The organism is Vibrio sp. 10N.286.55.E10 (assembly GCF_002872555.1).
GTDB lineage: Bacteria > Pseudomonadota > Gammaproteobacteria > Enterobacterales > Vibrionaceae > Vibrio > Vibrio crassostreae.
On sequence record NZ_MCSD01000003.1, the window covers coordinates 185213 to 300555 of the forward strand.

The window sequence follows — 115343 nt, forward strand, 5'->3', positions numbered from 1 at the left end:
GTCGGTTTTGAGTATTGCATCGAGGTTCATCATGGCTTTAGCACGGCGGGCGCCAAGGAAAGCTTCCGCCCATTGGTGTTGATGCCTTGCAACGTAATCAGAGCCGACTTGAAAATCTGCAGTTACGCCAAGTTGTTTAAATCGTGGAACGTCCTCATCATTGATCAATTCAACGTGGGTTAACGTGTATGGCTTTTGCGAACCTTGTTTACGCACGCTCTCTATTGCATCCAAAGATTCACGAACCGCACCGTCACCAATAGCATGTATATGAGCGCTAAAGCCGATTTTTTCTAGGGCCGTTAACCACTGTTTCATCTGTGCTGGTGGAATGTAGTTCAAGCCATTAGGAGAGCTTGGTAAATAGGTATCTAAGTAAGGGGCAAGCGTTTTTGCTGTGCCATTAATGAAGATGCCATCGCTGTACATTTTCACCTGTTCGACCAGTAGTAGGCGGCTTTTGTTATCGGAATACATTTTCTCGAATACCTCGAGCTGAGAAGGCATTGCCATGGAAGGGTAAACCCAAGGACGCAATGAGACGCGTGCTGTGAGATCTTGGTTTTGCTCGGCTTCTAGCCAAACGTCATACCAACCGCGCTTCCAATACATTCTACCGTCACCTATGGTGGTGATGCCGTGGGCAGCCGCTTCTTCAAGGCCGTACATTAAGCCTTGGTAGCTCTGCTCAAAGAGCTCGCTTTGACTGTTCCACGTCATTTCCATGACTTGATCACCGGCGTTGTCCAGTAAGATGCCATTGAGCTTACCGCTTGCAGGATCTTTTAAATATGCTCCGCCTTGTGGGTCTGGTGATTGCGGACTAATTCGGGCGATTTTTAGCGCTTTGGAGTTAACCCACATTGAATGTGAAGTCTGCTCCATGATCACGACTGGTCGATCGGGGAAGACACTGTCGATGATCTCAAGTGGTGTGTATTCAGAATCGCTATCGAGAGTCGATTCCAAAGAAAAGCCATAACCCATTAGCCAACCTCTGCCAACGGTATCAGCATTGATCTTACAGGCTTCTAAGTAGGGGATTTGCTCTTCGAGTGTTGCTTCAGAATCGAGTTCACAGGTGCCACCCAGCTCTGAGGCGGCTTCAAAAACATGGTTGTGGTTGTCTATGAATCCTGGAAGGACGAAGTTTTGTTTTAGGTCGATAAATTCAGCGTCAGAGCTAGCAAATTGTCGTGCTTGTTGTTCACTCCCTATGAAAGAAATCTTGCCGTTCTGCGTGACGATACTGTTGGATTCATAGTGACCATAAATGATCGCGTCAGTAAAAACGCGACTATCGGAGGCTGTGACTGTTAATGATGTCGCCAAACCCATTGTACAAACGAGTTGTTTTAATAGTCGTACTTTTAGTTTTGAGTGCATTTTCATAGTGATTCACATTAATAACTTCCCCGTCTATTGTAAGGTTAGAATAATTGATTGGCTGAATCTAAGTTTTATTTCTAAAGAGTTAAACCTACGTTTGTCGAATAAATGTTAGGTAAGTCACTGATTAACAGAGTAAGAACTGAACTTTCCTTTAAAGTTAACGTATAGAGTTATCTATAACGAATAAATTTATCGAGTCGAGGTTAGGATGAAGAAAATATTATTGCTGCTGAGTGTCATTCTGTTGGGTGGATGCGTGGGTATGCCAGAAACCGTCAAGCCAGTTCAGCAGTTTGAATTGGATAGATATTTAGGGAAATGGTACGAAGTTGCTCGCTTAGACCACTCGTTTGAGCGTGGCTTAAGTAATGTGAGCGCTGAATACAGCCTACGCGATGATGGCGGCGTGAAAGTGATTAACCGCGGTTATTCGGCTGAAGAGGGCGAATGGAATGAGGCAGAAGGCAAAGCGTACTTTGTTGAAGGTAGCGACCAAGGTTACTTAAAAGTGTCGTTCTTCGGTCCGTTTTATGGTGCCTATGTGGTATTTGAATTGGAAGAGGAAGGGTACCAATACGCCTTCGTTTCTGGGCCCGACACTGATTACTTATGGCTACTAGCAAGAACGCCTGAAGTCGCACCTGAAGTGATGGAGAAGTTTAAAGCGATGTCGAAAGAGCGTGGGTTCAATACCGATGAGCTGATCGTTGTGGAACATACCCAATAAACCGATCGCTGTTATTGGTTAGAGTGATTGAGTGATGATTGATAAGGCACAGAGGATGAACTTCTCTGTGCCTTTTTAATTATCTGAGAGTTAGTCTTGCTTACGCACTTGCAACACGCTCAGTACTGATAGCGAAAGGAAGAACGCTGGGTCGCTCCAACCAAAGCCAACAAAGATGCCCGTGAAAGCGGCATACAGAGTGATGATCGCACCGAGCATATTGGTGACAACCAAGCCTTGGATGAGTTTCTTGGCACTGACTCCCGTTTCAATATCTCGCAGTAACCATGTTATCGCTGCAATACCACCAAGGAAGATACTGGTATGTTGAGAGAGAAAATAAGCGTACTTATCATTAATTTCCACGCCGTACATAGGCCACATGACCGTTGGTAGAAAAAACAACGCGAAGGCAAAACCTGCGTAAATGATGCCGTGTAGGCTTAAAAACGTTTTATTGTTCATTTGTTATCTCTCTATCTCGTGCCTTTCGCTAATTCTTTATTCATTCCATTAGCCGTTGATTGGGCCTTTGTTAATGGTAGTTAATGGCTGGTTCACGTCAAAAATCACGCCGCGAACTTCATCTACGCCCATCTCTTTCAAGCGAGCGGCATGCATGGCTAAGTAAGCCTCAGCACTGAGTTGATCTTCAAAAAGGTAGACACCACCGCCCAGTTTTTCGGTTTGGTTTTCTGTCCAGATTTTCCAGATCATGCCCGGCTCGTTGTTGATGGACTTAGCTAGGTCGACGAGTGCGTTCGACATCTCTTCACCGAAAGTGCCGTTAAATTCAAAATCAACTTGCAGTAGTTTCATGGTGTTTCTCCGTTTAACAAATTTCGTTTAACAAAATCCGCTGAAAAATAGGTGTTTAAGACAAACAAGCCATTCTCGTTTGTTGTTGAGATTTATATTGCCTGTTGAAATAGATATTACCTGTAAAAAACAGACAGGAAAGTTCATAATATTGCCATTAACTGTCAGGATTTTAGACCGATGAGATTAAAGACCACCCTCGACCAATGGCAAACACTCTATGAGATAGACCGTGCTGGCAGCATTCAGGCGGCGGCACTGCAATTGAATAAGAGCCACACCACGCTGATTTATGCGTTGAGAAAACTGGAAGATCAATTGGGCGTGTCTTTGGTTCAGGTTGAAGGTCGAAGGGCAGTGTTATCGGAAGATGGCAAAGCCTTATTGCGTAGGGCGAGCAGCATGCTGGAACAAGCGCGAGAGCTTGAGCTGATCAGTGAGCAGTTAGCAAAGGGTGTGGAATCTGAAATTGTGGTCGCAGTTGATCACCTATGCTGCCTTGAGCGTCTTTATAAGCCGATGGCTGCGTTTATGGCAGAGAACAACACCACTTCAATCCAAGTGGTTGAAACATCCTTGTCGAAGACCACTGAAATGGTCACTCAAGAACGAGCCGATGTTGCCATCATCAACCTGCCAATTACCAATTACTCGGCCGAAGCCTTTGGGTTTACCAAGATGGAGCCCGTTGTAGCCAGTTCGCACCCGTTGGCTAACGTGTCATCCATATCGCTCAACCAGTTGTCGTCGCTACCACAAATAGTGGTGAGAGATTTAGGCTCGGTTGAAAAACTGGGCGAGAAAAAGGATGTGGGTTGGTTGAAGTCGAGCCAGCGTATTACGGTCGATAATTTTGACCACGCCTTTGGAGCGGTAGAGCAGGGTGTAGGGTATTGCAGGCTACCTAAACATATTGTCGATAGCCGAGGAAGTGACAAGCTCACTGTGTTGAACGTGGAAAATGGCAGTGGCTATCAAGTGCCGCTGCATCTGACTCTGCCGAAAGGTGCGAAGACAGGCCCAGCCGCAAAACGTTTCTACGAACTGCTTCTTGAATCAGCCCAGAATGCGAACTAAGTGCTATGAGAAACTTAACTATGAACTATGAGTTATGAGTTATGAGCTATGAGCTATTAACGAGGCTGGTTGCCGTTCAAGAATAGCGCGACACATTCACGAGTGTAGTGAAGCCTTTCTTCTTCTGACTCGCCGCTATCGTGGCCGAAGAACGACCAATACGCCGACTTACCATGAAACATCAGCAACAGTTGACGTGCCGCTATGATTGGCGAGCTTGTAGAAGAGAGCGTTAAGTCGCCAGACTCTATCTTTGTCTGCAAGTAATCAGCGAGTAACTTAGTGGTCTTCTGTGGCCCTGTTTCTAAATAAATAGAGGCAATTTCTGGGTGCGTGTTGGATTGACTCACCGCGTTCTGAAAGGTTTGTCGAGACTGTTCATCAAGTAACAAATCCTGAAACTTCACACCAAATTTCACCAACTCATCACCCACCGCCGCATTCATATCAAAGGCAGCAGGGCTAAGTTCGCGCTCTGCACACTTGGTTTGCATGCAGGTTTCGAAAAGTTCGTCTTTATTTTTAAAGTGAGAGTAGACCGTTTGCTTGGAAACGTTCGCCGCTTTGGCTATCTGATCCATATTGATCTTGAAGCCATGCTCAGAGAAAAGCTGGCTTGCTGCGGTTAAGATCTGCGATCTCTTCTGTTCACTCTTGATGATTTTAGTCACGTGCTGTTTCTCATTGCTTGGTACTTGGTGTTGCTCAGTTCAATGCATTTCGTTCTGCGTTAAGCATTATGCTTTTTGTGATGGTTTTATCAATCATTAACGATGAAACTTATTTTTAACACAATCAAACTAGACAGTCTAGTTTGGTTTGGTTAGTCTAAAAAAAGAATAGGATTGAGTACCGCATAGGAACAGGAAGTATGTATAAATTGATGAAAGGAAGCGCAGTCGCAGTGGCGTTGTCGACTCTTCTTGTCGGGTGTGGTGAAAATACACAAGCCGAGACAGCATCCGATGCAGATAATGCTGCAGCGGAATCGAATAGTGCAGCGTCGACAGTCTTAACGGTAGAAACTGTCGCTTTGGAAAGCTCTCCATCGTATGCAGTGCTGCGTGAATATGTTGGTGTGGTTAAGGCAGGTCAGCAAGCTAATTTAGGTTTCGAACTGGCGGGTAAAGTGAATGAGATTCTGGTGGATGTCGGTGACACAGTAACCGAAGGTCAGCCCCTGATTCGATTAGACACTCAACTGTTGCAGACTGAATCTAGCCAACTAAAAGCGCAAGCCGAAGAAGTGAAAGCTCAACTGAGCCTTGTTGCGGCGAACCTAAAACGTCAACGTTCATTGAAAGCGAAAGGCTTCAGTGCCGAAGCGGAGATTGATTCACTAACCAGTGAGCAACGTGTGTTACAGGCTAACTTACTGCGCATTGACGCCTCGGTAAAAGGTAACGACCTAAAATTGGTTAAATCGACGATTCTTGCGCCGTATTCGGGCACCATCGCAACGCGTTTTGTATCGCTCGGCGATGTGGTCAATGTCGGCAATCCAACTCTTACATTGCTGGCATCGGAAGGCAAAGAAGCCTTCATCGGTATTCCTGCTCACCAAATGCAAAAAGTCACCTCACTTTCTTCCCCTAACATTCGAGTTGGACGTACAGATTATGCCGTGGAGCTGTTGAATCCGGGAGCCATGGTCGACACGCAATCCCGCAGTGTCGGCTTACGTTATCTTTTCCCCGAACAAGCGTCTGTTTTAGAAGGTCAACTTGCGTACCTTAAATTTGATGAACAGATTGATGAGCAAGGTTACTGGGTGCCATTAACGGGTTTGATTGATGGCTTGCGCGGTGTGTGGAATATCTTTGTGATTGGCGATGGCAACAAGGTTGAACGTAGAAGTGTTCAAGTGTTGTTTGCTAACAATCAACAAGCGTACGTGAGTGGTGCGATTGAAGATGGTGAGCAGGTTATTGCGAGTGGTTTACATCGCTTGGTTCCGGGCCAAACCGTGAAGCCAGTAAGCACTGCTGCTGAATAGGGAATAGTATGAAAATCATAGAGACTATTTCCAATACTCGACTGCTCATCTTGATGACGGCGCTACTGATGGTGAGTGGTATTTCTGCGTTCATGACACTGCCTCGTGCAGAAGACCCAGTAATCATCAACCGTTATGCAAACATTACAACCAGCTTTCCCGGTGCCAGTGCCGAACGTGTAGAAACCTTGGTCACTGAGGTGATTGAGAACAAACTGCGTGAGCTGAGTGAAGTTAAACTGGTGAGCTCAACCTCAAGGCCGAGCGTGTCGATTGTCACGCTAGAGCTTAATGACACCATCACTGAGCCCGAACCCGTCTGGTCGCAAGCGCGTGACAAGCTATCTGATATCGAATCCATTTTACCTGCGGGTGCGCATTCTCCTGATCTCGACAGTGACCATACCTACGCTTTTACAACTATTGCATCTCTGACTTGGTCTGGTGCTGGGGAGCCTGACCGCTTAACCCTTGGCCGTTATGCCAAAGAGCTCGCCAAGCGGTTACGAACGTTGTCGGGTACCGAATTCGTTGATGAATACGGTATGCCGCAAGAAGAGATTCAAATCAGTTTACGTACGGCCGATGCCGCTGCTCTAGGGCGTTCAAGTGCCAATATCGCCGAATCGTTAGAAGGGGCAGATGCTAAGAACTCGGCGGGTGAACTGGTCAGTGCGTATTCACGTTTTGGTTTAGAGATTGAATCAGAACTTGATTCCATTGAACGCATCAAGCAAGTCCCAATTGCCACCGACAGCAATGGCCACATCATCCGTATGGAAGATATTGCTTCTGTGAAACGTGGTGAAAAAAAACCACAAGACCAAATTGCCATTATTGATGGTGAGCCGGGAGTCATTGTCGCGGCAAGAATGCACCCTGATCTGCGTGTTGATAACTGGACGTCTCGAGCCAACGCGCTGATTAGCAAGTTTGAGCAAGAGTTACCAAGTAACGTTAAGGTGACAGTACTATTTAATCAGCAAGGTTATACCGAGACTCGCTTAGACGATTTAGGTAAGAGCTTGATGATCGGTTTTGGTCTGATCTTGATTGTACTGTTCGTCACCTTGGGTGTTCGTGCTGCGATCTTAGTGGCGATTTCTCTGCCGTTAACTTCATTGCTGACGCTGTCGATCATGAAAATGACCGGTGTGCCGATTAACCAGATGTCGGTGACGGGCCTAATTGTGGCTCTCGGGATCATGGTGGATAACGCGGTGGTAATGGTTGATACCATTCAAGCTTATCGCCTGAAAGGGCAGCAGCGCGCTGAAGCGACCATGAATGCATTGAAGCATTTATGGGTACCGTTACTGGGCTCGACACTCACCACTGTCCTAGCCTTTGCACCGATCATTCTGATGCCTGGCGCTTCGGGTGAGTTCGTGGGGGGAATTGCGATTACCGTGTCTTTCTCGTTGATCGGTTCTTACATTATTTCACATACCTTAATTGCAGGCTTGGCGACCAAGTTACTACCGAAACAACTCAGTGATGTGGATAAGAAAGGGCAGCACCATTGGTATATGACGGGCTTGAGAATTCCTGCATTAACACGTTGGTTCTCATCTTCTGTTCGCTTTGGTGTCACGCATCCAATCATTACTATTGCGTTGGTGTTGTTGGTTCCGTTTACCGGCTACTGGAGTATGTCTCAACTGACTGAGCAGTTCTTCCCGCCTTCAGATAGAGACATGTTTGAGATTCAGGTGTACATGCCGCCGCAAGCGAGCATTTATGCGACCAAGAATACCTCTGAAAAAATCGACGATATCATTCATCGTTATCCTGAAGTAGAACGTATCGATTGGCTGGTGGGCGCAAACTTCCCATCTTTCTATTACAACTTGCAGGCAAGGCAAAATAATGCGCCTTACTTCTCGCAAGCCATGGTGAAAACAGAGAACTTTGATCAAGCCAATGCGCTGATTCCAGAACTTCAAAAGGTGTTAGATAACGAGGTGCCGGAAGCACAAATCTTGGTGCGAAAGCTTAATCAAGGGCCTCCATTTACTGCGCCAGTTGAGCTGCGTGTTTATGGTAAAAACCTCGATACGTTAAAAGCGATTGGTGAAGATGTACGCTTGATTCTGGCAGGTGTGCCTCATGTGACTCATACGCGAGAAACATTGCAGCCAGGTACGCCTAAGGTGTGGTTGAAGGTCGATGAAGACACCGCGAAACTTAACGGCATCTCACTCAATCAGTTTGCTGGCATGCTGCAAACTACGCTGACAGGCCGTGAAAGTGGCTCTGTGATTGAGGGCAGTGAATCGGTGCCAATTCGTGTTCGTGTGGCGGATGACGCGCGTGAAAACTTGGCGCACTTAAGCAATATTCGTTTGCCAATCAGTTCTGATGTCTACTCAACGGGCATCAATGTGTCGACTTTGGCTGAACTTGAACTGACTACCAGTCGTGGTGCGATTACTCGTCGTAACGGGCAGCGTGTCAATACCATTGAGGGTTACATTGAAGCGGGTGTCTTGCCTCAAACCGTGCTTAATGAGTTCCAAAAACGATTGGAAAGCTATGAGATGCCATCGGGTTATACGATTGGTTTTGGTGGTGAATCGGCTGAGCGTAACAATTCAGTCAACAGCCTTATCTCGAATGTCGCTGTCGTGGTGGTATTGATGGTTTTGGTGGTGGTGATGTCGTTTAACTCGTTCCGAATGAGTAGCATCATCTTCATGGTAGCAGGACTGGCTGGTGGGCTAGGGCTGTTGTCGGTATGGATCTTCGGTTATCCGTTTGGTTTTACGGTGATCATCGCCATGCTTGGGATTGCGGGCTTAGCGATTAACGCTGCCATCGTGATTCTGACGGAATTGAAACTCGATAAGCAAGCCTCATCAGGCAATGTGGATGCGGTCGTTGAGGCAGTGATGTCGTGTACTCGTCATATCAGCTCGACCACGATTACAACCGTTGGCGGCTTTATGCCATTGATCATCGCTGGTGGCGGTTTCTGGCCTCCGTTCGCGGTCGCGATTGTTGGCGGAACGGTATTAACCACGCTTATTTCTTTCTACTTTGTGCCTGTGGTTTATCACTTAATGACTAAAAATCAGCGTAAGAAAGTCGTCACAGCAACAGCATAACCCCTTTTTAATGAGTATTACTCCTCTCCTTTGAGGGGAGCAATACTCACTGAAATACATCAAAATACTCATCAAATCGGCTTTTTAGATCGATCTTTTCCATTGTTTTTCGGTACCTCACTGGCATTATTATCAATGAAAAGTAGTGTGTTATTCGAATATCTAATGGGTTGCTGTCTGAAGTGATGTCTTTTCTAAATACCTTTAAAATCGTATGTGAATTCATAAATTTGACATGTATCACACTTTACTTAATTCGCTCTTTCTAATGTAATCAATCATTGTTGCTTCTACTGCGTGTTTACTTTTCTCTCTCCCGTTTCGCTTTAATCCTTTTCCGCACATGGCTCAACTCGTGTGGCACGTATATGATGTGCGTCTGAATTGCATCAATTTCCCACATCTTACTTTCATAACTGGAAGGTTAGTTTCCAAGTTTGTTTGGTGAGCTTTCAATTTCAACTCCTCATAATGCGCCAAATGTAACAATGTATTTCAAAGTGTAACAATTAAGTCATATTTTTTGTGTGGTTTTAACCGTGCGGCAATGTTTCGGCTACGCTGTGCTGTCGTTTTAATTCGGCAGTTTTAACTGTACTGAGAAGGGTTTAATTCAGTTTCGCTTTGAGATGCGTCGTTTCACATGCTCAACACATAAATATTCTAATGACCATGACAACCAGTACTCGGGCGTTCGTTCTGAGGCTGGATAACCATCGAGAAAGTTAATGGAAGCTTCAAGATATAAACGCATTTTATCGAGAGCAAATCTGTCGAGGATTGGTTTGGTGGGAACCGTCCTGATGCTCGAAGGATGCAATTCAGCATTGCTCGACCCAAAAGGTAGCGTTGGCGTTCAGGAAAAGGAGCTAATTATTACTGCTCTGTTGCTGATGCTGATTGTAGTCATCCCCGTGATTCTGATGACCATCTACTTTGCTTATAGATACCGTGAAAGCAACACCACAGAAGAGTATGCACCTGACTGGGCGCACTCAACCAAGATTGAAATAGTGGTATGGACGATTCCAATCATCATTATTGCGATTCTGGCCACCATCACTTGGCGAACAACACACGAACTGGAGCCTTCCAAGCCTCTGGAGAGTGACGTTAAGCCTATGGTGATCGAAGTGGTCTCTCTGGACTGGAAATGGCTGTTCATCTATCCGGAGCAAAACATTGCGACGGTTAACTATGTTGCGTTCCCGAAAGATGTACCGGTGACGTTTAAGCTGACTTCAGACAACATCATGAACGCGTTCTTTATCCCGCGTCTTGGTTCGCAGATATACGCGATGCCGGGAATGGTGACCAAGCTGAATTTGATTGCAAACCACGAAGGTGACTTTAAAGGTTTTGCATCGAACTACAGTGGTAAAGGGTTCTCTCAAATGAAATTCACCGCATCAGCAATGCCTGACCAAGTGGCGTTTCTAAACTGGGTGGAAAAAGTGAAGGCTAGCCCAGACCGTATTGAAGATTGGGAGCAGTTCCGTTCATTGGCTGCGCCAAGTGTTGCTGAACCTGTGACTTTTTTCTCCAGTATCCCACCATTTTTATTCACTGATGTCGTGACCCAGCACCCTGGTTCAATGAACTGTTTGCCGGAAACCCAAGGATAATCGTCATGTTTGGAAGATTAACTCTAGACTCAATTCCCTACCACGAACCCATTATTGTAGTCACTTTAACCATGATTGCTTTGGTGGGTGCTTTAGTGGTGTTCGCGGTAACTAAAGCAGGTAAGTGGCAATACCTTTGGAATGAATGGTTTACGTCTGTAGACCACAAAAAACTGGGCTTCATGTACATTGCGGTTGCGATGGTGATGTTAGTTCGTGGCTTTGCTGATGCGGTAATGATGCGTAGTCAGCAATTGCTTTCTGCAGCCGGTGAGACGGGCTATTTACCGCCACATCACTACGATCAGATCTTCACTGCTCACGGCGTGATCATGATTTTCTTCGTAGCGATGCCATTGGTTATCGGTTTGATGAACATTATCGTGCCGCTGCAAATTGGTGCTCGTGATGTTGCATTCCCTTACTTGAATAACTTGAGCTTCTGGCTGTTTGTGGTGGGTATCATTCTAACCAACATGTCACTGGGCTTAGGTGAGTTTGGCCGTACGGGTTGGTTAGCGTATCCACCGCTTTCCGGCATTGAGGCAAGCCCGGGAGTAGGTGTCGATTATTGGATATGGGCACTGCAAATATCCGGTGTGGGTACCACACTAACGGGTGTGAACTTCTTTGCGACCATTTTGCGCATGCGTACTCCGTCTATGCCAATGATGAAGATGCCAGTGTTCACATGGGCATCTCTGTGTGCCAACATCCTGATCATCATCTCTTTCCCGATCCTAACTGTGACCATTGCGTTACTGACTTTGGATAGATACATCGGCACGCACTTCTTCACCAATGACCTTGGTGGCAACGTGATGATGTATGTGAACCTGATTTGGGCATGGGGACACCCTGAGGTGTACATCCTAATCTTGCCTATTTTCGGAGTGTTCTCTGAAGTTACTGCGACTTTCTCACGTAAAAAACTGTTTGGTTATACCTCACTGGTATGGGCGACGGTGGCTATCACTATTTTAGCGTTTGTGGTTTGGCTGCATCACTTCTTCACCATGGGTTCAGGCGCCAATGTGAATGCCTTCTTCGGCATTGCAACTATGATTATCTCTATCCCGACCGGGGTTAAGATCTTCAACTGGTTGTTCACCATGTACAAAGGTCGTATCCGCTTTACCACACCTATGTTATGGACGGTCGGTTTCCTTATCACCTTTACGGTGGGTGGTATGACAGGCGTATTGATGGCAGTTCCGGGCGCAGACTTTATTCTGCATAACTCGGTATTCCTGATTGCTCACTTCCACAACGTAATCATCGGTGGCGTAGTGTTCGGTTGTTTCGCTGCTATTGGTTACTGGTTCCCGAAAGCGACGGGTTTCACTCTGAACGAACTTTGGGGAAAACGCGCATTCTACTGCTGGATAATCGGTTTCTTGATGGCGTTCTTGCCGCTTTATGCTCTGGGCTTTATGGGCATGACGCGTCGTTTGAGCCAAGACATCAATCCTGAATTCTTCCCTCTACTGGCGGTTGCGGCTGCAGGTACGGGCGTGATTGCGATGGGTGTTGTTTGTCAGTTCGTTCAGATTTACGTGAGTGTTCGTGACCGCGACCAAAACCGAGATCTAACCGGTGACCCGTGGGGCGGACGCACATTCGAATGGGCAACGTCTTCACCACCGCCGTTCTACAACTTTGCAAAATTGCCTAAGGGCGATGAGATCGATTCGTTCTGGTATCAAAAGCAAAGTGGTGAGTTTGATCCAACTCAGGAAGAAGAATACGAACGTATTCACATGCCTAAGAATACACCGACAGGCATTTATGTGTCTGCATGGGCGTTGGCATTTGGCTTCGCAATGATTTGGTACATCTGGTGGCTAGCGGCGGCAAGCTTAGTGGGCATCGTGGTGACGTGTATTCAACACAGCTACAACGACGATGTGGACTACTACGTGGAAGTTGAAGAGATCAAAGCGATTGAAGCGGCTCGACGTGCACAGCTTGAAGAAGCTAAGAGACAGTCAGTGAAGGGCGACAACTCTGGTCGTGGTAACAGCGCTGACGGTGACAGTGATAACAACAATAAAGATGATTTGGAGACGACGTATGCAAGCTAATACTCCGTCACACACTTATGATCTTGCACACTCGCATGATCATCACCACGAAGCTGCGGGTAACAAGTTGTTTGGCTTCTGGGTTTACTTGATGAGTGATTGTGTCCTGTTTGCCACACTTTTCGCGACTTATGCCGTGCTTGAGAGTGGTTCAATCGCAGGGCCTACAGGCAAAGACATCTTTGAACTGCCGTTCGTGTTTGTCGAAACCATGATGCTGCTGTTCAGTAGTATCACCTTTGGCTTTGGCATGATTGCAATGAAGCGCAAAGACGTTACGGGACTGAAGCGATGGATCAAAGTTACTTTCGTATTGGGCTTAGCCTTTATCTGTATGGAAGTGTATGAGTTCCATCACTTGATTGCAGAAGGTTATGGTCCTCAAGAGAGTGCGTTCCTTTCTGCGTTCTTTACCTTGGTTGGCACACACGGGTTGCACGTAACGTTTGGTCTGATTTGGATGGCAGTGGCGTATCACCAGCTTTCAACCAAAGGCTTGAACGACAACATGTCGATGCGTTTCCAGTGTTTAAGCTTGTTCTGGCATTTCCTTGATATCGTTTGGATTTGTGTATTTACCATTGTGTACTTAATGGGGGTGATGTAATGGAACAGCATCTAGACAGCGGTGCAACGGATTATGTGAAAGGCTTTATTGCGTCACTAATTCTGACCATTATTCCGTTCTACATCGTGTGGTCACATGCGCTACCAAGCACGGAAACTTACGTGATCTTGTTCGGTTGTGCGCTGGTGCAAATCTTTGTGCACTTTAAGTACTTCTTGCATATGGAAGCGAAATCTTCCGATGGGCGTTGGAACTTGGTGTCACTGATGTTTACCGCCATCGTTGTATTGATTCTTATCGCTGGCTCGGTATGGATCATCTACAACATGAACGTCAACATGAAGTTGTAGGCTAGGGTATGCTGAAAAGATATCTGTCTATTACCAAACCGGGCATCATTTTCGGCAACCTGATTTCTGTTGCGGCGGGGTTCTTCCTCGCCGCAAAAACAGAACCAGCCAGTGCGATGTTGTTACTGACAACATTAGCGGGTGTGGGACTTGTGATTGCATCAGGTTGTGTGGTCAACAACATCTTTGACCGAGATATCGACCAGAAAATGAAACGAACCCAGAACCGTGAATTGGTTCAGGGCAACATCAACACAGACGTCGCATTTATCTATGCGTTAGTCATGTTGTTGGCAGGCACGGCGTTGCTGTTTCAATTCGTTAATCCGATGTCTGCGGTGGTGGTGTTGCTTGGTTATGTGTTCTACGTTTTTTTCTACACCATGTGGTACAAGCGTAATTCAGTTTACGGCACCTTAGTGGGCAGTATTTCTGGCGCGGTTCCACCATTGGTTGGCTACCTTGGCGTGACGAACTACCTGAGCTTAGAATCCGTTCTGCTGTTCATTATGTTCTGCTTATGGCAAATGCCACACTCGTATGCGATTGCGATGTTCCGCATTCAAGACTACCGAGATGCAGGCATTCCCGTTTTACCGGTTAAAGAGGGTGTGGATAAGGCCCACAAACATATGAAAGCGTATGTGGTCGCTTTTGGCGCGGTTGCTCTGGGGTTATTTTTACTCGGAGAGGCGGGTTATGAATACCTAGCCGTGTCGGCAGCCGTTTGCTTTATGTGGACCAAAGTGACGTTCCGTAAGGTCGACTGCCTCAACTACATTCAGTGGTCAAAGACTGTGTTTAAGGTGTCCCTGCTGGTGGTAATGAGCATCAGTGGTGTGCTGGGACTGGAGTTGATTCCACTGCCTTTTTCGTAAGGTTGGAACAAGATTAACCTATCAAGCAGTTCGCACCAATAATATAAATACCCCGACGAGCGGGGTATTTTTGTTTATCTTCTATCCAACTCTTACGCGTAACTTGTTTACCAAGCCCCTAAGTATGACTTGTAAGATTGTAGGCGAACGGTTGCTGCGCCAATCACATCAATGAAGCCCCAGAATGGGTGTGGCTTCTCAGCCGAGATCCAAGCCGCGCCAGTTGAACCAATCGGGATGTTGTAACCTTCTGGTTCGATGATCTCAAGTACGATAGTACGACCTAAACCATTGCCGTTTCTTACTACGTGTTGACCGACACTTTGTGGCCCCTGAAGTGGAGAAATACTCGACTCACCGGTACCTGCATTAAAGCTGTGTACTTTTGCCCGGAACACGTGACCTGGATAAGCGTCTACGAAGAACTCAGCAAAGTCACCCACTTGAACATAGCCGTATGTTTGGTCAGAGATGCGCATCTCTAAGAACTTTTTGCTGGTGTTGTAAAGGTGCATATTGCCCATTACCGAGCCTTCCGCAATGTTCACGATAGAGACTTGGCCATCAAATTCAGCTCGAATGGTTTTCTTCTCTTGTGCCCAGTTAACTTTCTGCAAGTCGGCTTTTAATGACACAAGTTCAGCGTGCAGCACTCGAAGATCGGAGTCGTATTTTTCCACGTCACGCATATTGAAGATTTCAGGTGACGTTTCAGCGCGCTCTAAGTCGCGATTCATTTGCTTGATCTCTTCTTCTTTCTGAACAATTGAAGATTCGATCTTTGCTTTGTCTGCGGCAGAATCAATGTCGACGAGTGTGTAAATTACGTCGCCTTCTTTAACCATTTGGTTGTGTTCAACAAGCACTTGGTCGATCTGCTGACCAAAGATAGGTGACATCACCGCGTGTGGTGCTTTCACTGTGGTTGAGTTGGTTAAATCAACGGGTGCCCACAAGCGAGAGATAACTGCTAATACTGCAAGAATCGTTACGCCGCCAATGGCAGCCCAGGTGTAGTTCTTGAAGTTCTTCTTGAGTGCGCCTGTCGCAAACAGTGACCATACAATTAGGATGTATGGAATCATCATCTCTTTCATTATGCGACCTCTTTATTTGTTGGAGTCTTTTCTTTTGAAGGCTGAGCTTCTGAAGACTGTTCTACTGGAGATTGTTTCGTTTGAGACGGCTCTGTTACCGATTCTTCAGGTGATGCGTGGACTACGGCGGCCTCTGTACTGGTCGCATCTTGTTTAGGCTGTACACCACGGCGAATTACATCACTCAGTGATTGGCCAATATGTTTCCAGTTCGCCAATGCGATAACCAAGGCGATCACCCAGAATGTTTTGCTGATGAAGAGTCCGCAAAGTGATAGTGCAAACACGATCTGAACGTGAGCGCTCTTATGCTCTTTTGCTTTATGCACACCTAGTTCATGCAACTGCCACATGCCGTAAACACCGGCTAATACCACAGCAATGGTCACTGAGAACAAGTAGCCAGAGAAGTACTCCATCTGGAAGAAGTTCATCATCATTTCATTGGGATGATTGTTGAATTGAGACATGTCGATGTCTTTAGAATGGATTGTGCCTAACGGTGCAAGAGCCCATGCACCAGCAAACATCACCGCCATAAACAGGCAGAATTTAATCAAGACCATTACAATGGCCCAGATTTTCTGGAAAACGAGTTTTATAAAGTTCATATCTCAACCTACATCAATAAGAAGAGAGAATTTGCAGCCTAGAAGTGACCTTTAATGACATCTTAAAAAGTAGATGTCTATTATGTGGGTAGATTGGTACGCATAATAAACAAAAGTAATAGATGCTATTTAAAGTGATACTACTCAGTCCAGACAACCGATTCTCGGTATCAAGAAGCGAATATGCTCCCTTACAAATCAATCTTATTATTTGTCAGTAGACGCAAACAGAATGGTAATTAGACTATCGACTTAACCTTCGTAGCGACTGTCTTTATTATGGGCTGCGCCTCGACCATAGAGGGCTGTTTCATGATAATTGACATGCCACAGTAAACATTTGTCATTTTTCTGTTTGGGCTAATAATTGATTTGCTGGCAGGATAATAGGAAGAGTTTTGAGCAGTATCTACCCAGTATACCGATTTAATAATATCGTAATTACGATGAATTGGCATGGCGCAAAATCGGCAAGTTGAATTATTTGCTAGTGCTCAAATTCGGCTTTAAAACATTGTTAATTAAATTGGCTTGGATCAATGAAATGACTAATAAAAGCATCAATAAGAGAGTTGATAGAATTTGTCTTTTTACACGCTTTTTACAATAAAAAGAGTAATACGAATGAATGATGAATTATATACGTACGACAATAAAATTCATTTGTCAGAAACTATTCATGAAACCTTAAGAAAAACATTAATGATACGCTCAGTATATGATTGTGGCTATTAACAAGAACATCTTCTTTGAGCGCTGAATTAAAAATATTGTAGCTATAATTATTTAGATGTATACCTCATTCACTCTGAACACAGTGTCATGACAAGCGACACAATAGTCCGTTTTATCATTGTCATTAGAGCGTCACTAATTGGCGAGGTTTCTCATCTAAAAGAGTAGTGTATCACGGGATATTAGTGTCTCAATTTATAACTTTAAATTTGAGATTCTTATTTTATGCTATCGTTTTTACGATAGCATAGTGCTTATGGCAGCCTTGAGAGTAATGATATATGAGTAACGACATTCCAAATTTCAATTTACTTGCTGTCTTTTCTGCGGTGATGGAGCAGGGGAGTTTAAGTAAAGCTGCTGATCAACTTAGTACCAATCAATCGACTATTAGTACTGCCTTAGCACGTTTAAAGAGTGATATTGGGCAGGAGCTTTTTGTCCGAAAAGGACGGGGGGTGGTGCCTACTGCATATTCTCAAAGCTTGTATGAGCAAATTAAAGCACCGATCAATGAGTTAAATGGTGTCTTTCAATCGATGACAAATTTTGATGAGCAAGTTTCTGAGCGTAAGTTTGTTATTTCTTCACCTGAACACCTTCAGTGGGTATTGCTCAATAGTTTTGCGGCTCTTCCAAATCAAAATCTCTCGCTTGAAGTCTATGATCAACCAGATAATGATGATCGTATCTATGAAAATCTTCTGACTCAAGAGTTTGATGCGATGATCGATATTTTGGTTCCTGAACATCCTAGCATCGCTAGCGAAACCTTGTATCAGGGAGATTTTGCCATTGTGTGTCGTGAGGGGCATCCACGAATTCAAGGTGAAATCAATGAAGCTCAGTTTATGACCGAAAAACATGCTGTTTTAGATCGAACTCGCCGTAAAGTTCGCAGTTTGAATCACTACACATCTTTAGATCTGTCCCAGCGTAAAATCGTATTTCATGGGCGTTCGCTGTTCAGTAATATCTTGCTGTGTAGCCAATCCGATTACATCACTGTAGTGCCTTTATCCATGGCCGTGCAGTTTCAAGAAAAGTTAAGTTTACAGCTGTTCAAGCCACCTTTTGAATATCAGCCGATGTCTCATTACCTGATTTGGTTGAAGAAGCAGAACAGCGACCCCGCTCATAAATGGTTTCGAGAGCAAGTGATTAATACATCTGATGCGATGTCGAAAACGCTTAAAGATAGGCGTTTGCGGTTTTAATTGAGAGTCGAAATCTAAGGGGAGCATTGGCTTCCCTTTTTTGTGTCTCTTAGTTTGTATTAGTAAATATGTTAATAACAAAAAATTATCACAATGAGAATTTATGATAATTTCATTTATTTACTGTCAGCTCGTATATTAACCCTAACAAAGAAGTGGACAACCTCCACTCACGATTATATCGGCCTGCGTCACTGGGCTAAAAAGGGTGAAATATGAAATTCCTACACACAATGATCCGAGTTGCTGATCTAGATAAGTCTATTGAGTTCTATACCAAGGTATTGGGTATGAAAGAACTTGAGCGTCATGACAATAACGATTACCGCTACACGCTGGTTTTTGTTGGTTATGAGCAAGGTGGCACAACCATCGAACTGACTTATAACTGGGATACGAATGAGTACGAGATGGGCAACGCATTTGGCCATTTAGCATTGGGTGTGGAAGATATTTACGCGGCATGTGACAAGATTAAATCGCTGGGTGGCAATGTGACTCGTGAAGCGGGTCCTGTAAAAGGTGGTTCAACACACATCGCTTTTATCACTGACCCAGACGGCTACCAAATCGAACTGATTCAACTAGGTTAATCGAGGAAATGACAATGACAAACGCACTATTTCAACCAATTCAACTTGGTAATATCGAACTAAAAAACCGTATTGTTATGCCACCGATGACGCGTTCTCGTGCAACGCAACCTGGTAACTCAGCAAACGAAATGATGGCGGCTTACTACGCTCAGCGCGCTTCTGCGGGTTTGATTGTGGCAGAAGGCACACAGATTTCTCCATTGGGTCAGGGTTATGCTTGGACACCAGGTATCTACTCTCAAGAACAAATTGCTGGTTGGAAAAAAGTAACCGATGCCGTACATGAAAAAGGCGGCGTTATTTTCGCTCAGCTTTGGCATGTAGGTCGTGTAACACACCCAGACAACATCGGTGGTGAACAACCAATTTCATCTTCAGCTATCAAAGCGGAAAACGTAAAAGTCTTCATCGATAACGGCACTGATGAGCCGGGTTTTGTTGACGTGGTTGAACCTCGTGAAATGACCAAAGAAGACATCAAAGAAGTGGTTGAGCAATATCGTCAAGCAGCCCTTAACGCAATCGAAGCAGGCTTTGATGGCATTGAGCTTCACGCAGCAAATGGCTACTTAATTAACCAATTCATTGATTCTGAAGCAAACAACCGTACCGATGAATACGGTGGTTCAACTGAAAACCGCCTGCGTTTCTTAGGTGAAGTGGTTGAAGCGATGGTTGAAGCGATTGGTGCTGACCGTGTTGGTGTTCGTCTTGCTCCGTTTACTTCGTTAAATGGCACGGTTGATGCGACGCCAGTTGAAACTTACACAGCGGCAGCCGCGTACCTAAACCTATACAAGATCGTTTACCTCCACATCGCAGAAGTAGACTGGGACGATGCGCCTGAAACGCCAAAAGCGTTCAAAGCTGCGGTTCGTGAAGCATTCAAAGGTGTGCTGATTTACGCAGGTAAATACGACAGTGAACGTGGCGAGCGAGCAGTAGCAGAAGGCGTGACAGATATGGTTGGCTTTGGTCGTCCATTCGTAGCAAACCCAGACTTACCTGCTCGTATTCAACATGGTTTCCCTCTAGCTCCGCACGATCCAAACACGCTGTTTGGCGGTGCTGAAAAAGGCTTAACGGATTACCCAGAATACGCAGGCTAAAAACTGCTGCCTGAAACAGAGTATTAAGATAGTATCTTGATCCTGTTAAGAGTTTATAAAAAGCAACCTTGCAGAGTCGGGTTGCTTTTTTGTTATTGGAACGAATAAAAATGATGAACGTAAAAGCGATGCGTGGCGAGCTTTACCTCTTGTGTGCCACTTTACTGGCAGGGGTAGGATGGATTGCATCTAAGCTAGTGGTCATGGAAATGCCGGGACCTGTGTTCATTGGTGTGCGTTTTGTTGTCGCGAGCCTGATTCTACTGCCATTCTGTATTCATCATATTCGCAAGCTGTCATTTAAACAGATCCTGTCATTGTGCGGTGTTGGCTTACTCTTGTCTGCCTCACTTCAGGTGTGGGTGTTTGCGGTTTCGGTAACGGAGAGTTTATCGGAAGGGGCATTTATCATGAGCCTCGCGATGATCATTGCGCCATTCGTCTCTTGGGTTCTGTTTCGAGTAAAGCCTAATCGCGCATTTTGGATGTCATTCCCTATCGCGATCCTTGGTATGTTACTGCTTACCCTCACCAATGGTTGGCATGTTGAACAAAGTCAGATCTACTTCTTGTTGGCTTCTATGTTGCTATCCATTCACTTTGTGATGAACAAGCGTGTGATCACCAATATTAAGCCTATCGCATCAATCTGTGTGCAATTGTTTGTTGTGGGTGTGAGTGGTTTAGCCTTTGCTTCTATGACAGCTCAGCCGGAGTTCGAAATCACCAAAACCTTAGTGTTCTGGTTTATCGTATCTGCGGTGATCGCAACGTCTATTCGTTACTTGTTGCAAACGGTCGGTCAGCACTCCGTGAACATGGAAGTGGCGGCATTGATCATGATTCTTGAGCCAGTGTGGACATTGTTACTGAGTGTCAGCATGTTGGGTGAAACAGTTGAGGTACAAAAGCTGGTCGGTGGAGCGGTGATCATTGCTTCGCTGTTTTGCTATATCAAATGGTCGCGGAAAAAATAAACCCTCGTTCAGGGCGAGGGTCTTATTCAGTTTCTAAGTGGTTACTTTAGCGTGAGCTATTGATCTAGACAGCTGCGACCATTTTTTTAAGTAAACCGATCATCTGTTGCTGCTCTTTTGCATCAAGCGAGGCCATTAGCTCTTCATTCAACTTCACAGGGATGGGTATTAACACTTCTTCAAGTGCTTTACCTTTCTCTGTTAGGTAGATTCTAAAAGAGCGGCGACTGTGTGGATCTACTCTACGCTCTACCAGTTCAAGCTTTTCCAACTTATCTAATGTTCGTGTTGTCGTTGAGTTTTCTACTTTCGACTTAGCGGCAATATCACGCTGGGTAACGCCTTCTTCTTCCCATAAACACATCAAGGTTGGCCACAATGCGATGCTTAAGCCGTGTTTCTTTAGCTCAAGGTCGAAATCTTTGGTCGCTTTGTTGGCGATAACATTGATCATCCATCCAAAACTATTCTGTCTATCAAACTCTTCTGGCATTGGTTAGTCCCTAATTCTTATGACATAACAACTATTGCCATCGTAACTAATACCGACGCAATTAGCACCAACAATGCTTTTCTATTTGATGAAAAAGCCAATTGAGTGCCACTTTCGAAACTTTCCACTGACGGTGTGTGGTTTTGTTTGCCTGTGATCATGGCTAACACTAGTGGTTTTGAGCGTAGCTTATAAGTCGTAATTGCCAATAGGTGTAGAACGACAAAGACCACTAACATACGTGCTGCAATACTGTGCGCCGCACCGAGTAGGTCAAAAACATCGTCTGTGATGATGACTTCTGAATATGGCAATGTGTCGAAGAACCCAACTATCGCTAGGCCAGTTATGCATTGGGCGAATAAGGTTGTAATCATCCCCACAACCATCCAAGACCCTAACGGGTTATGTCCTGGCTTAGGTTGAACTTGGCCTCGTAAGTACAGCCAAGCAGATCGAGGTGAGCTCATAAACTGCGAAAAACGGCTGGTATCACTTCCAATGAATCCCCAAACCAATCGCCATGAAATTAAACTAAACAGTGCTAGCCCTAGATAAATATGTGGGCCATTGCCACTAAAGCCTGATGCCGCTAGACCAATGAATAGTGTGGCTTGTAGCCAGTGGTACAGTCGAGTCGGTAGATCCCAAATTTTCATTGTTCAATTTCCTGCTTGTCATTTTTCAAAGTGAGATTAATTTACACAACAATAGTTGCGCGCGCAACTGTTGTTGTGTAAATTAAATGCATCTCATCGATTCCCGATTGAAAGATCAATAAATCAACCGACCAATGTATAGGAATAACACTATGAAAAAACTGACTATCGCTTTGCTTATCGCCGCGCCAGTAATGGCTATTGCTGCAACTGAAGCTGTGAATAATCGCCAACAGGCTTTCAGCTCAATTGAAAAACTCAATAAACAAGTGTCTTCAGAATTAGGAAACCGAAATACAGATTGGAAAAAGGTTGAGGAGTTAAGTGAAATGTTGGTGGAACATGGTGGTGTCTTGAACGCGAGTTTTGCTGAAGCTGGAACAGGAGGTAAGGCCAAGAAGGAGGTTTGGAGCAAGCCTGAGAAATTTAACCAACTGATGTTGCAGATGAACCAAGGCTTTGCAGAGCTTTATCAGGCGAGTGTTGAACAAGATTTATCGAGTGCAGAGCAAGGGTTAAATTCTGCGAATAAGACGTGTAAAGGGTGTCACCGTACTTATCGTTCTCGTTGGTAACGATTCTAACAACGAGCTTTGAATATAGGTGGTAAAGTCGACCCCTTACCACCATAGTCCTATCGCGCAGCCTTCTTTTCTTTGTGCAATCAATTCGAATGCACTAGGGGCGGAAAAGTACGTGAGTGAATTAGTCGCGAACAGTGACTTTAGTAATCACAATATCTTCGCAAGGTACATCTTCATGTCCCCAACGAATGGTCGTTGGCGCGGCTGCGATCTTGTTTACCACATCCATACCTGCCGATACTTTACCAAATACAGCGTAACCCCAGCCTGCGTTGGTTGTTGAGGTGTGATCGAGGAAATCGTTGTCATCAAGGTTGATGAAGAACTGTGCCGTTGCAGAATGTGGTGCATCAGTACGAGCCATCGCTACAGAGCCAATCACGTTCTTTAAGCCACGGTTTGCTTCGTTGACGATGGGTGCGCGAGTTGGTTTTTCTGTCATGTCGATAGTGTGCCCACCACCTTGAATCATGAAACCTTCAATAACACGGTGAAATGTCGTGCCTTCGTAGAAGCCATCTTGGCAGTATTTAAGGAAGTTTTTCGATGTTACTGGCGCTTTTTCAAGGTTCAGTTCAATTTCAATGTCGCCAAAGTTTGTGGTCAGAATGATCATAAAGGTCCCAATATTTGAGTGTTAATACTTTGAAGGCTACAGCACAGTGGTTAGCTTATTTGAGTGCAGTATATGAAAAATTGTGGAGGATGCCAGTTAACAATGCTTCCCAAGCGGATTTATGGGAATGGTGAGTGGCTAGGGAGACTTCATATATAAGAAAGCCAGCGATGAATCACTGGCTTTGAGATGAAAAACGGACTTAGAGCGTTAGTAGGTAATTCACTAGTTGGTTGTACTCTTCGTAGCTCTTGATTTGATCCGGTTTCACGATGTATTTGTTGTTAACCAGAACTCCAGGAACACCTGTTAGTGTGCTTTGCTCAAACTCTTTATCGAAACGTTTTTGCATCGAGTTCACTGCAAAGCTGTTGTATGCTGCATCAAACTTCTTCGCATTGATACCGTTATCAATGAAAACGTCACGCAGTTCTGCTTCATTTTTTGGTGTTTGTTGCTTCTCATGGATCTGAGCAAACATGGCAGGAACCATGCTTTCTTCAGCGTCTAGCGCAACCATGGTCGCGTAAGCCTTCGCCATTGGCACTGCCATGTTGTTACCCATAAAAGCGACGTGCACTTTTTGGAAGCTTGCTGACTTTGGCAAGTCTGCTTTTAGGTACTTAATGACCCCTTCAAACTTGTAACAATGTGGGCAGTAGAAAGAGAAAAATTCGGTAACGACAGGCTTGTCGGCCTTTGCTACATCAAGGATTTTGTAGTGCGTGCCTTCTTCAAATTGTGCGGCGTTTACTGAAGCGCTTAAGAGTAGAGCAGCAAAGAGGCTAAATAGTTTTTTCATGTGTTAATTTCCTAAATTCGGATGTCATTTGATACAGCAAAAATGCTGTTATAACTTGGTGGCAGAGATTGCCAAACAGGGACAAACGATTAGGAAATAGGGGGGCGGTATGGCGCTTGTGGTGCAAAAATCGCTTTGTGCGAAGATTCTTTTTCTATCAGTGCCAGTGATTCAATCTGCGGTTCGAAAGATTCAGAAACGATAAGTGGTGGCATTTTCAGTAGACAGACCGATCCACAGCAGTGGTGCTCAACGTTGGATTGTACGCTGGAAAAAGGTGTTGGGGCGCTCTCTACAGAACTGATGTTAGAAGCAGAGAAAGATAAGCTATTGGCAGAAGTTGATTGAGCTTGGGGGGCTTGCAGAGCATTGCTGCTCGCGATGCTGTCCACACTAATGGTGGCCATTAGCATAGCGAAGAGCATGAAAGCGTGTACCCAAATTTTGTTAATCAACTTTGGCATCAATTCTTAGTCTTGGTATATGAACGTGTGTTGGTGCGAATAAAATTGTGCAACCGCTAACCGTAAAATAGGTAAAGTGCAAACGTTCCGATAATACACGACTTGTTTCAGCATCTCTAATCAAACCCGATGAAACTTGCCAGGGTTCTATTTTTGTTTGACCTATCAAGGTGCGCTGCATTCGTTAATTTTACCTCAATCCGTGTATTGATAATTAGGGAGCAGCTGTTGAATCGCTTTGCAATGGACTGCGGGTATCATAGAATCGAAAACGTATGCGAATTTTATTGATATCAACGGAAGAGAATAAACAATCAATGAGTAGTATTTTAGAGTGTATTCGTACAGTTGGACGAGGAGAAAGAGGGCGTAAGCCTTTATCGTTCGAACAAGCCTACCGCATCATGGATGAGTATTTAAGCGGAGAAGTCGGCGACGACCAAATGGCTATGCTACTGATGCTGATTCGTGTGCAGAATGAAACCAATGAAGAGATCGCTGGCTTTGTAAAAGCGTTTCAATCTCGAGTGCCAGATTTAGGTGCTGATATTGATTGGCCGTGTTATGCAGGTAAGCGTAACGATAACGCCAGTGGTAAACCTTGGAACTTGCTGGCAGCAAAAATCCTCGCTGACAGTGGTTATAAAGTCTTAATGCATGGCTACATGGACAAACCGAGCGGTAGGACACACGTTGAAAGCCATTTGCAAGATGTTGGTGTGCAAAGTGCAGAGAACCCTGAACATGCTAAGTCGATTCTTGAACAAGACGGCATTGCTTATTTACCGCTAGCTAACTTTGCTCCCGAAGCGCAAACCATGATCGGTTGGAAACACCGTTACGGATTAAGAACACCAATTAACACGGTAGTTCGAGCATTGAATCCCGGTGGTGGTCGTTTAGGTCTGCGTGGTAGTTTCCATCCTGGCTTCCCACAACTTCATGCGGAAGTTGAGCATGTCATTGGCAATAAATCCCACTCGGTGATTTCATTCAAAGGGATGAACGGTGAGTCGGAATATAATCCTAAAGTTAGCCAAACGGTGTGGATGAGCTCTCCTGATAAAGTCGAGTCGTTCTACTGGGAAGAGATGATGAACTTAGAACTGCCACTTCCTCGTCAATGTGTACTTGGTACGTCGACTGAAGAGATGGCGCTAATGGCGAATACCGTTGTCGACAGCATGACAGCTATTCTCTTTGCAGAAACGCACGATAAAACTGAGGCATATCAGAAAGCGGTGCGCTTGTGGCATGAGTATTGTGCGCGTTAGATGATGGTTTTTAACCAATCAGAGAAGGTCAGCGAGCGCTGGCCTTTTTTATGTTTGATTTATAGCAAAGGGCTTTTTGCTAATGCCCAAACAATAGAGCTACTTCACTCGCATCAATCGATGCATTTTGTCTTCGAACTGAATCTCAATGACTTGTGAAATTTTCATTTTCTCAACTCGTTCAAGCATTGCTGCTTGATAGGCTCGCTTCTTCATCCACTCTAACGGTTCTTTAAAGCCATCTTCATTAATCACAAATGACTGATCGGTAATAGAGTCTTCAAAGATATGAACCACCCAAATGCGTGATTGGAAATCCAATAACTCGCTAAAGTAGCTTTTTAACTTAGGCATAAAGTGAGATAGAAAAGTTTGAGGAGAGCGAAGCAAAGTCATAGTGAACCGTTTGGACAATGAAAAGCGGTGCGACGGATGTGTCCAATTCGAGCGCTTATCGGTTAAAGCAGGTAATCATCGTCAATGTGATTACCTATTCAAGAACTTGCCACAAAATACGGTATTCATGTGTCGCTGACAATGCTTGTTGAGCTTGACTGTCAAGACATGTGTGATGAGTCTGCTATTTAACGAACAAGCCGAAGTCAATCTCTTGTTCTCTTTGGTATTTCACCAGCTTCACTTTTAGGTCGTGTTTTGCTGCTAAGTCAATGGCTAAGCACGACATGCGTTTTATCTCATCAACGCAGCTTGAAATAAGCGGTTTTTCTTGATTATCTATAGTGGCGATGAGTGTGTTTTCTGTGCCGTCGTTACCTGCATAAACATACGCGTACATGTTGTTGTCGTGTTGCATAAACTTCCTAAATCCGGATTTCTAATTATTAGTGCGGAGAAGATTACAGGGTTTATCTACTCAGGCTAGTTCGGCTAAGTAAGGTTAAGCAAGGGAAAGTAAGGCTTTGTAAGGGCTCTTTTTTTCCTTTTTTCTGGTGGTCTAAAACGTGCTCAAGCCTTTGTTTGTCTCGCTTTGTTGTCTTGTTAGGTTTTGCCTATCAATAAAATTGTTGAAATCCATTTAGTAAAATCAAGATTTTAGACAACAATTAACTTAACAAGATAGAAAAATATATAACGCAAAGTATTTAGGGAGAACACAATGCATTCTATTAAAGTGAAAGATTACATGACGCAGCAGGTTGTGACATTTACTCCTGATATGCCGTTAAGTCTAGCGTTAGACAAAGTGATGCGTAGCCACCACATGGGTGGACCCGTAATCGATGATAACGAACAAGTGATAGGCTTCCTTTCTGAGCAGGATTTACTCGAGAAACTTGTGAAGGTCAGTTACTTCTGCCAAGACACACACCTTGTGGGTGATTGCATGCACCAAGAAGTACTGTCGGTGTCACCTGACTTATCCATTATTGAATTGGCGGACATGATGCAGGTGGGCAAACCTAAAGCATACCCTGTAATCGATAATCGAAAACTGGTGGGTATGATCACTAGAACCGATGTTTTGAGAGCAATCGGCAAGAACTTGGAAGAATGCTTCAAACATCAGGTATAGTAGCGTGTTAAGAACGATTATTTTTCTCAATACCCTCAATCGAAAAAAGGCGCACTAGCGCCTTTTTTATGTATAGCACTTTTCTTGGTCGATCCTTTCTTTGTGGATCCCTAGCCTGTTGATTAGTTGATTAGTTGATTAGTTGATAGGGCTTTAGCTCTTGGGTATTCCAACTTTTGGAGGTTTCATGTCAAATCAAACGGCAAAGTTTGTTGAAGGTTCAACGATGCGCCACATATTGGTGATGTCGGGGGCTGGCTCTGTCGGTTTGATGGCGTTATTTGTGGTTGATTTACTCGACATGTTGTTTATCAGTATGCTCGGGCAGGTCGAATTGGCTGCTGCGGTAGGCTTTGCAGGTACGCTGACTTTTTTCTCTACCTCTGTTTCGATTGGTACTTCCATTGCCATGGGCGCATTAGTGTCCAAAGCCATCGGCTCAAAGAATCAAGAACACGCTCGAAACCTAAGCACCAGTATCATGTTGACTGCGTTTGTTATCAGTTCCACCGTAACGGCAATCATGTTCGCTTATATTCCAGAGCTGCTAGCCGCGATAGGCGCCAAAGGCATTGCAGCCGAGCGTGCTCAAGCTTACCTACAGATTTTGTTGCCAAGTGGTCCATTTTTGGCGTTGGCGATGGCCGCGGGTGCGGGCTTGAGAGCGGCGGGCGATGCGAAACGTTCGATGTGGGCGACTTTGTCAGGCGGTATTGTTAACGCGATTCTCGATCCTCTGTTTATTTTTGGTTTTGGTTGGAACATCGAAGGGGCAGCTATAGCTTCGGTTGTTGCTCGCTTCTCGGTGCTGTTCTTCTCGCTTTATCCTCTGATTCGCAGCCATCAGCTGGTGGCTCCACCTTCGTTTGTGCAATGGCGCCTTAATATTCGACCAATATTGGCGATTGCGCTGCCTGCGATTATCACCAATACCGCAACGCCTATCGGTAATGCGATTGTGACGACAGGTATCGCACAATATGGTGAGGATTTTGTCGCGGGCTTTGCCGTGATCGGTCGTCTAACACCGGTTTGTTTTGCGGTTATCTTTGCCTTGTCTGGCGCTGTGGGACCAATCATTGGTCAGAACTTTGGTGCAGAACGCATGGACAGAGTTAAAGAAACACTCAATAACTCATTGCTGGTGACGACACTTTATACCATTGCCGTTTGTATTCTGTTGTACTTCGTTCAAGGTTATGTCATTCAAGGCTTTAGCTTACAAGGTGATGCGGCCGTTATTGTTGCTGCGTTTTGTACTTATGTAGCGCTGACCTTCACCTTTAACGGCGCACTGTTTGTTGCCAATACCTCCTTTAATAATCTAGGTAAGCCTCTTTATTCAACGGCGTTGAACTTAGGCAAAGCGACGTTAGGTACTCTGCCGTTCGTTTATCTAGGTTCACAATGGTATGGCGCTTTGGGTGTTCTCTATGGTCAAGCCTTTGGTAATGTTCTGTTCGGGATTTTAGGTATTTTGGTACTTCGACATCATATTGCTGAGTTAATGCAGGGCTCTCAAGTTGATCCAGTGGAAGATGATGTGTCGATTGTCAGCTTGAACACTCAGCCATTCTGTTCACACGATGCGGTTCTTATTGATGATGTATCGGCGAACCGTGAAGAGTGTGCGGAGCTTAAATCTCAGTAAGCCATCGGCGCTGGCATAATATTTTTGTTTTCTTGATAACTTCTTCTTGACCTTGGAGTAGCCTCCAAGGTTTATACTTTTGATGAACTTAAGGTTCTGTTGCTCGTGAGTCAGCAACAACCTCAAGGCTTTTGAGTATTAAGGAGATACATTATGTGCGCAAAACATGCAGCGTGCCGCTCAACAAAAGTGGACGTTCAACCTCAAGCGGTGGGAGCTGGTTGCTCTAGCCCTAAAATTTCCAGCATTACGGCAGCAGGTACTTCATCTGGCTGTTGTAGTTCTTCTTCTGCGGCTCCTTCATCGTCAGGGGATGATTGTTGTAGTTCGGACAGTGGAGAAGAGGACAGTCAGTCCTTACCCTCATCTTTCGACGCTCAATTTTCGAAAAGTTGGTTGGTTGCCGGAATGGACTGCCCAGCTTGTGCAAGAAAAATAGAAAACGCGATCAGCAATATTGACGGTGTTATTCAAGCGAAGGTTCTCTTTGCTACCGAAAAGCTGGTTGTGAAATTCGATAATGAAAGCCTTGCCGACACCATTGAACAGGTCTCTATTAAAACGGGTTTCCCTCTTACGGAAGTCGGTTCAAAGAAAGAAAAACAACAACCTGAGACTTTTTGGCAAGCTCATATCCAACCTAATTTACAGATTATCGCGATTGCAGCGGCAATGCTGTTTGCTGCGCTTCTGAAAAGTACCTCTCCTCAATTAAGTGAAGGCTTGTTTACGGTAACTTGTTTGCTTGGTTTATATCCGGTGGCGAAGAAAGCGGTTCAGTTGGCACGCTCAGGTACACCGTTTGCTATTGAAACCTTAATGAGTGTTGCCGCACTGGGTGCTTTGTACCTGGGTGAAACCGCGGAAGCGGCGATGGTTCTATTATTGTTCTTGATTGGTGAGCGCTTAGAAGCGTTTGCTTCATCTAGAGCAAGAAGTGGCGTTCAAGCGTTAATGGCATTGGTACCAGAAAATGCAACTAAGATTATCAACGGTGAACGTGTTGAAGTAGCAGTCAGTGAACTGGTTCCTGGTGATGTGATTGAAGTGGCTGCGGGTTCTCGTTTACCTGCTGACGGTCAATTGATTACAGACGCGGCGAGCTTTGATGAAAGTGCGTTAACCGGTGAATCTGTTCCTGTTGAACACACCGAAGGTAACAGCATTATGGCTGGTGCCGTTGTCGTGGACAAAGTGGTTCGTATAACCATCACTTCAAAACAAGGTGAAAACGCAATCGACCGTATTCTTCACTTGATTGAAGAAGCAGAGTCTCGTAAAGCACCGCTGGAACGTTTCCTTGATAAGTTCAGTCGTTGGTACACGCCATTGATGATGGTGGTGGCTTTGCTCGTTATTATCACGCCACCACTGTTGTTCGCTCAACCTTGGGAAACATGGGTATACCGTGGTCTAGCGTTATTATTGATTGCTTGTCCGTGTGCGTTAGTTATCTCGACGCCAGCAGCGATTACTTCTGGTTTAGCGGCAGCAGCGAAACGTGGTGCACTAATTAAAGGCGGTGCAGCACTGGAGCAGCTTGGTAAAATCCAAACTATCGCCTTCGATAAGACGGGCACACTGACCGAAGGTAAGCCTCAGGTTACGGATATTCAGCCTCTTTCGGGTTGGCAACAAGATGCGATGCTGCGTGTGGTTGGTGCAATTGAAGTTGGCTCTACTCACCCATTGGCGCAATCACTTGTCGCTAAAGTAAAAGATCTGAATATTGAGATTCCTGAATCACACAACAAGATCGCACTTATCGGTAGTGGTGTTGAAGGTGATGTTGATGGCGTTAAGTATCAGGTCCTGTCACCGTCTAAAATAGCGTTCGATCTTGGTGCCGATGTGGTTTCTCAGGTAGAAGCATTGGAAGGCGAGGGCAAGACGGTTGTGGTTGCTCTTGAGCTTAAAGATCAAGAAGAATCAACAGAGCAAAATACGACAGTGATTGGTCTGATTGCTTGGCAAGATACGTTACGCAGTGACGCTAAGCTTGCGATTGAACGACTCAATGATTTGGGTATTCAATCTATCATGCTGACTGGCGATAACCCGCGCAGTGCGGCTGCGATCAGCAGTAAGATTGGTATGCAATACAAGGCGAGCCTACTTCCAAGCGACAAGGTATCTTACGTTGAGGAGTTATCTCAACAGTCGCACGTTGCAATGGTTGGTGATGGCATCAATGATGCGCCAGCAATGAAAACGGCGAATGTCGGCATCGCAATGGGCGGAGGGACTGATGTTGCCTTGGAAACGGCGGATTCAGCACTAACTCATAACCGCTTAACAGAATTGCCAGCGATGATTGAGCTATCGCAAGCAACTATGAACAACATCCGTCAAAATGTTGCGCTAGCGCTCGGTTTGAAAGGTGTATTCTTGGTGACGAGCTTATTAGGTATTACTGGCTTATGGGTTGCAGTGTTAGCGGATAGTGGTGCGACAGCTTTGGTGACATTAAATGCTCTACGTCTGCTTCGATTCAAGTCTAAGGCGGATTAAGTTCAGATCTCTGACATAGATTATGTCTTATTCAAAGCGACGAATATAGAAAGCGTCTAATCTAAAAAGCGCCTTTAGCGGTAATACGTTAAAGGCGCTTTTTGTCTCATTAGTATGCAACATAGGTATACGGATTGCTTATTTTTGTGATGCCAATCGGTTTTTTGTGAAACTTGAATTCTTGTTGCGATCATTCGTGTGACATGTATCACTTCATTTTGTAATAAGCTTGGTTAGAGTGTGTTCGTACCCCACGAATTTACTATGAGCTTAAATAAGGGTAAAAAGCCCAATAAGCCAAAAGGAGCGAACTATGTCTCAAGCTGTTTTCCACTTAGGTGTTACTGAAGCAGATCTTAACGGTGCTACTCTGGCGATCATCCCTGGTGATCCTGCTCGTGTGCAAAAAATTGCGGAAGAGATGGAGAATCCAGTATTCCTTGCCAGTCACCGTGAATACACGCTTTACCGCGCAGAGCTAGACGGCAAGCCAGTTGTTGTATGTTCAACAGGTATCGGTGGCCCATCTACTTCTATCGCTGTAGAAGAGCTTGCTCAACTTGGTGTTCGTACTTTCCTACGTGTTGGTACTACTGGTGCTATCCAACCTCACGTAAACGTGGGTGACATGATTGTTTCTACAGGTTCTGTTCGCCTAGACGGCGCTAGCCTGCACTTTGCTCCAATGGAATTCCCAGCAGTTGCTGACTTCGAAGTGGCAACAGCGATGAAAGCAGCGGTTGAAGAATCAGGCGCAGCAGTTCACATGGGCGTAACGGCTTCAAGTGACACTTTCTACCCAGGTCAAGAGCGTTACGATACGTTCTCTGGTCGTGTTGTTAAGCGTTTCCAAGGTTCTATGCAAGAATGGCAAGACATGGGCGTTCTAAACTTCGAGATGGAATCTGCAACGCTGCTAACTATGTGTGCAAGTTCTGGTCTGAAAGCAGGTTGTGTTGCTGGTGTAATCATCAACCGTACTCAAAAAGAGACGCCTGATCACGACACACTAAAAGTAACAGAAGCGCGTTCAATCAAAGTAGTTGTAGAAGCTGCTCGTAAAATGCTTTAAGTTGCAAAAGAGATTTAAGTCTTAAACTGACTGCAAATTTTGAAAATGGCCGTATCGAATGATGTGGCCATTTTTTATGTGGCAGAGAAAGTAGACAAGAAAAAGTATCAGATACAAAAAAGGCGAGTGACTTAATCGTCATTCGCCTTTTTAACAATCTGCTTAAGAGCATTTAGCTCTCATGAGTTTATTTGTTTTTAGTACTCTAGATCTTCACTACCACCCGCAGCCGTAAACCATGCCGTTAGGTGTGTTTTAAGATCTTTCAATTCGTCAGGGCCAATCAATGCAAGGCCAAGATCTTCTGCTCGTGTGATGTCGTTATGGCGAAGAGGGCGGAAGCTCACTAACATTGCACGTGCTTGTAGGCCACCCAATAGGTCTCTAAGCGATTCCAGTTTGTACAAGGTGTCATCACCATCGTCACGCATACCTTTGGTCTTACATTCGATGATGTGCAGCTTATTGTTCACCACTGAGGCAACATCAAGCTCGTTACGAACTTCTCGTTCACCCAGTTGACGGTATACCTGAACATTCAAAGAACGATCTTGAATGGTCGGCATGTCATCTTGGATTTGTTTCACTGTGCTGTGAACCAGAGTCTCCAGCCATTCACCGTTTGAGAAGCGGCGTGCGTCTTCATTAGCAAAAGTTAAAATACCATTGTCGTAAGTCGCAATCTTCGCTTCAACTAAATCGCTCAACAGCATGTTCAGTTCACGGTAACCTTGTTGCTTCTCAGAGAGACCAACATCAAGCTTCTGTTCTTTACGGCAGGTCGTTGCAAGGTAGTTTAATGTCGCAAGGCCTGGGCCCAATTCTAGCGCGTTACTTGCCCAACGTTCACCCAGTTCATAAAGTTTCTGATCAAGTTGCGGAGATAGCTGAACATCGCTGAACTCGCCACGAGCCCCAAATACCGTTAGGTAGTCGTCGATAGTAATGCGGTCTTGAACTTGTGCGTCTTCTTTTCCGTTCGGGTACAACCAGCACAGCTTGTCACTGTTTGGTTCAACCACGAAGATTGGCCAGTGGTAAGTACGGAATACTTCGTACACCGAAAGTAGGCGGTGACGCAGGCCACAACTCGCGTTGAGCTTCACTTCTTGACCGCGAGCTTTGAGGTCTTCGGCAAGAGTTTGGATAGATTCTTTGATTACAGATGTGTTTACGATGGTCGGAATTTCGAAAAACTCACTGGTAATGTCGCGCTTCTGTAAAACGCTGTTTAAACGTTTGTACATACTGACTTGATTCTTGTCGCCGATAAACACGATGTGAGTGCTGACCGTTCGGTTATCAAGTAAAGGGGTGAGCAAGCGAATAGGGTCTTGATCGATAATGCCAACATGAACAGCCATATAAATTCCTTAATAGCGGCTCGCTCATAAAGGTGAAAGAAAAAACGGGAAGCAGCAAGCCTTAATAATCATATAATGACAAAGCTCATAAAAAACAAGGGCAACCCTTGATAAAAGTTGCCCTAGCTCAATTAGTTACCACTATTGGGTATGAAGTCTCAACAATCTCACTAAATATCTATCGATTCTTCATTTATCTATAGTTTGAATTGATGTACTAAATCACCTTGCTGATTTGCCAGAATCGTTAGGTTTTGGCTTGCTTCTGCAATTGATGACATCGCTTGGTAACTCTTATCTGCGATGTGGTTGATGTCTTCGATATTACGCGCGATATCGCCAGACGTTTCACTCTGCTCTGCGGCTGCTTGAGAGATATGTGTGCTCATGTGGCTAATCTCTAGAATCAAGGCTTGGATCTCTTCCATCGCACTGTTTGCACTTGAAGCTTGTTGGACTGACATATCCATGTCGCTCATACAACTTTCAATCACGTTACTTGCTGTTTTCGAGCTTGATTGCAGGTTGCTGATCATGGTTTCGATTTCTGACGTTGATTGAGTGGTCTTTTGCGCTAGCACTCGTACTTCATCGGCAACAACTGCAAAACCACGACCTTGCTCACCAGCACGCGCTGCTTCAATCGCTGCGTTCAGTGCGAGTAGGTTAGTTTGCTCCGCAATACCACGAATCACATCTAGGATTGAACCAATTTGGCTACTCATCTGTTGCAGCTCACCCACAGCACCGACAGATTCGTTCAAGCGAACCTCTAGTTGGTTGATGGTGCTGATGTTGGTGTTCATGATTTGACGACCAGATTCAGAAGCCGATTCTACTTGTTGAACCATGGTGAGTGAGCTTTGCGCGCTGTTTGCCACTTCTTGTACAGAATGAGACATCTCTGTCATTGCGGTCGCGACAGTTGCCGTTTGTTCACGTTGGCTGTTCAGCTGAGCTTGCGTTTCAGAAGAAGTCTTTTGGTTTACGCTTGCTGTCTTGGTTAAGTCATCTGAAGCATCATTCAGCTTCACAAGGATATTGTGCAAGTTATCCGCTAAGGTGTTGATGTGACGGCTCACACGGCTGAATTCGTTGTCGTATCGAATATCGATACGTTGAGTCATATCGCCTTGAGTCAGGCCTTCTAATGTTCCGAGAATGCGAGTTAATGGCTCTCTTACGCTATGTGCAATGTGGTAACCAATCGCTGCAGCGAATACGGTCACAATGATGCCAATTGCGATCGCATTGAATAGGCCTTTGTCGTAGATGCTGCTTGCGTCAGCTAACGACGAGTTCAGTTGCTCTTCAGCGGTCACGTTGAATGAATCTAGCACTGCCATTGCTTGGTCTACTTCTACGGCTAGGTTTGCAATGTTGATATACAGAGCTTCTTTCGCTTTCAAGTAGTTGTTGTGTTTGTCCAAGACACCGCCTTTCTGACCAACATCTTTGGTGAACTTTTGAACTGATTCATCAAAGACATTTTTAAGTGCTGGCAGTTGTGTTGATAGGCCACGATAAGCGTAGTTAAGGTGAGTAACGGCCTTTTTATTTTGGTTAACGGCTTTTTGAACGAAGGCTACATCAGAGCTAGCAAGTGCATCAGAGGTAATGACTTCTGCGTCTTGCAGTTTAATGAAGTAGCTTTTTGCCATTACTTTTACAGAGATGCTTTTTTGGTCGGCAACGTACTCTTTCATACCAACGGTTAATTCTGAATGTAAGCGTTGGAAATCACGAGACGCTTTTTGTACCTGCTCTTGTGCTTCAAACATAGCGACGTAGTTGTTCATCGCTTCGTCAGCTTCGGCGAAGTAGCGCTCTTCCATCGCTCTTAATTGGGCGATACGTTCGGTGAGCGAAACATTGTTTTGGCTTGCTGCTTCTAAGTTACCTAGCACTTCAGAAAACGAGTTTTGTGATGCAGCAAACTCTGTACGCATTGCAGACATGCGTTCAGCGTTTTGTGTGGTTAAGAAATCTTTGAATGACTTATCAGCAGAGAGCAATTGAACACTTGTTTGATTTGAAAGCGCGACAAGTGGTAATGAGGTTTCTGAGACACTCTCAAAATTGCTGTGTATCTGATTCATGCTGTTCATCATGATGGTTATCGTGACTGCGAACATGATGATGATCAGTGCGAAACCAGCGTACATACGCTTGATCACAGATCCCTTCATGGCTTTCTCCCTAAATAAAAATGCTGACCTAATGTCAGGTCAAAGTAAAACTAACAAAATTATCAGCATTCTATTGAGCTCCGCTTGCGCATTTTATGACGCACACGTCAAAAATAACCCTCAGTTATAACCAACATGCCATTCTTGAGAGCTGAGGCTCGTTTTCTTTGATTTGAACGGTGTTTTTTATTATGCTTTAAAGCAGATTTATTGTGGTTTGATGCGGCATAGCGCATACTCAAAGCATTAAAAAATAAATGTTTTATCGGAGAGAAACATGGCTGAAGAAACCATTTTTAGTAAGATCATCAATAAAGAAATCCCTGCAGATCTACTATACCAAGACGATTTAGTAACCGCATTTCGTGATATTAACCCTCGCGCGCCAAGCCATATCCTAATAATCCCTAACAAGTTGATTCCAACAACTAACGATGTTGAAGTCGAAGATGAAGCGATGATGGGCCGCATGTTTACCGTTGCTCGGAAGTTAGCAAAAGAAGAAGGCATCGCAGAAGATGGCTATCGTCTTATCGTGAACTGCAACTCTCACGGTGGCCAAGAGGTTTATCATATTCACATGCACTTGGTTGGTGGCCGTCCACTTGGTCCGCTATTAATGAGCTAATGAAAAGCTAACGAGTTAATGAAAGCTAATGGGCTAGATTAAACGAGCTCATTAGCGGGTTAACACTAGTAGTTAGTTGGAAAATTTGTAGTTTGTATGCCAACTTTAAGTTCTATCTGTTGTCTGAATGTCGGCATCGCCTAGGCAGAGGCTAAATCAGTAGGGTTTCAACTGGCTTGAGATCCTTTTTACAACACGTTTCGTTTTGATAATGAGACCACGAAAGGTCAGCAGACCCTAATAAAGTTGGCATTTTAAACATGCACGGAGACGATAAGTGAAGCAACAGTTTAGATTCGCTTCCATTGCCCTGTTATCGGCGTTGACCGTAGGTTGTGCGAGTATTTCAGCAGGAAGCCTATTTAGTCATTACAGCGCACAAAACAAAGCGATCTACCAAGCCGTTAAATCTGGAGATTATTCAGAGGCTCAGCAAGAGCTACCAGATTACGCGGCAGGCGACATCCTTGATAACTTTGAAAGAGGCAGAATTAACCTGCTGGATCAAAAATATCCTGAGAGTAAGTCTTCGTTTGAAGTGGCTGATCAGGCGGTTACTGAGCAGCAACGAAAAGCCGTAATCTCAATCTCAGACAGTGCAACCAGCGTGGGTGCGTTGGCTGTGAATGACAATATTACCGAGTATGTGCCAGCCGATTATGAGTTGGGCTTTCTTCATCTCTATCTCGGTTTAAATTACCTCAAGAAAAATGATTTAGAAGGTGCGGTGATCGAAATGCGTCGCGCCAACCAAGTGCAAGAGCAAGCGAAGAAGCAACGTGAAGCTGAGTTAGACCGGGCAGCTAACGATGCGAAGAAGCAAGGCTTGTCTGCCAATGTCGGTAGCATCCTTGCCAACTACCCAGATGCGGGTAAAAAACTGCAGTCGGTACAGAATGCATATCTGATGTTCTTGTCTGGTCTGCTTTATGAAGCTTCGAATGATCTAAATAGCGCTTATGTTGATTATCGTCGTGCTTTGGCTGTGATGCCAGATAACCAAGATATCATCGACAGAACCATGGCGACAGCCGCTCGTTTAGGGATGCGAGAAGATTTAGCGACACTAGAAAAACGTTATAAGCAGTCTTCTAAAATTAATGCAGGTGAAGGGAGAGTAATTGTTCTTCAAGAACAGAGCGCTGTACAAGCTATGGACAGTTGGCGACTAGATTTACCTGTTTATGACAGTCGCGATCAGGGAGCGATATACTCTCTTGCGCTGCCATATTACCCGAGCCAAAACGTAGAGCGTTTTTCTGCATTACGAATCAGCGGGCAGCCGCTACAAGAGCACTTGATTACCGATGTAAATGCAATGGCTCACAACGATTTATCTGAGCGTATGACGAGCATTGTTATTCGCCAAGCGCTACGTGTGGTTGCGAAAGATCGCATTCGTAAAGAAGCCACCAAAGGCGATGATGTCGGTAATATTCTGTTCAACGTCTGGAACACACTGACAGAGCAACCAGACACTCGCAGTTGGCAATCTTTACCAGCAGAGATTAAGAGCAGCACGTTTGTAGCAAACAGTGGTCAATATACGTTGGAGGCTGGCGCTAAAACGTACAACTTTGATATTCGAGAAGGGCAGACCACCTTGGTATGGATTTCTCGACAAGGAAACAACGCAACAATGTGGCATAAACAGCTAGGGAGGCTGTAATGAAAAAGTGGTTAGTGAGCTTAGCAGCGGTTATGGCTCTGGCTGGTTGTGCTGATAATACAGCTGGTGTAAGGGTCGATAGTCTGACTCAGAACGTTTTCTTTGGTGACAATGTATTGGGCAGCCGCTTACAGGTTGAAGATATCCGCACCGATTTAGTCGACGGTCATACGCGAGGAATCGTTCGTTTAAACAGTAACTATAAAGGCGATCAAAATATCCTTTATCGTTTTTACTGGTACGACGATGCCGGCCTTGAGGTCAACCTAAAGCAAGGCCCTTGGAAGCAAGCGATTGTGCGTGGCTTTGAAAGTATTTCGTTGTCGGAAGTGTCGGTAAACCCGAAAGCGACTCAGTTTAGAGTTCAGTTCCGAGAGCAGTAAGTTAGATAAAACGGATCTAATGGTTCGTAAATATAAGAATTTAAGAGTGTGGGTAACCCCACTCAGTGATAAGTTGAGGAAACAAAATGAAAAAGAGTGTCATTGCGCTATTAGGTTTAGCGGTTATTTTAGGCGGTTGTTCGAACAAGGTAAGCTACGGTGATGCACAAGCAGTAGAAACCACGACAATCGATTTCGGTTCAACTGACCTTCAAACGATTGCGGGTGAAATGGTCGATAGCATGATGGCGTCTGGTTCAGTGGCTTACATTACTCGTGAACAGCGTCCAATCGTGTTCGTTGAGCGAATCAAGAACAAAACAAGTGAGCACATCGATACTGAGTCAATCACTGACACAATCAGTACTAAAATGTTGAATTCTGGTAAGTTCCGTTTCGTTGATATGGATCGTGTTGAGTCTGTTCGTGATCAACTGAACTTCCAAAACAACGATGAGCTTGTAAACCAAAGTTCAGCGATTCAGTTTGGTAAAATGGTGGGCGCTCAGTATATGTTGTACGGCAACCTATCAAGCATCGTTAAGAAAGCGGGTAGCGATGAAGACGTATACTACAAAATGACGATGCGCCTAATGGATCTTGAGTCTGGCTTGATTGAGTGGGCTGACGAGACTGAAATCCGTAAGCAACAATCTAAGAGCCTTCTAGGTCTTTAATTTCGCTTACTTGCCAACTAAACGCAGCCAGTTTTGACAGCGTCTAGTCTTGGCTGCGCATAGTTTGGCCACACATAGCTTGATCACACATAGCTTGGTCACACGCCAATGCAGTGCATGATGTGCTGTTTATGAAGAGACACTGGCTTTTGGTCAGTGTCTTTTTTGTAGGGAAATGAAGACGTTTATAGGGAATGAGCAATGGCAATTTTTTCTTGGTCTGAGGCTAAGCTTCTTGATACCAGTCTGAGTTCGCTTGATGGTTACTTTTCTGAGCCTCCAGTTAGAGCTCAGACATTAACAGGCGGTTTGACCAATCGATGTTGGAAATTGGTTGATGTCGATGGCACTGCGTATGTTTGGCGGCCAACCACAGCTATCACTAAAGCCTTCTTCATCTCTCGTCATGAAGAGTACCAAGTGTTGTCGGCAATTGAGCGTCTCGGCATCGGGCCAAGCCCAGTGGTGGTGAATGAGCAGGGTTTATTGGTTGAGTGGATTGCAGGTGAGACACTTTACGAAGATCTAGAGCTCGATGACCTGTTGAAAACGCTGATCTCTGTGCATCTGGTCAATACTGCGCGATTACCACTGCAACCATTCAGTTTCACAGCGCGAGTCGACCACTATTGGCTGCAGCTTGATGCGATTCATAAGACCGAAGCCTGCACTAAGGTTTATCAAGAGTGGCGCGTGGCTCCGAGTGTTACCAATGTCGACCTGTCTTTGTGCCATTTTGATTTAGGTGGTTATAACCTGGTGAGAAACAGTGACGGTATTAAGATTATCGACTGGGAATACGCTGCGCTAGCAGACCCTAGGCTCGATTTAACCTTGACCATTGCGGTTACTGGAGTGCCGGCTACTGAAGCGGTTGAGAAGTACTGTCAGCTGCGAGGTATCCATGATGTTCAGCCTTGGCTAGATGGTGTAGCAGCGTGGTTACCAAGAAGCCAAATGATGGCGATGCTTTGGTATTTACTTGCTCATCAGCTTTGGGGCGATGAAAGTTATTTGCAGGAAGCAGAGGCTCTGAGTCACACTTTATGTAGCTAGGATCACGTTTAGGAAGTGAAAAATATAATTTCTCAGCTGTTACCTTTAAAACCTTGTTTTTCGTGTTAGATTGATCAAAACGTACCAATATTCAACGGGGGAGGTACAATGATTATCTATCTACATGGCTTCGACTCAACAAGCCCGGGCAATCACGAAAAAATACTGCAGTTGCAATTCATTGATGATGACGTTCGTTTCATCAACTACAGTACTTTGCATCCAAAACACGATATGCAGCATTTGCTAAAAGAAGTGCATAAAGTGATAGAGCAATCAGATGATCCGCATCCAATTATTTGTGGTGTAGGTTTAGGTGGTTTCTGGTCTGAGCGCATTGGTTTCTTGTGTGGTATTAAGCAGGTGATTTTCAATCCAAACTTGCAACCTGAAAACAACATGGTAGGTCGAATTGACCGTCCTGAAGAGTACGAAGATATTGCGACCAAGTGTGTTGAGCAGTACCGTATGAAGAACAAAGGTCGCTGTTTAGTGGTGCTTTCTCGTGAAGATGAAATTCACGACAATAGCAAAACAGCCGCTGCACTCGAAGATTACTACGACGTAATCTGGGACGAGAAAGAGAGTCACAAATTCAAAAAAATCTCTCAACATCTTCAGGCAATGAAAGCGTTTAAGAACGCTTAATTACTCCGGTTATTTTATAAAAGCAGCACTCATTTGGGTGCTGCTTTTTCACATCTGAATCTTAGATATTGGTATTGATAAAACAGTTGTATATGTTTTATCGGTCGGTTTGTGCATTTATAGATAAGTTTGCGCAAACGTTAACTAATTAGCCGCGAATCCTCATTGTGGGTAAGGATTTTTGTTGCGGTCATCTTTTTGCTATATATAATGTTCTTAAGTAAAATATTTTGACAAATATCAAAAAAAATTGAGAGCGAGTGAAAAACTTGCCCATAATTTGCGTTCTATCTCTCAGCTAGACGCCTTTTTTATCCATGTGAGCAAAGCGACAAACGAATGTTTGTTGTTTGTTATCCCTCTAACTACTCGGTGAGCTGTCGTTATTCTTTTTCGCGGTTATCCAATATGTCACAGCCTTATCAACAAGGCCGAGTAGATACATAGAATTTATCGGTTGGAGTAATCGAGCCGAACCCCATTTATTCATTTTGTAGAGGATTGTCATTGTGACAAAAATTATCGTAGTAGGCGGCGGTGCTGGTGGTTTAGAGCTAGCAACTAAGCTAGGCCGAACTTTAGGTCGTAAGAAGCGTGCCCAGATCACTCTGGTAGACCGTAAAGCAAGCCACCTATGGAAACCATTACTTCATGAAGTAGCAACTGGCTCACTGGATGAAGGTGTTGATGCATTAAGCTACCGCGCACATGCAAAAAACCATTACTTCGACTTCCAAATGGGCAGCCTGAACGACATCGATCGTGAACGTAAAGTGATTGCACTGAGCGAACTGAAAGATGAGCACGGCGAATTGCTGATGCCAAGTCGTGAACTTGAATACGACATTCTTGTTATGGCACTAGGTTCAACGTCGAACGACTTCAACACTCCAGGTGTTCGTGACAACTGTATTTTCCTTGATAGCCCAGAACAAGCGCACCGTTTCCGTACTGAAATGAATAACCAGTTCTTAAAGCTTCACGCTAAGAACGGTCAAGGTACGGTAGACATCGCGATTGTTGGCGCGGGTGCAACAGGTGTTGAGCTTTCTGCAGAGCTACATAACGCAGTAAAAGAGCTTCGTACTTACGGCTTCGGTGATCTAGATTCAAGCAAGCTGAACGTGAACCTAGTTGAAGCGGGTGAGCGTATTCTTCCGGCTCTACCTCCTCGTATTTCAAGCGCAGCACACTCTGAGCTAACGAAGCTTGGTGTGAATGTTCGTACTAATACTATGGTGACTCAGGCGGACTCTGACGGCCTAACAACCAAAGATGGCGACAAGATCCCAGCACAAATCATGGTATGGGCAGCAGGTATCAAAGCACCAGACTTCATGAAAGATATCGGTGGTCTTGAAACCAACCGTATCAACCAGTTGGTTGTGAAAAACACGCTGCAAACAACACTGGATGACAACATCTTTGCTATCGGTGACTTGGCACAATGTACCCAAGCAGATGGTTCATTTGTTCCACCACGTGCACAAGCGGCTCACCAAATGGCAAGCTGCGCATTCAGCAACATCATTGCTAAGCTGAACGGTCGTGACCTAAAAGACTACATCTACAAAGATAAAGGCTCACTGGTTTCGTTAAGCCGTTTCTCTACCGTAGGTAGCTTGATGGGTAACCTAACTAAAGGTTCGATGATGGTTGAAGGTCGTATTGCTCGTGTGGTTTACATCTCTTTGTACCGCATGCACCAAATGGCGCTTCACGGCTTAATCAAAACATCACTGATGATGCTGGTTGGTCGTATTAACCGTGTACTTCGTCCAAACCTAAAGCTTCACTAATCAGGTAAGCCTTATAAGGGCATTTCGCTGATAATAAAAAAGAGCTCTTCGGAGCTCTTTTTTGATCGTGTTGATTGAGTACTATCGCTGGTTGCAACTAATTGAAGTAGTTAAGAGGTTGGAGGTAGCACAGAATAAACCACGCCATCTTTCGGTTTACCGTTAAACAGAAATCGATTCTTGGCAATGGTTTCTCGCTCAGCGCCACACTTCTCTATCAGCTTTTGGCTTGGTAGGTTCTCGGTATCGCAGACAATCTCCAAGCGCGTTAACTTCAGTTGCGCAAAGCAAAATTCAAACAAGGCCAGCATCGCTTCTTTGGCTATTCCTCTCCTTTGAAAGTCATCACTCACCCAATAACCTAAACTCGCCATATTGAAGGTGTGATAAAGCTCATTGATCGCCACCATTCCGACCAGCTTATCGGTTTTTCGCTCAAAAATACCAAAACCAAACGCGTCGGCTTTCACCCAGTTCAGGCGAGTTGCTAGAATAAACTTCTCGGCTTCGACGATAGAAAACTCATCGTGGCACCAATCTACCCAAGGTAATAAACTCGGTGAAGATTTGATCAGCTGAGCAAACTCTTGAGCATCTGAGGCTTCAATGATTTTGAGGCTTAGATTTTGTGTATTGATCTGAAAGTCTGGGCTCATAGGACGTACCAAATAACATGTAATGGCTAATAAAACGCCCTCACAATGGAGGGCGTATTGAATGCTTAATACAACTTCAATTCTTTATATCAAGTTCCACTCTCTATAAGAATAGTTGAGCTGCTAGCTGAAGACTGATTACGTGGTTTATTGAGCGACGCGACGTACTTGAATCACCATGCCAAGAAGCGGGTGGTCTAGGTAGTGAGTCTCTGTACTGCGCATGCGACGTTTTTGGTCCATGCGGTAGCTTTTAAGGAACTCTTGCACTTCAACGGTCGGAGAGATCTCAGTAAGGTTACCCACCTGAACATTGCTCTCTGCACCACTTACTGGCGAGTCTAGCTCGATTTGCTGTTCTTGCAGCGTCACTTCACGAACGCTTGGCGCTTTTAAATCCAGAGTCGTTTCAGCATATAGATAGTGCTGTACGTAGATCTGTAGCTTGCCGTCTAATTCGTAAAGCGGTTTATCAATAGTCTCTTCTTGGAAGCCATCTGGGTTTGATGCAGTGACAGCACCTTTCTCAGAGCCGTCGGCATTAAACCGTTTAGAGAAGTCTTTACCTGCTTGAATGTGGAAAACAGGTGCTGAACTTTTACCTTGGTCACCTTGACGCCAAGCAGTATGCATCAGAACTTCAAAGCCTGCGTGTTTGCGTAGCTTGTCCTTCTGAGGCGTTAACTTGTATTCCGAGTAAGGAAGCATCTGCACGCCTTTCCTCGCTCGGTACTGGGTATCTTGAAATGAACCAACGCGCTCAAGTGAAATCTTAGGCTGTGTGTTTGGCCAAGATTCATTTACTTTTTCTGCATCAACAGCGCGCTTAAAAATGATCACTTCTATATCAAATTGTCTCTGTGCCAAACTTGGCAGTGAGACGAACAATAGTAGCAGTGGGATCAGTCTTTTCATTTTTACTCCGTCTTCCAGCCGAACTACCGGCTGGATAATTTATATGTGCAGTGGATTGGGTCTTATGCTGAAGGCAGCAAGTTTTGTCTGAATTCGCCCAATAAATCACTAACAAATTGAATTCGTTTCCGTCTGTCGACCAATGGTATCGTAAACTTGAACTTAGTTGGTCCTTCCATTGAAAACTTTTGCGGTTGAGATTGCAACAGTTTAACAAGGTAGTTCGGGTTTATGTCAGCATCCGGGTAGAATTCGATAAATCCGCCTTTATCGTGCGCTTCAATTTTCTTGGCTTTGATAGATGCCGCCGCTAACTTAAGCTCGGAAACCGATAATAAGTTCTTGGTTGCATCAGGAAGAATACCGAAGCGGTCGATAAGCTCGACTTTTAGCTCTGCAAGTTCATCCGTGTCACTCACGCTCGCAATACGCTTGTATGTTGATAAACGCGTGTTGATGTCTGGAATATAGTCGTCTGGCAATAGTGCAGGCAGACGCATCTCAATTTCAGTTTGTTCACGCAATAGATCATCAAGTGAAGGCTCTCTACCTTCTTTCAATGCTTCTACTGCTTGCTCAAGCATCTCCATGTACAAGGTGAAACCAACCGACTGGATTTGACCACTTTGCTCATCGCCTAATAGCTCGCCAGCACCACGAATCTCTAAGTCATGGGTTGCTAGCGTAAAGCCTGCACCTAAGTCTTCAAGTGAAGCAATGGCGTCCAATCGTTTGACCGCGTCTTTGGTCATTGCTTTCGGGGGAGGTGTTAGCAAGTAGGCATAAGCTTGGTGGTGAGAACGGCCCACACGACCACGCAATTGGTGTAGCTGAGCTAAACCAAGGTTATCGGCTCTGTCCATCAAGATGGTATTAGCTGTTGGTACATCGATACCGGTTTCGATGATGGTTGTACACACCAACAAGTTAAAGCGCTGGTGGTAGAAGTCATTCATGATGCGTTCCAGTTCGCGCTCTCGCATCTGGCCATGAGCCACGGTAACGCGCGCTTCTGGAATCAGCTTCTGTAGTGACTCTGCTGTTTTCTCAATCGTGTCGACTTGGTTGTGCAGGAAGTAAACCTGCCCACCACGCATAATTTCACGCAGCACCGCTTCTCTGACGATCGCATCATCACTCTCGCGAACGAAGGTTTTAATTGCCAAGCGTCGTGCGGGTGGTGTTGCGATGATAGACAAATCACGCATACCACTCATTGCCATGTTCAGGGTTCGCGGGATTGGTGTAGCAGTGAGCGTTAGGATGTCGACATCCGCACGCATTGCTTTCACTTTCTCTTTCTGACGCACACCGAAGCGGTGTTCTTCATCGACAACCAGCAAGCCAAGGTCTTTAAACTTAATATCGCTAGAAAGAAGCTTGTGAGTCCCCACCAAGATGTCGACCTTACCCTCGGCGACATCTTGCATGATCAACTTCTGCTCTTTAGCTGATTTGAATCGGGATAGAACTTCAACACGAATCGGCAAGTTGGCGAAACGGTCGCGGAAGTTTTCGAAGTGTTGCTGCGCAAGTAGGGTAGTAGGGACTAAAACCGCCACTTGCTTGCTGTTATCGGTACACACGAATGCCGCGCGCATCGCCACTTCTGTCTTACCAAAGCCCACATCACCACACACTAGGCGGTCCATGGCTTTTGCTTGGCACATGTCAGACATAACAGCATTGATGGCCATCGCTTGGTCATCGGTTTCTTCAAATGGGAAACCAGACTTGAAAGTCGCGTATTGGCCACGGTCGAGCACAAATTTGTAGCCAGGTTTCAGCTCACGCTTAGCGTAAACATCAAGTAGCTCCGCTGCAACATCACGGACTTTCTCTGCGGCGCGTTTACGAGCTTTTTGCCACGCTTCGCCACCGAGTTTATGCAGTGGTGCAGAATCTTCAGCGCCACCAGAGTAACGCCCGATTAAGTTCAAAGACGCAACTGGCACGTAGAGCTTGGCATCGTTTTGATACTCAAGGGTTACGTATTCGGTTTTCATGCCGCCGGCTTCGAGTGTTTGCAAGCCGATGTAACGACCAATACCGTGGTCAATGTGCACAACAGGCTGACCCGGTTTAAGTTCTGCCAAGTGGCGAATTACGGTATCGCTATTAACGCTTTTCTTATCTTTCTTACGACGCTGAACAACACGATCGCCAAGTAAGTCGCTTTCACAGATAAGGGCGATGTTTTGCTCTTCATGGATAAAACCGTGTTCAGCAGAGCCAAGGATCAGGCTGAACTTATCTTTGCCTTTAATCGCTTCGTCGAGGTTTTCAACTTCGCTTGGACGAACTTTAATTCCTCGAAGCAACTCACTCAGAGCCTCACGGCGACCTTCAGACTCAACTGAAAAAACCACTTTGCCTTCGAAGGCTTCAGTGAACTTTCTTAGGTTTGCGAGTGGCTCTTTATTCTGATGTTGAACACTGAGGTCAGGCAATGTCACGACCGGTAAGTTAGTGCGGCCTGCTTTCTCTTCAATCGAATCTAGGCTTAGGTTGACTTGTGGCTTCTGTTTGAAGTGTGCGAATAGCTCGTCTTTTTTTAGCCATAGTTGTTCAGGTGTCAGCAGTGGTCGTAATGGATCAACACCGCGCTGTTCGTATCTGTGAGCAACATCAGCAAGGAAAGAATCAACAGCTGTTTCTACGTCACCAAGAACTAAGAGTTGCGCTTCATCGGCAACGTAATCAAACAAGGTTTCTGTGTGATCGAAGAACAGCGGTTGCCAATACTCAATACCAGCAGGCCAAGTCCCTTTTGAAACCTGCATATAAACCGATTCTGGTTCGCGGCGCGCATCAAACTGTTGGCGCCAACGAATACGGAAATCTTCAATCGCTGTTTCCGAGGTTGGAAACTCATGAGCAGGTAGAAGGCGAATCTCGGAGATATCTTCGATAGAGCGTTGATTCTCAGGATCGAAGGTACGAATCGTATCGATTTCGTCATCAAAGAAGTCTATACGATATGGGTCTTTACTGCCCATTGGGAATAGGTCGAGAATGGAACCACGGCTTGCGTATTCACCTGGGCCAAACACTTGATCAACGTAACGATAACCTGACTTTTCAAGCTGCAAGCGCAGTTTCTCAAGCGAGTAGAGATCGCCCGTTTTCACCATTAGAGTGTGCTGCAGCAAAAAGTCGCGCGGTGACTGGCGTTGCAATAATGTGCTGATCGGAACGATCGTGATGCCATCTTTTAACGTCGGCAAAGCATAAAGGCGTGCGATACGATCTGATATGATCTCTTGGTGCGGCGAAAAGCTGTCGTAAGGCAGTGTTTCCCAGTCTGGGAATAGTGCGACTTCATGTGCCGTAAACTGTTCAATTTCAGATTGTAGCTTAAGCGCAACTTGTGGGTCCGGTACAGCCAATACTGTATGACTGTTGTGTTGCTCTGCAAGTTTGGCAATGGCAAGAGCGAGAGACGAACCGACTAGATTACCGATGTGCTTTTTGTCACCGGCACCTTTAAGTTTAGGTAGTGTAAATATGGATTTTTTGGTCATGTTAATTTACTTGTTATCTCGGTCTAGAGAGCGTTGACGCAAGAGTTTCTGTTGTTGATGAAGTGCCGCTTTAATTAGCAGGTCTTGGTCGGTATCGCGAAGATGAGCGTATTTAAATTTGATTTCGAAACCTGAGTCTTTCGCTTCGCTAGCAAATACTTCTGCGTAGCAATAAATGGCTGCTGCTGGGTGCTCTAGGAAAAGTTTGGCTTTTACTAAGCGACCCGGTTCGATGTCTACTTTTGAAAAGCAGGAAAACTGACTCGCACCAAATGAATAGGTGTGGGTACGAAATTTCTCATCATCTTGCTGCGATAACATAAAGCTCAACAAGAGGTTTAATTTCGAGTTTTGTGCATCCAATAAACTGGTGACATTCTTCAAGTCGCTGTTTTTCAGTTCAGCACGAGCGCTGTCAGCTAACAGATCCAATTGGCTAAATTCACTTGCCACCACAAATGGTGCTGGGATCTCAGATTCGAATTGAATTTGAGAGGGTAAAGTGAAGCCGCTGTCCATTGGTTCAATATTAGCGGTAAGGCTATGGTGAACGGTGAAAAACTCTTGTTCTGTCATGCGTTAGTTCCTTGAAGTGATCTATTGATTATCGCTATGTGGCCGCAGTAATCAAGGTCAGTTAATTGAAAGTCTCAAATAGTTGTTTGAAATTTGGCAATTTGACAAGGTTCTGTTTTTCAAGCCTAACTAATTGAGTTAATTCACTCTATATTTTCAATTAACCCCTACACAGTAACAGCAATACCCGTTACATTAACCCGCATCCCCTTTAGATGGTTCAAAGTATGTTTCATCCTATTTCGTTGTTTGTTGGCCTACGCTATTTGAAAGGCCGTTCAGGTGATCGCTTTAGCCGTTTTGTTTCTTATATGTCGACGGCAGGTATCACCATTGGTGTGCTGTCTTTGGTTACTGTTTTATCGGTAATGAATGGATTCGAAGCGCAGTTAAAAGACCGAATTCTTGGTGTTCTTCCTCAGGCCGTGGTTTATGAGCAAGGCGGCACCACCTCTCTTTCTGCTCAAGCGCCTAATTTTGCAGAGCAAATGTCTCTTAATGGTCACGTTGAGCCGATTGTGCGCAGTGAGGCGGTAATTCAGAGTCCGGCTCAGTTATCTGCAGGGCTGTTAATCGGCATTGAGCCTAATTCAGATGACCCTCTTCAGAACCACTTAATTGCAGGTCGATTGTCTTCACTTAAAGCGGGACAATATCAATTGTTCCTCGGTCATACTTTGGCGAGAAACCTAAAAGTATCGATGGGTGACAAAGTTCGCCTGATGGTGACCAGCGCTAGCCAATACACACCATTAGGTCGTATTCCAAGCCAACGAAATTTCACTGTTGCTGGTATTTTTAATACTGGCTCTGATATCGATGCTCAATTGATGGTGACAGATATTAAAGATGCTGGGCGTTTGATGCGCTACAAATCAGATACCATTTCAGGCTGGAGACTATTTTTTGAAGACCCGTTTGAAGTCGCAGAATTATCGACTCAACCATTACCTGAAGGTTGGTTGTGGAGTGATTGGCGAGACCAACGTGGCGAGCTGTTTCAAGCGGTGCGCATGGAAAAGAATATGATGGGCTTGATGCTTGGTCTTATCATCGGTGTTGCTGCATTTAATATTATTTCCGCGCTTATTATGGTGGTGATGGAGAAGCAATCTGAAGTCGCGATTCTTAAGACCCAAGGCATGACTGATGGTCAAGTCATGGGGATCTTCATGGTTCAAGGCGCAAGTAGTGGCGTGATTGGCGCACTCTCTGGTGGTGTGTTAGGCGTTGCCCTAGCGATGAACCTTAATGCTATTTTAGAGGCGATGGGCGTTGCTCTATTCTCATTTGGTGGCCAGCTACCAATTCTGATTAACCCAATTCAAATCGCTGTTGTTGTGGTTCTGGCTATTGCACTTAGCCTGATTGCTACTGTATTCCCTTCTTATCGTGCATCGTCTGTGAAACCTGCTGAGGCCCTTCGTTATGAGTAATTTTCTTCAATGTAATGATATCCGTAAAACGTACCGTGAAGGCTCGTTAGATACTGAGGTGCTCAAGGGAGTCAGCTTTGAAATCGAAAAGGGTGAGCTAGTAGCAATCATCGGTACCTCTGGGTCGGGTAAAAGTACGTTATTGCATATTTTAGGGGCATTGGATGATGCTTCTGCGGGCAGTGTGAGTTTTCTTGGTCAAGATTTAGCATCTCTGAGCTCGAATAAGCAGGCTAAGCTTCGCAACCAACATCTTGGCTTTGTCTATCAGTTCCATCATCTTCTATCTGACTTTTCAGCGTTAGAAAACGTAGCAATGCCGTTACTTATTGGCGGCGAGAAACCTGCGAAAGCAAAACAAGAAGCTCAACTGTTACTTGATAAAGTTGGGTTAAGCCACCGTGTTGATCACCGACCTTCAGAACTTTCTGGTGGTGAAAGACAGCGTGTGGCAATTGCTCGTGCATTGGTAAACAAACCTGCTTTAGTTTTAGCTGATGAGCCGACTGGTAACCTTGACCACAATACCGCACTGTCAATTTACGACTTAATGCGTGAGCTCAACCGTGAATACGATACTGCTTTCTTGGTGGTAACCCACGATGGTGAACTTGCGGGCAAGATGGACCGTCAACTTCACATGCAAGATGGTTTGTTGGTTAACGTAGAAAAAGAGGAGAGCTAAGTGTTTTCTTCTTTATCTCTATTGATAGGTGGTCGATTTAGCCGAGCGAAACAGCGAGACAAGATGGTGTCGTTCATCTCTTTGTCTTCGACAATCGGCATTGCGGTTGGTGTCGCCGTGATCATTATCGGCCTGTCGGCCATGAATGGTTTTGAGCGTGAGCTTGAATCACGCGTGCTTTCTGTTATTCCACACGGTGAGTTTGAGGGCGTGAACGAGCCAGTAACTCGCTGGGAACATGTGATCGAACAGTCCGAAAAAAACGACAAGGTTGTGGCAGCTGCGCCTTATGTAAAAATTACAGCGCTTGCTGAAAAGGGCAAAGAGTTGAAAGCGATCGAAGTGCGCGGCGTTGACCCTAAGCGTGAGCAAGAAGTCTCGAGCTTGTCTAACTTCATCGATAAACAAGCTTGGAGTGAATTTAAGTCGGGGCAACAACAGATCATCTTGGGCTCAGGTGTAGCAGATGTGCTTGGCGCTAAAGTCGGTGATTATCTGACTTTGATGATTCCAACGGTGAATGGTTCTGTGAAGGTTCAGGCGCCAAAACGTGTTCGAGTGAAAGTGGTGGGTTTGCTGACGCTTAATGGTCAGATAGACCACAGCTTGGCTCTAATCCCTATTGGTGATGCTCAAGTCTACGCAAACTTAGGTGAAGCGGTGACTGGAGTCTCTTTAAAAGTGACCGATGTGCTGAACGCGAACTCTATTGTGCGCGAAGTGGGCAATCAGCTTGATGTGTACGTGTATCTACGAAGCTGGCAACAGAAGTTTGGCTTCTTGTATCGAGATATCCAATTGGTTCGCACCATCATGTACCTGGTGATGGTACTGGTTATTGGCGTCGCTTGTTTCAATATTGTCTCGACTTTAATGATGGCAGTGAAAGACAGAGCATCAGAGATCGCGATCTTAAGAACCATGGGTGCATCAGATGGTCTAGTAAAGCGCATCTTTGTTTGGCAGGGCGTATTCTCAGGTGTGTTAGGCAGTTTAGTGGGGAGTGCGATAGGTGTGTTGGTGGCACTTAACCTCACTACGCTTATTAAAGGGCTTGAAAAGCTTGTCGATCACCAGTTCTTGTCCGGTGACATTTACTTTGTCGACTTTTTGCCATCACAATTGGATATGACGGATGTTGTTGTTGTGTCCGGTACTGCGATTGTGTTGAGTTTGCTGGCGACTTGGTATCCAGCATCACGAGCGGCGAAGTTAAATCCGGCCTCGGTGCTTAGTTCTAAATAATTAGCAGTCAGTTCTCTAGTAGATACAAAAAAGGATCCCAATGGGATCCTTTTTATTGAATTCAATTCGTGTTCATTACGACTTTCGTTACATGCCAATCTTGCAGAGGTCAGCGGCTCATCTGATTTTAACTTGTGTGCATTTTAAGTGAAGCGCATACAAGGTTAGATTGAATGACAAGGAACGGTCGTTCAGTACCTTGCTTGTCGCTTCTTCCAACTTCTTACTACTGAGTAACGCCATAAACCGCGAATACCAAAGTAGCCAGTCATTGCTGAAACCACCCCACAAATCAGACAACCCAATAAGAACGGAGGCCCAATGGTGCTCATCTGCGCCAAGATGAAGTCCCAAGACAGCTCGAAGTGAAAGGCTTGCGGCGGAACATGCATAACAAACGCCCCGACTTTATAAGCAAAGTAGAAGAGAACGGGCATGGTGACCGGGTTACTGATCCAAACAAGTGCGACAGCCAGAGGCAGATTAACGCCACATGCGACGGCAAGGCCTGCAGACATAATCATTTGACTTGGTAGAGGGACAAACGCCATGAATAACCCAACAGCGAACGCGCCAGCCGCAGAGCGACGATTAAGGCACCATAAGTTTGGGTTGTACAAAACATTGCCAAAAACTTTCAATGCTTTCTGACGCTTGATTAACTCATGGTCAGGCATAAATCGTTTGATAAACTTTCTTGGCATAGGAGGAAGCTACTCTCTTGTTTAACACTTGGTTCTTGATTTCATTTGCTGCGACAGTTGTGTCTGCCAGCTTCTGGCCTGTGATGCCACATTGGGTTTGGGCACCATTGATGCTGTTGCTACTGCTAGCATCAACAAAGTATAGCGTTTTCCGGAGTGCAAGAGGTCCAGTAACAGCATTGATACTAGTTATCTGCCTAGGGAATGCGATTGAAATACAAACGAGTCGCTTATTCCAATCAGGGCAGAATACTACCATAAATGCTTCGGTTGTTAGCCTTTTTAGTGAAAATAGCCACGGTTTTGAAAGCGTAATAGTAGCCAGATCAATTAGCGGCGAAAAATTAATCTCTCCTCAATTGATAAAATTGCGTTTATTCACCCCTTTTAAGTTAACGCTTGGAGATGATGTCAATTTATCTGTGTCCATAAAGCCTGTATGGGGCAAACTCAATGAAGCAGGCTTTGATTTAGAAAAGTACTTGTTTAGTGCAGGCGTGGTTGCCAATGCAACTTACAGGGCCGATACCAAATATCGAATACACTCTAGCGCCAACTTGCGAGCCCTATGGTTTGAAACCAGCCTTGAAAGGTTAAGTCGGCTGACAAACCAAGACCTCATTATGGCTTTAAGCTTTGGGTATCGGGAGCTCATTCATCCTCAGCGGTGGGATTTACTTAAAAGTAGTGGCTTAATTCATTTGATGGCTATCTCGGGACTCCATATCGGGATTGCCTTTGGTTTCGGTTATCAGTTAGGCAAGATATTCAGGTTACTTTCACCTTCATATCTTTGGCTTCCTACGATGTTCGGGCTCAGTTTGGCCTATTTCTATAGTTGGTTTGCTGGGTTCACGCTGCCAACTTTAAGAGCTTTAGTGATGTGCGTCATCGCCAGTTATTTTTTGTGGCGTGGGCAGAATATCAGTTTGCTTCGGTATGTCGCTTTAAGTCTGTGCGTGGTTCTGCTGATTTGGCCGTTTTCAGTCTTGTCGAGCAGTCTTTGGTTGTCCTTTGGTGCATTGGGCGCCGTTCTATATATCGCTTTAAATTGTCAGCCTTCATCTTCAGTCTCTACATTTTTCGACCGAGTATTGTTGCTCATGAAGATCCAACTGATGCTTACGCTCCTGCTAATGCCGTTTTCCATGCTGTTTTTCAAAGGGATCAGTTTAGTCTCTGTTTTTTACAATTTACTCCTTTTGCCTTGGGTATCGATGGTGACGATCCCGCTATTGTTTATGGCAATGTTTCTTAGCTTAATACCGGAGTCAGTGTCTAGTACGCTTGAACTCGGAGTGATAGAGAATGGTTTTGTTAGCCAACTGTGGAAGTTGGTCGACTTGTCGCTTGAGCCTCTCGTATATAGCCTTCCTTTCTCTGAGCGATTTTGGATTCAAGTCGATAATCATACAATTGAGTTATTTGTATTCCTTATTTTGTTTTTCGGCTTTGTTGGTCGATACCTCAAGCGAGCACTATCGATATTGCTAATTGCGCTGTTTGTGCTGTGGTGGGAATTCAGCAAGTCCCAGCAAGAAAAACTAACCGTCGATATATTGGATGTTGGACACGGGTTGTCTTTAGTGTTGGAAAAGAACAATCAGATTGTTGTTTATGATCTTGGCAATGCGTGGCCAGGAGGCTCGGTTGTTGAGTCTTTGTTGATTCCTACTTTGAATCAGCGGGGGATTCATGAATTAGAAGGCGTGATTGTGAGTCATTTCGATTCTGACCATGCTGGTGGTTATCCAGCGTTGCTTGAAAACTACAACCCTAAGTGGATAAGAACCAGTCAGAATATTAATCAACAACCCCAATCTACCACTCCAGCTCTGCCTAATATTCAAGCATGTACTCTTGGTGAGGTTTGGAACTGGCAAGGTATTGTTTTTGAAGTGTTATGGCCTCCCAAGCAAGTGAAGAGGGCGTACAACCCACATTCGTGCGTGGTCAAGATATCAGACTCAAATACAGATTTCTCGATGTTGCTCACTGGCGATGTTGAACTAGTAAGTGAGTGGTTACTTGCCCGTGAAGGTGAACGGCTTAGGAGTAATGTCATGTTGGTTCCGCATCATGGCAGTGATTCGTCATCGATTAAGTCGTTTATTGAGGCCGTGTCACCTCAGCTGGCGATAGCTTCTCTAGCCAAAGGAAATCAGTGGGGAATGCCGAGTGCGTCTGTTGTTGAACGCTATCAGGAAGCGGGGAGTACTTGGCTAGATACTGGAGAAAGCGGACAAATAACCATCACTCTTAGCAAAGAAGGTTGGCAATATCATGCGATTAGAGAACAACAAGGCGGGCAGTGGTATAGGCAGATGCTTCGTAAGGGAGTAGAATAGATAGATTATTGTGAGAAAATTAAGCGATTCTATGTCAACACAAACAGATGAAACTACCTGGGTCACATTTAAAAGACTTTGGACTTATATTCGACTATATAAGGCCGGCCTAGGTGTTGCGGTAATTGCGCTTATTATAAATGCCGTTTCTGATACCTATATGATTTCCTTACTAAAGCCGTTACTTGATGAAGGCTTTGGTAATGCTGAATCTGACTTTTTACGTACACTTCCACTTATTATCTTTGCCATGATGTTCGTTCGTGGTGTCAGTGGTTTTGTTTCAACCTACTGTTTGAGCTGGGTCTCTGGCAATGTGGTTATGGAAATTCGTCGTAAAATATTCAGCCATTTCATGCACATGCCTGTGTCTTTCTTCGATAAAGAACAGACTGGTGCTCTGCTATCCCGAATTACTTACGATTCAGAGCAAGTGTCTGCAGCAACCAGTAAAGCGTTAGTCAGTATTGTTCGTGAAGGTGCAAGTATTATTGGCTTACTGACGCTGATGTTCTGGAACAGTTGGCAGTTGTCTTTGGTATTATTCGCTGTAGCACCTCTTGTGGCGTGGGCGATCAGTATCGTATCGAAGCGATTCAGAAAGATCTCTAAGAACATGCAAACCAGCATGGGTCATGTTGCTTCTTCAGCTGAACAAATGCTGAAAGGGCATAAAGTGGTTCTAACTTACGGTGGTCAAGATCTAGAAAAACACCGCTTTGATAAAGTTAGTAACCAAATGCGCCAACAAAGCATGAAGCTAATCACTGCTCAAGCGGCCGCTAACCCAATTATTCAAATGATCGCATCAGTTGCGATTGTTGTTGTTCTATTCCTTGCTAGTGTTGATTCTATTAAAGCCGAGCTCACTGCCGGTACGTTTACCGTTGTCTTCTCTGCAATGTTTGGTTTGTTGCGTCCACTAAAAGCGCTAACTAACGTAACATCTGAATTCCAACGCGGTATGGCAGCAAGTACGACGCTATTTGGTTTGATGGATCTAGATACAGAACAAAACAAAGGCACGTTGAAACCTGAAACCGTAACCGGTGACGTTGCAGTAAAAGATGTGACGTTTACTTATGACGGTGCAGAGAAGCCTGCACTCGATAAGGTGAGTTTCAATATACCGAAAGGTAAAACAGTCGCACTTGTTGGCCGTTCTGGTTCTGGCAAGAGTACCATTGCGAACTTATTTACTCGTTTTTATGACGTAGACTCAGGCTCAATTGAACTTGATGGTCACGATATTCGTGATTATGAGTTGAGAAATTTGCGTGAACACTTTGCTCTCGTTTCCCAAAATGTACATCTATTTAACGATACAGTCGCGAACAACATCGCTTATGCAGCAGAAGAGCAATATACTCGCGAACAGATTGAACACGCGGCTAAACTTGCTCATGCAAGCGAATTTATCGAGGGCATGGAAAATGGCATCGATACGGTTGTTGGTGAAAATGGCGCGAGTCTTTCTGGTGGTCAAAGACAGCGTATTGCGATTGCCCGAGCTCTATTGAGAGATGCACCTGTTTTGATTCTTGATGAGGCAACATCAGCACTGGATACAGAGTCAGAGAGAGCGATTCAATCCGCACTAGAAGAGCTGCAGAAAGACAAAACAGTATTAGTTATTGCACACCGACTCTCTACCATCGAGCAAGCCGATGAGATTCTAGTGGTTGATGATGGCCATATTGTAGAAAGGGGGGCACATGCTGAATTAATCGCGCATGATGGCGCCTATGCTCAATTACACCGAATTCAGTTCAGCGGATAAGATTAGGTCTTGTTGTGATCGAAAAGATTTGGTTTAACAACCACCCGTTGAAATACCTTCTCTGGCCGCTGTTGTGGCCACTGAGTCTGCTGTTCAAAATGATCAGCGGTCAACGTCGTGATGCTTATCTATCGGGGAAGAAAGAGGCTTACCGTCCACCATTGCCAGTAATTGTTGTTGGTAATATTACCGCTGGTGGTAATGGTAAAACACCGGTCGTAATTTGGTTGGTTGAGATGCTCCAGGCCAATGGTTTTAAGCCTGGTGTCGTTTCTCGTGGCTACGGTGCAAAAGCACCAAGCTATCCGCTGGTTTTGGATGAGAATACGCCAGCAGAACACTCTGGTGATGAACCTCGTTTGATCCGAAAGCGAACAGGAGCTCCTGTTGCGGTCGACCCTGTGCGCGCGAATGCGGTGAAAGCTCTACTGAGCGAAGGGGTGAATGTCATCATCACTGATGATGGCCTTCAGCATTACGCGCTTGAACGCGATATTGAATTTGCAGTTATCGACGGCGCAAGACGCTTTGGTAGCGAGAGCTTGATTCCTTTAGGTCCATTACGAGAGCCTGTATCTCGTTTAGATGAAGTTGACTTTTTGGTGAATAATGGCGGTAAAGCGCATGGGCGAGAGTTCTCGATGTCTTTGCTTCCAAGCCAAGCGGTTAATCTGAAGACAGGCCAAAAAAGGTCTGTTTCAGAATTACAGAAGCTGGTGGCTTTTGCCGGTATTGGCCACCCACCGCGCTTTTTTAAGACATTGGAAGATCTTGATGGTGATGTGGTGTTCACACAGGGTTTCGCTGACCATCAAGATTTTGATAAAGATGAACTTCATGCCTTAGCTAAGAAAGGCATGAATCTGATTATGACAGAAAAAGACGCTGTAAAATGCGAAGAATATGCTCAAGATAACTGGTGGTATCTTCCAGTTTCTGCGCAGTTTGATGAAGATTCGCAACAGCAAATTTTAAAAAGAATAAAAGAGGTTATGGAATACTATGGATCACCGTCTACTTGAGATCGTTGCTTGCCCTGTATGTAAAGGTAAACTAACTTTTGACAAGGATAAGCAAGAGCTTGTTTGTAAAATTGATCGCCTTGCTTACCCAATTAAAGAGGGTATTCCTGTTCTTTTAGAACCTGAAGCTCGCACCGTTTCAATGGATGAGGGTAAGTAATGTCTTATACGGTTGTTATACCTGCAAGATACCAATCGAGCCGTTTACCAGGTAAGCCTCTGGCTGACATTGGTGGCAAGCCGATGATTCAATGGGTATACGAACAGTCGATGAAGGCAGGTGCTGATAACGTTATTATCGCTACCGACGACGCTCGAGTTGAAAAAGCGGCTAAAGCATTTGGCGCGACCGTTTGTATGACATCACCGAATCATGAATCAGGCACTGAGCGTCTAGCTGAAGTGATTGAAGTTATGAAGATTCCAGATGATCATATTATCGTGAATGTTCAAGGTGATGAGCCACTTATCCCACCTGCGATCATTAATCAGGTTGCGAATAACCTTGCGAACAGTACAGCTCCGATGGCAACGTTAGGTGTGGAAATTACTCATGCTGATGAAGTGTTTAATCCTAACGCAGTTAAAGTTGTAACCGATAAAGACGGTTACGCGTTATATTTTAGCCGAGCAACCATCCCTTGGGATCGCGATGCTTATGCGAACAACGGCACTGCAGCAGAATCGCCTTTGCTTCGTCATATTGGTATCTATGCTTACCGAGCGGGTTTTATCAATACCTACATCAATTGGGAACCAAGTACCCTAGAACGAATTGAGTGCCTAGAGCAACTACGCGTGCTTTGGTACGGTGAAAAAATCCACGTAGACGTTGCGGCTGAAGCGCCTGCTGCTGGGGTTGACACACCTGAAGACCTAGAAGCGGTTCGAGCTATTATTGGCTAAGCTTCTTTGAGCTGATCATAAAACACAGTAGAGCCTTGCTTGTTGCGAGGCTTTTTTCTATCTATCGAAAAGTACGCTATCGATAAGCGCGTGGGTGTCTTATTGACTTACGCAAACGGATATTGAGCTGGTTGCATTTTTTTATGCATCATCAACACGGAATTATCTGAGATTTACCTCGCTCGACTTCCAATTTTTCTCTATAATATGCCGCCTATAAAGTAGTGGCGAATCGCTAGTACAGAATAAAACTTACGACAAAACGTGGAGTAAAAGATGCCTTCTCAAAGCCCAGTGATTACGGTTGATGGACCAAGTGGTGCAGGTAAAGGTACCCTGTGTATGTTACTAGCAGATAAGCTAGGCTTTCATCTTCTAGATTCAGGCGCGATCTATCGCGTATTGGCTTTAGCGGCAATTCACCATGGTGTGGATACAGAATCAGAAGATGCTTTAGTACCGCTTGCTACACACTTAGACGTGCAGTTTATTGCTGAAGGCGACTTAGTTAAGGTTATCCTAGAAGGTGAAGATGTGTCTGGTGAACTTCGTAAAGAAGAGACTGGCATGGCGGCTTCAAAAGTTGCTGCTTTACCTCGCGTTCGAGAAGCACTGCTTCGTCGTCAACGTGCATTCAGCGCTGCGCCTGGCTTGGTTGCCGATGGCCGTGACATGGGAACGGTTGTGTTTCCTGAAGCTGAAGCGAAAATATTTTTAGATGCAAGTGCTGAAGAGCGTGCGAGTCGCCGCCTTAAACAGTTGCAACAGAAGGGGTTAGATGTTAAATTTGACGACCTTTTGAGCGAGATCCAAGAGCGAGACGATCGAGATCGTAATCGCCCAGTGGCGCCACTTCGCCCTGCAGAGGATGCTCTAGTGCTTGACTCCACCTCAATGAATATTGAGCAGGTAGTAGAAAAAGCACTACACTATATTGAATCGAAACTGGCTGGGTAATTTCGCCGAGCTAGTACGAACGTTGGTCGCAAGGATGATGACCGGCGAATTTATCAACCCCATGCGGTAGGATACCCATGGACGTTTAATTATTGAAGATTAAATAATGACTGAATCTTTTGCTCAACTCTTTGAAGAGTTTCTATCTGAAACTGAATTCCAACAAGGCAGCATCGTTAAAGGTACTGTAGTAGCTATCGAGAACGGTTTCGTTCTTGTAGACGCTGGTCTTAAGTCTGAATCTGCTATTCCTGCTGAACAATTCAAGAACGCTGCTGGCGAACTTGAAGTTGAAGTTGGTGCTGAAGTAGACGTAGCTCTAGACGCTGTTGAAGATGGTTTCGGTGAGACTCAACTTTCTCGTGAGAAAGCTAAGCGCCACGAAGCTTGGATCGTACTTGAGAAAGCTTGCGAAGAAGCTGAAACTGTTGTTGGTATCATCAACGGTAAAGTTAAAGGCGGTTTCACTGTTGAACTTAACGGTATCCGTGCTTTCCTTCCAGGTTCTCTAGTAGACGTACGTCCTATCCGTGACACTGCTCACCTAGAAAACAAAGAGCTAGAGTTCAAAGTAATCAAGCTAGACCAGAAGCGTAACAACGTTGTTGTTTCTCGTCGTGCTGTTATCGAATCTGAAAACAGTGTTGAGCGTGACGAACTTCTTGAAACTCTACAAGAAGGTACTGAAGTTAAAGGTATCGTTAAGAACCTTACTGACTACGGTGCATTCGTTGACCTTGGCGGTGTTGACGGTCTTCTACATATCACAGATATGGCTTGGAAGCGCGTTAAGCACCCATCAGAGATCGTTAACGTTGGTGACGAAATCCTAGTTAAAGTTCTTAAGTTCGATCGTGAGCGCACTCGTGTTTCACTAGGTCTTAAGCAACTAGGCGAAGATCCATGGGTAGCAATCGCTAAGCGTTACCCTGAAGGTCACAAGCTTTCTGGTCGTGTTACAAACCTAACTGACTACGGCTGCTTCGTTGAGATCGAAGAAGGCGTTGAAGGTCTAGTACACGTTTCTGAAATGGATTGGACTAACAAGAACATCCACCCTTCTAAAGTTGTTAATGTTGGCGACGAAGTTGAGGTTATGGTTCTTGATATCGACGAAGAACGTCGTCGTATCTCTCTAGGTCTGAAACAGTGTAAAGCTAACCCATGGCAGTCATTTGCAGAAATGCAAGCTAAGGGCGACAAAGTTACTGGTAAGATCAAGTCTATCACTGACTTTGGTATCTTCATCGGTCTAGAAGGCGGTATCGACGGTCTTGTACACCTATCTGACATTTCTTGGAACGCTGCCGGCGAAGAAGCTGTACGTGAATACAAGAAAGGCGACGAAATCTCTGCTGTTGTTCTAGCAGTAGATGCAGAGCGTGAGCGTATTTCTCTTGGCGTTAAGCAAATGGAAAACGACCCGTTCAACGCATACGTTGCTGACAACAAGAAAGGTGTTCTTGTAAACGGTACTGTTACTGCAGTTGACGCGAAAGGCGCTACTATCGAGCTAATCGAAGGCGTTGAAGGTTACATCCGCGCTTCTGAAGTTTCTCGCGACCGTATCGAAGATGCATCTCTAATCCTAAGCGTTGGCGACAGCGTTGAAGCGAAGTTCACTGGTGTAGACCGTAAGAACCGCGTAATCAACCTATCTATCAAAGCTAAAGATGAAGCTGATGAGCAAGAAGCAATGGCTTCACTGAACAAGTCTGAAGAAGGCGCGTTCGGTAACGCAATGGCAGACGCATTCAAAGCTGCTAAAGGCGAATAATAGCTTCTCGTTAAGAGAATTATAGCTATATAGCCAAGAAAGGAGCCGTAAGGCTCCTTTTTTTTTGCTTATTTTTCCGATAGGTCTATAATTTCTAAAAAGAAAACCAACGAGGGTAACTATGACTAAGTCTGAATTGATTGAAAGACTATGCGCTGAGCAAACGCATCTTTCTGCAAAAGAAATTGAAGACGCTGTAAAAGACATTTTAGAGCACATGGCTTCAACACTAGAAAGTGGTGATCGAATCGAAATTCGCGGCTTTGGCAGTTTTTCTCTGCATTACCGTGAACCTCGTGTTGGACGTAATCCTAAAACTGGTGACAAGGTAGAGTTGGAAGGCAAATACGTTCCTCACTTCAAACCAGGTAAAGAGCTACGCGAACGAGTAAACTCAGGACTGTAGCCTACTTATCGGAATTAAGAAAAGCGGCATACTATAATGTATGCCGCTTTTTTATGACCATAATATGGTGGTCTGATTAGTAATTTTCCTGCATAATCGTACAGCTAACCAACCAATGAGTGATGAACTATGAAAATTATAAAAATAGTCGCCGTTATCGCACTTTTCCTAATTGCACTGGCTTTAGGCTCTCAAAACCAAACAACTGTGAATTTCAACTATCTGCTAGCGCAAGGTGACTTCCACCTATCAAGTTTACTAGGCGTTGTATTCGTTTCAGGCTTTGCCCTTGCTTGGTTAGTCTTTGGCAATATGCACATGCGGTCTCAGCTAAAAATTCATCGCTTGAAGAAGCAACTCAATAAGCAATCAAAGCAGGTCGCTGCTGATACTAAAGCTTAAAGGCTATATTTGATGTTAGAGTTACTGTTCTTACTTTTGCCTATCGCAGCCGCTTATGGTTGGTATATGGGTAATCGTAATGCTCAGCAAGAAAAACAAAAACAATCACACCAGATCTCCCGTCAATACGTGACGGGTTTGAACCTATTACTGTCAGACCAATCTGACAAAGCGGTTGATCATTTTATTGAGCTACTTCAAGTAGACAATGAGACCATCGACACTCACTTAGCCTTGGGCAACTTGTTCCGCTCAAGAGGCGAAGTCGACCGCGCTATTCGAATTCACCAAAATCTTATCTCTCGTTCGGGGCTTACTCTCGACCAGAAAAATCTCGCACTGCAACAATTAGCTAAAGACTACATGGTCTCTGGTTTTCTTGATCGCGCCGAAAAAATCTTTGAACAGCTTGTAGAAGAACCCGACCACAAAGAGGGCGCTTTGCAGCAGTTAGTTGCTATTTATCAGCAAACTCGAGAGTGGAATAAGGCTATCCATTACGGAAATATCCTCGTTAAGCTTGGTAAGAAGAAAATGAAAATGCGTGCGACAGTAGCGCATTTTTGGTGTGAACTTGCGATGCAGGAGCAAGCTGATGGCAATCGCTCTAAAGCACTTCAGCACTTCAAGAAGGCGCTTTCTGAAGATCCTAAATGTGTTCGTGCAAGTATTGCTTTAGGTAAGTTCCACTTAGCGAATGAAGATTACCAAAAGACAATTGATTGTCTGGAGTCGGTACTCGAACAAGATATCGATTTTATCAGTGAGGTGTTGCCAACTCTTGCTGAGTGTTACCACAAACTTGGACAAGAAGCTCAACTGGTCGAGTTCCTGAAAGCGTGTATACAGAAGAAAGCCGGTGTATCTGCCGAACTGATGCTGGCGCAATTGGTTGCTCACCATGAAGATGTAGGCTCTGCGCAAGAGCTACTGACCAAGCAGCTTGTTAAAAACCCAACCATGAAAGGTTTTTATCGATTAATTGATTACCACCTAGCGGAAGCTGAAGAAGGTCGAGCGAAAGACAGCTTAACCACACTTCAGTCTATGGTTGGTGAACAACTTAAGGTTAAGCCCCATTATCGTTGTCGTCAGTGTGGTTTCTCAACACATTCAATGTATTGGCACTGCCCTTCATGTAAGGGGTGGGGAACGATCAAGCCTATTCGTGGGCTTGATGGTGAATAGATTTGTGGTCATTTTAAGACCAAATTATTAATTGCAGCTTTCGGGCTGCATTTTTATGACTGTTATTTATCACCTGATTTGGTGATTGAAATTTTTAGAAAGTTAACTGCGTTAGGAGATGAAATGAACGACCAAAAAATCATTGTAGCTTTGGATTATGACAACCAAGCGGATGCGTTAGCCTTTGTTGATCGTATTGATCCAGCATCTTGCCGCCTAAAAGTGGGCAAAGAGATGTTTACTCTGTTTGGCCCTGAATTTGTTCGTGAATTGCATAAGCGTGGTTTCTCAGTATTTTTAGACCTTAAGTTTCACGATATCCCGAACACATGTTCAAAGGCAGTCCGCGCTGCCGCTGAACTAGGTGTATGGATGGTGAACGTACACGCAAGTGGCGGTGAGCGCATGATGACGGCTTCTCGCGAAATCTTAGAACCGTATGGTAAAGATCGCCCGTTGCTAATCGGCGTAACTGTCCTAACCAGTATGGAGCAATCTGACTTAGCGGGTATTGGCTTGGATCTTGAACCACAGCAGCAAGTGATGCGCTTAGCTTCTCTAACGAAGAACTCTGGCTTAGACGGTGTTGTATGCTCTGCACAAGAGGCTTCTTTGCTTAAAGGCGCACTTGGTCAGGAGTTCAAACTAGTGACTCCAGGTATTCGTCCTGTAGGCGCTGATGTTGGTGACCAGAAGCGTATCATGACCCCTTCTAAAGCGATTGAATCGGGGTCAGACTACCTTGTTATTGGTCGTCCTATTACTCAAGCTATTGACCCAGCTGCTGTACTTGCAGAGATCAACGGTACGCTAGCTTAAGTTTATATTTAGCTCGAGATATAAATAACAAAGGCCAGCATATTGCTGGCCTTAATTGTCTTGTCCGGATTAGTCTAAACTGGAATGAATTCTCTGCACAGAGTTTAAACTGGAGCACCACTATGGAATTTGAAGTCACTGTCTTCTGAAGTGATAAGTTCCGCTTCTACTTGCGCAAAATGAGCAATACGCTCTGAAATATCTTTACCTGCGATCTGTTCTGCTAGCTCAAGGTAATCTTGGTAGTGGCGAGCTTCTGAGCGAAGTAGAGACACGTAAAATTTCTCCATGTCTTCTTCCAAGAAAGGAGCCAATTTAGCGAATCGTTCACAAGAGCGAGCTTCAATAAACGCGCCGATGATAAGCTTATCAACCAGAGCATCAGGCTCGTAAGTCTTAACTTGTTTGATCAAGCCTTTAGCATAACGACCCGCCTCGATTGGCTGGTAAGTTACGCCTTTCTTCTCCATCAACTCCATGACTTGGTAGAAGTGATGCAGCTCTTCTTTGATCAGCAGTACCATCTTATCGATCAGATCAGCACCGTAATTACAGCCTTCTTTCGCTGTGATTTGCTTGGATACGTTGCTTTTACCACGCAGAGACTCTAAGTCTCCGATACGACGGTAAGCAAATTGCTCGTATGGCAAAATCCATTCATTCAGTTGTTTCGCACTTTCTTTATCAACTGCGTACTTGCGGATAAGGAACAAGGCACTCTGTGCTGCTTTAAGTTCACACAGCATGTGATCGCGTAGAATGATGTGCAGATTTTCAGGCTTTTTGGCTTCATCTATCCATGAATCTGGCGTTTCTGCTTTCAGAAAAGAGTGGATTGGAGCGAGTAGTTCTTGATACATGGTCAGGGAAAGTTTGTTGATAATGCGGGGATTTTATCACAGCTCAAGAGATCTCCCTATACAGAGAAAGGAAATTCAACAGCTATAAAAAAGGCCGCCTATTTAATGTAAATAAGGCGGCCTTTAATTGTTGAGTTAGACTGTTACCATTTTTTCTTTTGACCGAAGAGGGCATCCATATCGTCTTCTCGCTCTTTAGATTCGATCTGTTGTAAATCTTGAGCGTTCTTATCTTGGCGTTTTTGATCAAGCTCGTCGAGCATCTGCTGTAGCTTTTCTTTTGCTTGATTAGAGTACGAATCATTTTTGGTTGCTAGCGCATCGATACCTTTACGCAGTAACTGAATTGCTGTTCCCGGTTGCCCACGAGAAATCGAGTCGTTTGCACGTTTGATAACGTTTTCAATGTTGATACGAATTTGAATTGTCTCTAGACGAGCGTTTTCAACCACATAAGCTTGAGTCTCGAAGCGACCCTTATTGTGTTCGTTACGGACTGTATCACGTAGGCGCTTAACGAGCTTTAGCATCATGATTGCTTGCTTGTCACTACTTGGTACGCGGAAAACTGTGCTCTCACCACCTTTGTAGTTCTCTTTGAGCTGAGTGATCTGTTGTTTTACGCTTTCAATGCGTTGGGCAAGTTGCTTATTTTTTGGATCGAGTTGATACATGTTTTCTAATGCATCAAGAATCCGATTGTTTAAGCACACAAGAAGATCTTGGCTAAACGGCATGTGATGAGCGTTGCCAATCAGTTCTTCTGTACCGTCAATAATGGTTAGATAACGAGAAGCTTCCTGTTTCTTCGCTGTTTCTACCTTAACTTTATATTGAAGCATGATGTTGTAGCCTAAAACTAACACCAAAAGAACGGCTACTAAGGCGATTATTAAACCAATATTCATATATTTGAGTCTGCTTATTATTTTCTATAGCTAACCTGAGAGGATACACGATTCCATTGTGTATCGGCACTCGTAAATTGCAATTTCTGATTATCTCTTGTTGAGCGAAATCGGCAATCAAAACTTACCCACTAATGTATGAGAATGAGGGTTGGGTTGCAAAGCGTTAGTGATGTTTTTGTTTGTTAAGCTAGAAAAACTCAATTTTTCTGTCATTTTTGTGTTTGAAGCGTTATAACTATTAATTATATTACACGAGACTATAACGCTCTCTTTGCAAATAAGTTAGCACAGAAATGAGTAAAGGATTACGAGGTTAGATATGAAGTTACAGCAACTGAAGTACATTGTTGAGGTTGTAAACCATAACCTAAATGTTTCAGCTACAGCAGAGAGTTTGTACACATCTCAGCCAGGCATTAGTAAGCAAGTTAGATTACTTGAAGACGAGCTAGGCATTCAGATTTTTGAGCGTAGCGGTAAGCATTTAACACAGGTTACCCAAGCCGGTGAGGATATCATTCGCATCTCTCAAGAGATTTTGGCTCGTGTTGAGAGCATTAAAGCCGTAGCGGGTGAACACACTCATCCTGAGATGGGTACATTGAATATTTCAACCACTCATACCCAAGCTCGTTATGCTCTGCCTGATGTGATTAAAGGTTTCACTGCGCGTTATCCAAAAGTATCGCTTCACATGCACCAAGGCACACCAAGCCAGATGTCAGAAGCGGTAGCGAAGGGTACAGCGAACTTTGCGATTGCAACAGAAGCGCTGCACCTTTATCAAGATGCGATCATGCTGCCGTGTTACCACTGGAACCGTTCAATCGTTGTGACCAAAGATCACCCTCTGGCACAGAAGCGAAATATAACGATCGAAGATCTTGCGGCTTATTCTCTAGTGACCTACGTATTTGGTTTCACTGGTCGTTCTGAGCTTGATACTGCGTTCAATAAAGTTGGTCTAACACCGCGTGTTGTGTTTACCGCGACCGATGCGGACGTCATCAAAACGTATGTTCGCATGGGCATTGGTGTGGGTGTCATCGCAAGTATGGCGATTGACCACGAGCAAGATACCGATTTGGTTGCAATTGATGCGAGTCACCTATTTGGTGCTAGCACCACAAGCATTGGCTTTAGAAAAGGCACATTCCTGCGTTCTTACATGTTTGATTTTATGGAGCGTTTTGCGCCGCACCTAACTCGCCCAGTAGTTGAGCAAGCCATTTCTTTGAAGTCTAATGAAGAGATCGAAGAGATGTTTAAAGATATCGAACTACCTGTTCGTTAATCTCTTCATTTAAAGCTAGACTCTTATTCGGCCTGTATTTACAGGCCGTTTTGTTTTCGGCTTTATTGGGCGTGCGTTTTTTAGTTCTCTTTGTCTCGAACCTTTCCATTTGAAGCTCTTACCCCTACAATCCACGCACCATAGGGGGAATCATGCATTCACGATTTACAATTCTCGACTCATTTTTGTTAGAGCACCAAGTTTATTGGCGTTCAGAGCCTTTTCACCTATGCCAAACTCAACAGCAACCATGGCAAGAGGCCAATCGTCCACTTGTTGACTGGTTAGAAGACTTAAGCATTGAAAGCATTCAAACTTTAAAAGAAAACCCTGAGCTGTTGGCCGAGGAACTGATTCGTTTCCTTCCTGATTTAGAGCTCGCGAATCAAAATATTCAGTTTGATAATACAGCTTTGGTAGGGCTCCACCTCCCTCGTGGTACTGCCGATGGTATTCCAGGTAGAAAGTTGCAACAAATCGTGTCGATGGGAGAGGCGGTACTTGATCACCACCATGGTAAAGAGTGGCTGGAGTGGTGTTCTGGTAAAGGCTTCCTTGGTCGAATCTTATCTCAACAATCGAAGCAAAAAGTGACCAGCTTCGAGTGGCAACAATCGCTGTGCGAAAGCGGCCAAAAGATTGCAGATGCACAACGTTTAGAAATGACGTTTGTTCAAGGTGATGCCTTTTCTGAGAGTGTTGATGAGGTGTTTAATTCCAATCAACATGCGGTAGCACTGCATGCCTGTGGTGATCTCCATGTTGAGTTAGTTAAAAAGTCCGTGTCGCATGGGCTTCCTGCTGTGACTATATCCCCTTGTTGTTATCACCTTATTCGTGACGACAACTACAAAGCGATGTCATCAGTGGCACAAGCCTCGGCTTTAACATTGAGCAAGAGTGATTTACGAATTCCACTCCAAGAAACCGTTACTGGTGGCGAAAGGGTAAAGCGACATCGCCAATTGGAGATGAGTTATCGCCTAGGCTTCAGTCAGTTACTCAAGGCTGAAATGGGGATTGATGAATACATTCCCGTGCCGAGCATCAAAAAATCAGAATTGTCTGCGGGCTTTAAAGCTTTTTGTTTATGGGCTTCAGAGATTAAAGAGCTCCCAATTCGTTTGGATACCGATTTTGAGTCTTATCTTGTTCAAGGGGAGCAACTTTTCTGGGAGATGGAAAAACTAAGCCTGGTTCAGCAAGTCTTTAGACGACCATTAGAGATATGGCTAGCGTTGGATCGCGCGATTTATTTAAAAGAACAAGGCTACGAAGCCACCATCGAAGAGTTTTGTGAACGTAGTGTCACACCTCGAAATCTGTTGGTTCATGGTGTTAAGAGCGATAGATAAACGATGCGGTTATTAGAAAGCGTGCTAATCATAGCTTTCGAACGATAGTGTTATAGAGACAAAAAAGCCAGTTCGACAAAATCGGACTGGCTTTTTAATGTGTGGATTAACTGAACGCTTCAACGAGAAAATTTGACGCTCAGTTAGTTACTACATCATTAGTTAAACATTGCGATAGCTTCTGCTGGATCTACGTATTCAAGGTCAAAGCTTTCTGCAACTTCTTTACAAGTTACTTTACCGTGAATGACGTTTAGACCTTCTAGGAAGCCTTCATCAGATAGAAGTGCTTCGCGGTAGCCTTTGTTCGCTAGCTTAACAATGTAAGGAAGTGTTGCATTGTTTAGTGCGTAAGTTGAAGTACGCGCTACAGCACCTGGCATGTTTGCAACACAGTAGTGAACTACGTCATCAACGATGTAAGTTGGGTCTGCGTGAGTGGTTGCGTGAGAAGTCTCGAAACAACCGCCTTGGTCGATTGCAACATCAACAACTGCTGAACCTGGCTTCATCTTAGCGATGTGCTCTTTTGTAACCAGTTTAGGCGCTGCTGCACCAGGGATTAGTACTGCACCAATCACTAGGTCTGCTTCTAGAACATGCTTCTCGATAGCGTCTTCAGTAGAATAAACCACTTTTGCGCGACCTTGGAATTCTTCATCAAGACGACGAAGTGTATCTACGTTACGGTCAAGGATTGTAACATCAGCGCGAAGGCCAACAGCCATACGTGCTGCGTTAGCACCTACAACACCGCCACCAACAACAACAACTTTTGCTGGTTCAACACCTGGAACGCCACCAAGAAGAAGACCACAACCACCGTTAGATTTCTCTAATGTTTGTGCACCTGCTTGAATAGACATGCGACCAGCTACTTCAGACATTGGTGCTAATAGTGGCAAGCGACCCATATTATCTGTTACAGTCTCATAGGCTACGCAGACAGCTTTGCTCTTGATAAGCTCTTCAGTTTGTGGAAAATCTGGTGCAAGGTGTAAATAGGTAAATAATATTTGCCCTTCGCGAAGCATAGCTCGCTCGACAGCTTGAGGTTCTTTAACCTTTACAATCATCTCTGCTTTCGCGAAAACGTCAGCAGCAGTAGGAAGAATGGATGCGCCTACAGCGATGTAATCATCGTCTGAAAAACCGATACCAGTACCGGCATTGGTTTCTACAAAAACTTGGTGGCCGTGTGAGATTAGTTCTCTCACGCTAGCTGGGGTCATACCAACGCGGTATTCGTGGTTCTTGATTTCCTTAGGTACGCCAATGATCATCCTGACTCCTCATTTTATTTTGGTTGTTTTATCTATGTGTAGGGTAATTCTGTCGAATTAATATCTAGTATAGATAGGTTCAGATAAAATTTGATACTGAATATTAAAAAGTTGTAGTATATTTTTTTGCAAGGAAGTAATAAGGTGGAATAAAAAATGGCAGACAATTATAAGAAGCCGTCCAAGGAACTAGATCGTATTGACCGCAACATTCTTAATGAGTTGCAAAAAGACGGTCGTATCTCAAACGTTGAACTCTCAAAACGAGTAGGACTTTCTCCAACTCCATGTCTTGAACGTGTTCGTCGTTTAGAACGTCAAGGTTACATTACTGGGTACACAGCATTGCTGAACCCACAGTACCTTGATGCTTCACTTTTAGTGTTTGTTGAAATTACGTTGAACCGTGGTGCGCCAGATGTGTTCGAACAATTCAACACCGCTGTGCAGAAACTAGATGACATCCAAGAGTGTCATTTAGTGTCGGGTGATTTTGACTATCTTCTAAAAACACGTGTATCTGATATGGGTGCTTACCGTAAGCTACTGGGTGATACGTTACTTCGTCTACCGGGCGTAAACGACACTCGAACTTACGTTGTAATGGAAGAAGTGAAACAAACTAATCAACTTGTGATTAAAACTCGTTAGTCACAATTGGTGAAATGAAAGAAAGCGGACATTTGTTCCGCTTTCTTGCTTTCTGGAATTGGGTTTTTCTGTTTGATATGGTTAAATCAACAGTAGTTTCATTGAAACGAGCGGCTTTGCCGCTCGAGATGTTTTTATCCCGTTTAATTATTAAGTTGGTTTATGTTCAAGCAGAGCAGTAATAAAGTAGAAACAATCATTAAAACGAGTGAAGAGCCTCAGTCTCCTCGTTTGAGTGGTTCTCAACGTCTCAAAGAGTGCAGCCTGATTCTCGGTGTTCTCTTCTCTATTCTACTTGCCGTTGCGTTATTAACTTTTAGTCCAGCTGACCCATCATGGTCGCAAACGGCGTGGGGTGGTGACATTCAAAATGCGGGTGGTTATCTAGGTGCTTGGTTGGCGGATACACTTTTCTTCGTATTTGGTTCTTTGGCTTACCCTTTGCCTATCTTGGTGACGGTTGCTGCGTGGGTATTATTCCGCAAACGTAATGAAGACGAGCAGATCGACTTTATGCTGTGGGGCACTCGCTTACTTGGCCTGACTATCCTAATCCTTACTAGTTGTGGTCTAGCGGATATTAACTTTGACGACATCTGGTACTTTTCATCAGGTGGAGTCGTGGGTGACGTCTTAACAAGCCTTGCACTTCCGACGTTGAATGTTCTTGGTAGTACGCTGGTTCTTCTTTTCTTATGGGGTGCTGGTTTTACTCTATTAACTGGTATTTCTTGGTTAAGCATTGTGGAATGGTTAGGTGAATGTGCCATCAAATTCTTCACGTCTGCTGTTAATAAGGCTCGTGGCCAAGATCAAGAGCTACTAGAGCCTCAGCTAAGAGAAACAGCAGACCGCGATTTAATCGAAGAACGTCATCAAGAGCCGAGTTACCGTGATGTTCCTGCTTTAGAAGATGACAAAGAATCAACAGAGCATGATCCACTAGATCCTGCAATGAGCTTTTCTGCGATCAATGATTCGTCAGATGCGGCTGCAAGTGCGCTAGAGAGCGCTGCGACACCGAAGCGCCATTACAATATTCACATGCCTGTTGAGGCGCCAGCGAAGCAAGAAGCTTCAGAACAAGAAGAACCTCAGGTTCAGCGCCAACCTCAAGTTGCACCTGAGTCGATCCCTGTAGCACCTGTTTACCAAGCGCCAGAGGAGCCTTTAGAAGAAGGTGTGGAGCGTTCTAAGCAGCTTAATGCCACTATCGAGCAGCTAGAAAACGCCGCTATGTATGAAGATGATCTTGCGGAGCAAGAACAGGTTGATGCGCATGAATCTCAAATCGCGTATCAGCAATACATGCAGAATGAGCAACAAGACGTTACCTCTACTGATATGGCTCTTGAAAGTGCAGAACCAGAGGTCAATAGCTCGCCAGAAGTAACGAATGAATTCGATGTTGAAGATGTTCAGCCAGAATCTCTACACGCTTCACCAATGGGTGAGCCAGAAGCAACTGTGGAAGACGATTTCTCTGCACAAGCTTCACCATTTGATGTAACGGAAGAGCAGGCTGACGAACAGACTTTCGCTCCTGAAGCTCAGCAGACTGAAACCGAGCAAGCTGATGCAGAGTTAGCGGATGAGCAATTTGAACCTTTCTCTTATCAAGAAGAACGTTCAGAGCCTGAACAGTCAACAGCACAAAACCAAGAGCCAGCTGTTGATCTTCCTTGGGAAGAAGTTACGGAAGAAGAGTCTTCGCATCAAGATCAGGATGTCGCCGCATTCCAAAGCATTATTTCTGAAGCCCAAGCGAATATGGCAGCGGCGCAGAACCCGTTCTTGGTTCAACAAGATGTTAATTTACCGAAGCCTGCTGAGCCATTACCAACACTTGAATTGTTATTCCACCCTGAAAAGCGTGAAACCTTTATTGACCGTGACGCACTAGAGGCAATTGCTCGTCTTGTGGAATCTAAGCTAGCGGACTACAAGATCAAAGCCGATGTGGTTGATATTTTCCCTGGTCCAGTAATCACTCGATTCGAACTTGATCTGGCTCCGGGTGTGAAAGTAAGCCGTATTTCTGGTCTTTCTATGGACTTAGCGCGTTCGCTTTCTGCATTGGCAGTACGTGTCGTAGAGGTGATTCCGGGTAAACCTTATGTTGGCTTAGAACTGCCAAACATGAGTCGCCAAACAGTATTCTTCTCAGATGTGGTTGCTAGCCCTCAGTTCCAAGAAGCGAAATCTCCAACGACAGTGGTTCTCGGACAAGACATCGCTGGTGAAGCCGTCATTGCTGATCTATCGAAAATGCCTCACGTTCTGGTTGCTGGTACAACCGGTTCTGGTAAGTCGGTAGGTGTGAACGTAATGATTCTGAGTATGCTTTACAAAGCATCACCGGAAGATGTTCGATTCATCATGATCGACCCGAAAATGCTTGAGCTATCGGTTTATGAGGGTATTCCTCATCTATTGTCTGAAGTGGTAACCGACATGAAAGATGCGTCGAACGCCCTTCGTTGGTGTGTTGGCGAGATGGAACGCCGTTATAAGCTGATGTCAGCGTTAGGCGTTCGTAACATTAAAGGTTACAACGATAAGCTTAAGATGGCTGCGGAAGCGGGTCACCCAATTCACGATCCACTGTGGAAGCCGGGCGACAGCATGGACCCTGAAGCCCCATTGCTTGAGAAGCTGCCTTACATTGTGGTTATCGTTGATGAATTTGCCGACCTAATCATGGTGGTCGGTAAGAAGGTTGAAGAACTGATCGCACGTTTGGCACAAAAAGCACGTGCGGCGGGTGTTCACTTGATCCTAGCGACGCAACGTCCTTCGGTGGATGTTATTACCGGCCTTATCAAAGCGAACATTCCAACCCGTGTGGCCTTTACGGTATCAACCAAAACGGATTCAAGAACTATCCTTGACCAAGGTGGTGCGGAATCACTATTGGGCATGGGTGATATGCTTTACTTGCCACCGGGCTCTAGTCATACAACTCGTGTTCACGGTGCCTTTGCATCTGATGATGATGTACACGCAGTTGTGAATAACTGGAAAGCGCGTGGTAAGCCAAACTATATTGATGAGATCACTAACGGCGAACAAACCCCAGAAACCTTGCTTCCGGGTGAGAAGATGGAAGGTGATGAAGAGGTCGATCCTCTGTTTGATCAAGTGGTAGAACACGTTGTTCATTCACGTCGTGGTTCAGTTTCAGGCGTACAGCGTCGATTCAAGATTGGTTACAACCGTGCTGCACGCATTGTCGAGCAACTTGAAGCTCAAGGTATCGTAAGTGCTCCAGGCCATAACGGTAACCGAGAAGTCTTGGCACCAGCGCCACCAAAAGATTAGTTCCACTAGGAACTCATACCCATTAAGTCGGTCAAATCGAAAATATGACCGACTTATGTTCTAACAGGATTATTGATGAAAAAAGTATTCGCACTTTTATTTATGAGCTTCTCAGTGTTTGCTTCTCCGAAAGAAGAGTTGAGTAGCCGTTTGGCATTGAACGCAGGCTTTAGTGCTGACTTTAAACAAGTCGTGACCAGCCCTGATGGTGATGTTGTCATGGAAGGCGAGGGCACGGTAGAGATTGCTCGCCCTAGCTTATTCCGCTGGGAAACCACTTTCCCTGATGAAAACCTATTGGTATCTGATGGCCAAAGCTTGTGGTACTACAGCCCGTTCATTGAGCAAGTGAGTATTTATTGGCAAGAGCAAGCGACATCGCAAACACCTTTTGTCTTGCTTACACGTAACCAAGAAAGCGATTGGGATAACTACAACGTCGCGCAAACAGGTAACCAATTTACACTAACACCAACGGCAGCGGACTCTAATCAGGGTGACTTCCAGATTAATATCACCGAGAAAGGCATTGTTCAGGGCTTTAATGTGATTGAACAAGACGGTCAAAAAGGTGAGTTTACCTTTAGCAATGTTGACTTGGGTAAACCTGCAGCAGACCGTTTTACTTTTGTGGCGCCGGAAGGTGTCGAGGTCGACGACCAAAGAAACTGACCTAAAGAAGCAGAACGTTTGGTAGTACGTCGATAGGCATTAATGCCATCAACGAATCAAGAGATTGCAATTGAGTAATTACAGCTTAGATTTTGCGGGGGACGAAGATTTTCGTCCCCTTGCTGCTCGTATGAGACCGGAAACTGTCGAACAGTATATCGGTCAGCAGCATATATTAGGCCCAGGTAAACCACTTCGCAGAGCATTGGAAGCGGGTCATATCCACTCGATGATTTTGTGGGGGCCTCCGGGCACCGGTAAAACGACGTTAGCCGAAGTAGCAGCAAACTATGCGAATGCAGAAGTTGAACGCGTATCGGCGGTAACTTCGGGCGTAAAAGACATTCGTATTGCGATTGAAAAAGCGCGTGAGAACAAGCGAGCAGGGCGCAGAACCATCCTGTTTGTGGACGAAGTCCATCGCTTTAACAAAAGTCAGCAGGATGCTTTTCTGCCTCATATCGAAGATGGTACCGTGACCTTTATTGGTGCGACGACAGAAAACCCTTCTTTTGAGTTGAACAACGCTTTGTTGTCACGTGCGCGTGTCTACAAACTGACTTCTCTCAATACCGAGGATATTTCCCTCGTCATCCGCCAAGCGATTGAAGATAAGCAACGTGGGTTAGGTGATGTGCCTGCTGATTTTGCTGATAATGTTTTAGATCGCCTTGCAGAACTGGTTAACGGCGACGCGCGTATGTCGCTTAATTATCTTGAACTGCTGTATGACATGGCAGAAGACAACGATAAAGGTGAGAAATCGATAACCTTGCAGCTGTTGGCTGAAGTGGCCGGTGAGAAAGTCGCTCGTTTTGATAATAAAGGCGATATTTGGTATGACCTAATATCTGCAGTTCATAAGTCAATTCGTGGTTCAAACCCTGATGCGGCTTTATATTGGTCGGCACGCATGATTGCGGCAGGTTGCGATCCTCTGTATATCGTTAGACGCTTGCTGGCGATTGCTTCTGAAGATATTGGCAATGCTGACCCTCGCGCAATGCAAGTCGCGATGTCGGCTTGGGATTGTTTTATACGTATTGGCCCTGCTGAAGGGGAGCGTGCGATTGCACAGGCGGTTGTTTATCTCGCGTGTGCACCAAAGAGTAACGCCGTTTATACAGCTTGGAAGCAAGCGTTAACAGACGCGCACAATCTGCCTGAATATGAAGTCCCTCATCATTTACGGAATGCACCCACAACTTTGATGAAGGACATGGGCTACGGGCAAGAATACCGTTATGCTCATGACGAACCTGGAGCCTACGCGGCTGGGGAAAAGTATCTGCCTCCTGAAATGGGAGAGAAGCAATACTATTTCCCAACAAAACGAGGCTTAGAGACCAAAATTGGCGAGAAGCTAGATTATCTGGCGGATTTGGACGCAAAAAGCCCACAAAAACGCTATGAAAAGTAGTCTTTTTTGGATATCGTTACCTAGTCATAAAAATTCAATTAAATCGTTAGAAATTGGTCGAAATAGCACCAGTTTTAGGGGTTTAGCAGTGATTCAGTAGCAAACTACTGAATATTCAAATAACTAAAGCATAGGATTAGCAATGCTGGATTCTAAATTACTTCGAGCTGAGCTGGATGAAACAGCGGCAAAATTAGCACGTCGAGGCTTCACCCTTGATGTAGAGACAATTCGTGAACTTGAAGAAAAACGTAAGTCCCTTCAGATGAAAACTGAAGAGCTACAAGCGTTACGTAACTCTCGATCGAAGTCCATTGGTCAAGCGAAAGCAAAAGGCGACCATGAAGAAGCTGAGCGTATCCTTGCTGAAGTAGGCAACCTAGGCGCAGAACTAGACCAAGCTAAAGTAGCATTGGCTGATCTTCAATCTGAGCTAGAAACGATCACAATGTCTATTCCTAACCTACCTGATGCAGAAGTGCCAGATGGTAAAGATGAAGACGACAACGTAGAAGTTTCTCGTTGGGGTCAACCTAAGGCTTACGACTTTGAAGTGAAAGATCATGTAGATCTTGGCGAAATGTCTGGCGGTCTTGATTTTGCTAGCGCAGTTAAAATCTCTGGTTCTCGTTTCATCGTGATGAAAGGCAAATTCGCACGCCTACACCGTGCTATTGCTCAGTTCATGCTGGACCTTCACACTGATGAGCACGGCTACACAGAAATGTACGTACCGTACCTAGTGAACCACGATAGCCTTTACGGTACTGGTCAACTTCCGAAGTTCGGCGAAGACTTGTTCCATACAAGCCCGCTAACTGAGCAAGTAAGTGACGTACCTCTTAAGACTCTATCGCTTATCCCTACTGCGGAAGTACCGGTAACGAACATGGTTCGTGACACTATTACTGATGAAGCTGAACTGCCACTTAAGATGACAGCTCACACGCCATGTTTCCGTTCTGAAGCGGGTTCTTACGGTCGTGACACTCGTGGTCTTATCCGTATGCACCAATTCGACAAAGTTGAATTAGTACAAATCACTAAGCCAGAAGACTCAATGGCAGCGCTTGAAGAGCTAACTGGTCATGCTGAAAAAGTACTTCAACTTCTAGAGCTTCCTTACCGTAAAGTAATTCTATGTACGGGTGATATGGGCTTCGGTTCTGCGAAAACTTACGACTTAGAAGTATGGGTTCCAGCACAAGAGACTTACCGTGAGATTTCTTCTTGTTCAAACATGTGGGATTTCCAAGCGCGTCGTATGCAAGCTCGTTTCCGTCGTAAAGGCGAGAAGAAACCTGAACTTGTACACACACTAAACGGTTCTGGTCTTGCTGTTGGTCGTACTATGGTTGCTATTCTTGAGAACAACCAAGAAGCTGACGGTCGTATTGCTATCCCAGCTGTACTTCAGCCATACATGGGCGGTGTAACGCACATCGGTTAATCGTTCGACGATTTAGTGAGTTCATAAATTATTGAAAACCCAGCCTATTGGCTGGGTTTTTTATTATCTGAAAAATATATTGGTGCGTTCTTTGACTACTTTCACCTAAATATTATTACGAAAAAGTAATAGTGTTTTATTATTTTTGCATATTATTACTTAATTGTAATGTGGCTATAATGTCCTCTTACCGCGGTAGGTAAAGATTTTCTCGTTTATGTACAGAGGAGGGCTTATGGCCGTAGGATGGGCTGGAGACGATAGTGTCAGCCAGCAAATACAAAATACCATTGATGATGAGATCTCTCGTGTCAGAGGAAACCTTCGAGGTGGTGAGAGTTTGCGTTATTGTGATGAGTGTGGTGATGAGATACCGGAACAAAGACGACTCGCGATCAAAGGCGTTCGTTTGTGTATCGAATGTCAGTCAATATTAGAGCATGACGCACATCGACATTCATTGTTTAACCGTCGAGCAAGTAAAGATAGCCAATTACGTTAAACTGACGGTTACCTTCAAAACAGTTAAGGCCTTACTTTTATGTAAGGCCTTTAAGTTTAATTAAGTGATTTATTATTGAAGATATATAGAAATAATCATCGCTCTTGTTCAGAACAATAAACGCATTATTTAATTACTATTTAAAGCAATGAGCATTTTGTAATGCAGTGTCGATAGCTGCGACCAATTGCTCAATATGTTGTGGTTCGCTAATAAACGGAGGCATCATATAAATTAACCTTCCGAACGGACGAATCCAAACACCTTGCTCAACAAAATGAGCTTGAATGGTTTCCATATCGACAGGTGTGTGTGTTTCAACAACGCCAATCGCTCCTAGCCAGCGTACGTCTTTTACAAGATCATGCTCTCGTAAAGGTGGCAGTAATTCAGAGAAGAGCTGTTCGATCTGTTGAGTCTGATTTTGCCAATCGCCTCGCTCTATGATCGACAAGCTTGCCGCACCGACTGCACAAGCTAATGGGTTCCCCATAAAGGTTGGCCCGTGCATAAAGCAGCCCGCTTCACCGCCACATACCGTATCAGCGACTTCTTTGCTCGCCAGTGTTGCTGAAAGGGTCATGTAGCCACCAGTCAGCGCTTTGCCAACACATAAAATATCAGGTTGAACATCGGCATGTTCACAAGCGAACAGTTTGCCTGTGCGGCCAAACCCGGTAGCAATCTCATCCAAGATCAGCAATACGTTGAATTCATCACACAGCAATCGAACCTGTTTTAGTAACTCAGGGTGGTAGATGCGCATACCGCCAGCACCTTGGACAATTGGCTCCAAGATCACGGCTGCGACTTCTTGATGATGTGTTGCTAGCTTTTCACGGAAGCTGTTTATGTCGTTAGCGTCCCATTGTTCCCAAAAACCTGTTTTCGGTGAATCTGCAAAAATATGTTCAGGCAAAAAGCCTTTGTAGAGGCTGTGCATCGAGTTGTCAGGGTCGGTCACTGACATCGCTGCAAAGGTATCACCGTGGTAGCCATCTCTGAGTGTGAGGAACTTCGAGCGAGGTTGTCCTTTGGCATGCCAGTATTGAAGCGCCATTTTAAGACTCACTTCTACGGCAACTGAGCCTGAATCGGCCAAGAATACATGTTCAAGATTACTTGGTGCTAGGTTGAGAAGCTTCTTACATAAATCGATGGCAGGCTGGTGGGTGATACCACCAAACATAACGTGTGAAACCTTATCTATTTGGCTATGAGCAGCGGCATTTAGCTCTGGATGATTGTAGCCGTGGATAGTTGACCACCAAGACGACATACCATCAATAATTCGTTTTCCGCCTTCTAATTCTAAGTAAACACCGTCTGCATTGGTGACTGGGTAGCAGGTCAGAGGTGTTAACGTTGATGTGTAGGGATGCCAGATATGCTGGCGATCAAAGGCGAGATCCATAGTAACTTCCATTCTTGGTGTGATTAAAAAATAATCAGATGTAAACTTTTGATATTATCAATGTGTTGACAGTCTAAAGCTTGTCGGTAGACTAGCCAAGCATAAATGCAAACTCTAGACGCAGAGTTGTAACATCAAAAAAATAAAAAAAAGGATCGACACGTGGAAGTTCGTCATGACTGGACAGTTGCTGAAGTAACAGCGCTGCTTGAAAAACCGTTTATGGATTTAATGTTTGAAGCTCAAGTCGTTCATAGACAGTACCAAGAGCACAACCACGTGCAGGTGAGTACGCTTTTGTCGATAAAGACAGGTGCTTGTCCTGAAGATTGTAAGTACTGCCCTCAAAGTGCTCACTACCGAACGGATGTCGACAAAGAACGCTTAATGGAAGTTGAGCGTGTTTTGGATGCAGCGCAAAAAGCCAAGAATGCGGGCTCAACTCGTTTTTGTATGGGCGCTGCATGGAAAAACCCGAAAGAACGCGATATGCCTCACCTAACTGACATGATCAAAGGTGTGAAAGGCATGGGTCTAGAAACCTGTATGACCCTGGGCATGTTAACGCCGGATCAAGCAGGTGAGCTAGCCGACGCAGGTTTGGACTACTACAACCATAACCTTGATACGTCTCCAGAGTTTTACGGCAGCATTATTACCACTCGTACTTACCAAGATCGTTTAGATACGCTATCTCACGTGCGTGATGCCGGAATGAAGATCTGTTCTGGTGGCATCATCGGTATGGGCGAAAGCACCAATGACCGCGCAGGCCTTCTTGTAGAACTGGCGAACCTTCCAGTACACCCTGAAAGTGTACCAATCAACATGCTTGTAAAAGTGAAAGGCACACCGATGGAAAACGTCGATGATGTCGAGTCTTTCGACTTCATCAAGCTGATTGCAATTGCACGTATTATGATGCCTATGTCTGCGGTTCGCTTATCTGCAGGCCGTGAGAACATGAACGAACAGATGCAAGCGATGTGTTTCATGGCGGGTGCGAACTCTATCTTCTACGGTTGTAAGCTACTGACGACGCCAAACCCTGATGAAGACACGGATATGCAGTTGTTTAAGAAGCTGGGTATCAACAGCCAAGAAGTGGCTCAAAAGCCAGACGAAATTCAAGAAAACGAACTGTTAGATCAAGTGGTGGAGCGCGTTGCGGCTCGTCCAACTAAAGATGACATGTTCTACGATGCCACTGTTTAAAGCTCGCATTAAAGAAGCCCTTGTTCATCGCCATGAGCAAGGGTTGACTCGCCAACTCAAGGTGCTCGAAAACAGCAATGGACCTTTGCTGAATAGCGAAGGTTCTAGTTTCATCAATTTTTCGAGTAATGATTATTTAGGCTTGGCGAACGATCCTGAACTGGTGGATGCATGGCAAACGGGTCTTTCACAATATGGAGCTGGAAGTGCGGCGTCGCCATTGGTTACAGGCTTTAGTCCTGCTCATCGAAATTTAGAGGCTCAACTGTGTGAATGGTTGGGCTTTGAACGTGCCATTCTCTTTAGCTCTGGTTTCAGCGCCAATCAAGCCTTGTTGTTCTCTCTTCTTGAGAAAGACGACTCACTGTTGCAAGACAAACTTAACCACGCTTCTTTGATGGAGGCGGGGATGCTTTCTCCTGCAACAATGAAACGTTTTAAGCATAACGATACGCAACATCTAGAGTCGCTACTGAGCCGTTCTCCACAATCCTTAGTTGTGACGGAAGGCGTGTTCAGCATGGACGGCGACCAAGCTCCTCTCAATCAAATATCTCGCCTGACCAATCAATACGACAGTTGGCTAGCGGTTGATGATGCCCACGGTATTGGCGTACTAGGTGATAAAGGGGCGGGGAGCTGTAACGCGGCACAAATAACGCCTGATATCTTAATTGTGACTTTTGGTAAAGCCTTTGGTCTTTCTGGAGCTGCGATTCTTTGTTCATCAGAAGTGGGTGATTACTTAACTCAGTTCGCTCGTCATCATGTGTATTCGACGGCAATGCCACCTTCACAAGCAGTGGCTTTGTCTCATGCGTGTCAGATGATTCAAACACAAGAGTGGCGTCGCGAGAAGCTAACCGAGTTAGGGGCTCTTTATGCAGAGCAGCTGAATGGCGTGAAAGGCTTTGTTGATACTCAGACTCCAATTAAGCCATTTGTGATAGGTGAAGCTCAGGCTGCATTATCTATAGCTGAAGAGTTAAAGCAAAACCAAGTTTGGGTGACCGCAATAAGGCCGCCAACCGTTCCAGCCGGAACCGCTCGATTACGAATCACGCTAACGGCTAACCACAGTCAGAAACAGATTCTTCAGTTAACCAGCTCGTTGCTTAAAGCAATAGAGCTAAATAATGAGGCTCAGTAAATGTCACAAGAAGCAGTAGTGCATGATTACATAGGCCAAGATAAAAGTGCGATTGCCGAAGCTTTCGGTAAAGCAGCAACAACCTATGATAAACACGCTGAGTTTCAGCGCGATGTTGGTCACCGGCTATTGGATAAGTTACCGAGCGACCTCTCAGGGTTAAAGGTGCTCGATTTAGGTTGTGGGACTGGCTATTTCTCCGAACAGATGGTGAAACGCGGTGCTGAAGTGGTATGCGCTGATCTTTCTGATGGAATGCTGCAAAAAGCAGAACAGCGCTGTGGCGCAAGTGTTTGTCTATATCAACAAGCTGATGCCGAACAATTACCGTTTGAAGATGGGTCTTTTGACATCGTTTTTTCAAGCCTTGCGTTGCAATGGTGTGACGATTTATCGTCGCCTTTGAGAGAAATGAAGCGTGTTGCTGCCGCTGGTGGGCGTGTTATTTTCTCAACTTTGCTTGATGGGTCACTGTTTGAGTTGAAAAAGTCGTGGTCTAAAATTGACTCACATCAACACGTTAACCATTTTATTACAATCAATCAGGTAAAAATTGCGTTAGCGCAATCTAGCTGTACAGCTCATCAACTAGACTTGCCCACCATCACCGTTTGGTACGACACTGCGTTTGAACTGATGCGCGACCTTAAAGGTATTGGCGCTAATCACGTAAGTGGTCGCTCACAAGGTTTAACAAGTCGTCGCATGTTGCAGCTTGTTGAACGGGAATATCGAGAGTTTAAAAACCATCAAGGTTTCTTGCCAGCAACATATCAAGTTTGTTTAGGGGTTATTCAATTATGATTGATGCATTATTTATTGCAGGTACGGATACCGAAGTGGGAAAAACTGTGGTTTCAAAAGCGATTCTTCAAGCTTTGGCCGCACAAGATCTATCAACAATTGGTTACAAGCCAGTTGCAGCAGGGAGTGAGAAATCCCCTGAAGGTTTACGTAATAGTGATGCTCTGCATCTTCAAGAAGCAGCGACGCAAGATATTGCTTACGAAGACGTCAACCCGTATGCGCTATTGTTACCGTCATCGCCTCACATCGCTGCTAAACATGACGGTGTTGTAATTGATGAAGCAGTATTATCAGCGAAGCTAGAACAGCATAAGCAAAATTCTGACATAGTTCTAGTTGAAGGTGCTGGTGGCTGGCGTGTACCGGTTTCAGATGATGAATATTTGTCTAGCTGGGTTAAAAAAGAGCAGTTGCCAGTAGTACTTACTGTGGGTATTAAGCTTGGTTGTTTGAGCCACGCTCTATTAACGGCAGAAGCGATTCGTGCTGATGGCCTAAACCTAGTAGGTTGGGTCGCAAACCGTATCAATCCGGGTACTGAGCACTACGCAGATATTATTGCGATGCTTGAAGATAAGCTAGGTGCGCCAAAGTTAGGTGAAATCCCTTACGTACCAAAAGCGAAGTCTAAGAACATTGGTAAGTACATTGATGTGCAGCCTTTGCTTGCGCTTTAATTATCACCTTATGTACTAAATAAGAAAAGGGCTGCGATTGCAGCCCTTTTGCTATTTTAAGCCTTTAGATCTTAAGTTGATAAACAACCGGTCTTTTAATAGAAAGCTTGGGATTAATGTTCTTTTGTCAGTCCCATTAAAGCTTGCTGTGTTTCTGTGATCTTTGTCTGTGCAGTTTGCGGTGTTAGGATTCCGATCTGCTTTTTCGCTTCTTCTTCAGTAATCCCTAGGTGACAGCACAGTAAATCGATAGCCATTTGAGTGTTAGTACCTTCAACCATGATTCTTCCCTTTTTGTACATGGACTAGCCAATAAATCATCTGAAGTCACTGTAAACGGATTGTTATATCGACACCATACGACTTAGGTCTAATAGACTAGATTTAATTCGGATATGGTCTCGTAATCAAATGTTGCAATTTAATGCTTAACCTTGTTTTCTTAATCTAAGACTATATGTATAAGTAAGTATAAGTCTTCAAGGTTGGAATCTATTGCTGTCTACCTTGTCTATAACAATAAGTTTTATAAAAACAGCTTTCATGCGGAGATAAGTAATGAAGCGAGTAATGTTGTTCCTTGCAACCAACCTAGCGGTTGTATTGGTTCTAAGTGTTGTTCTTAATATTGTATACGCAGTCACAGGTATGCAACCCGGTAGCCTCTCAGGCTTATTGGTGATGGCTGCGGTATTTGGTTTTGGCGGCTCATTCATTTCATTAATGATGTCAAAGAAAATGGCGCTACGCTCTGTAGGCGGCATGGTCATTGAAAGCCCGCGCAACGAAACAGAACATTGGTTGATGGAGACGGTAAGCCGTCAATCTCAACAGGTTGGTATTGGTATGCCAACAGTGGCGATCTACGACTCGCCAGACATCAACGCATTCGCGACAGGCGCTAAGCGTGACGATTCATTGGTCGCAGTATCAACAGGCCTGCTGCACAACATGACGCGTGATGAAGCTGAAGCGGTATTGGCTCATGAAGTTAGCCATATCGCGAACGGCGACATGGTGACAATGACTCTAATGCAGGGTGTTGTGAACACGTTCGTTATCTTCCTATCTCGTTTCATCGCCAACATTGTTGCGTCGAATGACAACGAAGAAGAGGGTGGCAGCAACATGATGGTGTACTTCGGTGTGTCTATGGTGCTGGAATTGGTATTTGGTTTCCTAGCGAGCTTCATTACGATGTGGTACAGCCGCCATCGTGAGTTCCATGCTGATGCAGGTGCTGCGCACTTGGTAGGTAAAGATAAGATGATTGCAGCGCTAGAGCGTCTAAAAGTGAGCCACGAGCCGCAATTAGAAGGTTCTATGATGGCGTTTGGTATTAACGGTAAGAAGTCTCTTACTGAGCTATTAATGAGCCATCCGCCACTAGATAAGCGTATTGCGTCTCTACGTAACATGTAATTTCTAATATGATTAGCCATCGCTAGTCGACAAGAAAAATCTAAAGGCTTCCTTCGGGAGGCCTTTTTTGATCTTGGCGCTTAAGATAACAAGTGTTGAGACATGAAGTATGAGATACGAGGTGTAGTTGTCGCTAGGTGATTAAATTGAATAAGCAGGGGGCGAGTAGATCAATTGGAGGAGGCTTGGTGTTCTTATGTTTACGATTCTTGTGTCGATAGATTTAATTCCGCGCAATAAAAAGGCTTCCACATGGGAAGCCTTAGTCTATTCTGCGATTCGAATCTTACAGCTTGTCAGTTAGCTCGATTGCTTGACCGATGTAGTTTGCTGGAGTCATCTCTTTCAGGCGAACTTTCTCGTCTGCAGGGATTTCAAGACCGTCGATGAATGCACGCATGCCTTCTCCATCTACACGCTTACCACGAGTTAGCTCTTTTAGCTTCTCGTATGGCTTCTCGATGCCGTAACGACGCATTACTGTTTGTACTGGTTCAGCAAGAACTTCCCAGTTTTTGTCTAGTTCAGCAAGTAGTGCTTCACGGTTAACTTCTAGCTTGCTAATACCTTTCAGAGTTGAAGTGTATGCAATGATTGCGTAGCCAACACCAACACCTAGGTTACGAAGAACTGTAGAGTCAGTTAGGTCACGTTGCCAGCGAGAAACTGGAAGTTTTTGTGCAAGGTGGCTAAATACTGCGTTAGCTAGACCAAGGTTGCCTTCAGAGTTTTCGAAGTCAATTGGGTTAACTTTATGCGGCATTGTAGAAGAACCGATTTCGCCAGCAATAGTCTTCTGCTTGAAGTGACCAAGAGCAATGTAGCCCCAAACGTCACGGTCGAAGTCTAGAAGAATCGTGTTGAAACGAGCAACCGCGTCGAATAGCTCAGCGATGTAATCGTGAGGTTCGATTTGAGTTGTGTACGGGTTCCAAGTTACGCCAAGAGATTCAGTGATGAACTCTTCAGAGAACTGGTGCCATTCAACTTCTGGGTATGCAGAAAGGTGTGCGTTGTAGTTACCTACCGCGCCGTTGATTTTCGCTAGGATCTCAACGCTTTCGATTTGCTTGTATTGACGTTCCATACGGTACGCAACGTTAGCCATCTCTTTCCCCATAGTAGAAGGAGAAGCTGGCTGACCGTGTGTACGAGAAAGAAGAGGAATGTCACGGTACTCGTTCGCAAGTGCTTTGATAGCATCAATTACGTTACGAATTTCTGGAAGAATCACTGTGTCACGAGCTTCTTTAAGCATAAGCGCGTGAGATGTGTTGTTGATGTCTTCAGAAGTACATGCAAAGTGAATGAATTCGTTAACTGCGTGAAGCTCAGGAACGCCCGCAACTTTCTCTTTCAAGAAGTACTCAACCGCTTTTACGTCGTGGTTTGTCGTGCGCTCGATCTCTTTGATACGCAGAGCGTCTTCTTCGCTGAAGTTAGCGGCTAGTTCATCAAGAAACTGGTTAGCTTCTGCACTGAACGCTGGTACTTCCTTGATTGCATCAGTAGCTGCAAGCTTTTGTAACCAACGAATTTCAACGATAGAGCGGTACTTTAGTAGTCCAAACTCACTAAAGATGCTGCGTAATGCAATAGTCTTACTTCCGTAACGGCCGTCTACTGGTGAAACAGCAGTCAATGCTGACAGTTCCATGGTGTTCTCCTGAATTGAGTTTTCTAAATTTTGAGAGGTTTATACCAGTAACAATCTCAATTGTCACGCACATTGCGCAATCGTTTGCGTGAGAGTTGTGTTGATACAAAAAACAAGCTCGCGACAAGGCGCGAGCTAATAAATTACATTCGAGCTAGTAGGATTTGAGCCTGCTCGATCATCTTCTTGCGACCGAAGATAAGGTGGCGGCGTTTACCACCAACCTGGCGCCATAACACAGCGCTTCGAATCCCTGATAGAAGCAGTGCGCGAACCTTATGTTGGCTCGAGGTTTGTTGAAGTACAGCTGGTGTGCCAGAAACCTGAATACGAGGGCCTATTGGGCTCACAACATCAAGGTAGATGCTCGCAAGGTTGCTGATCATTTGCTCGTCAAACAGATCAAAGTGTTCAGTTTGGCGCTCTGCAGTTTGAATGCGGTCACCAAGCTGAGACATAGAGTCGTTGCGAGAAGATAGCTTACGCTCAAGAGCCATCAAGCTGATAATGTAACGAGTAATATCGCTACCAGCTGGAGTACTATCGATACCTTTTACTAAGCACTCAAGGCCAAGCTTTAGGTTCGCTTCACGTCCAAATACGCCAACTGTATTTGCTGGGTTGGTATTTAAAATAGCACTGAGTGAAGCTTCGAAGGCATCTTTATCACAATGGCCGTCTTTCGCTACTTGTTGAACCAAAGCCACAGCTTGGCAAATTCCGGCGAAAGCAATAGTACGGTCATAAAGTGTATTAGCCACGTAGTAACTCCTAGTTGTCTTCTATCGTTTGTCGTTCGATTAGTTAGATGCGTTTTTCGATGATACCGCCACCAAGACATACTTCGTCTAGGTAGAACACTGCCGATTGACCTGGGGTCACAGCAATCTGAGGTTCATCAAAAATAACCTTAATGTTCTCATCATCAATTGGGATGATTGTACAAGGAATATCAGTCTGACGGTAACGTGTTTTTACCGTGCATGTCATAACTTCAGTAATTGGTGTGCGATTTACCCAATGAAGCTGAGAAGCGATCAAACCTTCTGATTTCAAAAGAGGGTGGTCTTTACCTTGTACTGCGATCAAAACATTACGCTTGAGATCTTTTTCACCAACAAACCATGGTTCTTCATTACCGCCGCCACCTTTAGTGCCACCGATATGAAGGCCTTTGCGCTGACCTAGCGTGTGGTACATCAAACCTTGGTGTTGACCAATCACTTGGCCTTCAGGTGTTTCGATGTTACCCGGTTGTGCTGGTAGGTATTTGCCTAGGAATTCAGTGAACTTACGCTCACCGATAAAGCAGATGCCTGTAGAATCTTTCTTCTTCGCTGTGATCAAGTCTTGCTCTTCAGCAATACGTCGCACTTCTGGCTTTTCTAATTCACCGACAGGGAATAGGCTGCGTGCCACTTGATCTGAGCTTAGCGTGTATAGGAAGTAGCTTTGGTCTTTGTTGCTGTCTAGACCACGTAGCATTTCTGGTTTTACGCCAGCATCAAGCTCTTCTTGAGTTGGGAAAGTACGACGAACGTAGTGACCCATCGCAATATAGTCTGCGTCTAGCACTTCATCCGCAAACTCTAAGAATGCTTTGAATTTGATTTCTTTGTTACAAAGGATATCAGGGTTCGGTGTACGACCCGCTTTGTACTCTTCAAGGAAGTACTCGAATACATTGTCCCAGTATTCCGCAGCAAAGTTGATCGTGTGTAGGTGGATGCCTAGTTTGTCACATACCGCTTGAGCATCAGCAAGGTCTTCAGCTGCCGTGCAGTATTCTTCGTTATCATCTTCTTCCCAGTTTTTCATGAAAAGGCCTTCTACCTGATAGCCTTGTTGCTGAAGAAGATACGCCGATACTGACGAATCTACACCGCCGGACATACCGACAATTACTTTCTTTTCGCTGTTTCCAGAGCTGATATCTGACATGTCTAAACACCGTTACTATTACTTGGTCGCAGATTCTAACAGAAAGAGAAACGCCGTGACAGATCCGAGACCGGAATCACAGTTTCATTTGCACAAATAGTGCGCTGACTTTGTTAGAGAATCGCATGAGAGCGAGGTGAGTCGCTAGGATGTCAGAAGTATATGTGGCATAGTCGCTCGAAATCCAAGACCTGAGATAAAAAAATGTCTGAACAAAATGAATTTATGCAAGAAGAAGAGCTGATTGAGATTATCGAAAACCAGCTTGAAGATGGCGAACCTGTAAAAGTTAAAGAGACGCTGATGCGTTTAATGATGACTGGTACTCCTCGTGAAGAGGCAATTGCGGCTATGGCATGTGCACTGGCAATTGAAGTCTTTGACGTTATGAAAAACGGCGCGGAGTTCAATCAAAAACGTTACGCAGAGCATTTGGGTATGCTGCCTGATCTGAGCTTTATGGAAGGCGAATAAAAAAAACCTTCAGCAAACGTTTGCTATAGTTTGAAAGATTGCCGCGTTAAATATAGCGCGGTAGAATCCGCCACCTATTTCCCCTTGACTTAGACTAGCCCTATGAAATTCCCTGGACAACGTAAATCAAAGCACTACTTTCCGGTTCACGCTCGTGATCCTCTAGTGAGCCAAGCTCAAAGCAGTAAAAGAATGTCACGCACTCATATTATCGGTATTGACCAAACATTGGTGGATATTGAAGCAAAGGTGAGTTCTGAACTTATTGAGAAGTATGGTTTGAGCAAGGGACATTCACTGGTTATTGGTGACGCAGCCGCTGAATCTTTATATCAAGAATTAAAAGAACAGAGCCTGATTACCAATGAATACGCTGGTGGCACAATTGGTAACACATTACACAACTATTCAGTGCTAGCGGATGACCGTTCTACTCTACTGGGTGTAATGAGCCAAGATATTAAGATTGGTAGCTACGGTTACCGCTATTTATGTAATACATCAAGCAGAATGGATCTGAACCATTTACAAGGGGTAGATGGCGCAATTGGTCGCTGCTTTGCATTAATTACAGAAGACGGTGAACGTACTTTCGCAATTAGCGAAGGACAAATGAACCAATTAAAACCAGAAAGCATTCCTGAAAAGATCTTCAAAAGTGCTTCTGCTTTAGTTTTAACGGCTTATTTAGTTCGTTGTAAGCCAGGTGACCCTATGCCTGAAGCAACAATGAAAGCGATCGAATACGCGAAGAAATACGATGTGCCTGTTGTTTTAACCCTTGGTACTAAATTTGTTATTCAAGATGATCCAGAATTCTGGAAAGATTTCCTTGAGCAACACGTAACTGTTGTTGCAATGAATGAAGATGAAGCTGAAGCATTGACAGGCGAGAGTGATCCGCTTGCTGCTTCAGATAAAGCGTTAGAGTGGGTAGACCTTGTTCTATGTACCGCGGGACCTGTTGGCCTATTCATGGCGGGTTACACGGAAGATGCAGCTAAACGTGAAACGTCACTGCCTTTACTTCCAGGTTCAATCGCAGAGTTCAACCGTTTTGAATTTAGCCGTCCTGCGCATAAAGATTTATGTGAAAACCCAACCAAAGTGTATTCGCATATTGCGCCATACATGGGTGGTCCGGAAAAAATCAAAAATACCAATGGTGCAGGTGATGCTGCTTTATCGGCTTTATTACATGATATGGCTGCGAATAAGTACCACAAAGAAAACGTGCCAAACTCAAGTAAGCACCAACATTCATTTTTGACCTATTCTTCTTTCTCACAAGTTTGTAAATATTCAAACCGTGCTAGCTATGAAGTGTTGGTTCAACACTCTCCACGTTTATCTCGTGGTCTTCCTGAAAGAGAAGATAGCCTAGAAGAAGCGTACTGGGAAAGATAAGTTACTTTCTTTAATCAGTAGTACTATCAGTATCAGTTAGTTTCTAATACTGATAGTACAAATATAAAAAAGGCTCCGAAAGGAGCCTTTTTTGTTTCTGAATATATTGAAGCCGTAAATAATACTTTGGTCGACTAAAATATTAATTCTATTGCTTAGCGTGTAATTGATTACTCACTAAGTAAACTAAATGTTTAGATTGCAAACTCTTCTAGAGATTTACCAGCATCTAGCTGTTCTTGGATAGCTGAAGGCGTACGACCTTGACCTGTCCAAGTCTTCTCATCGCCATTTCCGTCTACATATTTGTATTTCGCAGGGCGAGGAGCGCGTTTAGCTTTAGTTGTTTTAGATTTTGCTTCACCAGAAAGTGCTGCAATTAGATCTGCAACATCAATTCCGTCTTTTGCAATTTGTTCAGCAATAGCAGAAAGCTTAGCTTCTTGCTCTGCTTTAGCAGCACGCTCTTCAGCTTCAGACTCTTGACGCTCTTGTACAACAATAGTCAGCTTGTCTAGCGCTTCTTCAAGTTGCTCAAGAGTTAATTCACGTGAGAACGCACGAAGGCTGCGGATATTTAATAGAGTTTTTGTTAATTCAGACATGATATTTTCCATCAAGGTAAACTAAATAATCCTCCTAATAATAAACAGAGCCTAGGAATAAAACAAATAGTATTTCTTCTATTACATATTTAAATATAAAAGTGAGATGAATAGTTGAAAATTCAGAGCCGTATTTCTATCGAATTTATAATAATTATTAAGATTATCTTAAAAACTGATATGTGACTGGTGGAGTAGTTAACTTATGTAGACTATTCTCTTATTGATTAGTTCATTAGCAAAAAGCTATTTTTCTCGGAATGATATGTTGCATTGTTGCTCTTGATGAGTACAATTGCGGCTACCTGATGCGAGGTATTGGTTAATTTGTTGTTAAACTCTGGTTTGCACGGTTAATAATGTTATCGCACGTAGAGGTGCAATTATAAAAAGTAACTTCCGTTGGGGTGATGCCAATGAACGGGAATGAAAGGTGTAATTGCCGAAGTAAATTGTATATCTAAGCAATTTGCTGGGGTTGTGCTCAATAGGTACAACACTGCCATAGTCTTAATTTTAAACTATGGAGCGCTACTGTAGGGTTGGGTGAAGTGTTCACTTCCCTTTCGCTTAGTTCAACATGAGCTTGGTCAGCCGTATCAAGTTTGTCTGCAGTAGATCTCTAGCCAAATAAAAAACTGGTTTTTGAAGATCATGAATTTAATAGATTTTGCAACATCACCTTTATCTTTGCTTCCGCCCCTTGTGGCTTTGAGCCTTGCTATTGTTACCCGCCGTGTATTGGTTTCTTTGGGTGTCGGTATCATCATGGGTGCGATTCTACTTGCTGACTACTCAGTAGGTAACGCAGTTAGTTACGTGTTTACTAAAGCATCTGGTGTTTTCATCGAAGATGGTGGCATCAACACTTGGAACATGAGCATCATTGCATTCCTAATTATTCTTGGAATGACAACTGCACTATTAACACTGTCTGGCGGTACTCGCGCATTCGCGGAGTGGGCACAGTCTCGCGTTAAGAGCAAACGTGGTTCAAAACTACTTGCTGCTTTCTTAGGTGTATTCATCTTCGTTGATGATTACTTTAACAGCCTAGCGGTTGGTGCCATCTCTCGTCCTGTAACAGACCGTTTCTACGTATCTCGCGCTAAGCTTGCTTATATCCTAGATTCAACGGCTGCTCCTATGTGTGTGATCATGCCTGCTTCTAGCTGGGGTGCTTACATCATCACTATCATTGGTGGCATCTTAGTGACACACGGTGTGACAGAGTATTCTGCACTGGGTGCATACGTTCGTCTTATCCCAATGAACTTCTACGCTGTATTCGCACTATTAATGGTGTTTGCAGTGGCATGGTTCGGTCTAGACGTTGGTAAGATGCGTGAGCATGAAATCGAAGCATCTCAAGGCCGTGGCTTTGAAGGCGACAACGATCAAAAGCAAGCACACGATCTAAACGAAGAGCTAGATATCGAAGAGAGCGAAAACGGTTCAGTTTCTGATCTGGTTATGCCAATCGTATCGCTAATTGTAGCGACAGTTGCAGCAATGCTTTACACAGGTGGCCAAGCGCTGGCTGCTGATGACCAAGCATTCAACCTTCTAGGTGCATTCGAAAACACGGATGTAGGTAAGTCTCTTGTTTACGGTGGTGTTATCGGTTTACTAGTAGCACTAGCGACAGTATTCAAGCAAAAGCTCTCTATGGCTGATATCGCAAGAACAATGTGGATCGGTGCTAGCTCTATGTTTGGCGCGATTCTGATTCTTGTGTTTGCATGGACTATCGGTTCTGTCATCGGCGACATGAAAACGGGTTCTTACCTATCGTCTCTAGTAACAGGCAGCATTGATTACCACTGGCTACCGGTTATGTTGTTCCTTCTAGCGGGCGTTATGGCGTTCTCGACAGGTACATCTTGGGGTACGTTCGGTATTATGTTACCTATCGCGGGCGACATGGCTGCAGCATCGGACATCGCGCTGATTCTTCCTATGCTAAGTGCGGTTCTAGCGGGTGCTGTATTTGGTGACCACTGTTCTCCAATCTCTGATACGACGATTCTGTCTTCTACTGGTGCTCGTTGTAATCACATCGACCACGTATCGACTCAGCTTCCATACGCGTTGTCTGTAGCGTTCGTATCGTGCATTGGTTTCATTACTCTAGGTATGACATCTTCAATTGGCATCGCATTTGGCGCAGCGTCTCTAACGTTTGTCGCTGTATGTTTTGCATTGGCTTACTTCTCTCGCTGTAAAATGGCGACGTGCAAAAGCTAAAACTGAAAGCTAATCAGTAAACTATCAGGGAGGCATTGGCCTCCCTTTTTTGTGCTTGTTAATTTAATTTTAAGTTTCGTGAAAAAAGTTAGAATAAATGGTTGAAAAAGGATCTCAGCTTAGTTAGTGTGGAGACAAGAAAGCAAACAACTGAAGAGCTTATAAGTATGCGTAAATTAGTAATGAACATTCATCACCATCATCACCCTATCTAGTCTTTCGGGGAGATTTACGTATACCCGGGAGCAAGAATTCTCCCGGAGGTTAAGTCAAAGAATTTAGATTTAAACCCTCGGGATGACAAAGTCTTCCGAGGGTTTTTTAGTTTTAGCGCTTTTAAATAATCAATAAATTCAAATATTTGCACAGGGATACAGCAATGCAGACACAACGCCTAAGAATCGCAATTCAAAAGAAAGGTCGCTTAAGTAAAGAGTGCCAAGACCTACTTAAAAAATGTGGTGTTAAATTTAACATCATGGGTGAGCGCCTAGTTGTTCATTCACTAAATATGCCAATCGACTTGTTATTAGTTCGTGATGATGACATCCCAGGTCTTATCATGGATGGTGTGGTTGACCTTGGTTTCATCGGTGAAAATGAACTAGAAGAAGTTCGACTAGACCGTGTTGCTCTAAAAGAGCCATCAGAGTTTCGCACACTACGCCGTTTAGACTTCGGTGGTTGCCGTCTTTCTATCGCAATCAACAAAGATGAAGTCTATAACGGGCCACAAGATCTTGCGGGCAAGCGTATTGCGACAACTTACCCACAACTACTGAAAGCCTACATGGATGAGCAGGGTGTTGAATTCAGCACTTGTATGCTAACAGGTTCGGTTGAAGTTGCTCCTCGCGCAGGTCTAGCAGACGCTATCGCTGATTTAGTTTCTACAGGTGCAACGCTTGAAGCGAATGGCCTAAAAGAAGCTGAAGCTATCTTCCAATCGAAAGCAACACTGATTCAACGTGTTGGTGATTTCGACGCAGACAAAACCGCACTGATTGAAAAACTACTGACTCGTATGCAGGGTGTTCAACAAGCGAAAGAGTCGAAGTACATCATGCTTCACGCGCCAACCTCTCAGCTAGAGCAAATCAAAGCACTACTGCCTGGTGCTGAAGATCCAACGGTTCTTCCGCTATCTACAGACAAAGACAAAGTTGCCGTTCACCTAGTAAGTACAGAGAACTTGTTCTGGGAAACAATGGAGCAGCTGAAAGAGTTGGGTGCAAGCTCGATTCTAGTATTACCAATCGAAAAAATGATGGGGTAGTGACGATGAGAACCGTTGTTTGGCAATCTTTAAGTGAATCACAGCAAGACTCGGTATTAGAGCGTCCAGCTATTACTGAAGGTGCAAACATCACCGCGACTGTTTCTGATGTGATTGCAAAAGTACGAAATGAAGGCGATGCCGCGCTTAGAGAGCTGACTGCAAAGTTTGATGGTGTGACTCCAGAATCCATTCGAGTCAGTTCGGGTGAGATCGAAGAGGCGTGTGCTCGTCTAACACCAGAGATGAAGCAAGCGTTAGAGCAAGCTTATAGCAACATTGCGAAGTTTCACGAAGCTCAAAAGCCGCAGCCAATTAAGGTTGAGACACAGCCTGGTGTTGTGTGTGAGCAAGTGACGCGCGCTATTAATACTGTTGGCCTTTATATTCCAGGTGGCAGTGCGCCACTTCCGTCAACGGTTCTTATGTTAGGTGTTCCCGCTCAAATCGCAGGTTGCCGCAAGGTTGTGCTTTGTTCACCTCCACCAATCGCAGATGAAATCTTGTATGTCGCTAAGCTTTGTAAGATCGACGAGGTTTACAACGTTGGTGGTGGTCAAGCGGTGGCTGCAATGGCTTACGGTACCGAGAGTGTAGCTAAAGTCGATAAGATCTTCGGCCCTGGCAACGCGTACGTAACGGAAGCGAAACGCCAAGTTAGCAACGACTTCCGCGGTGCGGCGATTGATATGCCTGCTGGCCCGTCTGAAGTGTTAGTGATTGCCGATGAAACTGCAGATGCAGATTTCATCGCGGCGGATTTACTGAGCCAAGCGGAGCACGGTCCTGATTCTCAGGTTGTGCTAGTAACACCATCTCCAGTGGTTGCTGACCAAGTAACAGAAGCGGTTCAGAAGCAATTGAAAGAACTGTCTCGTGCGAACATCGCTCAGCAAGCATTGGCTTCAAGCTTAATTATCATTGCTGAATCGATCACTCAAGCGATTGCGATTTCGAACTTCTACGGTCCTGAGCACTTGATTGTTCAAACCAAGAATCCACGTGAATTGCTGCCATTGCTAGATAATGCAGGCTCAATCTTCCTTGGTGACTGGTCTCCAGAATCTGCAGGTGACTACGCATCAGGCACAAACCACGTTCTTCCGACTTACGGTTACACGAAAACGTATTCAAGCCTGGGTTTAGCTGATTTCTCTAAGAGAATGACGGTGCAAGAGCTAACGGCTGACGGTTTGAAAGGCCTAGCGCCAACGGTAGTAACAATGGCGGAAGCCGAAGGCTTGGATGCACACAAACGCGCTGTGACCATCCGAGTTGAAAAGTTAAATAAAGCGAAATAAGGGTAGGGCATGGAAAAGTTAGCAAGAAAACAAGTTCAGGCTCTTACACCTTACTTGTCTGCAAGACGCATTGGCGGTACTGGTGATGTATGGCTCAATGCCAACGAATCTCCGTTTGATAACGAGTACAACCTAAACCTGTCTCGTCTTAATCGCTACAGCGAATGTCAGCCTAAAGAGTTGATTGACGCTTATGCACAATACGCCGGTGTGAAATCAGAGCAAACACTAACGACTCGTGGTGCTGATGAAGGCATCGAGTTATTGATTCGTGCTTTCTGTGAGCCGAACGAAGACGCTATTCTTTACTGCCCACCTACTTACGGTATGTACGCAATCAGTGCAGAGACGATTGGTGTTGAGCGTAAAGTTGTGCCTCTAACTTCTGAATGGCAACTGGATCTTCCTGCGATTGAAGCTCAACTCGACAACGTAAAGGTGGTGTTTGTTTGTAGCCCAAACAACCCAACCGGTAATTTGGTTAATCGTAAAGACATCATCAAGTTGCTTGAAATGACTCAAGACAAAGCGATCGTGGTGATGGACGAAGCGTATATCGATTTTTGTCCAGAAGCGTCAACCGTTGATTTGCTTGAGCAATATCCAAACCTCGCGATCCTACGCACCTTGTCGAAGGCTTTTGCTTTAGCGGGTTTACGTTGTGGTTTTACGCTGGCGAATAAAGCGCTTATCGATGTGCTGTTGAAAGTGATTGCTCCTTACCCAGTGCCAATCCCTGTTGCTGACATTGCCGTTCAAGCACTTTCAGAGCAAGGACTTGCACGAGCTAAGTTCCAGGTCCTGGATTTAAGTGCGAACCGAGCGTATTTGCAAGCGGGTCTATTAGGTATGCCTCAAGTGACGGTATTTGATGGTTGGGGTAACTACCTACTGGTTAAATTCCCGAACGGCGATAAGTTGTTTAAAGCGGCTTGGGATACGGGCATCATCTTGCGTAATTCACCAATTGAAGACTGTGTTCGCATTAGTATTGGTAACCGCGAAGAGTGCGAAAAGACACTTGGATTCATTCGTAACTTTTATCAGTAACGAAAGGCTTACCAGTAATAACATTTACCAGTTTGATTTGATTAATCGCAGGCTGGTAAGTGAAACCAATATTTTGGGTTAGCGTTTGATTTTAGCTAGGCCACCAGATTTAAAATTAAAAGGAAGTTCAAGTGAGTAAACAACAGAAAATACTTTTTATAGACCGCGACGGCACCTTAATTGTTGAGCCGCCAGTTGACTTTCAAGTAGACCGTTTAGACAAGCTAAAATTCGAACCGCTAGTGATTCCTAGCCTGCTTGCACTGCAAGATGCTGGTTACCGTCTAGTGATGGTGACTAACCAAGACGGCCTAGGTACCGATAGCTACCCACAAGAAGATTTCGATGCGCCACACAATATGATGATGGAGTTCTTCGAATCTCAAGGCGTTAAGTTTGACGACGTGCTTATTTGCCCTCACTTTGACGAAGACAACTGCTCTTGCCGCAAGCCTAAATTAGGTATGGTTAAAGAGTATTTACAAGGCGGTAAAGTCGACTTCCAACACTCTGTTGTGATTGGCGACCGAATGACGGATCTTCAACTTGCAGAGAATATGGCAATCCGCGGTATTCAATATGGCCCTGATGCAGAAACGGAAGGTACGCTTAACTGGCCACAAATCGTTAAAGATCTGACGGTTAATGCTCGCGTTGCTGAAGTGGTTCGTACAACTAAAGAAACCGACATTAAGGTAGCTGTAAACCTTGATGAAACCGGTGGTAATAAGATCGATACCGGCATGGGTTTCTTCGACCACATGCTTGATCAAATCGCGACACACGGTGGTTTCCAAATGAACCTGACGGTGAAAGGCGATCTACACATTGATGATCACCACACAGTGGAAGATACGGCACTTGCGTTAGGCCAAGCTCTGAAAGATGCACTAGGTGACAAACGTGGTATTGGCCGTTTTGGTTTTAGCCTGCCAATGGATGAATGTTTGGCTCAGTGTGCGCTAGACCTTTCTGGTCGTCCATACCTGAAGTTCGATGCTAAATTCAGTCGTGAGCAAGTGGGTGATCTTTCAACAGAGATGGTGGTTCACTTCTTCCGTTCTCTAACCGACACTCTGGCTTGTACGCTACACCTTTCTTCTGCTGGCAATAATGATCACCACATCATTGAGAGCCTGTTCAAAGCGTTTGGCCGTACTCTTCGCCAAGCAATCAAAGTTGAAGGTAATGAGTTACCAAGCAGCAAAGGCGTCCTGTAAGGCTAACGTTAGCAAGGAAAAAACAATGAAAGATCAAAAAGTCGTCATCATTGATACTGGGTGTGCCAACGTTTCTTCGGTTAAATTTGCCATTGAACGTTTGGGTTACGCAGTTGAAATTTCAAAAGAACCTGAAGTTGTTCTTGCTGCCGATAAGCTATTCCTACCCGGTGTAGGTACAGCAAGTGAGGCAATGAAGAACCTGCAAGAGCGCGACCTTGTTTCTCTTGTGAAGAAAGTAGAGAAGCCTCTGCTTGGTATTTGTTTAGGTATGCAACTGTTAGGCAAATTATCTCAAGAGAAAGGCCAAAAGGCTGACGAGTTAGTTGAATGTCTAGGTTTGTGTGATGGTGAAGTGCGTTTACTCGAAACGGGCGATTTGCCATTACCACACATGGGTTGGAACACAGTAACTTCGACACCTAACCATCCTTTGTTTAAAGATATTGAAGAAGGCGAATATTTCTACTTCGTTCACAGCTTCGCAATGCCAGTGGGCGACTACACAATCGCACAATGTGATTACGGTAATCCGTTTACAGCGGCGGTTCAAAGTGGCAATTATTATGGTGTTCAGTTCCACCCAGAGCGATCTTCGAAAGCTGGCTCTAAGCTGATTCAGAACTTCTTGGAATTGTAATAAGGATTAGGCAGCGGCTAACGTTGCCATATAAGGAATGTAAATGATTATTCCCGCGTTAGATTTAATTGAAGGTCAAGTAGTTCGCTTATTCCAAGGAGACTACGGGCAAGTAACAGAATACAAAGTAGACCCAGCAGAGCAGTTTAACCTGTATCACCAAGCTGGCGCAGGTTGGCTGCATCTTGTTGACTTAACGGGTGCAAAAGACACAACGGCTCGTCAGTTAGACTTGATTGCTAAGCTACTTGCTAGCACGCCTGCGAACATCCAGATTGGTGGTGGCGTGCGTAACGAACAAGATGTCGTTGACCTACTGGAAGCTGGTGCACAGCGCGTTGTGGTTGGTTCTACAGCAGTTAAGCAACCAGAGCTGGTTAAAGGTTGGATGGAAAAGTACGGCGCTGAAAAAATCGTGCTTGCTCTGGACATCAACATCGATGAAAGCGGCACACGTAAAGTGGCAATTTCAGGTTGGCAAGAAGATTCAGGCGTGACTATTGAAGCGCTGATTGAAGACTACCTAACAGTGGGTCTTAAACACGTTCTATGTACTGACATTTCACGTGATGGCACGCTAGAAGGGTCAAACGTCGAGCTTTATGTTGACCTTTGTAAACAATACCCACAGGTTCAATTCCAATCATCGGGCGGCATTGGCAGCTTAGCGGATATCGAAGCTCTAAAAGGCAGCGGTGTTGCTGGTGTGATTGTTGGTCGTGCGTTACTTGATGGCAAGTTTACCGCAGAGGAGGCATTTGCATGTTGGCAAAGCGAATAATCCCTTGTTTGGATGTCCGTGACGGACAAGTGGTGAAGGGCGTTCAGTTCCGTAACCACGAAATCATTGGCGACATCGTTCCGTTAGCACAGCGCTATGCGGAAGAGGGCGCTGATGAGCTCGTATTTTATGACATCACGGCATCGAGTGATGGCCGTGTCGTCGATAAAAGCTGGGTGAAGCGCGTAGCAGAAGTGATTGACATTCCTTTCTGTGTTGCTGGTGGTATTAAATCAGCAGAAGATGCAGCGCGCATTCTTGAATTTGGTGCCGATAAAGTATCGATCAACTCGCCTGCACTTGCTAACCCTCAATTGATCACTGACCTTGCTGATAAGTTCGGCGTGCAGTGTATTGTTGTCGGTATCGATTCATACTTCGATAAAGAAACCGGTAAATATCAGGTTTACCAATTCACTGGCGATGAGGCGCGTACTAAAGCGACCAAATGGGAAACCAAAGATTGGGTGCAGGAAGTACAGAAACGTGGCGCAGGTGAGATTGTGTTAAACATGATGAACCAAGATGGCGTTCGTAACGGCTATGACATCGAACAGTTAAACATGGTACGTGAAGTATGCAATGTACCTCTGATTGCTTCTGGTGGCGCAGGTGCAATGGAGCACTTTGCTGAAGCCTATAAGAAGACCAACGTGGACGGAGCGCTAGCAGCTTCGGTATTCCACAAGCAAGTCATCAATATTGGTGAACTTAAACAGTATTTAAAACAACAAGATGTAGAGGTGCGACTATGAGTTTTGAAACCGCAAGCTTATCAAAAACAGAAGTAGGCGCATTATCAGAGCGTATTAACTGGGAAAAAGTAGATGGCTTAGTACCAGCTATTGTTCAAGATTACCAATCGAGCCAAGTGTTAATGATGGGATACATGAACCCAGCAGCACTTGAGAAAACAGGTGAAACTGGCAATGTGACGTTTTTCTCTCGCACCAAAGAGCGCCTTTGGACGAAAGGTGAAACGTCAGGCAACGTATTACAACTGCAAAACATCGCCTTGGACTGTGACAGCGACACTTTACTGGTTAAAGTTAATCCCATTGGTCCAACGTGCCACACAGGTACAACAACGTGTTGGGATGGAGACAAGCAAGAAGAGTCTCAGATGGTGTGGCTTCATCAGCTTGAGCAGCTACTGGCTGCCCGCAAGGACGCAGACCCTGAGTCTTCTTATACTGCCAGTCTATATGCCCGTGGCACCAAGCGTATTTCGCAAAAAGTGGGCGAAGAAGGCGTTGAAGTCGCGCTTGCGGCGACGTCGGGCGATAAGGCGGAACTAGTGTGTGAATCAGCAGATTTGATTTACCACCTAATGGTTCTTCTTCAAGACCAAGGCCTATCGATGAACGACGTGGTAAATAAACTTAAAGAGCGTCATAAGTAAGCCTCTTTAGATTTATCGAACCGCGTAAAAAATAGATAAAAGCCCCGTAAACAACCATGTTTACGGGGCTTTTTAATCATCTAAGATATTAATCTACTTTAAAAGCACTGAACATCGTCATTCCGAGGAGCTTAGGTGACATCAGGAATCTATCTCAGCGCTTAGCTACCTTAAATCTCAGTATTACCCGCAGCACTTTTTATATTTCTTCCCACTACCACAAATGCAAGGGTCATTACGGCCAATCTTGAAGCTCTCTACGGTTTGGTTTAGGCGAGGGTCAATCTCTGGTTCTGTTAGCTTTTCATGTTCGTTTTCTTGCTCTGGGAACTCGCCATCGATATAAAACCATAGGCCGTTTTCACGAACGAAACGCGAGCGCTCTTGCATACAGTACTGCGCGCCGTCTTCATTGAAGTAAGCTTTAAATTCAACAAAGCCTTCGTCTTGGTGCGAGCCTGCCGCCGTATCGATGACTTCAAGACCTGCCCAATCACTGTCGATAGATTCGGTAATGCCTTCTCTTTGCGACTCAGCATCACAGCTAGGGTGATAGGTAGCAATTACATAATCAACCAATCCTAAAACGTGCGCGGAATAACGAGAGCGCATCAGCTGCTTTGGAGTTTCAACTGAGCTGTGATCGAGGTGCGCTGATTCACAGCACTGTTGGTAAGTATTATTACTACCGCATGGGCATAAAGACATAGTCAGATCCTGTAAAAATGGCCTCTATTAAGAGGCCATAAATGAATGCGTGGGAGTTTACCAAGAAACGATCGCTCACCAAAGTTAAGTTTCTATTGAAGTTGTTGTGTGAATTACGCTATTTCAGGGCTGGAGATAATAGTTCTTGGGCCCAAGTCGTCGCTTCGTCATAAGCTTGACCAAGTTGAGCTTCACTCAGTTTGAGAAGCTGGCGAATACGAGTCGCTTCATCCCAACGAGCTTGTTCATAAGCAACCACCATCGCCAACACAGCACCTAACACGCCTTTACGTTGAATTAAGGCTTGTTTGATCTCTACGTCGATCGGCACTGAATCGAGTACTTGTTTCAATGGTTGGTCAAAGAGTGAGTCCAATAGAGAGAACATACCGGTCAAAAAGGCTTGTCCAGGCTCAACCTTAACATTCATCTTCTCGACTAAGAGTTCACATTGACGTGCGCGTATTACCGCTAAACCATAGAGAGAGTCCGGCTTATCTTCTTTCGCGGAGGCGATAGCCACAAGAGAAACGAACTTACGCAGCTTTTGTTCGCCAAGGTAAATAAGCGCTTGGCGGAATGAGCGAATCGTCGTTGCTGAACCACCTGCAGAGTTTACGTAGGTAAGTAGCTTATACGACATGGTCACATCAAGCGTAATTAAACGCTCTACTTCACCAAAGTCGATAGGGTCGTGTGCAATCTCTTTTAACAGCTGAACGGTCGTCAGGAATGCAGGGTTGAGCGCACGCGTTTGGATCATTTCTGGCTTGCTAAAGAAGTAACCTTGAAAGTAAGTGAAGCCTGCTTTCTTCGCTTCTTGGTATTCTTCGTACGTTTCTACCTTCTCAGCTAGGAACTTGATATCTAGCCCTTTGAGTGAGTTCATAAACATCGCTGCTTTGGCAATTGGCGTCAAACGGATATCGAACTTGATAATCGAAACGTAGGGTAAGAAGCGCTTCCAAGCTTTACTTGGTACAAAGTCATCTAACGCGATGGTATAACCTGCATCAAAGATAGTTTTGATTGCTTCAAGTAACTCGTCTGTCGGTTCGCAGTCTTCAAGAACCTCTACAACGAGGCTTTCTTTGGGAAACAGAGTAGGGACCAAGTTGATTAGGCTTGCGTAAGGGAAGTTCACGAACCCAAGCTTATCACCCAACGTATTATAGTGGGTCGATAAGAAGTGATCGGAAAGCAAACGGCTAGTAGCGAGCTCCGGCTCTACTTCAGGGAAAGTGTTCTTAGGACCATCCCTGAATAGCAACTCGTAACCTATGGTCTTCTTGTCTGAATCGAGTATTGGTTGACGCGCTACGTATGAATATTTCAACTTGGTACTGTGTTCGGTTTATTTCTGGTAGAGAGATAATAGCTAATTCAGTAGAAATTACCATACACTTTCTAAGAAAGTCTGACCGACAATAATAATCAAACTGAAAGTTTAAGAGTGACGTTAAAAGCTATTGCTAAACGCTCGATTCTGTAGTTCAAAACTTTGCGGCGTGAACACCAGCACGGAACCTTGCGTATACCAATCGCCAAGTACGATACGGGTTTTAGTGCAATTGTTGGCACTAAATGTATGGATGTCTGGACGATGAGTATGGCCGTGGATCATCAGATCAACGTTGTTTCGTTCCATCACATCTTCGACTTCTTGTTGTGTCACATCCATGATGTCGAGAGACTTAGTCTGCTTGTCATCTTTGATATCGGATTGAACCTTCGAGACGATCTTCTTCTTGATGAAAAATGGAATTCTGTTGAAGACCCATTGAAGCCATGGTTGATGTACTTTTTCTCTGAAGGCGAGATACTTTACATCTTCGGTGCATAGAGTATCACCATGTAACACAACCGCTTTTTGGCCATAAATATCGATAGTCGATACTTCGTCTAGCAGTTTCACACCGGTTTGCTTGGCAAACTTTTTGCCGACAAGGAAATCACGGTTACCTTGAGTGAAGTAGCAAGGTACGCCTGTTTTTACCAAATCAATAAATGCTTGGCGGATAGAAGTCGCGAACTCACTTTTGTCGTCGTCACCAATCCAGAATTCGAAAAGGTCACCTAATACGTAGAGTGCATCCGCTTCTACCGCTTCGTTCTTCATGAAGGTTAGGAAGCAGTCGGTGATGTCTTGTCGTGAGGGAGCAAGGTGCAGATCTGATATAAAATATGTTTTCATAGGTCTAAAAAAAGGGAGCGATTCGCTCCCTATATCCTGATTTTATCGGCTCATCAATACTAACCGAAAGCGATGAATTAAGCTTCGATTGTAGTACCAGTGATGATCACTTCTTCTAGAGGTACATCTTGGTGCATACCCATAGAACCAGTGCTAACACCTTTGATCTTGTTTACGATGTCCATGCCTTCAACAACTTCTGCGAATACACAGTAGCCCCAACCGTCTAGGCTTTCGCTACGGAAGTTTAGGAAAGAGTTGTCGTTAACGTTGATGAAGAACTGAGAGCTCGCTGAATGCGGTTCCATAGTACGAGCCATTGCTAGCGTACCAACTTTGTTCGCTAGACCGTTGTTTGCTTCGTTCTTGATAGTTGCACGAGTTGCCTTTTCTTTAAGGCCAGAAGTCATGCCGCCGCCTTGAATCATGAAACCATCGATAACACGGTGGAATAGTGTGTTGTCGTAGAAACCGTCACGGCAATACTGTAGGAAGTTTGCGCTTGTTTCTGGTGCTTTTTCTTCGTTTAGTTGAACTTTGATGTCACCAAAATTTGTGTGAAGGATGATCATGATTGTTACCTTACTGTCTTTTTAATATGAAGTTCGAATTCTAGCGCATGTTGGCGGACTTTCAAATCATCAAATCATTCACTTAACTCAGATGTTTGAGGTAATTCCTGCTTTTGGGGATTACCTATTAAGGTATGACTTGTTATACTGCGAGCTTATTTTTGATTAATACACAAAATAGATAGAGATCATGCTGAAGATATATAACACGCTCACAAGACAGAAAGAGGAATTCAAACCAATTACAGCTGGCAAAGTCGGCATGTATGTCTGTGGGGTAACCATATACGATCTCTGTCACATTGGTCATGGTCGTACGTTCGTTTCTTTCGACGTAGTAACTCGTTACCTTCGTTACCTTGGTTACGATTTGAACTTCGTTCGTAACATCACAGATATTGATGACAAAATCATCAAGCGCGCTAACGAAAACGGCGAGTCTTGTGACTCTCTGACTGATCGTCTAATCGGCGAAATGCACGCTGATTTCGATGCGTTGAACATGAAGCGTCCAGACGTTGAACCTCGTGCAACGGATTTCATCACTGAAATCATCGAACTTGTTGAAAAGCTGATTGAACGCGGCTACGCATATGTTGCAAGTAACGGCGACGTAATGTTCGAAGTTAAGAAGTTCGAAGAATACGGTAAGCTTTCTAAGCAAGACCTTGATCAGCTTCAAGCTGGCGCTCGTGTTGACATAGACTCTGCAAAACGTAGTCCGCTAGATTTCGTGGTTTGGAAGATGTCTAAGCCAGGTGAACCAACATGGGAATCACCATGGGGTCCAGGTCGTCCAGGTTGGCACATTGAATGTTCAGCAATGAACTCGTCTATTCTAGGTAATCACTTCGATATCCACGGTGGCGGCTCAGATCTACAATTCCCACACCACGAGAATGAAATCGCGCAATCTTGCTGTGCACATGGTACTGACTATGTAAACACATGGATGCACAGTGGCATGGTGATGGTAGACAGAGAAAAAATGTCTAAGTCACTAGGTAACTTCTTCACTATCCGTGATGTGCTAGCACACTACGATGCTGAAACAGTGCGTTACTTCCTAATGTCTGGTCACTACCGTAGCCAACTGAACTACAGTGAAGACAACCTAAACCAAGCTCGCGCATCGCTAGAGCGTCTATACACGTCACTTCGTGGCCTAGACCTTACCGCAGCTCCTGCTGGTGGCGAAGAGTACGTAACTCGCTTCTCTACTGCGATGAACGATGATTTCAACACGCCTGAAGCTTACTCAGTGCTGTTTGAAATGGCGCGTGAAATCAACCGTATCAAGCCTGAAAGCATCGAAAAAGCAAGCGGACTTGGTGCATTGATGCGTGAACTAGCGGACATCATCGGTATTCTTCACCAAGAGCCAGAAGCCTTCCTACAAGGTGATGCGGCTGGTAACGATGACGAAGTGGCTGAAATCGAAGCGTTGATCAAACTGCGTAACGACTCTCGAGCTTCAAAGGATTGGGCAAATGCCGACCTTGCACGTGATAAGTTAAACGAGTTAGGCATCGTTCTAGAAGACGGCCCAGAAGGTACGACTTGGCGTCGCAAGTAAATCTTATAAAAAAGGGCTGATTTTCAGCCCTTTTTTCTAGCAAAAATTCTCTAATTTCACCTTTTCATATTCAATTTTATTTAACAGGAATATTTCTGTGGCTCAGATGTATTTTTACTACTCGGCAATGAATGCGGGTAAATCAACAACGCTTCTTCAATCGTCATTCAACTACCAAGAACGTGGTATGACGCCAGTGATCTTCACGGCTGCATTGGATGATCGCTATGGTATCGGTAAAGTAAGCTCAAGAATTGGTCTGCAATCTGAAGCTCAACTTTTTAAAAATGACACTAACATGTTTGATGCGATCAAAAAGCTGAACGACGAAGAGAAGCGTCACTGTGTGTTGATCGATGAGTGTCAATTCTTGTCGAAAGAGCAGGTGTATCAGCTTACAGAAGTAGTGGATAAACTTCATATTCCTGTGCTGTGTTATGGCTTACGCACTGACTTCTTGGGCGAGCTGTTTGAAGGTAGCCGTTACTTACTGTCTTGGGCGGACAAGCTGGTGGAGCTGAAAACCATCTGTCATTGTGGCCGTAAAGCGAACATGGTTATTCGTACCGATGAGCACGGTGTCGCGATCGCTGAAGGTGATCAAGTGGCAATTGGTGGCAATGACAAATACGTTTCTGTTTGCCGTCTGCACTACAAAGAAGCATTAGGTAAATAAGCAAAACTATTTGCTGTTGTTACTAACAGGAAAGAATGAAAAACGGTGACCAAGTGTCACCGTTTTTGTTTACTGAACTTATGTTTTTACTTTATGCCAAGCCTAGCTTTTACTTTATTGGAGACTTATTCGAATCCGAGCTTCTTCAATGCTTGATAGGCGTGGTCAACGTCATCGGGGATGGGCATCTCAACCTGAAAGCCTTTCTCTGGGTAGGATTTGATTCGTTCGTAATCAGCAATCAATGCACCTAACACCATGTCTAACGGCAACTCTTCATTAAAGTAATCATCCCAATTTTGCCAACGTGATGTCACGGTTATCTCGGACGTTTCGTCAGGCCACTGTTTACTAAAGGTCGCGTAAGTTCGTTTTTCCATAAAGGGCTTCTGAACTAAGGTTAGCCTCTTCGGTGATAACCCTTGCTCTTTCAGTAACTCATGAGTGAAGCGGACATTTTCCCCAGTGTTTGTCGCGTGTTTCTCTATGATAATGTCAGAGTCAGGCACACCACAATCTCGTGCGATAGAAGCGAATGTTTCAGCTTCTGAGCGCTCAAAGCTTCCTTCGGTAAAGCGTCCCACACCACCAGAAAAAACAATGTAAGGCGCGATCTGTTGGTGATAAAGCTCAGCTGCATATTCAGCGACGCGAGTATCATTGCTGCACAATACAAAGATGCAGTCTGAAGGCGTAACCTTGTGACCCATCGACATAAAGTTCCAAAGGGTGTCTACCGAGCGGTGCAGTTTTGTGTTGGGATATTTGTTAGCCATAGATTGTTCAGTCATGAAGTGCATCCAATGTGGATTCGAATTTAAATGAATAACCTAAATCGAGAATCTTCTTCGAAGAGATTAATTTGTCTGGGGTATCAACAACAGCGGGTAGAGGCTCACTGCTGTTGGCGCTTTTCAGTGCTGCGGCATAAAACTCCGCCTTACTGACCGTATTTGGCGTCGTCACGTTAACCACTTCGTTGTGCAGCTGACTGATAGCGAAATCGACAGCGCCAATCGCGTCATCAAGGTGCAGCATGTTGGCTGGAGCTTGAGTACTCACTTGCTTTAGCTTACTAGCAAACCTTGATGGGTGACGACTTGGACCTATTAATCCACTAAAGCGAAGAATGGTGTAGTCGATACCTGAATCAATCACTGACTGTTCAGCTTGCAGCATGATTCGCGCGTTATCGGAAAATGAAGATGCGTTCTCGTTACCTGAGGTTGAAAGGGGGAGCGATGCATCCAGCTCATTCAACACACCCGGCTTGGTTGGGTATACCGTAGTTGAACTGACCATAATGAGCTTTTTAATGTTGGCCTTTTGACATGCATTGGTGAGTTGCTGCCAGTAGTCGGCATACTCTTGTCCTGCTCCTTTTCTAAAGCCAGGAGGGAAGCTGCCAATTACAATTTCAGTATTGTTTTCGAGTAACAGTGAATAGAGTCGCCCGATAGTCTGTTCTGGCTTTGATGAGTCAAAACTAAACACTTCACATGGGATTCGTTCGTTACCAATGGCCTCCGCTCCCGCTTGGGTCGTTTTCGTGACCACCACTCGGTTACCATGTTTTTCTAGATGTTTGGATAAAGGTGCACCGACCCATCCTGCACCGACAATAAATATAGAAGCCATCTGTACCTCACAACGACAAGCTATGGATTTACAATAAGCCTAACAAACCTTGGCCCAAAAATGAAAAAACTCCACGGCCGAAGCGAGTGGAGTTTTTACTAGAACAATGGAGCTTTATTTAAGTACGCGAAGTAGCTTATCTGCGCGCTCTGCCATCTCGATACCTTCATCTGTTAAATAACCGCCGTCTGGCTGAGTACAAAGGTTTTTTTCGAATAGGCGCTTAACAGCGTCTTGAGTTTCTTGAGCAGCCTCTTGATGAACTTTAATTCCAGTAGCAGCGCTACTTACATCAAATTGAAGAAGGAGGTTTAAATCAGCAATATGTTCAGCGTTGTACTTCATAATTAACCTATATATTCATAACGTTCTCTACCTTCACCTTAGTGCGCATTCACGGCTCAGGCAATAGCAAATAAGGAGAATTGATAAGTGATACCAAATTGATTGATTAATCATCGAGTGATGGGTTTATTTTGGTTATATTGGGTGATTTGCACCCACTTAAATCATCAATGATGTTTATTGCTAAGTGGTTGTAATATATTGTGACTAGAAATAATTTGCATTGAGCGAATATTGTATAAAAAGGATATGCATAAGTGAGAGCGAACAAAGTAGCATTAACGATCAGTATGCTATTTGCTATCTCAGGTTGTCAAAGCACACCCTCAGAGCAGACAGACGCGAACCAAACCACAAACAACAATAATGAATCTACAATAGAGGTCCGTTCATTTCAGTCTGTCCAAAGCGTTTACTCCGAATGGGAAGTTAAGCTTGAAGACCATGCTCAATTGTCTCTCTATGCACCAGAGAATTACAATGAACTATTAGACGCATGGGATGATGCTGAAAGCATTTATGCGGACTTACTGAAAGACGAAACTCGGATAACCAAGAGCTACTCCATTTTTTCGAGCCTGACTTACGCTGAAGCCTTTGATGAAAAAATAGCGTTGATCAAATCAAATTATGACTCGATCTTAGTGTTAAAGAAGAAGGCTGACCGAGTACTCGCTGATTCGATTGTCCAAATGGATTACCTGAAGTTTCTTGGCGCAGATACCATGTTTACTTCGAGCTACAAACGTTTGTATTCAGAATACAGCGAGTTGTTCGAATATGTGCTGGTCGATGAGCTTGAAGACGCTCAAGAAGCGCAGGTGGAGTTTCTTAACAATGCTCGCTTACTAGAAGTTAAAGTGGCGCATAAGAAATACATCGAACCTTTGAAGAACGAATTAGAGTTCTTGGAAGATGAAGATTTTTATGATGTTGCTCCGCTGACCTTTGCTAAGGCAGCATCTCAAATTGCGTTGGCCGAAAGCCAAGTGAAAGCCAGCCCTCGTGAAAAGTCGATCATTGAAGATGCGGTTCACGCTGCTGAGTTTGAATTGAACCACGTGCGCAGTGTCGCTCATGAAGTCAAAGTGCTGGCGAGTGTAAAAGGCGACAAGTTCGAACAGTCGGTTTTGAATGCAGAGAACCAACTACTGAGTATTTCACAAATCGTCAATGATGAAGATTACCGTGATGTTGGGTTACGTCAGCAATCTCAAAAGATTGTAGCGAGTATTAAAGCGTTAAAAAGCTCCGACATGACAGGGCTATTAAAGTCAGAGATTGAAACTTTGACTGAGCAATTGGCTAACCTGGAATCTGAAAACCAGAAGCAAGCACAGCAATTGTCTGAAGCAACCAAGCATAGTGAGTTGCTCGGTGAGCAGATTACGAAGAGCGATGCTCACATAAAAAGCTTAGAAGAACTAGTCGATAGTTTGAAAAGCTTAGGTGGTAAAGTTGCCAACGAAAGTGATTCTGATGCGATCTCGCCGAGTATTGAAACAAATCTAGAGAACCCGGCTCTAGAACTATCATCAGAAGAAGTGATTGAACCTTCGGTTTAGCATAACCAATGTCTTTATTTGTGACTGACTTAAAAGCGCCTCAGGGCGCTTTTTTACGTTCTGTTGATCTATGTCAAAATCTGAAAAGAAAAGCTCTCAAAACACGGCTATAGTGTACGTCATTCTTATGGTTTTAACGTAACTTGTTGATATTTATAGATGTTTTGTTTTTATCGTTGGTAGTTTTTCATTCATCAGAGTTTTCTTTTTACTACTAAAGTCGTAAGAAATTTCAATATCATTGAAGGTTTGGCGTTTTCTTAGTTGTTGAAGGAAATTCGAGCTTAAAATAGCTCTTGAATTCAGAAATGAAAGAGAGGATTATCGCGCTCCCGACGACATGTTTCAAAATGTAAATCATCATGAATCTAAACCAATTTGACTCATTATTACCGCCACAAATGGCTGAGCGCGCTGCAGATATTGGCGTAGGTAAAGCAACTAAAGATCCAATCAAATCTTTTCTCCTAGCGATTTCAGCTGGCATCCATATCGGTATTGCGTTTGTGTTCTACACCATCGTAACGACCGGTGCTGGTGATTTGCCTTGGGGTATTACTCGCCTATTAGGTGGCCTTGCATTTAGCCTGGGCTTAATTCTCGTTGTTGTTACCGGTGGTGAGTTATTTACCAGTTCGGTGCTTACTCTGGTTGCTCGTGCAAGTGGTAAAATTACTTGGCGCACGCTCGTCAAGAACTGGGCTACGGTTTATGTAGGTAACTTGATTGGCGCATTGTTGCTGGTGGCATGTATGCTTCTGACTAAACAGTACATGTTTGACCATGGCCAGGTTGGTTTAAATGCAATGGCGATTTCCCAACACAAGATGCACCATGATTTTATCCAAGCTATCGCGCTTGGTATCATGTGTAATGTATTGGTTTGTATCGCGGTATGGATGACGTTTAGTGGACGTACACTTACCGACAAAATCGCGGTAATGATTTTACCTGTTGCGATGTTCGTATCAGCTGGTTTCGAGCACTGTATTGCGAATATGTTCCAAGTCCCTTTAGCTATCGGCATTAAAACATTTGCTCCTGCTGAATTCTGGACAATGACGGGCGCTAACCCTGCGGATTACGTTGACCTGAACATGATGGACTTTCTGATGAACAACTTGCTGCCCGTTACTATAGGTAACATCATTGGTGGCGGTATCTTTGTCGGCATGTGGTATTGGTTGATCTACCTGCGTGACTAATAAAGGTGGCTCTATCAACAAAAGTGGCGTACTTAACTCAGTTGACGAGATGCGCTAAAGCTCAGTGGAAACACTGAACTGACTTATGACATTTACAAGACGGTCTGCATTGCAGGCCGTTTTTTATTTGTGGAAAACCTACTTCTTCACCCCTCTAATGATCATCTGAACACTCAACAGCGCTGCTCACCATATGTGTATATCTCTTTGAAAACACCGAAGGATCAACGGTAATGATCTTTTCTCGAGTGAAAGTGGACAAAAAAGGATCTATCTTGATTTGGTTATCCACAATTTCTGTGGATAACCTGTCTCAAATTCAGTGAGTAACCAGATCTAAGGGGAGTAGAGAGGCTATTTTGCCGGTTTTATTTGAGCGAGGACTCGACCTTCTTTGGTCAGGGAAGTCTTCAATGAGAGGTGAAGGGCAAGCGCTAAAGAGCAACTCATCATCACGAAAATCGCCAGCATGATCATCAGTTGATACTTAATCGCGATCATCGGTGACGCCCCCCCAAGAATTTGTCCTGTCATCATTCCTGGCAGCGTTACTAAGCCTGTGGTTGCCATAGAGGCCATGATAGGGGACATCGCTTTCTGTATTGCATTGCGTACAAACGGTGCTGCAGCGTAGGAGGGAGACGCGCCTAACGCGATTGCTGCTTCATATTCTGATTTCTGTGTTTCAAAAGCACCAAACAGGTTCTGCAATGCCACTATATTACTGCTTAAGCTATTACCCAATAACATTCCTGCGATCGGGATAAGGTACTGCGCGTTAAAAAGCGGTGTCGGTTTAATGATGAAAAAGCAGATAAACAAGACGATGGGTACACAGGTTACGGCAAGGCTTACGGCAACAGGCGCTAATAATAGCTGTCTCGGTAGCTTAGACTTCTCAACAATCGAGCTCGCACCGACAATTATCATGGCAAATAACCACAACAAATTGACCCACAAACTATTCAAAGTAAATAAATATTCTAGGTAAAGACCCACAAGAAACAGCTGAATAACCATGCGAATGATGCTAATAGAGGCTTCTTTTCCAAGGCCGAGTTTCAGCTTGTGGTTGATGGCAATGGGCAGAAAGAGAAGTGAACCGAAGAGCAACAACTGCCACCAAGATATATCAATAACGTCTTGCATAGAGCTTCCTTTTAAGTAGGTCCCCATCATATCTGAAAGTGCCAAATGATGCATTTCAGCTTCAAACCCGTCGATTCAAAAAGTGCTCAATTATTTAACAACCAAAGTACAAAATATTGGTTGTTTAAGGCATTTTTAGCTACTACTTAGTAGGTAAAACGTTAAAATTGGTTACAATAAGGTTGTGTGAGTGTTGGAATTTAACATTTGTGAAATATACTTAATTCTTCACATTTGTTAATACTTTTTAATAACTTTGTTTAACTAAAAACAACTTTGGATGAGCTCAAAAAAGTATTGATTAGCAAGGGTTATAACAGGAGATTTGATTGAACCCTACTTTGAGTATGGTCTAAAATTTGTTGTTAGATACTTAAGAACTTTAGCCCCATAGAATGGGTTACTCGAAATTACTAAATACAAAATAGGCAAAATGTATGAGTGATGTTAATAAAATTGAAACTGGCGAAAAACGCTCGTTGGAGTGGAAGTCTTTCCTCTTCATCGCGGTGGTTCTCTTTCCAATATTAAGTGTGGCTTTTGTAGGCGGCTACGGCTTCCTAGTTTGGGCACTGCAAGTGTTTGTATTCGGACCTCCAGGTGCTCACGGCGGCATGTAATGCCCTCTAGTAACAACATTTTTTAAAATCAATATTTAAGAGAGCTAAACATGAAATCATTTTTAGTTAAATTATGGCGCACAATGACTCGCCCTGCGGTACACATCAGTCTTGGTGTACTAACTATGGGTGGCTTTATCGCCGGTGTTATTTTCTGGGGCGGTTTTAACACAGCTCTAGAGCACACAAATACAGAAGAATTCTGTGTAAGCTGTCACACCATGCGTGACAACGTATACGTAGAACTACAAGAAACGGTTCACTGGAAAAACACTTCTGGTGTACGCGCGACTTGTCCTGACTGTCACGTTCCACATGAATGGACAGCAAAAATCGCTCGTAAGATGCAAGCATCTAAAGAAGTATTCGCTCAAGTATTTGGTGACCTAGATACACCTGAGAAATTCGAAGCTCGTCGTATCGAATTGGCTAAACATGAATGGGATCGTTTCTCTTCGAACAAATCTCTAGAGTGTAAAAACTGCCACAACTACGATTCAATGGATTTCGAAAACATGCGCCCAACAGCGCGTATCCAGATGAAAAACGCGGCAGAGCGTGATCAAAGCTGTGTTGACTGTCACAAAGGTATTGCTCACAACCTTCCATTAGATATGGCATCAGCAAGCGGTATTGTTGGCGAGCTAGAAAATGTAGCAAGCAGCACATCTTACGCAAATGGTTCAGACGTAATCTCTATTCGTCACCTACCAATGTATACGGATGAGACAGCAACAGTTGAAGCGGGTCTATTAAGCCCTGCAAGTAAAGTTGCAGTGATCGACGAAAAAGGCGACATGATTAAGATTCAAATCGACGGTTGGCGTAAAGCGAAAGGCTTCGGACGTGTAATCCAAGAAGACTTCGGTATGAACATCTCGACTGCAATCTTGACGAAAGAAGTATCTCAAAGTGACGTAATCACTGTTGGTGAGAAGAAAGAAGATGAGCTAACTGGTCTTCCTTGGGAAGAAGTTAACCTAGCACTTTGGATGAAGAAAGAGTCTATGGTTGATAACTTCGATCCAATCTGGAACGCAGCGGGTCAAGCGTACCAATCTAACTGTTCAACGTGTCACTCACAGCCAGATGAAGCTCACTTCAGCGCTAACGGTTGGGTAGGCATGCTAGATGGTATGATTGCGTTCGTTAACTTCGATACAGATACAGAAGCACTTGTTCTTAAGTATCTACAGAAGCACTCATCAGATTTTTCTGAAGGCCATCACTAATAAGACGTCAATTGGAGTAACACAATGGCAATTACAAGAAGAAGTTTTCTGAAAGGTGTCGCTACTACAAGTGCGGCATCGGTTATCGGTCCAAGCTTATTGGCGTCGGCATCAGCGTCTGCTGCAGAAACAGACGGCGCGTGGAAAGTCTCTGGTTCTCACTGGGGTGCATTCCGAGCTCGTGTTTACGCGGGTAAAGTACAAGAAATTAAACCTCTAGAAATCGATCAACACCCAACTGAGATGTTGAAAGGTATTAAAGGCATTATCTACAGCCCATCACGTGTGCGTTACCCAATGGTTCGCCTAGATTGGTTGAAGAAGCATAAATACAGCGCAGACACGCGTGGTAACAACCGCTTTATTCGTGTGACTTGGGACGAGGCACTAGACCTTGTTTACCGCGAACTAGAACGCGTACAGAAAGATTACGGTCCATGGGCACTTCACACCGGTCAAACTGGTTGGAGACAAACTGGTCAGTTCCACAGCTGTACTAACCACATGCAACGTGCAATGGCACTTCACGGTTACTCTGTGAAGAAAATCGGTGACTACTCAACAGGTGCTGGTCAAACGATCATGCCTTACGTGCTAGGTTCGACTGAAGTTTACGCGCAAGGTACATCTTGGGAACTTATCCTAGAAAACAGTGACAACATTGTTCTTTGGGGTAACGATCCAGTTAAAAACCTGCAAGTAGGTTGGACATGTGAGACGCACGAGTCGTTCGCATACCTAGAACAGCTGAAAGAAAAAGTTGCTAAGAAAGAGATCAACGTTGTTTCTGTTGACCCTGTTAAAAACAAAACAGGCCGTTACCTAGAAAACGAGCAAATGTACATCAACCCACAAACTGATGTGGCGTTCATGCTTGGTGTTGCTCACGTTCTTTACAACGAAGATCTATACGACAAGAAGTTCATCGAAACTTACTGTCTAGGTTTTGAAGACTTCATCAAGTACGTTCAAGGTGAAACGAAAGATAAAGTTGAGAAGACACCAGAATGGGCTGCAGAAATCTGTGGTGCAAGCGCGGACTCTATCCGTGAATTCGCTAAGATGCTGGTTAAC

108 protein-coding genes, 1 riboswitch and 1 other annotated feature (2 of these 110 running past the window's edge) are annotated in these 115343 nt (G+C 44.5%); of the genes, 71 read left to right on the forward strand and 37 right to left on the reverse strand.

Annotated features, from left to right (window positions below):
* On the reverse strand, window positions 1–1338 hold the 5' portion of the coding sequence (locus BCV39_RS02690; RefSeq protein ID WP_240698017.1) for an amidohydrolase. Its footprint begins 306 nt before the window's first position; 1338 of the gene's 1644 nt are visible here — the first part of the coding sequence; the start codon lies at window positions 1336–1338; its stop codon lies off the left edge, out of view.
* A 262-nt stretch (window positions 1339–1600) separates the two neighbouring features.
* On the opposite strand from BCV39_RS02690, the gene BCV39_RS02695 reads away from it, so the two are divergent.
* Window positions 1601–2119 (forward strand): lipocalin family protein, encoded by a 519-nt coding sequence (locus BCV39_RS02695; RefSeq protein WP_048669028.1) that lies wholly within the window; start codon window positions 1601–1603, stop codon window positions 2117–2119.
* Window positions 2120–2209: 90 nt separating this feature from the next.
* On the opposite strand, the gene BCV39_RS02700 is transcribed toward BCV39_RS02695, so the two are convergent.
* Both BCV39_RS02700 and BCV39_RS02705 read right to left on the reverse strand, forming a co-directional pair.
* Complete coding sequence (locus BCV39_RS02700; RefSeq protein ID WP_102432627.1) at window positions 2210–2584, reverse strand: hypothetical protein; 375 nt, start codon at window positions 2582–2584, stop codon at window positions 2210–2212.
* A gap of 48 nt (window positions 2585–2632) precedes the next feature.
* Window positions 2633–2938: a monooxygenase gene (locus tag BCV39_RS02705; protein ID WP_102432626.1), complete on the reverse strand. Its 306-nt coding sequence runs from the start codon at window positions 2936–2938 to the stop codon at window positions 2633–2635.
* A 180-nt stretch (window positions 2939–3118) separates the two neighbouring features.
* Between BCV39_RS02705 and BCV39_RS02710 the strand changes: the two genes are divergently transcribed.
* Entirely contained in the window at window positions 3119–4015 is an 897-nt protein-coding gene (locus tag BCV39_RS02710) for a LysR family transcriptional regulator (RefSeq protein WP_102432625.1), read from the forward strand.
* Window positions 4016–4071: 56 nt separating this feature from the next.
* On the opposite strand, the gene BCV39_RS02715 is transcribed toward BCV39_RS02710, so the two are convergent.
* Window positions 4072–4686, reverse strand: a complete 615-nt coding sequence (locus BCV39_RS02715; RefSeq protein WP_102432624.1) for a TetR/AcrR family transcriptional regulator — start codon at window positions 4684–4686, stop codon at window positions 4072–4074.
* A gap of 200 nt (window positions 4687–4886) precedes the next feature.
* On the opposite strand from BCV39_RS02715, the gene BCV39_RS02720 reads away from it, so the two are divergent.
* The 7 genes from BCV39_RS02720 (at window position 4887) to cyoE (ending at window position 14623) form a co-directional block, all read left to right on the forward strand.
* Entirely contained in the window at window positions 4887–6011 is a 1125-nt protein-coding gene (locus BCV39_RS02720; RefSeq protein ID WP_048658253.1) for an efflux RND transporter periplasmic adaptor subunit, read from the forward strand.
* A gap of 8 nt (window positions 6012–6019) precedes the next feature.
* On the forward strand, window positions 6020–9118 hold the full coding sequence (locus BCV39_RS02725; RefSeq protein WP_102432623.1) for an efflux RND transporter permease subunit: 3099 nt from the start codon (window positions 6020–6022) through the stop codon (window positions 9116–9118).
* Window positions 9119–9846: 728 nt separating this feature from the next.
* Window positions 9847–10743 (forward strand): ubiquinol oxidase subunit II, encoded by an 897-nt coding sequence (gene cyoA, locus BCV39_RS02730; protein WP_080585195.1) that lies wholly within the window; start codon window positions 9847–9849, stop codon window positions 10741–10743.
* A 5-nt stretch (window positions 10744–10748) separates the two neighbouring features.
* Window positions 10749–12827: a cytochrome o ubiquinol oxidase subunit I gene (cyoB, locus tag BCV39_RS02735; RefSeq protein WP_048669033.1), complete on the forward strand. Its 2079-nt coding sequence runs from the start codon at window positions 10749–10751 to the stop codon at window positions 12825–12827.
* On the forward strand, window positions 12817–13434 hold the full coding sequence (cyoC, locus tag BCV39_RS02740; RefSeq protein WP_010439790.1) for a cytochrome o ubiquinol oxidase subunit III: 618 nt from the start codon (window positions 12817–12819) through the stop codon (window positions 13432–13434). Before cyoB ends, cyoC begins: the two co-directional genes overlap by 11 nt.
* Window positions 13434–13745: a cytochrome o ubiquinol oxidase subunit IV gene (cyoD, locus tag BCV39_RS02745; RefSeq protein WP_010439794.1), complete on the forward strand. Its 312-nt coding sequence runs from the start codon at window positions 13434–13436 to the stop codon at window positions 13743–13745. Before cyoC ends, cyoD begins: the two co-directional genes overlap by 1 nt.
* A gap of 8 nt (window positions 13746–13753) precedes the next feature.
* The gene (cyoE, locus tag BCV39_RS02750; RefSeq protein ID WP_102432621.1) at window positions 13754–14623 is read left to right on the forward strand and encodes a heme o synthase; all 870 of its coding nucleotides are present in this window, start codon (window positions 13754–13756) and stop codon (window positions 14621–14623) included.
* Window positions 14624–14730: 107 nt separating this feature from the next.
* Here the strand turns inward: cyoE and BCV39_RS02755 are convergent, their stop codons facing one another.
* Window positions 14731–15720, reverse strand: a complete 990-nt coding sequence (locus tag BCV39_RS02755; RefSeq protein WP_012604427.1) for a biotin/lipoyl-binding protein — start codon at window positions 15718–15720, stop codon at window positions 14731–14733.
* Window positions 15720–16331, reverse strand: a complete 612-nt coding sequence (locus BCV39_RS02760; protein WP_102432620.1) for a magnesium transporter — start codon at window positions 16329–16331, stop codon at window positions 15720–15722. Before BCV39_RS02760 ends, BCV39_RS02755 begins: the two co-directional genes overlap by 1 nt.
* Window positions 16332–17347: 1016 nt before the next feature.
* Here BCV39_RS02760 and BCV39_RS02765 point away from each other — a divergent pair.
* The 4 genes from BCV39_RS02765 (at window position 17348) to BCV39_RS02780 (ending at window position 20965) form a co-directional block, all read left to right on the forward strand.
* Window positions 17348–18283, forward strand: a complete 936-nt coding sequence (locus BCV39_RS02765) for a LysR family transcriptional regulator (RefSeq protein WP_102432619.1) — start codon at window positions 17348–17350, stop codon at window positions 18281–18283.
* Window positions 18284–18498: 215 nt separating this feature from the next.
* A complete protein-coding gene (gloA, locus tag BCV39_RS02770) occupies window positions 18499–18876 on the forward strand; it encodes a lactoylglutathione lyase (RefSeq protein ID WP_008221701.1) in 378 nt (125 codons plus the stop codon).
* 14 nt (window positions 18877–18890) lie between these two features.
* Window positions 18891–19988, forward strand: a complete 1098-nt coding sequence (locus BCV39_RS02775; RefSeq protein ID WP_102432618.1) for an alkene reductase — start codon at window positions 18891–18893, stop codon at window positions 19986–19988.
* 110 nt (window positions 19989–20098) lie between these two features.
* Window positions 20099–20965, forward strand: coding sequence for a DMT family transporter (locus BCV39_RS02780; RefSeq protein ID WP_048658260.1), 867 nt, complete (start codon window positions 20099–20101; stop codon window positions 20963–20965).
* Window positions 20966–21029: 64 nt separating this feature from the next.
* Here the strand turns inward: BCV39_RS02780 and BCV39_RS02785 are convergent, their stop codons facing one another.
* Window positions 21030–21458: a MarR family transcriptional regulator gene (locus BCV39_RS02785; RefSeq protein ID WP_048658261.1), complete on the reverse strand. Its 429-nt coding sequence runs from the start codon at window positions 21456–21458 to the stop codon at window positions 21030–21032.
* 17 nt (window positions 21459–21475) lie between these two features.
* The gene (locus tag BCV39_RS02790; RefSeq protein ID WP_102432617.1) at window positions 21476–22117 is read right to left on the reverse strand and encodes a cytochrome b/b6 domain-containing protein; all 642 of its coding nucleotides are present in this window, start codon (window positions 22115–22117) and stop codon (window positions 21476–21478) included.
* A gap of 152 nt (window positions 22118–22269) precedes the next feature.
* On the opposite strand from BCV39_RS02790, the gene BCV39_RS02795 reads away from it, so the two are divergent.
* The gene (locus BCV39_RS02795) at window positions 22270–22692 is read left to right on the forward strand and encodes a cytochrome c (RefSeq protein ID WP_102432616.1); all 423 of its coding nucleotides are present in this window, start codon (window positions 22270–22272) and stop codon (window positions 22690–22692) included.
* 130 nt (window positions 22693–22822) lie between these two features.
* Here the strand turns inward: BCV39_RS02795 and BCV39_RS02800 are convergent, their stop codons facing one another.
* From BCV39_RS02800 to BCV39_RS02810, 3 genes are all read right to left on the reverse strand, one after another.
* Entirely contained in the window at window positions 22823–23317 is a 495-nt protein-coding gene (locus tag BCV39_RS02800) for a peptidylprolyl isomerase (RefSeq protein WP_048658268.1), read from the reverse strand.
* Between the two features lie 202 nt (window positions 23318–23519).
* Window positions 23520–24119 carry a thiol:disulfide interchange protein DsbA/DsbL gene (locus BCV39_RS02805; protein WP_102432615.1) on the reverse strand — a complete coding sequence of 200 codons (600 nt, stop codon included), beginning with the start codon at window positions 24117–24119 and terminating at the stop codon, window positions 23520–23522.
* An 89-nt stretch (window positions 24120–24208) separates the two neighbouring features.
* Complete coding sequence (locus tag BCV39_RS02810) at window positions 24209–24583, reverse strand: hypothetical protein (RefSeq protein ID WP_102432614.1); 375 nt, start codon at window positions 24581–24583, stop codon at window positions 24209–24211.
* A 287-nt stretch (window positions 24584–24870) separates the two neighbouring features.
* On the opposite strand from BCV39_RS02810, the gene BCV39_RS02815 reads away from it, so the two are divergent.
* The gene (locus BCV39_RS02815; protein ID WP_258186864.1) at window positions 24871–25857 is read left to right on the forward strand and encodes a glycosyl transferase family protein; all 987 of its coding nucleotides are present in this window, start codon (window positions 24871–24873) and stop codon (window positions 25855–25857) included.
* Window positions 25858–25956: 99 nt separating this feature from the next.
* Here BCV39_RS02815 and BCV39_RS02820 read toward each other — a convergent pair whose 3' ends face one another.
* Together BCV39_RS02820 and BCV39_RS02825 are read right to left on the reverse strand one after the other, a co-directional pair.
* The gene (locus BCV39_RS02820; RefSeq protein WP_102432613.1) at window positions 25957–26253 is read right to left on the reverse strand and encodes a hypothetical protein; all 297 of its coding nucleotides are present in this window, start codon (window positions 26251–26253) and stop codon (window positions 25957–25959) included.
* Between the two features lie 184 nt (window positions 26254–26437).
* The gene (locus tag BCV39_RS02825; RefSeq protein ID WP_048609358.1) at window positions 26438–26671 is read right to left on the reverse strand and encodes a hypothetical protein; all 234 of its coding nucleotides are present in this window, start codon (window positions 26669–26671) and stop codon (window positions 26438–26440) included.
* 303 nt (window positions 26672–26974) lie between these two features.
* Here BCV39_RS02825 and BCV39_RS02830 point away from each other — a divergent pair, with 303 nt between their 5' ends.
* From BCV39_RS02830 to udp, 4 genes are all read left to right on the forward strand, one after another.
* Complete coding sequence (locus tag BCV39_RS02830; RefSeq protein WP_048658272.1) at window positions 26975–27391, forward strand: CBS domain-containing protein; 417 nt, start codon at window positions 26975–26977, stop codon at window positions 27389–27391.
* Window positions 27392–27578: 187 nt separating this feature from the next.
* Window positions 27579–29042: an MATE family efflux transporter gene (locus tag BCV39_RS02835; protein WP_102432612.1), complete on the forward strand. Its 1464-nt coding sequence runs from the start codon at window positions 27579–27581 to the stop codon at window positions 29040–29042.
* Window positions 29043–29195: 153 nt separating this feature from the next.
* Complete coding sequence (locus BCV39_RS02840; protein WP_102432611.1) at window positions 29196–31553, forward strand: zinc/cadmium/mercury/lead-transporting ATPase; 2358 nt, start codon at window positions 29196–29198, stop codon at window positions 31551–31553.
* A 313-nt stretch (window positions 31554–31866) separates the two neighbouring features.
* Entirely contained in the window at window positions 31867–32625 is a 759-nt protein-coding gene (udp, locus tag BCV39_RS02845; RefSeq protein WP_017632176.1) for a uridine phosphorylase, read from the forward strand.
* A 197-nt stretch (window positions 32626–32822) separates the two neighbouring features.
* On the opposite strand, the gene BCV39_RS02850 is transcribed toward udp, so the two are convergent.
* Window positions 32823–33989, reverse strand: a complete 1167-nt coding sequence (locus tag BCV39_RS02850; protein ID WP_102432610.1) for a DUF1887 family protein — start codon at window positions 33987–33989, stop codon at window positions 32823–32825.
* Between the two features lie 197 nt (window positions 33990–34186).
* The gene (locus BCV39_RS02855) at window positions 34187–36178 is read right to left on the reverse strand and encodes a methyl-accepting chemotaxis protein (protein ID WP_102432609.1); all 1992 of its coding nucleotides are present in this window, start codon (window positions 36176–36178) and stop codon (window positions 34187–34189) included.
* A 277-nt stretch (window positions 36179–36455) separates the two neighbouring features.
* Between BCV39_RS02855 and hinT the strand changes: the two genes are divergently transcribed.
* The 7 genes from hinT (at window position 36456) to BCV39_RS02890 (ending at window position 43038) form a co-directional block, all read left to right on the forward strand.
* Window positions 36456–36806 (forward strand): purine nucleoside phosphoramidase, encoded by a 351-nt coding sequence (gene hinT, locus BCV39_RS02860; RefSeq protein WP_004736268.1) that lies wholly within the window; start codon window positions 36456–36458, stop codon window positions 36804–36806.
* A 277-nt stretch (window positions 36807–37083) separates the two neighbouring features.
* Window positions 37084–38475 (forward strand): hypothetical protein, encoded by a 1392-nt coding sequence (locus tag BCV39_RS02865; protein ID WP_102432608.1) that lies wholly within the window; start codon window positions 37084–37086, stop codon window positions 38473–38475.
* A complete protein-coding gene (locus BCV39_RS02870; RefSeq protein WP_102432607.1) occupies window positions 38475–38858 on the forward strand; it encodes a YcfL family protein in 384 nt (127 codons plus the stop codon). Before BCV39_RS02865 ends, BCV39_RS02870 begins: the two co-directional genes overlap by 1 nt.
* Window positions 38859–38944: 86 nt before the next feature.
* On the forward strand, window positions 38945–39535 hold the full coding sequence (gene lpoB, locus BCV39_RS02875; RefSeq protein WP_048658277.1) for a penicillin-binding protein activator LpoB: 591 nt from the start codon (window positions 38945–38947) through the stop codon (window positions 39533–39535).
* A 201-nt stretch (window positions 39536–39736) separates the two neighbouring features.
* On the forward strand, window positions 39737–40591 hold the full coding sequence (locus tag BCV39_RS02880; RefSeq protein ID WP_102432606.1) for a phosphotransferase: 855 nt from the start codon (window positions 39737–39739) through the stop codon (window positions 40589–40591).
* Between the two features lie 108 nt (window positions 40592–40699).
* Window positions 40700–41239, forward strand: coding sequence for an alpha/beta hydrolase YcfP (gene ycfP, locus BCV39_RS02885; RefSeq protein ID WP_048658279.1), 540 nt, complete (start codon window positions 40700–40702; stop codon window positions 41237–41239).
* Window positions 41240–41748: 509 nt separating this feature from the next.
* Window positions 41749–43038, forward strand: coding sequence for an NAD(P)/FAD-dependent oxidoreductase (locus tag BCV39_RS02890; RefSeq protein ID WP_048658280.1), 1290 nt, complete (start codon window positions 41749–41751; stop codon window positions 43036–43038).
* A gap of 110 nt (window positions 43039–43148) precedes the next feature.
* Here BCV39_RS02890 and BCV39_RS02895 read toward each other — a convergent pair whose 3' ends face one another.
* The 4 genes from BCV39_RS02895 to BCV39_RS02910 form a co-directional block, all read right to left on the reverse strand.
* Window positions 43149–43694, reverse strand: a complete 546-nt coding sequence (locus BCV39_RS02895; protein WP_048658281.1) for a GNAT family protein — start codon at window positions 43692–43694, stop codon at window positions 43149–43151.
* Between the two features lie 147 nt (window positions 43695–43841).
* Entirely contained in the window at window positions 43842–44609 is a 768-nt protein-coding gene (locus tag BCV39_RS02900) for a peptidoglycan binding protein CsiV (RefSeq protein WP_102432605.1), read from the reverse strand.
* A 62-nt stretch (window positions 44610–44671) separates the two neighbouring features.
* Window positions 44672–48133: a transcription-repair coupling factor gene (mfd, locus tag BCV39_RS02905; protein WP_102432604.1), complete on the reverse strand. Its 3462-nt coding sequence runs from the start codon at window positions 48131–48133 to the stop codon at window positions 44672–44674.
* A gap of 6 nt (window positions 48134–48139) precedes the next feature.
* A complete protein-coding gene (locus tag BCV39_RS02910; RefSeq protein WP_048658284.1) occupies window positions 48140–48709 on the reverse strand; it encodes a hypothetical protein in 570 nt (189 codons plus the stop codon).
* Between the two features lie 227 nt (window positions 48710–48936).
* Between BCV39_RS02910 and lolC the strand changes: the two genes are divergently transcribed.
* The 3 genes from lolC to lolE are packed head-to-tail and all read left to right on the forward strand — an operon-like array spanning window position 48937 to window position 52075.
* Entirely contained in the window at window positions 48937–50145 is a 1209-nt protein-coding gene (gene lolC, locus BCV39_RS02915; RefSeq protein WP_102432603.1) for a lipoprotein-releasing ABC transporter permease subunit LolC, read from the forward strand.
* Window positions 50138–50830, forward strand: a complete 693-nt coding sequence (gene lolD, locus BCV39_RS02920) for a lipoprotein-releasing ABC transporter ATP-binding protein LolD (protein ID WP_048609370.1) — start codon at window positions 50138–50140, stop codon at window positions 50828–50830. Before lolC ends, lolD begins: the two co-directional genes overlap by 8 nt.
* Window positions 50831–52075: a lipoprotein-releasing ABC transporter permease subunit LolE gene (gene lolE / locus BCV39_RS02925; protein ID WP_102432602.1), complete on the forward strand. Its 1245-nt coding sequence runs from the start codon at window positions 50831–50833 to the stop codon at window positions 52073–52075.
* A 191-nt stretch (window positions 52076–52266) separates the two neighbouring features.
* On the opposite strand, the gene BCV39_RS02930 is transcribed toward lolE, so the two are convergent.
* Window positions 52267–52779 carry a DUF2062 domain-containing protein gene (locus BCV39_RS02930; protein WP_048658288.1) on the reverse strand — a complete coding sequence of 171 codons (513 nt, stop codon included), beginning with the start codon at window positions 52777–52779 and terminating at the stop codon, window positions 52267–52269.
* A 17-nt stretch (window positions 52780–52796) separates the two neighbouring features.
* Here BCV39_RS02930 and BCV39_RS02935 point away from each other — a divergent pair, with 17 nt between their 5' ends.
* The 11 genes from BCV39_RS02935 to pyrF all read left to right on the forward strand — a co-directional run bounded on the left by BCV39_RS02935 (window position 52797) and on the right by pyrF (window position 64384).
* Entirely contained in the window at window positions 52797–55127 is a 2331-nt protein-coding gene (locus tag BCV39_RS02935) for a DNA internalization-related competence protein ComEC/Rec2 (RefSeq protein ID WP_102432601.1), read from the forward strand.
* A gap of 31 nt (window positions 55128–55158) precedes the next feature.
* On the forward strand, window positions 55159–56907 hold the full coding sequence (msbA, locus tag BCV39_RS02940) for a lipid A ABC transporter ATP-binding protein/permease MsbA (RefSeq protein WP_102432600.1): 1749 nt from the start codon (window positions 55159–55161) through the stop codon (window positions 56905–56907).
* 14 nt (window positions 56908–56921) lie between these two features.
* On the forward strand, window positions 56922–57929 hold the full coding sequence (gene lpxK, locus BCV39_RS02945; RefSeq protein WP_102432599.1) for a tetraacyldisaccharide 4'-kinase: 1008 nt from the start codon (window positions 56922–56924) through the stop codon (window positions 57927–57929).
* Complete coding sequence (locus tag BCV39_RS02950) at window positions 57910–58089, forward strand: Trm112 family protein (RefSeq protein ID WP_004736429.1); 180 nt, start codon at window positions 57910–57912, stop codon at window positions 58087–58089. Before lpxK ends, BCV39_RS02950 begins: the two co-directional genes overlap by 20 nt.
* Window positions 58089–58835 (forward strand): 3-deoxy-manno-octulosonate cytidylyltransferase, encoded by a 747-nt coding sequence (kdsB, locus tag BCV39_RS02955; RefSeq protein ID WP_009847141.1) that lies wholly within the window; start codon window positions 58089–58091, stop codon window positions 58833–58835. Before BCV39_RS02950 ends, kdsB begins: the two co-directional genes overlap by 1 nt.
* Window positions 58836–59111: 276 nt before the next feature.
* A complete protein-coding gene (gene cmk, locus BCV39_RS02960; protein WP_017060237.1) occupies window positions 59112–59792 on the forward strand; it encodes a (d)CMP kinase in 681 nt (226 codons plus the stop codon).
* 106 nt (window positions 59793–59898) lie between these two features.
* A complete protein-coding gene (gene rpsA, locus BCV39_RS02965; protein WP_010439921.1) occupies window positions 59899–61569 on the forward strand; it encodes a 30S ribosomal protein S1 in 1671 nt (556 codons plus the stop codon).
* A gap of 121 nt (window positions 61570–61690) precedes the next feature.
* A complete protein-coding gene (gene ihfB, locus BCV39_RS02970; RefSeq protein WP_010439923.1) occupies window positions 61691–61975 on the forward strand; it encodes an integration host factor subunit beta in 285 nt (94 codons plus the stop codon).
* Between the two features lie 129 nt (window positions 61976–62104).
* Window positions 62105–62377, forward strand: a complete 273-nt coding sequence (locus BCV39_RS02975) for a lipopolysaccharide assembly protein LapA domain-containing protein (protein WP_017066774.1) — start codon at window positions 62105–62107, stop codon at window positions 62375–62377.
* 12 nt (window positions 62378–62389) lie between these two features.
* Window positions 62390–63565 (forward strand): lipopolysaccharide assembly protein LapB, encoded by a 1176-nt coding sequence (lapB, locus tag BCV39_RS02980; RefSeq protein ID WP_016769333.1) that lies wholly within the window; start codon window positions 62390–62392, stop codon window positions 63563–63565.
* Window positions 63566–63688: 123 nt separating this feature from the next.
* On the forward strand, window positions 63689–64384 hold the full coding sequence (pyrF, locus tag BCV39_RS02985) for an orotidine-5'-phosphate decarboxylase (RefSeq protein ID WP_017078954.1): 696 nt from the start codon (window positions 63689–63691) through the stop codon (window positions 64382–64384).
* A 104-nt stretch (window positions 64385–64488) separates the two neighbouring features.
* Here the strand turns inward: pyrF and miaE are convergent, their stop codons facing one another.
* On the reverse strand, window positions 64489–65244 hold the full coding sequence (gene miaE / locus BCV39_RS02990; RefSeq protein ID WP_048658293.1) for a tRNA isopentenyl-2-thiomethyl-A-37 hydroxylase MiaE: 756 nt from the start codon (window positions 65242–65244) through the stop codon (window positions 64489–64491).
* Window positions 65245–65387: 143 nt separating this feature from the next.
* Window positions 65388–66152, reverse strand: a complete 765-nt coding sequence (locus BCV39_RS02995; RefSeq protein ID WP_048658294.1) for a hypothetical protein — start codon at window positions 66150–66152, stop codon at window positions 65388–65390.
* Window positions 66153–66474: 322 nt separating this feature from the next.
* Between BCV39_RS02995 and cysB the strand changes: the two genes are divergently transcribed.
* Both cysB and BCV39_RS03005 read left to right on the forward strand, forming a co-directional pair.
* Window positions 66475–67449, forward strand: coding sequence for an HTH-type transcriptional regulator CysB (cysB, locus tag BCV39_RS03000; RefSeq protein WP_017060244.1), 975 nt, complete (start codon window positions 66475–66477; stop codon window positions 67447–67449).
* A gap of 152 nt (window positions 67450–67601) precedes the next feature.
* Window positions 67602–68804 carry a methyltransferase gene (locus tag BCV39_RS03005; protein ID WP_102432598.1) on the forward strand — a complete coding sequence of 401 codons (1203 nt, stop codon included), beginning with the start codon at window positions 67602–67604 and terminating at the stop codon, window positions 68802–68804.
* A 158-nt stretch (window positions 68805–68962) separates the two neighbouring features.
* Here BCV39_RS03005 and ald read toward each other — a convergent pair whose 3' ends face one another.
* Window positions 68963–70087, reverse strand: a complete 1125-nt coding sequence (gene ald, locus BCV39_RS03010) for an alanine dehydrogenase (RefSeq protein WP_017060246.1) — start codon at window positions 70085–70087, stop codon at window positions 68963–68965.
* Window positions 70088–70243: 156 nt separating this feature from the next.
* On the opposite strand from ald, the gene lrp reads away from it, so the two are divergent.
* From lrp to BCV39_RS03040, 6 genes are all read left to right on the forward strand, one after another.
* A complete protein-coding gene (gene lrp, locus BCV39_RS03015; RefSeq protein ID WP_004734558.1) occupies window positions 70244–70738 on the forward strand; it encodes a leucine-responsive transcriptional regulator Lrp in 495 nt (164 codons plus the stop codon).
* 162 nt (window positions 70739–70900) lie between these two features.
* Window positions 70901–74059, forward strand: a complete 3159-nt coding sequence (locus BCV39_RS03020) for a DNA translocase FtsK 4TM domain-containing protein (protein WP_102431450.1) — start codon at window positions 70901–70903, stop codon at window positions 74057–74059.
* 75 nt (window positions 74060–74134) lie between these two features.
* The gene (lolA, locus tag BCV39_RS03025; RefSeq protein ID WP_048668726.1) at window positions 74135–74731 is read left to right on the forward strand and encodes an outer membrane lipoprotein chaperone LolA; all 597 of its coding nucleotides are present in this window, start codon (window positions 74135–74137) and stop codon (window positions 74729–74731) included.
* A 64-nt stretch (window positions 74732–74795) separates the two neighbouring features.
* Entirely contained in the window at window positions 74796–76151 is a 1356-nt protein-coding gene (locus BCV39_RS03030; protein ID WP_241902269.1) for a replication-associated recombination protein A, read from the forward strand.
* 142 nt (window positions 76152–76293) lie between these two features.
* Entirely contained in the window at window positions 76294–77601 is a 1308-nt protein-coding gene (gene serS / locus BCV39_RS03035) for a serine--tRNA ligase (RefSeq protein ID WP_048658298.1), read from the forward strand.
* Window positions 77602–77836: 235 nt separating this feature from the next.
* A complete protein-coding gene (locus tag BCV39_RS03040) occupies window positions 77837–78103 on the forward strand; it encodes a DksA/TraR family C4-type zinc finger protein (protein ID WP_048658302.1) in 267 nt (88 codons plus the stop codon).
* 136 nt (window positions 78104–78239) lie between these two features.
* Here BCV39_RS03040 and bioA read toward each other — a convergent pair whose 3' ends face one another.
* On the reverse strand, window positions 78240–79517 hold the full coding sequence (gene bioA, locus BCV39_RS03045; protein WP_102431575.1) for an adenosylmethionine--8-amino-7-oxononanoate transaminase: 1278 nt from the start codon (window positions 79515–79517) through the stop codon (window positions 78240–78242).
* Window positions 79518–79679: 162 nt separating this feature from the next.
* On the opposite strand from bioA, the gene bioB reads away from it, so the two are divergent.
* From bioB to bioD, 4 genes are read left to right on the forward strand one after another with little or no spacing between them, the layout of a single operon-like run.
* Window positions 79680–80732 (forward strand): biotin synthase BioB, encoded by a 1053-nt coding sequence (gene bioB, locus BCV39_RS03050; protein WP_048609384.1) that lies wholly within the window; start codon window positions 79680–79682, stop codon window positions 80730–80732.
* A complete protein-coding gene (bioF, locus tag BCV39_RS03055) occupies window positions 80719–81882 on the forward strand; it encodes an 8-amino-7-oxononanoate synthase (protein ID WP_102431574.1) in 1164 nt (387 codons plus the stop codon). The genes bioB and bioF overlap by 14 nt, the downstream gene beginning before the upstream one ends.
* Window positions 81883–82686 (forward strand): malonyl-ACP O-methyltransferase BioC, encoded by an 804-nt coding sequence (gene bioC / locus BCV39_RS03060; RefSeq protein WP_102431573.1) that lies wholly within the window; start codon window positions 81883–81885, stop codon window positions 82684–82686.
* Window positions 82683–83366, forward strand: coding sequence for a dethiobiotin synthase (gene bioD / locus BCV39_RS03065; RefSeq protein ID WP_048658306.1), 684 nt, complete (start codon window positions 82683–82685; stop codon window positions 83364–83366). The genes bioC and bioD overlap by 4 nt, the downstream gene beginning before the upstream one ends.
* Window positions 83367–83479: 113 nt before the next feature.
* Here bioD and BCV39_RS23095 read toward each other — a convergent pair whose 3' ends face one another.
* Window positions 83480–83647, reverse strand: coding sequence for a hypothetical protein (locus tag BCV39_RS23095; RefSeq protein WP_017078977.1), 168 nt, complete (start codon window positions 83645–83647; stop codon window positions 83480–83482).
* Window positions 83648–83924: 277 nt separating this feature from the next.
* Between BCV39_RS23095 and htpX the strand changes: the two genes are divergently transcribed.
* Entirely contained in the window at window positions 83925–84788 is an 864-nt protein-coding gene (gene htpX, locus BCV39_RS03070; protein ID WP_048658307.1) for a protease HtpX, read from the forward strand.
* Between the two features lie 286 nt (window positions 84789–85074).
* Here the strand turns inward: htpX and purB are convergent, their stop codons facing one another.
* From purB to mnmA, 3 genes are all read right to left on the reverse strand, one after another.
* On the reverse strand, window positions 85075–86445 hold the full coding sequence (purB, locus tag BCV39_RS03075) for an adenylosuccinate lyase (RefSeq protein ID WP_017057059.1): 1371 nt from the start codon (window positions 86443–86445) through the stop codon (window positions 85075–85077).
* A 143-nt stretch (window positions 86446–86588) separates the two neighbouring features.
* Window positions 86589–87206 (reverse strand): high frequency lysogenization protein HflD, encoded by a 618-nt coding sequence (gene hflD, locus BCV39_RS03080; RefSeq protein WP_009848813.1) that lies wholly within the window; start codon window positions 87204–87206, stop codon window positions 86589–86591.
* Between the two features lie 43 nt (window positions 87207–87249).
* Window positions 87250–88386, reverse strand: a complete 1137-nt coding sequence (mnmA, locus tag BCV39_RS03085; protein ID WP_017068076.1) for a tRNA 2-thiouridine(34) synthase MnmA — start codon at window positions 88384–88386, stop codon at window positions 87250–87252.
* 204 nt (window positions 88387–88590) lie between these two features.
* Between mnmA and BCV39_RS03090 the strand changes: the two genes are divergently transcribed.
* Together BCV39_RS03090 and BCV39_RS03095 are read left to right on the forward strand one after the other, a co-directional pair.
* A complete protein-coding gene (locus tag BCV39_RS03090) occupies window positions 88591–88860 on the forward strand; it encodes a hypothetical protein (protein ID WP_010439986.1) in 270 nt (89 codons plus the stop codon).
* Between the two features lie 102 nt (window positions 88861–88962).
* On the forward strand, window positions 88963–90267 hold the full coding sequence (locus BCV39_RS03095; protein WP_102431572.1) for an inosine/guanosine kinase: 1305 nt from the start codon (window positions 88963–88965) through the stop codon (window positions 90265–90267).
* A 194-nt stretch (window positions 90268–90461) separates the two neighbouring features.
* On the opposite strand, the gene BCV39_RS03100 is transcribed toward BCV39_RS03095, so the two are convergent.
* Window positions 90462–90872, reverse strand: a complete 411-nt coding sequence (locus BCV39_RS03100; RefSeq protein WP_102433210.1) for an H-NS family nucleoid-associated regulatory protein — start codon at window positions 90870–90872, stop codon at window positions 90462–90464.
* Between the two features lie 364 nt (window positions 90873–91236).
* Window positions 91237–91414: riboswitch (Lysine riboswitch) on the forward strand.
* Between the two features lie 112 nt (window positions 91415–91526).
* Here BCV39_RS03100 and BCV39_RS03105 point away from each other — a divergent pair.
* The 9 genes from BCV39_RS03105 to hisIE all read left to right on the forward strand — a co-directional run bounded on the left by BCV39_RS03105 (window position 91527) and on the right by hisIE (window position 100789).
* Complete coding sequence (locus BCV39_RS03105) at window positions 91527–93119, forward strand: Na+/H+ antiporter NhaC family protein (RefSeq protein ID WP_102433209.1); 1593 nt, start codon at window positions 91527–91529, stop codon at window positions 93117–93119.
* A 190-nt stretch (window positions 93120–93309) separates the two neighbouring features.
* Window positions 93310–93445 (forward strand) — a sequence feature (His leader region).
* Window positions 93446–93498: 53 nt separating this feature from the next.
* A complete protein-coding gene (gene hisG, locus BCV39_RS03110; protein ID WP_009848806.1) occupies window positions 93499–94395 on the forward strand; it encodes an ATP phosphoribosyltransferase in 897 nt (298 codons plus the stop codon).
* On the forward strand, window positions 94395–95696 hold the full coding sequence (gene hisD / locus BCV39_RS03115) for a histidinol dehydrogenase (RefSeq protein ID WP_102433208.1): 1302 nt from the start codon (window positions 94395–94397) through the stop codon (window positions 95694–95696). The genes hisG and hisD overlap by 1 nt, the downstream gene beginning before the upstream one ends.
* Before the next feature lie 9 nt (window positions 95697–95705).
* Complete coding sequence (gene hisC / locus BCV39_RS03120; protein ID WP_102433207.1) at window positions 95706–96746, forward strand: histidinol-phosphate transaminase; 1041 nt, start codon at window positions 95706–95708, stop codon at window positions 96744–96746.
* A 131-nt stretch (window positions 96747–96877) separates the two neighbouring features.
* A complete protein-coding gene (hisB, locus tag BCV39_RS03125; protein WP_102433206.1) occupies window positions 96878–97966 on the forward strand; it encodes a bifunctional histidinol-phosphatase/imidazoleglycerol-phosphate dehydratase HisB in 1089 nt (362 codons plus the stop codon).
* A gap of 25 nt (window positions 97967–97991) precedes the next feature.
* Window positions 97992–98606: an imidazole glycerol phosphate synthase subunit HisH gene (gene hisH, locus BCV39_RS03130; protein WP_017630681.1), complete on the forward strand. Its 615-nt coding sequence runs from the start codon at window positions 97992–97994 to the stop codon at window positions 98604–98606.
* Window positions 98607–98649: 43 nt separating this feature from the next.
* Entirely contained in the window at window positions 98650–99387 is a 738-nt protein-coding gene (gene hisA / locus BCV39_RS03135) for a 1-(5-phosphoribosyl)-5-[(5-phosphoribosylamino)methylideneamino]imidazole-4-carboxamide isomerase (RefSeq protein ID WP_012604374.1), read from the forward strand.
* Window positions 99369–100142, forward strand: a complete 774-nt coding sequence (hisF, locus tag BCV39_RS03140) for an imidazole glycerol phosphate synthase subunit HisF (RefSeq protein ID WP_017630683.1) — start codon at window positions 99369–99371, stop codon at window positions 100140–100142. The genes hisA and hisF overlap by 19 nt, the downstream gene beginning before the upstream one ends.
* Window positions 100139–100789 (forward strand): bifunctional phosphoribosyl-AMP cyclohydrolase/phosphoribosyl-ATP diphosphatase HisIE, encoded by a 651-nt coding sequence (gene hisIE, locus BCV39_RS03145; protein WP_009848800.1) that lies wholly within the window; start codon window positions 100139–100141, stop codon window positions 100787–100789. Before hisF ends, hisIE begins: the two co-directional genes overlap by 4 nt.
* Window positions 100790–100972: 183 nt before the next feature.
* Here the strand turns inward: hisIE and BCV39_RS03150 are convergent, their stop codons facing one another.
* The 4 genes from BCV39_RS03150 to BCV39_RS03165 all read right to left on the reverse strand — a co-directional run bounded on the left by BCV39_RS03150 (window position 100973) and on the right by BCV39_RS03165 (window position 104263).
* The gene (locus BCV39_RS03150) at window positions 100973–101497 is read right to left on the reverse strand and encodes a YchJ family protein (protein ID WP_102433205.1); all 525 of its coding nucleotides are present in this window, start codon (window positions 101495–101497) and stop codon (window positions 100973–100975) included.
* A gap of 118 nt (window positions 101498–101615) precedes the next feature.
* Window positions 101616–102833 carry an EAL domain-containing protein gene (locus BCV39_RS03155; protein WP_102433204.1) on the reverse strand — a complete coding sequence of 406 codons (1218 nt, stop codon included), beginning with the start codon at window positions 102831–102833 and terminating at the stop codon, window positions 101616–101618.
* A 123-nt stretch (window positions 102834–102956) separates the two neighbouring features.
* Complete coding sequence (gene lpxH, locus BCV39_RS03160) at window positions 102957–103691, reverse strand: UDP-2,3-diacylglucosamine diphosphatase (protein ID WP_102433203.1); 735 nt, start codon at window positions 103689–103691, stop codon at window positions 102957–102959.
* A gap of 77 nt (window positions 103692–103768) precedes the next feature.
* Window positions 103769–104263, reverse strand: a complete 495-nt coding sequence (locus BCV39_RS03165; RefSeq protein ID WP_017060275.1) for a peptidylprolyl isomerase — start codon at window positions 104261–104263, stop codon at window positions 103769–103771.
* A gap of 190 nt (window positions 104264–104453) precedes the next feature.
* On the opposite strand from BCV39_RS03165, the gene cysS reads away from it, so the two are divergent.
* Window positions 104454–105839, forward strand: a complete 1386-nt coding sequence (cysS, locus tag BCV39_RS03170) for a cysteine--tRNA ligase (protein ID WP_102433202.1) — start codon at window positions 104454–104456, stop codon at window positions 105837–105839.
* Window positions 105840–105936: 97 nt separating this feature from the next.
* Window positions 105937–106515: a thymidine kinase gene (locus tag BCV39_RS03175; RefSeq protein WP_048658319.1), complete on the forward strand. Its 579-nt coding sequence runs from the start codon at window positions 105937–105939 to the stop codon at window positions 106513–106515.
* A 125-nt stretch (window positions 106516–106640) separates the two neighbouring features.
* On the opposite strand, the gene BCV39_RS03180 is transcribed toward BCV39_RS03175, so the two are convergent.
* From BCV39_RS03180 to BCV39_RS03190, 3 genes are all read right to left on the reverse strand, one after another.
* Window positions 106641–107306, reverse strand: a complete 666-nt coding sequence (locus tag BCV39_RS03180; protein ID WP_102433201.1) for a YdcF family protein — start codon at window positions 107304–107306, stop codon at window positions 106641–106643.
* Window positions 107299–108153: an NAD(P)H-binding protein gene (locus tag BCV39_RS03185; RefSeq protein WP_102433200.1), complete on the reverse strand. Its 855-nt coding sequence runs from the start codon at window positions 108151–108153 to the stop codon at window positions 107299–107301. The genes BCV39_RS03180 and BCV39_RS03185 overlap by 8 nt, the downstream gene beginning before the upstream one ends.
* 114 nt (window positions 108154–108267) lie before the next feature.
* A complete protein-coding gene (locus tag BCV39_RS03190; RefSeq protein WP_017630468.1) occupies window positions 108268–108498 on the reverse strand; it encodes a TIGR02647 family protein in 231 nt (76 codons plus the stop codon).
* A gap of 257 nt (window positions 108499–108755) precedes the next feature.
* Here BCV39_RS03190 and BCV39_RS03195 point away from each other — a divergent pair, with 257 nt between their 5' ends.
* Together BCV39_RS03195 and focA are read left to right on the forward strand one after the other, a co-directional pair.
* On the forward strand, window positions 108756–110063 hold the full coding sequence (locus tag BCV39_RS03195; protein ID WP_102433199.1) for an ATPase: 1308 nt from the start codon (window positions 108756–108758) through the stop codon (window positions 110061–110063).
* Between the two features lie 362 nt (window positions 110064–110425).
* Window positions 110426–111268 (forward strand): formate transporter FocA, encoded by an 843-nt coding sequence (focA, locus tag BCV39_RS03200; protein ID WP_048614492.1) that lies wholly within the window; start codon window positions 110426–110428, stop codon window positions 111266–111268.
* A 354-nt stretch (window positions 111269–111622) separates the two neighbouring features.
* Here the strand turns inward: focA and BCV39_RS03205 are convergent, their stop codons facing one another.
* Entirely contained in the window at window positions 111623–112417 is a 795-nt protein-coding gene (locus tag BCV39_RS03205) for an ABC transporter permease (RefSeq protein ID WP_102433198.1), read from the reverse strand.
* A gap of 437 nt (window positions 112418–112854) precedes the next feature.
* On the opposite strand from BCV39_RS03205, the gene torE reads away from it, so the two are divergent.
* The 3 genes in view from torE to torA are tightly spaced (at most 50 nt apart) and all read left to right on the forward strand, a layout consistent with a single transcriptional unit that may run on beyond the window.
* Window positions 112855–113037, forward strand: a complete 183-nt coding sequence (gene torE / locus BCV39_RS03210; RefSeq protein WP_008222628.1) for a trimethylamine N-oxide reductase system protein TorE — start codon at window positions 112855–112857, stop codon at window positions 113035–113037.
* Window positions 113038–113087: 50 nt separating this feature from the next.
* Complete coding sequence (torC, locus tag BCV39_RS03215) at window positions 113088–114269, forward strand: pentaheme c-type cytochrome TorC (protein WP_004734592.1); 1182 nt, start codon at window positions 113088–113090, stop codon at window positions 114267–114269.
* Between the two features lie 24 nt (window positions 114270–114293).
* Window positions 114294–115343: the 5' end (the start) of a trimethylamine-N-oxide reductase TorA gene (gene torA / locus BCV39_RS03220; protein WP_048609404.1), read on the forward strand. It continues 1413 nt past the right edge of the window; only the first 1050 of its 2463 coding nucleotides appear in the window; the start codon lies at window positions 114294–114296; its stop codon lies beyond the right edge, outside the window.

What these genes read in the sequence shown, in the direction of transcription:
- lpxH (WP_102433203.1), bottom strand. Translation starts at nt 103,691, where the DNA reads ATGAAAACATATTTTATATCAGATCTGCACCTTGCTCCCTCACGACAA.
- BCV39_RS02895 (WP_048658281.1), bottom strand. Translation starts at nt 43,694, where the DNA reads ATGAGCCCAGACTTTCAGATCAATACACAAAATCTAAGCCTCAAAATC.
- BCV39_RS02825 (WP_048609358.1), bottom strand. Translation starts at nt 26,671, where the DNA reads ATGCAACACGACAACAACATGTACGCGTATGTTTATGCAGGTAACGAC.
- BCV39_RS02775 (WP_102432618.1), top strand. Translation starts at nt 18,891, where the DNA reads ATGACAAACGCACTATTTCAACCAATTCAACTTGGTAATATCGAACTA.
- ycfP (WP_048658279.1), top strand. Translation starts at nt 40,700, where the DNA reads ATGATTATCTATCTACATGGCTTCGACTCAACAAGCCCGGGCAATCAC.
- BCV39_RS03205 (WP_102433198.1), bottom strand. Translation starts at nt 112,417, where the DNA reads ATGCAAGACGTTATTGATATATCTTGGTGGCAGTTGTTGCTCTTCGGT.
- purB (WP_017057059.1), bottom strand. Translation starts at nt 86,445, where the DNA reads ATGGAACTGTCAGCATTGACTGCTGTTTCACCAGTAGACGGCCGTTAC.
- BCV39_RS03165 (WP_017060275.1), bottom strand. Translation starts at nt 104,263, where the DNA reads ATGATCATCCTTCACACAAATTTTGGTGACATCAAAGTTCAACTAAAC.
- bioF (WP_102431574.1), top strand. Translation starts at nt 80,719, where the DNA reads ATGCCACTGTTTAAAGCTCGCATTAAAGAAGCCCTTGTTCATCGCCAT.
- lolD (WP_048609370.1), top strand. Translation starts at nt 50,138, where the DNA reads ATGAGTAATTTTCTTCAATGTAATGATATCCGTAAAACGTACCGTGAA.
- miaE (WP_048658293.1), bottom strand. Translation starts at nt 65,244, where the DNA reads ATGTATCAAGAACTACTCGCTCCAATCCACTCTTTTCTGAAAGCAGAA.
- BCV39_RS02855 (WP_102432609.1), bottom strand. Translation starts at nt 36,178, where the DNA reads ATGAAGGGATCTGTGATCAAGCGTATGTACGCTGGTTTCGCACTGATC.
- BCV39_RS03095 (WP_102431572.1), top strand. Translation starts at nt 88,963, where the DNA reads ATGAAATTCCCTGGACAACGTAAATCAAAGCACTACTTTCCGGTTCAC.
- BCV39_RS02840 (WP_102432611.1), top strand. Translation starts at nt 29,196, where the DNA reads ATGTGCGCAAAACATGCAGCGTGCCGCTCAACAAAAGTGGACGTTCAA.
- cyoB (WP_048669033.1), top strand. Translation starts at nt 10,749, where the DNA reads ATGTTTGGAAGATTAACTCTAGACTCAATTCCCTACCACGAACCCATT.
- ald (WP_017060246.1), bottom strand. Translation starts at nt 70,087, where the DNA reads ATGATCATTGGCGTACCTAAGGAAATCAAGAACCACGAATACCGCGTT.
- BCV39_RS03020 (WP_102431450.1), top strand. Translation starts at nt 70,901, where the DNA reads ATGTTCAAGCAGAGCAGTAATAAAGTAGAAACAATCATTAAAACGAGT.
- ihfB (WP_010439923.1), top strand. Translation starts at nt 61,691, where the DNA reads ATGACTAAGTCTGAATTGATTGAAAGACTATGCGCTGAGCAAACGCAT.
- pyrF (WP_017078954.1), top strand. Translation starts at nt 63,689, where the DNA reads ATGAACGACCAAAAAATCATTGTAGCTTTGGATTATGACAACCAAGCG.
- torC (WP_004734592.1), top strand. Translation starts at nt 113,088, where the DNA reads ATGAAATCATTTTTAGTTAAATTATGGCGCACAATGACTCGCCCTGCG.
- BCV39_RS02760 (WP_102432620.1), bottom strand. Translation starts at nt 16,331, where the DNA reads ATGAACTTTATAAAACTCGTTTTCCAGAAAATCTGGGCCATTGTAATG.
- lolA (WP_048668726.1), top strand. Translation starts at nt 74,135, where the DNA reads ATGAAAAAAGTATTCGCACTTTTATTTATGAGCTTCTCAGTGTTTGCT.
- BCV39_RS03100 (WP_102433210.1), bottom strand. Translation starts at nt 90,872, where the DNA reads ATGTCTGAATTAACAAAAACTCTATTAAATATCCGCAGCCTTCGTGCG.
- torE (WP_008222628.1), top strand. Translation starts at nt 112,855, where the DNA reads ATGAGTGATGTTAATAAAATTGAAACTGGCGAAAAACGCTCGTTGGAG.
- bioA (WP_102431575.1), bottom strand. Translation starts at nt 79,517, where the DNA reads ATGGATCTCGCCTTTGATCGCCAGCATATCTGGCATCCCTACACATCA.
- udp (WP_017632176.1), top strand. Translation starts at nt 31,867, where the DNA reads ATGTCTCAAGCTGTTTTCCACTTAGGTGTTACTGAAGCAGATCTTAAC.
- BCV39_RS02705 (WP_102432626.1), bottom strand. Translation starts at nt 2,938, where the DNA reads ATGAAACTACTGCAAGTTGATTTTGAATTTAACGGCACTTTCGGTGAA.
- BCV39_RS03180 (WP_102433201.1), bottom strand. Translation starts at nt 107,306, where the DNA reads ATGACTGAACAATCTATGGCTAACAAATATCCCAACACAAAACTGCAC.
- BCV39_RS02785 (WP_048658261.1), bottom strand. Translation starts at nt 21,458, where the DNA reads ATGCCAGAAGAGTTTGATAGACAGAATAGTTTTGGATGGATGATCAAT.
- msbA (WP_102432600.1), top strand. Translation starts at nt 55,159, where the DNA reads ATGTCAACACAAACAGATGAAACTACCTGGGTCACATTTAAAAGACTT.
- mnmA (WP_017068076.1), bottom strand. Translation starts at nt 88,386, where the DNA reads ATGTCAGATATCAGCTCTGGAAACAGCGAAAAGAAAGTAATTGTCGGT.
- serS (WP_048658298.1), top strand. Translation starts at nt 76,294, where the DNA reads ATGCTGGATTCTAAATTACTTCGAGCTGAGCTGGATGAAACAGCGGCA.
- BCV39_RS02795 (WP_102432616.1), top strand. Translation starts at nt 22,270, where the DNA reads ATGAAAAAACTGACTATCGCTTTGCTTATCGCCGCGCCAGTAATGGCT.
- lrp (WP_004734558.1), top strand. Translation starts at nt 70,244, where the DNA reads ATGGCAGACAATTATAAGAAGCCGTCCAAGGAACTAGATCGTATTGAC.
- cyoE (WP_102432621.1), top strand. Translation starts at nt 13,754, where the DNA reads ATGCTGAAAAGATATCTGTCTATTACCAAACCGGGCATCATTTTCGGC.
- BCV39_RS02850 (WP_102432610.1), bottom strand. Translation starts at nt 33,989, where the DNA reads ATGGCTGTTCATGTTGGCATTATCGATCAAGACCCTATTCGCTTGCTC.
- BCV39_RS03190 (WP_017630468.1), bottom strand. Translation starts at nt 108,498, where the DNA reads ATGAAGTACAACGCTGAACATATTGCTGATTTAAACCTCCTTCTTCAA.
- BCV39_RS02975 (WP_017066774.1), top strand. Translation starts at nt 62,105, where the DNA reads ATGAAAATTATAAAAATAGTCGCCGTTATCGCACTTTTCCTAATTGCA.
- BCV39_RS02835 (WP_102432612.1), top strand. Translation starts at nt 27,579, where the DNA reads ATGTCAAATCAAACGGCAAAGTTTGTTGAAGGTTCAACGATGCGCCAC.
- BCV39_RS02720 (WP_048658253.1), top strand. Translation starts at nt 4,887, where the DNA reads ATGTATAAATTGATGAAAGGAAGCGCAGTCGCAGTGGCGTTGTCGACT.
- BCV39_RS02810 (WP_102432614.1), bottom strand. Translation starts at nt 24,583, where the DNA reads ATGCCAAAGTTGATTAACAAAATTTGGGTACACGCTTTCATGCTCTTC.
- BCV39_RS02780 (WP_048658260.1), top strand. Translation starts at nt 20,099, where the DNA reads ATGATGAACGTAAAAGCGATGCGTGGCGAGCTTTACCTCTTGTGTGCC.
- bioD (WP_048658306.1), top strand. Translation starts at nt 82,683, where the DNA reads ATGATTGATGCATTATTTATTGCAGGTACGGATACCGAAGTGGGAAAA.
- hisH (WP_017630681.1), top strand. Translation starts at nt 97,992, where the DNA reads ATGAAAGATCAAAAAGTCGTCATCATTGATACTGGGTGTGCCAACGTT.
- hisIE (WP_009848800.1), top strand. Translation starts at nt 100,139, where the DNA reads ATGAGTTTTGAAACCGCAAGCTTATCAAAAACAGAAGTAGGCGCATTA.
- BCV39_RS02700 (WP_102432627.1), bottom strand. Translation starts at nt 2,584, where the DNA reads ATGAACAATAAAACGTTTTTAAGCCTACACGGCATCATTTACGCAGGT.
- bioC (WP_102431573.1), top strand. Translation starts at nt 81,883, where the DNA reads ATGTCACAAGAAGCAGTAGTGCATGATTACATAGGCCAAGATAAAAGT.
- BCV39_RS02725 (WP_102432623.1), top strand. Translation starts at nt 6,020, where the DNA reads ATGAAAATCATAGAGACTATTTCCAATACTCGACTGCTCATCTTGATG.
- BCV39_RS02790 (WP_102432617.1), bottom strand. Translation starts at nt 22,117, where the DNA reads ATGAAAATTTGGGATCTACCGACTCGACTGTACCACTGGCTACAAGCC.
- BCV39_RS02710 (WP_102432625.1), top strand. Translation starts at nt 3,119, where the DNA reads ATGAGATTAAAGACCACCCTCGACCAATGGCAAACACTCTATGAGATA.
- hisF (WP_017630683.1), top strand. Translation starts at nt 99,369, where the DNA reads ATGTTGGCAAAGCGAATAATCCCTTGTTTGGATGTCCGTGACGGACAA.
- cmk (WP_017060237.1), top strand. Translation starts at nt 59,112, where the DNA reads ATGCCTTCTCAAAGCCCAGTGATTACGGTTGATGGACCAAGTGGTGCA.
- hisA (WP_012604374.1), top strand. Translation starts at nt 98,650, where the DNA reads ATGATTATTCCCGCGTTAGATTTAATTGAAGGTCAAGTAGTTCGCTTA.
- hisC (WP_102433207.1), top strand. Translation starts at nt 95,706, where the DNA reads ATGGAAAAGTTAGCAAGAAAACAAGTTCAGGCTCTTACACCTTACTTG.
- BCV39_RS02995 (WP_048658294.1), bottom strand. Translation starts at nt 66,152, where the DNA reads ATGAATATTGGTTTAATAATCGCCTTAGTAGCCGTTCTTTTGGTGTTA.
- BCV39_RS23095 (WP_017078977.1), bottom strand. Translation starts at nt 83,647, where the DNA reads ATGGTTGAAGGTACTAACACTCAAATGGCTATCGATTTACTGTGCTGT.
- BCV39_RS03105 (WP_102433209.1), top strand. Translation starts at nt 91,527, where the DNA reads ATGAATTTAATAGATTTTGCAACATCACCTTTATCTTTGCTTCCGCCC.
- hinT (WP_004736268.1), top strand. Translation starts at nt 36,456, where the DNA reads ATGGCTGAAGAAACCATTTTTAGTAAGATCATCAATAAAGAAATCCCT.
- lpoB (WP_048658277.1), top strand. Translation starts at nt 38,945, where the DNA reads ATGAAAAAGAGTGTCATTGCGCTATTAGGTTTAGCGGTTATTTTAGGC.
- gloA (WP_008221701.1), top strand. Translation starts at nt 18,499, where the DNA reads ATGAAATTCCTACACACAATGATCCGAGTTGCTGATCTAGATAAGTCT.
- cysB (WP_017060244.1), top strand. Translation starts at nt 66,475, where the DNA reads ATGAAGTTACAGCAACTGAAGTACATTGTTGAGGTTGTAAACCATAAC.
- BCV39_RS02830 (WP_048658272.1), top strand. Translation starts at nt 26,975, where the DNA reads ATGCATTCTATTAAAGTGAAAGATTACATGACGCAGCAGGTTGTGACA.
- cyoA (WP_080585195.1), top strand. Translation starts at nt 9,847, where the DNA reads ATGGAAGCTTCAAGATATAAACGCATTTTATCGAGAGCAAATCTGTCG.
- BCV39_RS02765 (WP_102432619.1), top strand. Translation starts at nt 17,348, where the DNA reads ATGAGTAACGACATTCCAAATTTCAATTTACTTGCTGTCTTTTCTGCG.
- BCV39_RS02870 (WP_102432607.1), top strand. Translation starts at nt 38,475, where the DNA reads ATGAAAAAGTGGTTAGTGAGCTTAGCAGCGGTTATGGCTCTGGCTGGT.
- cyoC (WP_010439790.1), top strand. Translation starts at nt 12,817, where the DNA reads ATGCAAGCTAATACTCCGTCACACACTTATGATCTTGCACACTCGCAT.
- htpX (WP_048658307.1), top strand. Translation starts at nt 83,925, where the DNA reads ATGAAGCGAGTAATGTTGTTCCTTGCAACCAACCTAGCGGTTGTATTG.
- BCV39_RS02880 (WP_102432606.1), top strand. Translation starts at nt 39,737, where the DNA reads ATGGCAATTTTTTCTTGGTCTGAGGCTAAGCTTCTTGATACCAGTCTG.
- rpsA (WP_010439921.1), top strand. Translation starts at nt 59,899, where the DNA reads ATGACTGAATCTTTTGCTCAACTCTTTGAAGAGTTTCTATCTGAAACT.
- BCV39_RS03090 (WP_010439986.1), top strand. Translation starts at nt 88,591, where the DNA reads ATGTCTGAACAAAATGAATTTATGCAAGAAGAAGAGCTGATTGAGATT.
- BCV39_RS03040 (WP_048658302.1), top strand. Translation starts at nt 77,837, where the DNA reads ATGGCCGTAGGATGGGCTGGAGACGATAGTGTCAGCCAGCAAATACAA.
- hisG (WP_009848806.1), top strand. Translation starts at nt 93,499, where the DNA reads ATGCAGACACAACGCCTAAGAATCGCAATTCAAAAGAAAGGTCGCTTA.
- cyoD (WP_010439794.1), top strand. Translation starts at nt 13,434, where the DNA reads ATGGAACAGCATCTAGACAGCGGTGCAACGGATTATGTGAAAGGCTTT.
- BCV39_RS02950 (WP_004736429.1), top strand. Translation starts at nt 57,910, where the DNA reads ATGGATCACCGTCTACTTGAGATCGTTGCTTGCCCTGTATGTAAAGGT.
- kdsB (WP_009847141.1), top strand. Translation starts at nt 58,089, where the DNA reads ATGTCTTATACGGTTGTTATACCTGCAAGATACCAATCGAGCCGTTTA.
- BCV39_RS02755 (WP_012604427.1), bottom strand. Translation starts at nt 15,720, where the DNA reads ATGAAAGAGATGATGATTCCATACATCCTAATTGTATGGTCACTGTTT.
- lapB (WP_016769333.1), top strand. Translation starts at nt 62,390, where the DNA reads ATGTTAGAGTTACTGTTCTTACTTTTGCCTATCGCAGCCGCTTATGGT.
- BCV39_RS02820 (WP_102432613.1), bottom strand. Translation starts at nt 26,253, where the DNA reads ATGACTTTGCTTCGCTCTCCTCAAACTTTTCTATCTCACTTTATGCCT.
- BCV39_RS03005 (WP_102432598.1), top strand. Translation starts at nt 67,602, where the DNA reads ATGCATTCACGATTTACAATTCTCGACTCATTTTTGTTAGAGCACCAA.
- BCV39_RS02930 (WP_048658288.1), bottom strand. Translation starts at nt 52,779, where the DNA reads ATGCCAAGAAAGTTTATCAAACGATTTATGCCTGACCATGAGTTAATC.
- BCV39_RS02910 (WP_048658284.1), bottom strand. Translation starts at nt 48,709, where the DNA reads ATGACAGAACAAGAGTTTTTCACCGTTCACCATAGCCTTACCGCTAAT.
- lolC (WP_102432603.1), top strand. Translation starts at nt 48,937, where the DNA reads ATGTTTCATCCTATTTCGTTGTTTGTTGGCCTACGCTATTTGAAAGGC.
- focA (WP_048614492.1), top strand. Translation starts at nt 110,426, where the DNA reads ATGAATCTAAACCAATTTGACTCATTATTACCGCCACAAATGGCTGAG.
- BCV39_RS02695 (WP_048669028.1), top strand. Translation starts at nt 1,601, where the DNA reads ATGAAGAAAATATTATTGCTGCTGAGTGTCATTCTGTTGGGTGGATGC.
- BCV39_RS03150 (WP_102433205.1), bottom strand. Translation starts at nt 101,497, where the DNA reads ATGTCTTTATGCCCATGCGGTAGTAATAATACTTACCAACAGTGCTGT.
- cysS (WP_102433202.1), top strand. Translation starts at nt 104,454, where the DNA reads ATGCTGAAGATATATAACACGCTCACAAGACAGAAAGAGGAATTCAAA.
- BCV39_RS02805 (WP_102432615.1), bottom strand. Translation starts at nt 24,119, where the DNA reads ATGAAAAAACTATTTAGCCTCTTTGCTGCTCTACTCTTAAGCGCTTCA.
- mfd (WP_102432604.1), bottom strand. Translation starts at nt 48,133, where the DNA reads ATGACCAAAAAATCCATATTTACACTACCTAAACTTAAAGGTGCCGGT.
- BCV39_RS02900 (WP_102432605.1), bottom strand. Translation starts at nt 44,609, where the DNA reads ATGAAAAGACTGATCCCACTGCTACTATTGTTCGTCTCACTGCCAAGT.
- BCV39_RS03185 (WP_102433200.1), bottom strand. Translation starts at nt 108,153, where the DNA reads ATGGCTTCTATATTTATTGTCGGTGCAGGATGGGTCGGTGCACCTTTA.
- BCV39_RS02800 (WP_048658268.1), bottom strand. Translation starts at nt 23,317, where the DNA reads ATGATCATTCTGACCACAAACTTTGGCGACATTGAAATTGAACTGAAC.